The sequence below is a fragment of the Catellatospora sichuanensis genome (assembly GCF_007483665.1).
Lineage (GTDB): Bacteria > Actinomycetota > Actinomycetes > Mycobacteriales > Micromonosporaceae > Catellatospora > Catellatospora sichuanensis.
The window spans coordinates 229,854-345,196 of record NZ_VIQO01000011.1; the positions used below are offsets into that span (position 1 = coordinate 229,854).

The 115,343-nt window shown below is 68.9% G+C and carries 103 protein-coding genes and 2 pseudogenes (2 of these 105 cut by a window edge); 50 read left to right on the forward strand and 55 right to left on the reverse strand.

Annotation, left to right across the window (positions count from 1 at the left end; all coding sequences use genetic code 11):
• Together FLL47_RS22705 and cpt are read right to left on the reverse strand one after the other, a co-directional pair.
• Positions 1-538, reverse strand: partial view of an MFS transporter gene (locus FLL47_RS22705; protein WP_246158430.1) — the 5' end (the start) only. Its footprint begins 716 nt before the window's first position; 538 of the gene's 1,254 nt are visible here — the first part of the coding sequence; its start codon is at positions 536-538; the stop codon falls past the left edge of the window.
• 281 nt (positions 539-819) lie between these two features.
• Positions 820-1,353: a chloramphenicol phosphotransferase CPT gene (gene cpt, locus FLL47_RS22710; protein WP_222106143.1), complete on the reverse strand. Its 534-nt coding sequence runs from the start codon at positions 1,351-1,353 to the stop codon at positions 820-822.
• Between the two features lie 416 nt (positions 1,354-1,769).
• Between cpt and FLL47_RS22715 the strand changes: the two genes are divergently transcribed.
• Positions 1,770-3,269 carry a SulP family inorganic anion transporter gene (locus FLL47_RS22715; RefSeq protein WP_144122580.1) on the forward strand — a complete coding sequence of 500 codons (1,500 nt, stop codon included), beginning with the start codon at positions 1,770-1,772 and terminating at the stop codon, positions 3,267-3,269.
• Positions 3,269-3,688 (forward strand): MerR family transcriptional regulator, encoded by a 420-nt coding sequence (locus FLL47_RS22720; RefSeq protein WP_246158433.1) that lies wholly within the window; start codon positions 3,269-3,271, stop codon positions 3,686-3,688. The genes FLL47_RS22715 and FLL47_RS22720 overlap by 1 nt, the downstream gene beginning before the upstream one ends.
• A 191-nt stretch (positions 3,689-3,879) precedes the next feature.
• On the opposite strand, the gene FLL47_RS22725 is transcribed toward FLL47_RS22720, so the two are convergent.
• On the reverse strand, positions 3,880-4,824 hold the full coding sequence (locus FLL47_RS22725; RefSeq protein WP_246158436.1) for an ArsR/SmtB family transcription factor: 945 nt from the start codon (positions 4,822-4,824) through the stop codon (positions 3,880-3,882).
• A gap of 119 nt (positions 4,825-4,943) precedes the next feature.
• Here FLL47_RS22725 and FLL47_RS22730 point away from each other — a divergent pair, with 119 nt between their 5' ends.
• A complete protein-coding gene (locus tag FLL47_RS22730; protein WP_186315849.1) occupies positions 4,944-6,209 on the forward strand; it encodes an MFS transporter in 1,266 nt (421 codons plus the stop codon).
• On the opposite strand, the gene FLL47_RS22735 is transcribed toward FLL47_RS22730, so the two are convergent.
• The 3 genes from FLL47_RS22735 to FLL47_RS22745 form a co-directional block, all read right to left on the reverse strand.
• Complete coding sequence (locus tag FLL47_RS22735; protein WP_144122582.1) at positions 6,156-7,649, reverse strand: family 43 glycosylhydrolase; 1,494 nt, start codon at positions 7,647-7,649, stop codon at positions 6,156-6,158. The genes FLL47_RS22730 and FLL47_RS22735 overlap by 54 nt on opposite strands.
• 33 nt (positions 7,650-7,682) lie before the next feature.
• Complete coding sequence (locus tag FLL47_RS22740) at positions 7,683-9,122, reverse strand: family 43 glycosylhydrolase (protein WP_246158438.1); 1,440 nt, start codon at positions 9,120-9,122, stop codon at positions 7,683-7,685.
• A gap of 523 nt (positions 9,123-9,645) precedes the next feature.
• Complete coding sequence (locus FLL47_RS22745; RefSeq protein ID WP_144122584.1) at positions 9,646-11,199, reverse strand: DHA2 family efflux MFS transporter permease subunit; 1,554 nt, start codon at positions 11,197-11,199, stop codon at positions 9,646-9,648.
• A 268-nt stretch (positions 11,200-11,467) separates the two neighbouring features.
• Between FLL47_RS22745 and FLL47_RS22750 the strand changes: the two genes are divergently transcribed.
• Together FLL47_RS22750 and FLL47_RS22755 are read left to right on the forward strand one after the other, a co-directional pair.
• Positions 11,468-12,697 carry an MFS transporter gene (locus FLL47_RS22750; RefSeq protein ID WP_246158442.1) on the forward strand — a complete coding sequence of 410 codons (1,230 nt, stop codon included), beginning with the start codon at positions 11,468-11,470 and terminating at the stop codon, positions 12,695-12,697.
• A 118-nt stretch (positions 12,698-12,815) separates the two neighbouring features.
• Positions 12,816-13,865, forward strand: coding sequence for a tetratricopeptide repeat protein (locus tag FLL47_RS22755; protein WP_144122585.1), 1,050 nt, complete (start codon positions 12,816-12,818; stop codon positions 13,863-13,865).
• A 209-nt stretch (positions 13,866-14,074) separates the two neighbouring features.
• Here the strand turns inward: FLL47_RS22755 and FLL47_RS22760 are convergent, their stop codons facing one another.
• A complete protein-coding gene (locus FLL47_RS22760; RefSeq protein ID WP_144122586.1) occupies positions 14,075-14,305 on the reverse strand; it encodes a hypothetical protein in 231 nt (76 codons plus the stop codon).
• Between the two features lie 272 nt (positions 14,306-14,577).
• Between FLL47_RS22760 and FLL47_RS22765 the strand changes: the two genes are divergently transcribed.
• On the forward strand, positions 14,578-15,522 hold the full coding sequence (locus tag FLL47_RS22765) for an acyltransferase domain-containing protein (RefSeq protein ID WP_144122587.1): 945 nt from the start codon (positions 14,578-14,580) through the stop codon (positions 15,520-15,522).
• Positions 15,523-15,714: 192 nt separating this feature from the next.
• Complete coding sequence (locus tag FLL47_RS22770; protein WP_342780345.1) at positions 15,715-16,152, forward strand: cold shock domain-containing protein; 438 nt, start codon at positions 15,715-15,717, stop codon at positions 16,150-16,152.
• Positions 16,153-16,334: 182 nt separating this feature from the next.
• Here the strand turns inward: FLL47_RS22770 and FLL47_RS22780 are convergent, their stop codons facing one another.
• From FLL47_RS22780 to FLL47_RS22795, 4 genes are read right to left on the reverse strand one after another with little or no spacing between them, the layout of a single operon-like run.
• Positions 16,335-17,096: an ABC transporter permease gene (locus FLL47_RS22780; protein WP_144122588.1), complete on the reverse strand. Its 762-nt coding sequence runs from the start codon at positions 17,094-17,096 to the stop codon at positions 16,335-16,337.
• On the reverse strand, positions 17,093-17,863 hold the full coding sequence (locus FLL47_RS22785; RefSeq protein WP_144122589.1) for an ABC transporter ATP-binding protein: 771 nt from the start codon (positions 17,861-17,863) through the stop codon (positions 17,093-17,095). Before FLL47_RS22785 ends, FLL47_RS22780 begins: the two co-directional genes overlap by 4 nt.
• Positions 17,864-17,878: 15 nt before the next feature.
• A complete protein-coding gene (locus FLL47_RS22790) occupies positions 17,879-18,739 on the reverse strand; it encodes a pentapeptide repeat-containing protein (RefSeq protein WP_144122590.1) in 861 nt (286 codons plus the stop codon).
• Positions 18,740-18,752: 13 nt separating this feature from the next.
• Positions 18,753-19,082 carry a PadR family transcriptional regulator gene (locus FLL47_RS22795; RefSeq protein WP_144122591.1) on the reverse strand — a complete coding sequence of 110 codons (330 nt, stop codon included), beginning with the start codon at positions 19,080-19,082 and terminating at the stop codon, positions 18,753-18,755.
• A 133-nt stretch (positions 19,083-19,215) separates the two neighbouring features.
• Between FLL47_RS22795 and FLL47_RS22800 the strand changes: the two genes are divergently transcribed.
• Entirely contained in the window at positions 19,216-19,452 is a 237-nt protein-coding gene (locus FLL47_RS22800) for a hypothetical protein (protein WP_144122592.1), read from the forward strand.
• Between the two features lie 164 nt (positions 19,453-19,616).
• Here the strand turns inward: FLL47_RS22800 and FLL47_RS22805 are convergent, their stop codons facing one another.
• Genes FLL47_RS22805 through FLL47_RS22815 form a run of 3 tightly spaced genes read right to left on the reverse strand, consistent with a single transcriptional unit; the run spans position 19,617 to position 20,714 of the window.
• A complete protein-coding gene (locus FLL47_RS22805) occupies positions 19,617-20,075 on the reverse strand; it encodes an SHOCT-like domain-containing protein (RefSeq protein ID WP_144122593.1) in 459 nt (152 codons plus the stop codon).
• A gap of 19 nt (positions 20,076-20,094) precedes the next feature.
• Complete coding sequence (locus FLL47_RS22810) at positions 20,095-20,355, reverse strand: hypothetical protein (RefSeq protein ID WP_144122594.1); 261 nt, start codon at positions 20,353-20,355, stop codon at positions 20,095-20,097.
• Positions 20,352-20,714, reverse strand: coding sequence for a DUF2089 domain-containing protein (locus FLL47_RS22815; RefSeq protein WP_144122595.1), 363 nt, complete (start codon positions 20,712-20,714; stop codon positions 20,352-20,354). Before FLL47_RS22815 ends, FLL47_RS22810 begins: the two co-directional genes overlap by 4 nt.
• A 362-nt stretch (positions 20,715-21,076) precedes the next feature.
• On the opposite strand from FLL47_RS22815, the gene FLL47_RS22820 reads away from it, so the two are divergent.
• A complete protein-coding gene (locus FLL47_RS22820) occupies positions 21,077-21,382 on the forward strand; it encodes an MTH1187 family thiamine-binding protein (protein ID WP_144122596.1) in 306 nt (101 codons plus the stop codon).
• A gap of 30 nt (positions 21,383-21,412) precedes the next feature.
• On the opposite strand, the gene FLL47_RS22825 is transcribed toward FLL47_RS22820, so the two are convergent.
• A complete protein-coding gene (locus FLL47_RS22825) occupies positions 21,413-22,771 on the reverse strand; it encodes a hypothetical protein (protein ID WP_144122597.1) in 1,359 nt (452 codons plus the stop codon).
• Positions 22,772-22,974: 203 nt separating this feature from the next.
• Positions 22,975-23,220: a hypothetical protein gene (locus FLL47_RS22830; protein ID WP_144122598.1), complete on the reverse strand. Its 246-nt coding sequence runs from the start codon at positions 23,218-23,220 to the stop codon at positions 22,975-22,977.
• Positions 23,221-23,766: 546 nt separating this feature from the next.
• Between FLL47_RS22830 and FLL47_RS22835 the strand changes: the two genes are divergently transcribed.
• Together FLL47_RS22835 and FLL47_RS22840 are read left to right on the forward strand one after the other, a co-directional pair.
• Positions 23,767-25,293 (forward strand): hypothetical protein, encoded by a 1,527-nt coding sequence (locus FLL47_RS22835; protein ID WP_144122599.1) that lies wholly within the window; start codon positions 23,767-23,769, stop codon positions 25,291-25,293.
• A 10-nt stretch (positions 25,294-25,303) separates the two neighbouring features.
• On the forward strand, positions 25,304-26,605 hold the full coding sequence (locus tag FLL47_RS22840; protein ID WP_144122600.1) for a hypothetical protein: 1,302 nt from the start codon (positions 25,304-25,306) through the stop codon (positions 26,603-26,605).
• Positions 26,606-26,704: 99 nt separating this feature from the next.
• Here the strand turns inward: FLL47_RS22840 and FLL47_RS22845 are convergent, their stop codons facing one another.
• The 5 genes from FLL47_RS22845 to FLL47_RS22865 all read right to left on the reverse strand — a co-directional run bounded on the left by FLL47_RS22845 (position 26,705) and on the right by FLL47_RS22865 (position 30,592).
• The gene (locus FLL47_RS22845; protein WP_144122601.1) at positions 26,705-27,067 is read right to left on the reverse strand and encodes a hypothetical protein; all 363 of its coding nucleotides are present in this window, start codon (positions 27,065-27,067) and stop codon (positions 26,705-26,707) included.
• Between the two features lie 89 nt (positions 27,068-27,156).
• Positions 27,157-27,888, reverse strand: coding sequence for a VOC family protein (locus tag FLL47_RS22850; protein ID WP_144122602.1), 732 nt, complete (start codon positions 27,886-27,888; stop codon positions 27,157-27,159).
• 102 nt (positions 27,889-27,990) lie between these two features.
• On the reverse strand, positions 27,991-28,944 hold the full coding sequence (locus FLL47_RS22855) for an ABC-2 transporter permease (protein ID WP_144122603.1): 954 nt from the start codon (positions 28,942-28,944) through the stop codon (positions 27,991-27,993).
• Positions 28,941-29,846 (reverse strand): ABC transporter ATP-binding protein, encoded by a 906-nt coding sequence (locus FLL47_RS22860; protein ID WP_144122604.1) that lies wholly within the window; start codon positions 29,844-29,846, stop codon positions 28,941-28,943. Before FLL47_RS22860 ends, FLL47_RS22855 begins: the two co-directional genes overlap by 4 nt.
• Before the next feature lie 182 nt (positions 29,847-30,028).
• Complete coding sequence (locus FLL47_RS22865) at positions 30,029-30,592, reverse strand: CGNR zinc finger domain-containing protein (protein WP_144122605.1); 564 nt, start codon at positions 30,590-30,592, stop codon at positions 30,029-30,031.
• A gap of 85 nt (positions 30,593-30,677) precedes the next feature.
• On the opposite strand from FLL47_RS22865, the gene FLL47_RS22870 reads away from it, so the two are divergent.
• Positions 30,678-31,127, forward strand: coding sequence for a VOC family protein (locus FLL47_RS22870; RefSeq protein ID WP_144122606.1), 450 nt, complete (start codon positions 30,678-30,680; stop codon positions 31,125-31,127).
• A gap of 10 nt (positions 31,128-31,137) precedes the next feature.
• The gene (locus tag FLL47_RS22875; protein ID WP_144122607.1) at positions 31,138-31,998 is read left to right on the forward strand and encodes a PNPOx family protein; all 861 of its coding nucleotides are present in this window, start codon (positions 31,138-31,140) and stop codon (positions 31,996-31,998) included.
• Between the two features lie 41 nt (positions 31,999-32,039).
• Here FLL47_RS22875 and FLL47_RS22880 read toward each other — a convergent pair whose 3' ends face one another.
• The gene (locus FLL47_RS22880) at positions 32,040-32,999 is read right to left on the reverse strand and encodes a helix-turn-helix domain-containing protein (protein WP_144122608.1); all 960 of its coding nucleotides are present in this window, start codon (positions 32,997-32,999) and stop codon (positions 32,040-32,042) included.
• A 70-nt stretch (positions 33,000-33,069) separates the two neighbouring features.
• Between FLL47_RS22880 and FLL47_RS22885 the strand changes: the two genes are divergently transcribed.
• Positions 33,070-33,393 (forward strand): cupin domain-containing protein, encoded by a 324-nt coding sequence (locus FLL47_RS22885; RefSeq protein ID WP_222106144.1) that lies wholly within the window; start codon positions 33,070-33,072, stop codon positions 33,391-33,393.
• A gap of 107 nt (positions 33,394-33,500) precedes the next feature.
• Here the strand turns inward: FLL47_RS22885 and FLL47_RS22890 are convergent, their stop codons facing one another.
• The 3 genes from FLL47_RS22890 to FLL47_RS22900 form a co-directional block, all read right to left on the reverse strand.
• Positions 33,501-33,791, reverse strand: coding sequence for a hypothetical protein (locus tag FLL47_RS22890; RefSeq protein WP_144122610.1), 291 nt, complete (start codon positions 33,789-33,791; stop codon positions 33,501-33,503).
• Between the two features lie 219 nt (positions 33,792-34,010).
• Positions 34,011-35,855: an alpha-galactosidase gene (locus FLL47_RS22895; RefSeq protein WP_186315850.1), complete on the reverse strand. Its 1,845-nt coding sequence runs from the start codon at positions 35,853-35,855 to the stop codon at positions 34,011-34,013.
• A gap of 176 nt (positions 35,856-36,031) precedes the next feature.
• The gene (locus FLL47_RS22900) at positions 36,032-36,487 is read right to left on the reverse strand and encodes a nitroreductase/quinone reductase family protein (protein ID WP_144122612.1); all 456 of its coding nucleotides are present in this window, start codon (positions 36,485-36,487) and stop codon (positions 36,032-36,034) included.
• 153 nt (positions 36,488-36,640) lie between these two features.
• Here FLL47_RS22900 and FLL47_RS22905 point away from each other — a divergent pair, with 153 nt between their 5' ends.
• Entirely contained in the window at positions 36,641-37,192 is a 552-nt protein-coding gene (locus FLL47_RS22905) for a hypothetical protein (RefSeq protein WP_144122613.1), read from the forward strand.
• Between the two features lie 120 nt (positions 37,193-37,312).
• Positions 37,313-38,500, forward strand: a complete 1,188-nt coding sequence (locus FLL47_RS22910; RefSeq protein WP_144122614.1) for a terpene synthase family protein — start codon at positions 37,313-37,315, stop codon at positions 38,498-38,500.
• A 116-nt stretch (positions 38,501-38,616) separates the two neighbouring features.
• On the opposite strand, the gene FLL47_RS22915 is transcribed toward FLL47_RS22910, so the two are convergent.
• From FLL47_RS22915 to FLL47_RS22965, 11 genes are read right to left on the reverse strand one after another with little or no spacing between them, the layout of a single operon-like run.
• A complete protein-coding gene (locus FLL47_RS22915) occupies positions 38,617-39,258 on the reverse strand; it encodes an HAD family hydrolase (protein ID WP_144122615.1) in 642 nt (213 codons plus the stop codon).
• Entirely contained in the window at positions 39,255-40,076 is an 822-nt protein-coding gene (locus FLL47_RS22920) for a P-loop NTPase family protein (protein WP_144122616.1), read from the reverse strand. Before FLL47_RS22920 ends, FLL47_RS22915 begins: the two co-directional genes overlap by 4 nt.
• Positions 40,076-41,254, reverse strand: a complete 1,179-nt coding sequence (locus FLL47_RS22925) for a hypothetical protein (protein ID WP_144122617.1) — start codon at positions 41,252-41,254, stop codon at positions 40,076-40,078. The genes FLL47_RS22920 and FLL47_RS22925 overlap by 1 nt, the downstream gene beginning before the upstream one ends.
• A complete protein-coding gene (locus tag FLL47_RS22930) occupies positions 41,245-42,432 on the reverse strand; it encodes a pyridoxal phosphate-dependent aminotransferase (RefSeq protein WP_144122618.1) in 1,188 nt (395 codons plus the stop codon). The genes FLL47_RS22925 and FLL47_RS22930 overlap by 10 nt, the downstream gene beginning before the upstream one ends.
• Positions 42,433-42,436: 4 nt before the next feature.
• A complete protein-coding gene (locus FLL47_RS22935) occupies positions 42,437-43,594 on the reverse strand; it encodes an amidohydrolase family protein (RefSeq protein WP_144122619.1) in 1,158 nt (385 codons plus the stop codon).
• Positions 43,595-43,610: 16 nt separating this feature from the next.
• A complete protein-coding gene (locus FLL47_RS22940) occupies positions 43,611-45,224 on the reverse strand; it encodes a B12-binding domain-containing radical SAM protein (RefSeq protein ID WP_144122620.1) in 1,614 nt (537 codons plus the stop codon).
• Positions 45,221-45,676 (reverse strand): nucleotidyltransferase family protein, encoded by a 456-nt coding sequence (locus FLL47_RS22945; protein WP_144122621.1) that lies wholly within the window; start codon positions 45,674-45,676, stop codon positions 45,221-45,223. Before FLL47_RS22945 ends, FLL47_RS22940 begins: the two co-directional genes overlap by 4 nt.
• Positions 45,673-46,587, reverse strand: coding sequence for a phytanoyl-CoA dioxygenase family protein (locus tag FLL47_RS22950; protein ID WP_186315851.1), 915 nt, complete (start codon positions 46,585-46,587; stop codon positions 45,673-45,675). Before FLL47_RS22950 ends, FLL47_RS22945 begins: the two co-directional genes overlap by 4 nt.
• Complete coding sequence (locus tag FLL47_RS22955) at positions 46,584-47,672, reverse strand: hypothetical protein (RefSeq protein ID WP_144122623.1); 1,089 nt, start codon at positions 47,670-47,672, stop codon at positions 46,584-46,586. Before FLL47_RS22955 ends, FLL47_RS22950 begins: the two co-directional genes overlap by 4 nt.
• Positions 47,673-47,719: 47 nt before the next feature.
• Positions 47,720-48,982, reverse strand: coding sequence for a radical SAM protein (locus FLL47_RS22960; protein ID WP_144122624.1), 1,263 nt, complete (start codon positions 48,980-48,982; stop codon positions 47,720-47,722).
• A gap of 14 nt (positions 48,983-48,996) precedes the next feature.
• Positions 48,997-50,523, reverse strand: a complete 1,527-nt coding sequence (locus FLL47_RS22965) for a hypothetical protein (RefSeq protein WP_144122625.1) — start codon at positions 50,521-50,523, stop codon at positions 48,997-48,999.
• A gap of 513 nt (positions 50,524-51,036) precedes the next feature.
• Here FLL47_RS22965 and FLL47_RS22970 point away from each other — a divergent pair.
• From FLL47_RS22970 to FLL47_RS22985, 4 genes are all read left to right on the forward strand, one after another.
• On the forward strand, positions 51,037-51,261 hold the full coding sequence (locus tag FLL47_RS22970; protein ID WP_144122626.1) for an acyl carrier protein: 225 nt from the start codon (positions 51,037-51,039) through the stop codon (positions 51,259-51,261).
• Positions 51,262-51,297: 36 nt separating this feature from the next.
• Positions 51,298-52,329 carry a hypothetical protein gene (locus tag FLL47_RS22975; RefSeq protein ID WP_144122627.1) on the forward strand — a complete coding sequence of 344 codons (1,032 nt, stop codon included), beginning with the start codon at positions 51,298-51,300 and terminating at the stop codon, positions 52,327-52,329.
• 2 nt (positions 52,330-52,331) lie between these two features.
• Positions 52,332-52,901: a hypothetical protein gene (locus tag FLL47_RS22980; RefSeq protein ID WP_144122628.1), complete on the forward strand. Its 570-nt coding sequence runs from the start codon at positions 52,332-52,334 to the stop codon at positions 52,899-52,901.
• Between the two features lie 111 nt (positions 52,902-53,012).
• Positions 53,013-55,268 (forward strand): non-ribosomal peptide synthetase, encoded by a 2,256-nt coding sequence (locus tag FLL47_RS22985; protein ID WP_144122629.1) that lies wholly within the window; start codon positions 53,013-53,015, stop codon positions 55,266-55,268.
• A gap of 32 nt (positions 55,269-55,300) precedes the next feature.
• Here the strand turns inward: FLL47_RS22985 and FLL47_RS22990 are convergent, their stop codons facing one another.
• Positions 55,301-55,768, reverse strand: coding sequence for a CYTH domain-containing protein (locus tag FLL47_RS22990; protein WP_144122630.1), 468 nt, complete (start codon positions 55,766-55,768; stop codon positions 55,301-55,303).
• Positions 55,769-55,872: 104 nt separating this feature from the next.
• Between FLL47_RS22990 and FLL47_RS22995 the strand changes: the two genes are divergently transcribed.
• From FLL47_RS22995 to FLL47_RS23015, 5 genes are read left to right on the forward strand one after another with little or no spacing between them, the layout of a single operon-like run.
• Positions 55,873-66,012: a non-ribosomal peptide synthetase gene (locus tag FLL47_RS22995; RefSeq protein ID WP_246158467.1), complete on the forward strand. Its 10,140-nt coding sequence runs from the start codon at positions 55,873-55,875 to the stop codon at positions 66,010-66,012.
• A gap of 5 nt (positions 66,013-66,017) precedes the next feature.
• Complete coding sequence (locus FLL47_RS23000; protein ID WP_144122632.1) at positions 66,018-66,236, forward strand: MbtH family protein; 219 nt, start codon at positions 66,018-66,020, stop codon at positions 66,234-66,236.
• The gene (locus tag FLL47_RS23005; RefSeq protein WP_144122633.1) at positions 66,233-67,204 is read left to right on the forward strand and encodes an ABC transporter ATP-binding protein; all 972 of its coding nucleotides are present in this window, start codon (positions 66,233-66,235) and stop codon (positions 67,202-67,204) included. Before FLL47_RS23000 ends, FLL47_RS23005 begins: the two co-directional genes overlap by 4 nt.
• Positions 67,204-67,971, forward strand: coding sequence for an ABC transporter permease (locus FLL47_RS23010; protein WP_144122634.1), 768 nt, complete (start codon positions 67,204-67,206; stop codon positions 67,969-67,971). Before FLL47_RS23005 ends, FLL47_RS23010 begins: the two co-directional genes overlap by 1 nt.
• A gap of 53 nt (positions 67,972-68,024) precedes the next feature.
• A complete protein-coding gene (locus FLL47_RS23015; RefSeq protein WP_186315852.1) occupies positions 68,025-68,774 on the forward strand; it encodes an ABC transporter permease in 750 nt (249 codons plus the stop codon).
• Positions 68,775-68,881: 107 nt separating this feature from the next.
• Here FLL47_RS23015 and FLL47_RS23020 read toward each other — a convergent pair whose 3' ends face one another.
• Positions 68,882-70,072, reverse strand: a complete 1,191-nt coding sequence (locus FLL47_RS23020; protein WP_144122636.1) for a hypothetical protein — start codon at positions 70,070-70,072, stop codon at positions 68,882-68,884.
• 149 nt (positions 70,073-70,221) lie between these two features.
• Between FLL47_RS23020 and FLL47_RS23025 the strand changes: the two genes are divergently transcribed.
• From FLL47_RS23025 to FLL47_RS23040, 4 genes are all read left to right on the forward strand, one after another.
• A complete protein-coding gene (locus FLL47_RS23025; protein WP_144122637.1) occupies positions 70,222-70,647 on the forward strand; it encodes a hypothetical protein in 426 nt (141 codons plus the stop codon).
• Between the two features lie 16 nt (positions 70,648-70,663).
• On the forward strand, positions 70,664-71,992 hold the full coding sequence (locus FLL47_RS23030) for a lanthionine synthetase C family protein (protein ID WP_186315853.1): 1,329 nt from the start codon (positions 70,664-70,666) through the stop codon (positions 71,990-71,992).
• 142 nt (positions 71,993-72,134) lie between these two features.
• Complete coding sequence (locus FLL47_RS23035) at positions 72,135-75,089, forward strand: lantibiotic dehydratase (protein WP_281286741.1); 2,955 nt, start codon at positions 72,135-72,137, stop codon at positions 75,087-75,089.
• A gap of 28 nt (positions 75,090-75,117) precedes the next feature.
• Complete coding sequence (locus tag FLL47_RS23040) at positions 75,118-75,747, forward strand: class I SAM-dependent methyltransferase (RefSeq protein WP_144122640.1); 630 nt, start codon at positions 75,118-75,120, stop codon at positions 75,745-75,747.
• Between the two features lie 36 nt (positions 75,748-75,783).
• On the opposite strand, the gene FLL47_RS23045 is transcribed toward FLL47_RS23040, so the two are convergent.
• A complete protein-coding gene (locus tag FLL47_RS23045; protein WP_144122641.1) occupies positions 75,784-77,436 on the reverse strand; it encodes a glycosyltransferase family 4 protein in 1,653 nt (550 codons plus the stop codon).
• A 312-nt stretch (positions 77,437-77,748) separates the two neighbouring features.
• Between FLL47_RS23045 and FLL47_RS23050 the strand changes: the two genes are divergently transcribed.
• From FLL47_RS23050 to FLL47_RS23075, 6 genes are all read left to right on the forward strand, one after another.
• Positions 77,749-78,156 (forward strand): hypothetical protein, encoded by a 408-nt coding sequence (locus FLL47_RS23050; protein ID WP_144122642.1) that lies wholly within the window; start codon positions 77,749-77,751, stop codon positions 78,154-78,156.
• Positions 78,157-78,169: 13 nt separating this feature from the next.
• Positions 78,170-78,394 (forward strand): helix-turn-helix transcriptional regulator, encoded by a 225-nt coding sequence (locus FLL47_RS23055; RefSeq protein WP_144122643.1) that lies wholly within the window; start codon positions 78,170-78,172, stop codon positions 78,392-78,394.
• A 558-nt stretch (positions 78,395-78,952) separates the two neighbouring features.
• Complete coding sequence (locus FLL47_RS23060; RefSeq protein WP_144122644.1) at positions 78,953-79,297, forward strand: DUF1801 domain-containing protein; 345 nt, start codon at positions 78,953-78,955, stop codon at positions 79,295-79,297.
• A gap of 394 nt (positions 79,298-79,691) precedes the next feature.
• The gene (locus FLL47_RS23065; RefSeq protein WP_144122645.1) at positions 79,692-81,089 is read left to right on the forward strand and encodes a family 43 glycosylhydrolase; all 1,398 of its coding nucleotides are present in this window, start codon (positions 79,692-79,694) and stop codon (positions 81,087-81,089) included.
• Between the two features lie 28 nt (positions 81,090-81,117).
• Positions 81,118-82,572, forward strand: coding sequence for a glycoside hydrolase family 43 protein (locus tag FLL47_RS23070; protein ID WP_144122646.1), 1,455 nt, complete (start codon positions 81,118-81,120; stop codon positions 82,570-82,572).
• A gap of 147 nt (positions 82,573-82,719) precedes the next feature.
• Positions 82,720-84,153 (forward strand): RICIN domain-containing protein, encoded by a 1,434-nt coding sequence (locus FLL47_RS23075; protein ID WP_246158450.1) that lies wholly within the window; start codon positions 82,720-82,722, stop codon positions 84,151-84,153.
• A gap of 119 nt (positions 84,154-84,272) precedes the next feature.
• Here FLL47_RS23075 and FLL47_RS23080 read toward each other — a convergent pair whose 3' ends face one another.
• From FLL47_RS23080 to FLL47_RS23095, 4 genes are all read right to left on the reverse strand, one after another.
• Complete coding sequence (locus FLL47_RS23080) at positions 84,273-85,544, reverse strand: poly(ethylene terephthalate) hydrolase family protein (protein WP_144122648.1); 1,272 nt, start codon at positions 85,542-85,544, stop codon at positions 84,273-84,275.
• Between the two features lie 97 nt (positions 85,545-85,641).
• Entirely contained in the window at positions 85,642-85,824 is a 183-nt protein-coding gene (locus FLL47_RS23085; RefSeq protein WP_144122649.1) for a hypothetical protein, read from the reverse strand.
• Positions 85,825-85,859: 35 nt separating this feature from the next.
• The gene (locus FLL47_RS23090) at positions 85,860-86,567 is read right to left on the reverse strand and encodes a VOC family protein (protein ID WP_144122650.1); all 708 of its coding nucleotides are present in this window, start codon (positions 86,565-86,567) and stop codon (positions 85,860-85,862) included.
• 166 nt (positions 86,568-86,733) lie between these two features.
• Positions 86,734-87,639 (reverse strand): alpha/beta hydrolase family protein, encoded by a 906-nt coding sequence (locus tag FLL47_RS23095; protein ID WP_144122651.1) that lies wholly within the window; start codon positions 87,637-87,639, stop codon positions 86,734-86,736.
• 253 nt (positions 87,640-87,892) lie between these two features.
• Here FLL47_RS23095 and FLL47_RS23100 point away from each other — a divergent pair, with 253 nt between their 5' ends.
• Together FLL47_RS23100 and FLL47_RS23105 are read left to right on the forward strand one after the other, a co-directional pair.
• On the forward strand, positions 87,893-88,489 hold the full coding sequence (locus FLL47_RS23100) for a ClpP family protease (RefSeq protein WP_144122652.1): 597 nt from the start codon (positions 87,893-87,895) through the stop codon (positions 88,487-88,489).
• A 4-nt stretch (positions 88,490-88,493) separates the two neighbouring features.
• Positions 88,494-89,117 carry an ATP-dependent Clp protease proteolytic subunit gene (locus tag FLL47_RS23105; RefSeq protein WP_144122653.1) on the forward strand — a complete coding sequence of 208 codons (624 nt, stop codon included), beginning with the start codon at positions 88,494-88,496 and terminating at the stop codon, positions 89,115-89,117.
• A gap of 134 nt (positions 89,118-89,251) precedes the next feature.
• Here FLL47_RS23105 and FLL47_RS44160 read toward each other — a convergent pair.
• Both FLL47_RS44160 and FLL47_RS23115 read right to left on the reverse strand, forming a co-directional pair.
• Positions 89,252-89,497: pseudogene (locus tag FLL47_RS44160) on the reverse strand (helix-turn-helix domain-containing protein); the annotation flags it as partial.
• A gap of 45 nt (positions 89,498-89,542) precedes the next feature.
• Entirely contained in the window at positions 89,543-89,677 is a 135-nt protein-coding gene (locus tag FLL47_RS23115; protein ID WP_144122655.1) for a DUF2065 family protein, read from the reverse strand.
• Positions 89,678-89,774: 97 nt separating this feature from the next.
• Here FLL47_RS23115 and FLL47_RS23120 point away from each other — a divergent pair, with 97 nt between their 5' ends.
• Complete coding sequence (locus FLL47_RS23120) at positions 89,775-90,101, forward strand: hypothetical protein (protein ID WP_144122656.1); 327 nt, start codon at positions 89,775-89,777, stop codon at positions 90,099-90,101.
• Positions 90,102-90,211: 110 nt separating this feature from the next.
• Here the strand turns inward: FLL47_RS23120 and FLL47_RS23125 are convergent, their stop codons facing one another.
• Together FLL47_RS23125 and FLL47_RS23130 are read right to left on the reverse strand one after the other, a co-directional pair.
• Positions 90,212-90,871 carry an MSMEG_1061 family FMN-dependent PPOX-type flavoprotein gene (locus FLL47_RS23125; RefSeq protein WP_144122657.1) on the reverse strand — a complete coding sequence of 220 codons (660 nt, stop codon included), beginning with the start codon at positions 90,869-90,871 and terminating at the stop codon, positions 90,212-90,214.
• Positions 90,872-91,045: 174 nt separating this feature from the next.
• Complete coding sequence (locus FLL47_RS23130; RefSeq protein ID WP_144122658.1) at positions 91,046-93,031, reverse strand: hypothetical protein; 1,986 nt, start codon at positions 93,029-93,031, stop codon at positions 91,046-91,048.
• Between FLL47_RS23130 and FLL47_RS43065 the strand changes: the two genes are divergently transcribed.
• The 11 genes from FLL47_RS43065 (at position 93,030) to efeB (ending at position 102,977) form a co-directional block, all read left to right on the forward strand.
• Positions 93,030-93,524 (forward strand): helix-turn-helix domain-containing protein, encoded by a 495-nt coding sequence (locus FLL47_RS43065; RefSeq protein WP_186315862.1) that lies wholly within the window; start codon positions 93,030-93,032, stop codon positions 93,522-93,524. The two genes, FLL47_RS23130 and FLL47_RS43065, sit on opposite strands and share 2 nt — an antisense overlap.
• A gap of 163 nt (positions 93,525-93,687) precedes the next feature.
• Positions 93,688-94,590 (forward strand): M56 family metallopeptidase, encoded by a 903-nt coding sequence (locus FLL47_RS23135; RefSeq protein ID WP_144122659.1) that lies wholly within the window; start codon positions 93,688-93,690, stop codon positions 94,588-94,590.
• A 190-nt stretch (positions 94,591-94,780) separates the two neighbouring features.
• On the forward strand, positions 94,781-95,773 hold the full coding sequence (locus FLL47_RS23140) for a FecCD family ABC transporter permease (RefSeq protein ID WP_246158453.1): 993 nt from the start codon (positions 94,781-94,783) through the stop codon (positions 95,771-95,773).
• Complete coding sequence (locus FLL47_RS23145; RefSeq protein ID WP_144122661.1) at positions 95,770-96,774, forward strand: FecCD family ABC transporter permease; 1,005 nt, start codon at positions 95,770-95,772, stop codon at positions 96,772-96,774. Before FLL47_RS23140 ends, FLL47_RS23145 begins: the two co-directional genes overlap by 4 nt.
• Positions 96,771-97,541, forward strand: a complete 771-nt coding sequence (locus FLL47_RS23150) for an ABC transporter ATP-binding protein (RefSeq protein WP_144122662.1) — start codon at positions 96,771-96,773, stop codon at positions 97,539-97,541. The genes FLL47_RS23145 and FLL47_RS23150 overlap by 4 nt, the downstream gene beginning before the upstream one ends.
• A 29-nt stretch (positions 97,542-97,570) precedes the next feature.
• Complete coding sequence (locus tag FLL47_RS23155; RefSeq protein WP_144122663.1) at positions 97,571-98,509, forward strand: ABC transporter substrate-binding protein; 939 nt, start codon at positions 97,571-97,573, stop codon at positions 98,507-98,509.
• A gap of 151 nt (positions 98,510-98,660) precedes the next feature.
• Entirely contained in the window at positions 98,661-99,065 is a 405-nt protein-coding gene (locus FLL47_RS23160) for a BlaI/MecI/CopY family transcriptional regulator (RefSeq protein ID WP_144122664.1), read from the forward strand.
• A 73-nt stretch (positions 99,066-99,138) separates the two neighbouring features.
• Positions 99,139-99,426: a hypothetical protein gene (locus FLL47_RS23165; RefSeq protein WP_144122665.1), complete on the forward strand. Its 288-nt coding sequence runs from the start codon at positions 99,139-99,141 to the stop codon at positions 99,424-99,426.
• 191 nt (positions 99,427-99,617) lie between these two features.
• Positions 99,618-100,493 carry an iron uptake transporter permease EfeU gene (gene efeU, locus FLL47_RS23170; protein ID WP_144122666.1) on the forward strand — a complete coding sequence of 292 codons (876 nt, stop codon included), beginning with the start codon at positions 99,618-99,620 and terminating at the stop codon, positions 100,491-100,493.
• A 17-nt stretch (positions 100,494-100,510) separates the two neighbouring features.
• Positions 100,511-101,638: an iron uptake system protein EfeO gene (efeO, locus tag FLL47_RS23175; protein WP_144122667.1), complete on the forward strand. Its 1,128-nt coding sequence runs from the start codon at positions 100,511-100,513 to the stop codon at positions 101,636-101,638.
• Positions 101,639-101,717: 79 nt separating this feature from the next.
• Entirely contained in the window at positions 101,718-102,977 is a 1,260-nt protein-coding gene (gene efeB / locus FLL47_RS23180) for an iron uptake transporter deferrochelatase/peroxidase subunit (RefSeq protein WP_144122668.1), read from the forward strand.
• A 102-nt stretch (positions 102,978-103,079) separates the two neighbouring features.
• On the opposite strand, the gene FLL47_RS23185 is transcribed toward efeB, so the two are convergent.
• The 4 genes and pseudogenes from FLL47_RS23185 to FLL47_RS23200 all read right to left on the reverse strand — a co-directional run bounded on the left by FLL47_RS23185 (position 103,080) and on the right by FLL47_RS23200 (position 106,294).
• Complete coding sequence (locus FLL47_RS23185; protein ID WP_144122669.1) at positions 103,080-104,018, reverse strand: cyclase family protein; 939 nt, start codon at positions 104,016-104,018, stop codon at positions 103,080-103,082.
• A 416-nt stretch (positions 104,019-104,434) separates the two neighbouring features.
• Entirely contained in the window at positions 104,435-105,130 is a 696-nt protein-coding gene (locus FLL47_RS23190; RefSeq protein ID WP_144122670.1) for a class I SAM-dependent methyltransferase, read from the reverse strand.
• Between the two features lie 88 nt (positions 105,131-105,218).
• A pseudogene (locus FLL47_RS44165) lies at positions 105,219-105,439 on the reverse strand (IS5/IS1182 family transposase); the annotation flags it as partial.
• A gap of 132 nt (positions 105,440-105,571) precedes the next feature.
• Positions 105,572-106,294: a 2-phosphosulfolactate phosphatase gene (locus tag FLL47_RS23200; RefSeq protein WP_144122672.1), complete on the reverse strand. Its 723-nt coding sequence runs from the start codon at positions 106,292-106,294 to the stop codon at positions 105,572-105,574.
• A 230-nt stretch (positions 106,295-106,524) separates the two neighbouring features.
• On the opposite strand from FLL47_RS23200, the gene FLL47_RS23205 reads away from it, so the two are divergent.
• Entirely contained in the window at positions 106,525-107,199 is a 675-nt protein-coding gene (locus FLL47_RS23205; RefSeq protein ID WP_144122673.1) for a cytidylate kinase family protein, read from the forward strand.
• 297 nt (positions 107,200-107,496) lie between these two features.
• Here the strand turns inward: FLL47_RS23205 and FLL47_RS23210 are convergent, their stop codons facing one another.
• The 4 genes from FLL47_RS23210 to FLL47_RS23225 form a co-directional block, all read right to left on the reverse strand.
• The gene (locus FLL47_RS23210) at positions 107,497-110,886 is read right to left on the reverse strand and encodes a beta-L-arabinofuranosidase domain-containing protein (protein WP_144122674.1); all 3,390 of its coding nucleotides are present in this window, start codon (positions 110,884-110,886) and stop codon (positions 107,497-107,499) included.
• A 98-nt stretch (positions 110,887-110,984) separates the two neighbouring features.
• On the reverse strand, positions 110,985-112,040 hold the full coding sequence (locus FLL47_RS23215) for a hypothetical protein (protein WP_144122675.1): 1,056 nt from the start codon (positions 112,038-112,040) through the stop codon (positions 110,985-110,987).
• Positions 112,041-112,100: 60 nt separating this feature from the next.
• The gene (locus FLL47_RS23220) at positions 112,101-112,733 is read right to left on the reverse strand and encodes a hypothetical protein (protein WP_144122676.1); all 633 of its coding nucleotides are present in this window, start codon (positions 112,731-112,733) and stop codon (positions 112,101-112,103) included.
• Between the two features lie 32 nt (positions 112,734-112,765).
• Positions 112,766-115,343, reverse strand: the 3' portion of a protein-coding gene (locus FLL47_RS23225) for a family 43 glycosylhydrolase (RefSeq protein WP_342780346.1). The gene runs 566 nt beyond the window's last position; the window shows 2,578 of its 3,144 coding nt (coding positions 567-3,144); its start codon lies off the right edge, out of view; it ends in the stop codon at positions 112,766-112,768.

Sequence of the window (115,343 nt, forward strand, 5' to 3'; positions counted from 1 at the left end):
GGGTCAGGCAGATGCAGGCCGCATAGGCGATCGCGCGGTAGGTGGCGTCCTGGCCGTCGGCGAGGACGGCCCCGGTGATCAGCCCTCCGGTGCCGATACCGACCGTACGGGTGATGTTCGCTCGTGCGTACCACACGTCTTTGAGGACCGCCGTGTGATCAGCGTGGTCGGCGATGAACGTGAAGAGCGTCGACCAGAAGAACCTGACGCCTGTCGCGCCGACTGCCGCGGCGATGAAGATACCGGCGGGTTGGCGGACGTGGACGAAGGCCAGGAATGAGGCTGCCTGCAGCAGTAGAGCGCCGATGACCAGTGTGCGCGCGCCGACGCGGTCCGCCAGCGCTCCGGCGAACAGCGGGACGGGGATCGTGATCGCGTTGGCCGCCCCGATCAGGATGCCCAGCTCCGCGAGCGGGACGGTGGTCAGCGCGGTGAAGTAGACGATCGACAGCGGCAGGAACAGACCTCCGCCTATGGACGTGAGTAGGAGGGAACCGACAAGCGCGGTCCCGCTGCGGCGGTGGGGAAATGGTTGCACGGATCGATGCCTCGCGTTCCGAAAGGGAGGAACCCGGGGCCGGCGAACGGACCCGGGGACGACAGCGGAACGCCACCTGCCTGCCCAGCGGCGAGGCTGCGGGAAGACACGCAGCCCAAGGGGCGGTTGCAGGTGGCGGTCGAGGCGCTAGACGTCCATGAGAAGCATGGCCGTGACCCTAACCGACCTGATTCCACCCCCGCATACGTTTTTTGTCCGTACTCCCCGCAGCCAGGGTTGCCCGCTGCTACCTACCGGGCGGCCCGGAGCTGATCCGTCGATCAGCTGACGCGGGCGGCGATGGCCCGCGCGCACACGAGGGACTCGGTATGCGTCGTGTCCACCTCCAGGTCGTAAACCACGCCGTCGTGAACCACATCCGCCTGCAACGCAGCCATTCCCTGGACCCGGTCTCCACGGGCGACCTCACGGCCGGCAGCGACCTCGCTCTCACATCTGACGCCGACCCATAGCACGTCCAGCTCACCCAGAGTCTTCTGCCAGCTCTGCTGGGACCCGGATCCGCCGAGAAAGACATCGTCGATGATGACCCTGGCGCCTGCCCGGGCCATGGCCGCGACACCCTCCATCCAAGCCGTCTGCAGCGCCCGGAAATCCGCCCCGACGCTCACTGCGCCGTCCGCCGCGAACACGATCCCCTCGTCCGACGCATGCAGCTTCGCGGGCAGCGCGTCGACGAACGAGTCGCAGCCGAACGCGAGCCACGGATCCGGAAGCACGGCCTGCAGGCACCGTACGATCCCGGACTTCCCCGAGCTGGAACCACCGTTGAGGATGATCATCTGAGTCGCCACCGCCCCACGGTAGGACGTCTGCCACACGCCACGGAATTGATTTCGACAGAATCTGCCCAGGCGCGCCACGACCCGGTGACCTTTCCGGTCACGGCTCTGGCTCCGTCGCCAACAGTGATCATGGAGCTGCGCTGAAGTCCTCGTCGGGGGTCTGGATGGCACCGAGCTGGGCGCCGCTCCCGGGTCGAGCGCGGCATGGGAGCTACAGCGGGCTGTTAGTGATCATCGCCACTGACCGTCAAGGCCGACTCTCCTCTCACCGGAGAGTAGGGTCTGCCGAGGTCGTCGCAGGCGGTGTGGCTGCCGACCGCTGGATCGGCGCGAACGCCGACCTCTGCCATGTGGCGCCGTGCGCCGTTCTTGATCTCAGCGGGCGCGTTGCCGTGCGCTTGCTGTGCTTCCTGGAGATGAGCGACATGCCTTCCCTGCAAGCGGCGTTCGGCCGAGCGCGCCTGCCCCGCCCGGCGTGGCTGTCGCCCCGGGTACTGCGGACCGAGGTGCTCGCCGGACTGGTCGTGGCGTTGGCGCTGATCCCGGAGGCCATCTCGTTCTCCATCCTGGCCGGGGTCGATCCTCGGGTGGGGTTGTTCGCGTCGTTCACGATGGCTGTCACGATCGCGGTCTGCGGCGGTCGGCCCGCGATGATCTCCGCCGCGACCGGCGCCATCGCTCTCGTCGTAGGCCCGCTGGCCCGCGAGCACGGGCTGAACTATCTGATCGCCGCGGTCATCCTCGGCGGAGCGATCCAGATCGTACTGGCCGCGGTGGGCGTCGCGAAGCTGATGCGCTTCATTCCCCGCAGCGTCATGGTCGGGTTCGTCAACGCCCTCGCCATCCTGATCTTCATGGCACAGATCCCGCATCTGCTCGGCGTGCCCTGGCTGGTCTACCCGCTCGTCGCGGTCGCCCTCGCCGTCATGTTCGTTCTCCCCCGGCTGACCACCGCGATTCCGGCGCCGCTGGTGGCGATCGTCGCGCTGACCGCGTTCACGGTGCTGGCTCACGTGGCCGTGCCGACGGTCGGCGACGAGGGCGAGCTGCCCGACAGCCTGCCCGTCCTCGGGCTGCCCGACGTGCCGTTCACCTTCGACACGTTGCAGGTCATCGCGCCGTTCGCGGTGGGCATCGCGCTCGTCGGGCTGATGGAGTCGCTGATGACCGCGAAGCTGGTCGACGACATCACCGACACCCGCTCCGACAAGACCCGCGAATCGTGGGGCCAGGGCGTGGCGAACATCGTGACAGGCTTCTTCGGCGGCATGGGCGGCTGCGCGATGATCGGCCAGACAATGATCAACGTGAAGGCTTCCGGCGCCCGGACCAGACTGTCGACGTTCCTCGCCGGCGCCTTCCTGCTCATCCTCGTGGTCGCGCTCGGCGACGTCGTGGCCGTCATCCCGATGGCCGCCCTCGTCGCCGTCATGATCATCGTCTCGGTGTCGACGTTCGACTGGCACAGCATCGCGCCGAGCACCCTCAAACGCATGCCGTGGGGCGAGACCATCGTCATGGCCACCACCGTCGCCGCCACACTGATCACCCACAACCTGGCCATCGGCGTCGTCCTGGGCGTACTCGCCGCGATGGTCGTCTTCGCCCGCCGGGTCGCCCGCCTCGTAGACGTCACCAGCGTCCTGGATCCGGACGGCCGTACCCGCATCTACTCCGTGCACGGCGAGCTGTTCTTCGCCTCCAGCAACGACCTGGTCACCCGGTTCGACTACGCCGGCGATCCCGACACCGTCATCATCGACCTGTCCCAAGCCCACATCTGGGACGCGTCGTCGGTCGCCGCGCTGGACGCGATCACCACGAAGTACGCCTCCCGCGGCAAGACCGTCGAGATCATCGGCCTGAACAAGCCCAGCGCCCGAATGCACGACACCCTCGCCGGGCAGCTCAAGGTCGGCCACTGATGACCACGCCGAGCGCCGACCCGACCGCAGCCGGCCGGCACATGCAGATCGGCGAAGCCGCCGAACGCACCGGGCTCAGTATCCGCACCATCCGCCACTACGACGAGGCCGGGCTCGTCGTGCCGTCGGCTCGCAGCGAAGGCGGCTTCCGGCTCTACACCCAGGCCGACCTCGACCGTCTCGCCGTCATCAAACGGATGAAACCGCTCGGCTTCACCCTGGAGGAGATGCGAGACCTCCTCACCCTCCTCGACGCACTCGCCGCCGCGCCACCAGGCGAGGATCGCTCCGGCCTGCTCGACCGGCTGGCGGACTTCCACGAGGCGGCACAGCAGCAGGTCGCCGCCCTCACCCATCGGCTGCACACCGCCGAGGGCTTCGCGCTCCAGCTGCGCCAACACCTCGACCAGCATCGATGACAAAACTGACCGAAGTAGGAAAGCCGATGCTGAGCGCCTGAGCATGGCCCCTCGTTGTGGTGCGAGACATGCCCGGACCGCCGCAAGTCACGATCTCCTGCTGGTTCGCCGTCGAAATCAGCCCGCTCATGCGTGATGCCGTCCGCCGAAGAACTGGGCGCCGTCGCGACGCGGCATTGGCTCGGTCGGGGTCAGTCTGGAAAGCCGACGGCCCGACCCGGCGCCGCCGAGGCCGGTGATTCGGTCGTGCGGTCGACCAGGAGGGTGCCGAACGGGGTGCGCCAGTAGAGCACCTCGCGTCCGGAACGCTGCTTGGTCACCGCCCCGGCATCGAGCAGCACCCGGAGGTGGTCGCCGACAGACCCCAGGGACAGGCCGGTGAGCGCGGCCAGGTGCGATGTGCTCACCGGTGTGCCCAACCGGCGGAGGATGGCCGCTCGGTTCAGGCCGATCAGCCGGTCCAGCCCATCCGGCGCAGGCGGGGCGGCATCGGCCAGAATGCCGCGGGCCGGGTAGACCATGCCGAAGCGCGTGGGCTGGTCCCACACCACCCAGCCGTGGCCGCAGTGCGCCGGGACGAAAATCAGCTGCTCGGCCCGGTCGAGCGGCAGCGGCGGGTCGGGGAGGTCGTTGACCTGGAGCCGGCCGTCCCCCAGCCACTGCATGGTGCCTGCCAGGTCGGGGAAGACGCCTGCCCAGCCCTCGGCACTGAGCCGGGAGGTACGTGCCACGACGTCGGCCCGCAACCGCTGTTCCCGCGCCGGCCACTCCGGACGGACGGTGTGCGTCCAGACCCAGTCGAGCAGGAACACCGCCTCCTGCGTCAGCCCGTCGACGGACAACACGTCATCGAGTGGCCCCGGCCGGGTCGCCCGCAGGTCGGCGCGGATCTGCTCGTCGGGGCGTGCGATGACGGCCGCAAGCTCCTCGGCGAACGTCGGGGTGGCCGACGCGGGTGCCAGGGTGAGGAAGTCGGCCATGTACCGGCGCCCGAACGCAGCGGCCACCAATGCCCGCACCACCGGCCGTCGAGCCAGCATCTCCTCGTATGCGGCAACGTGTGGCCGCCGCCAGGCGTGCTGCCACGGTCGGCGCGGCCTGTCCAGCGACAGCAGCGCGGACACCGTGTCGGTCATCGGCGAAATGGTGAACCGACTGCGTGCGAGCAGATCCACCGGCACCTGCCAGACCGCCATGTTTCGCCTCCAGCCGTAACTTTAACGGCCCCGCATCGCGGAACCCGAGGATCATGGACGTGAGAACATACTCGGAACTGTTCGCCGTCAACGAGTTTCGCAACCTCTTCCTGGCCAACTGCGCCGGGATCGCCGCGCACACCAGTTCCGCGCTGGCCCTCGGCTCGCTGACGTACGCCGTGACCGGTTCGGCGGCGCTGACCGCGCTGAGCATGTTCGGGGCGCCGCTGGCCGGCGTGCTGGGCAGCCTGACCCTGCTCTCCGCCGCGGACAGCCTGCCGCCGCGCCGAGCATTGACCCTCGCCGCGCTGGTCGCGCTCGCCGGTACGGCGACCCAGGCCGTCCCGGGACTGCCGATCGGACTCCGGTTCGCCGTCATCATGCTCGTCGCGTACGTCGGGTCGATCGTCGGTGGCGCCCGCTGGTCGCTGCTCAACGACATCCTGCCGCCCGGCGGGTACGTGCTGGCCCGATCGACGATGAACGCCAGCGTCGGCGTGATGCAGATCGCCGGGTTCGGGGCGGGCGGGCTGCTGCTGGTCTGGCTCACCCCGTATCAGGTGTTCCTGATCGCGACCGCGCTGCGGGCGCTGGCGGTGGCGACGACGTGGTTCGGCATCCGGGAGCGGCCGGCCCGGACCGGCGAGCGGGCCTCGACGGCACGGACCATGCGGGTCAACCGGGAGCTGTGGGCCGACCGCGGACGCCGAGCGCTCTACCTCAACCTGTGGCTGCCCAGCGGCCTGGTCGTCGGCTGCGAGGCGCTGTTCCTGCCGTACGCGGGAGACCGGGCCGGTTTCCTGTTCGCCGCCGGTGCGCTCGGCATGCTCGCCGGTGACGTGGTGGTGGGGCGGTTCCTGTCGCCGGCCGCCCGCCGCCGGTGCGTCCTGCCGCTGCGGCTCCTGCTCCCCCTCCCCTACCTCGTCTTCCTGCTGCACCCGGACCTTGCACCGGCGATGCTGCTCGCGCTGGTCGCCTCATTCGGGTTCGCGGCCTCGCTGCCGTTGCAGGAGTGGCTGATCGACCGTTGCCCGCCGGAGGCACGTGGCCAGGCGCTCGGCCTGCAGCAGAACGGGATGATGACCGGGCAGGCGGTATTCGCGGCACTCGCCGGAGCGGTCGCCGACGTGCTGCCGACGCACCGGGCGGTGGCGTTGCTGGCGTTCCTGGCGCTGGCCACGACGCTGGTGCTCACTCGGAGTCTGCGGCACGCCCGGCCGGTGCCGCCGCAGGTGGTCCTGCAGGCGGCACCGGGCAGCGGGCCCTCGTCGTCAGTAGACGTAGGGCCACCCGGCGGCGTCGTAGCCGATCCGGTTGATGCCTAGCAACGACGCTCCGTTGTCGGCGTAGTAGTGGTAGATGAGGTGTTCACCGTCGGTGTCCTGAAGGACGGCCTGGTGTCCGGGGCCGTGGACCGAGCCGTGGCCGGCCAGGACCTGGGTGCCGCCGCCGCTGGTGAGGGTGGTGCCGTTGCGGTCGACGTACGGGCCGGTGACGGTGGCGGACCGGCCGACCATGATCCGGTAGGTGCTGGCCGCGCCCTTGCAGCACAGGTCGAACGACATCCACATGTAGTAGTAGCTGCCGTGCTTGACGATGTAGGGCGCTTCGACGGCGCCGCCGGCGTTCGGGCGCGTAACGAGGTTGCGGACCTGGGTGTCCGACGTCGATCGCAGTCCGGTGCCGTTGTCGAGGCGGATGAGTTTGAGGCCGGACCAGAACGATCCGAATGTCAGCCACCAGTTGCCGGATTCGTCGACGATGAGATTGGGGTCGATGGCGTTGTAGTTGACCGCGGTCGACGACTCGATCACGAGACCGCGGTGGGTCCAGGAACCTGACGCCCCGGTGGGTGAGGTGGCCAGGAAGATGGCCGATCGCTGGGAGCCGAACGACGATGCCGAGTAATAGAGCCAGTACTGCCCATTGCGGTAGGAGATGTCCGGTGCCCACAGGTTGCGGTCGCCGTTGGTGTACGTCGTCGTCCACGACGCGCCGTTGGGCCACACCGCTCCTGCGTTACGCCAGGTGACCCGGTCGGTGGACGTCTTCAGCGACAGGTTGATCCCGGTCGCGGCCAGGAGGTAGGTGCCGTCGGGCTTCTTCACGACCGTCGGGTCGTGCGTGCCCACGTCCCCGGCCACCCGGCCGGGAGCGGGGTACTGTCCCGGTTGCGTGCCGGGCGTGCTCGTCGGTGCGGCGGTCGGGGTGGTGCCGCCGCCGACGCGGACCAGCCTGAACTGCTGGTTGGTGCCGTTGGTGTCGTCGTATTGCGCGTACCTGCCGCCGTCTGCGGTCGACCATCCCCACAGATCGACCGCCTTGCCGCTGTTGCGGTTGATCAGCTGCAGGTAGGTCGAGTCGATGTCCTGTACCGAGAACTGCTGGTTGGTTCCGTTGAGGTCGGCCCACTGCACGATGTCGGCGCCGTTGGCCGTCGAGCGCTCGTACACGTCGAGCACCTTGCCGCTGTGCCGGACCCGCAGGCGGTAGAAACCGCCGCCGGAGTCGACGAACTGGAACTGCTGGTTGGTCGCGGCGGTGTTCGGTGTCCGCTGCACCAGTGCGGCGCCGTCGGCCGTGGACGAGTTGCCGATCTCGAGCGCCTTGCCGCTGTGCCGGTTGACGAGTTGGTAGTGAGCGCTGGTGTCGATGACTGCGGCGTCGGCGGTGGTGGCGACCGCGACCGCAGCGCCGCCCGCAACCGCGACGACCGCGGCCAGGAGGGCGGCCGCGCGTGCGCGGCGTGAGGGTCTGCTCTGCATGAGAGGGTCCTTCAGGGTGGGAGATGCGGTCGGTCAGCGCTCGCCGGAGGGTGCGGTCACGGCGACACCCGTGCTGACGGGGGTTCCGAAGTTGGGGGTGTCGTCGGCGTTCCAGGTGAACTTCTGCGCCCGGGTGGAGCGGTTCATGTCGCAGCCGCCCGAGGCGGAGCTGTTGGCGTGGTAGACGATCCAGTCCTCGGTGCCGTCCGGGGACTTGAAGAAGCCGTTGTGGCCGGGGGCGAAGACCCCGTTGGCGTCGCTGCGCTGGAACACCGGCGTGGACTTCTTGGTCCAGTGGCCGGCGTTCAGCGGGTCGGACCCGGTAAGGGTGAGCAGGCCGAGCTTGTAGTCCGGGCCCCAGCACGCGCTCGCCGAGAAAACGATCATGGTTTTGCCGTTGCGGTAGAGCGGCTCGGCGCCCTCATTGACGGCGCCTGTCTGCCGCTCCCAGGAATAGGTCGGCGAGCTGATGAACCGCCGCGCGCCGCTCGGCGTCCACGGGTTGGACAACGGGGTGATGGACAGGCTCTGCGTCCCGTTCATCGCACTGCCCAGCAGGTAGAGCCGCCCGTTGTGCTGAAGGATGCTGGCGTCCAGCTCCCAGGTGCTGCCGAGATCGGCCTTGAACGTGTAGGGGCCCATCGGGTCGGTTCCGGCGGATTCGAGCACGTGCAGGCGCTGCGTCGGGTTGTAGTCGGCGACGTTCTGGCCCGCCACGTAGTAGAAGTACCAACGCCGCCCGTTGGGTCCGTCCAGGAGGTGGAACTCCGGCGCCCACATGTTGCAGCAGCCGTTGGGACGGCCGGCCAGATTGAAGATCACCTGGTCGGCGGCATTGGCCAGCCCCGCCAGCGTGGTGGCTCGGCGCATCGTGATCGTCGAGTTCCACGTCGTGGTGGCCAGGTAGTAGTAGCCGTCGTGGTACTGCAGCCACGGGTCGGGACCGTTGCGCTTGATCGGGTTGGTGAACGTGCGGGTGCCGGCAGTCGGAGAGGCCGTCGGGGTCGTGCCGCCGATGCGAACCAGGCGGAACTGCTGATTGGTCCCGTTGGTGTCGGTGTACTGCGAGATCCGCGCGCCGTCGGCAGTCGACCATGCCCAGAGAACGAGGGCTTTGCCGCTGTGCCGGTTGATCAGCTGCAAGTGGGTCGAGTCGATGTCCTGTACAGAGAACTGCTGGTTGGTGGCGTTGAGATCCGGCCACTGGACCATGCTCGCCCCGTCGGCGGTCGACCAGTCGTAGAGGTCCACCACCTTGCCGCTGTGGCGAGCCCTGAGCCGGTAGTAACCGCCGCCGGAATCGACGAACTGGAACTGCTGGTGGGTGGCCGACGTGTTCGACGTGCGCTGCACGAGTCCGGCGGCATCTGCCGTCGACCCGCCATTGATCTCCAGCGCTTTGCCACTGTGCCGGTTGACCAGCTGGTAGTACGCCGACGTGTCGATCGTCGCCGCGTTTGCGGTCGTCACCACCGCGACAGCGGTCCCGACGGCGACAGTGACGACGGCGGCGACGGCCAATGCAGTCCGGATCCGCTTTCTGGGTGACGTACCGGACGGGAGTGCAACGGTCATGGAAGTACCATCCTCTGGCTTCCGGCGGCACAGCCGCCGTCCAACGGAAGCCGGCAACTGGGCGCAGCCCTCGTGTCCTATCGCCTCCCGGGCAGGCAGAACACGAAGAACGTCGTCGCGTGGGGCGAACCACCCGTTGCACAGGCCGGATCTACCGCGTCCGTGCAGCGACGCGGGACGAACGGGCCCGAAACCCGGCGAATCGCAACACACATGTCAACAACGCGTTTCGTCGAGGTTTCGACATCCGTGATTGTTAGCGGTCACATCCGTGGCTGTCAAGCGGTGCCGCCCAGCCGCCAGATTCCGCTTCGGTCCGGAGAAGGCGGAGGCCCGGCTCGTGTCCGAGCCGGGCCTCGAACCGGAAGGGCCGCCCGCATCCCCGCCTGGTGGGGGCAGCCCGTCCGGTGCTTCGCGGTGTTCAGTGCGTCGCGAACGCCAGCTCAGGTGCCTGCCCGCTGGAGTCGACGACCTTCTTGCGCGGCAGGAACAGTGCCGGCACGATGCACAGCGCGACCAGGATCATCGCCACCAGATAGGTGTTGCCGAACGCTCCGGCCAGGCCCTCCTTGCCGGCAGCCAGCACCGGGGCGGGCACCTGGTCGGCCGGAACCACGCCCTGCGCAACCCCGAGGTATGCCGCGGCCGCCTGGTCGGCGAGCACCTTGTTCGTGAGCACCACCGACATCACCGCCGTGCCGATCGAACCGGCGGTCTGCTGGATGATGTTCATCATCGTCGAGCCGCGCGCGATCTGGCCGTCGGTGAGGCTGCTCATCGCCGCCGACATGATCGGCATCATGGTCAGGCCCATGCCCATGCCCAGCACGAACAGGCTGCCCAGCAGCAGGAGGTACGAGCTGTCGGCGGCGACCTGGGTGTAGACCGCCAGTGCGGCCGTGATCAGGGCGATGCCGGTCAGGACCAGCTTGCCCGGACCCATCTTGTCGGTCAGCTTGCCGCCGATGGGCATGGTCAGCATCGCGCCCAGGCCGTTGGGGGCCAGCAGCAGGCCCGCATCGAGCGTGCCCTCGCCGCGCACCTGGATGAAGTAGCTGGGCAGCAGCAGCATCGAGCCCATGAACGCCACCGAGAACAGGGTCATCGTGATGACCGAGATGGTGAGGTTGCGGTTGCCGAACAGGCTCAGATCGATCAGCGCGTGTCGTTTGCGCAGCGCGTGCAGCACGAACGCGACCACCAGGGCCAGGCCGATGAGCCCGGGGACCAGCACCTTCGTGGCGGCGACCCGGCCCTCCCCGGGGATGGAGGAGACGCCGTACAGGAACAGGGCCAGACCCGGCGACAGCAGCAGCATGCCGAGGAAGTCAAACGACTCCGACACCTTCGGCTCATCCTTGGCCAGCACCCGCCAGGCGGCGAACAGCGCGATCAGACCGATCGGCAGGTTGATCAGGAAGACCCACTGCCAACTGGCGGCCTCGATCAGCCAGCCGCCCAGGATCGGGCCGCCGATCGGGCCGAGCAGCATCGGCACGCCCAGCACGGCCATGACGCGGCCGATGCGCTCCGGGCCGGCGGCCCGGGTCATGATCGTCATACCGAGCGGCATGAGCATGCCGCCGCCCAGGCCCTGCAGCGCCCGGAACGCGATCAGCGGGCCGATGTCCCAGGCGAAGCTGCACAGCACCGAACCGGCTACGAACAGCACGATCGAGGTCAGGTACAGACGCTTGGTGCCGAAGCGGTCCGCGGCCCAGCCGGTGACCGGGATCACCGCTGCCAGAGCCAGGGTGTACGCGGTCATGGTCCACGCCACCGTCGCGGGCGTCGACAGGAACTCGCGTTGGAACGTCGGCAGGGCAACGCTGACGACGGTGATATCGAGGATGGACATGATGGCGCCCAGCACCACGACGCCCGCGACCTTGAGGACAGCGCTGTCCAGCTTCTCGGTGGCGGGCGGTGGAGCCCCGGAGTCGGCCGTGGCCGGCGGGCTGCTGGTTGTGGTCATGCGGGGGGTCCTCCTGCTGGTTGAACTTCTCGGGCGTCGACGTCGGATCCAGTCCTGACCTGACCTCAACGCGTTCTGCCATCGTCGCAGTTCGGTTACCGCTGACTGCAGGTGAGTCACTCTCCGGGGGCGCAATCGACAATGCCCCCACCTGCGCTGTGACCCGAGGAAGGCACTTCCCTGGTAGAGCGCAGAACGCATGGCCAGCGGTAGATATAGGCCGAGCGGCATCTGATCTGGCACGAGGCCGTCAGGATAAGTTGAATCCGTGGTCGTCGCGTCAAGGACAGCTGCCCGCGGCATACGGTTCGCCGACTGGTTCCGGCCGGCGTCCGCGTTCGTGGTCAACGGCGCCCTCTACGGCAGTCTGCTGACGCGCTACCCGGAGATCGCCGACCGGGTGGCGGCGAGCGGGAGCGAGTTCGGCGTCGTGCTGTTCGCCGCTGCGGCCGGCGGCCTGCTCGGATCACTGGCCGCGCCTGCGCTGGCCCGTGTCGTCCGGGAGTCGAGCGCTTTGCTGGTCGCCGGCACGGGGTACGCGTTGTTCGCCGTTGCCGTGGCCTTGGCGCCGGACCTGTACCTGCTCGGGTGTGGGCTGCTCCTGCAGGGCCTGTTCGACGGGATGCACGACGTGACGATGAACGCCGCCACCGTCAGGGTTCAGCAGGACGCGAACTCCAAGCTCATGGGTCGTATGCACGCCACCTGGTCACTGTCCTTGGCCGGCGCGGGCCTGCTCGGTGCCGTCGCGGTGGGTATGCGAATCCCGGTCGCCTGGCACATCGGTCTGGTGGCCGGGATCGCACTCGTCGTCCAGACCGCCGCAGCGGTGTGGCGACCACGTTCGGAAACGAAACCCGGCGAGGCGCGCACGCCCGCTGCGACGCGCTCGGGTTCTCGTCCGAGCCTGCCTGCACAGCGCGGCCGGACGGTTCGGCTACGACACGTGTTGCCGGTGCTGGGTGTGGCCGCGCTCGCCGCCAGCTATGTGGAAAGCCCAGGACAGGAGTGGACCGGGTTGCTGCTCAGCCGGGGGCTGGACGCCGAACCCCAGCTGGCTGCTTCGGCGCCGGTCCTGTTCGGCGCCGGGCTGGTGGTGTCGCGGCTGGTCCTGGATGCCGCCCAGCAGCTACTCGGTTCCCGGGTGGTAGCCGTCGGCAGCGGCCTGACGATGGTCCTGGCGATGCTCGCCGGGTGCTTCATCATCGTGGGGGAAGCGGCGCCTGGATGGGCGCTGGTCGCGGTCACCGCGGCAGGGATCGGCGCTGGACCGGTCTTCCCCCTGCTCTTCGGGGCGGGTGAACATCTCTCGGTGCGGCACGGGATACCCGTCGCCCGGACGGCGTCGATCGTCTCGGCCCTGTCCCGTGTCGGCGCGATCTCGGCACCGGTCGTGGTGGGGCCGCTGACCGAGGCGTTCGGGATGGTGACGGTGTTCGCCGTCATGGCCGCCGGAGCCCTGCTGGTGCTGTTCGCCCTACCCCGAGTGGTCCGGTGACAGCGCCGGAACCCGGTGGTGGCATCAGCACGTCCCATCCCGGAGCCACGGCCTGGGCGCCGTTGAAGGACCAGGTCATGAGTCCTGGGAGATCGCACAGCGTCTGTACCATCGCCTCATGGACGCGCGGACTGCGGAATCATTGCGCGATTACGCCGAAGGCGCGGTGCCGAAACTGATGGGCCTCGACGGCAGGGCGACGCTTGCCGACCTCGACCGGCGTTGTGACGATGTGCGAGCTGTCATACGCTGGTTCCTCCGCGAGGGACGCACGGACGAGGCCCTTCGACTGGGGTCGTCACTGGCTCCGTTCTGGATGGCGAACAAGCTCCTCGACGAAGGATCGGCGTGCCTTGAGCAGGCACTCGCGGCCCCGGGAGGCACGGCCGTCAGGCGTGGCCGCGCCTACTTCGAGCACGGGCTGCTGGTCTTCTGGACCGGCGATGACGACAAGGCGGCATCACTTCATCGCCAGGCACTCGAGATCGGGCGGGACGCAGGCGACGCGAACATCACCGCCCTGGCCCTGACCGGCCTTGCGAGGATCGCGTTGCGCTCCGATGTCGACGAAGCTCGCCGGCTGTGTCGCGAGGCGCTCGCCGTGTGCGACGGTGCCGATGATCCCACTGGCCGATCGAGTGCCTTGCATGTCATGGGAGTCGCCGCGCAGATGGCCGGCGACTTCGTGGAGGCGCGCACACTCATGAATGAGCGGATCGCCCTGGCCGAACAGGCCGGAAATCTGGCCGCCGTCAGCGCGGAATGCAGCAACCTCAGCATGGTGGAGCGTCAGCTCGGCAACATCGATGCGGCGCAGGAGCTGGCACGAGCGGCACTGGAGATCACCTACCGACGCGGCGACGACTGGGCGATGCCATACAACATCAATGGCTTGGCGGCGATCGCCGTCGACCGCGGCGAGTTCGAGCGCGCAGCGACCCTGCTAGGAGCCGTCGAGTCGATGATGGACGCCGCCGGCGCGCAGTGGCCGCCCGACGAACGACCACACTACGACCGGATGCTCGTCGTATTACCGGCCGAGATGGGCGCGACACCGTTCACCAGAGCCCGCGCCATCGGCCAGGCCCTGGCATCGTACGACGCGGTGGTCTTCGCTCTCGGAACGGGTGCGGGCGGACCAGACCAAGCGCGACGCGAACCAGCATGAGTAATGGTCGACAGCGATCCACTGCCGGGTGAACCGGCGGCGCCGCAGGACCACCGTTGCTCTGCATGACCCACATCGGTACGCGATCAGCACCCCGACCTCGCCGATCTCCCGGTTCGGCTCGGCACGCGTGGGTGGGACACCGGCGTTCACCACCGCGTCCGACGGAGCCGCCGGATGGGCACGCGGTGGCACGTCGTGCCGGGGGCCTACTCGGTGAACAGATTGGTCAGGCGACCCGCGAACAGCTGCGCTTCAATGTCGCTGATCTCATCGCCCAGCTCGCGGACCAGCTTCTGCTGAGTGCACAGAGCTACGTCCCCCTCCTTGAGCTGGGCCTCGGGGATCACGACGACCACACCGTCGACCACGGCCAGGACGGGGTCGACGTCTCGCGACCGCGCGAGCACACGCACGTCGTTCGCCGTCACGGTGGTCATGCTGTCAGCTTACCGAACCGCAGGTCGCCAGCGTGCCGTGATCGCCCATCCTCGATGTAACGACCCGTCGCCGTCGAGGCTGTGGCGGCGGACCCGACACATGTGCTCGAACGCTGTTTCGATCATCTGGCGCGCCGGGCGCGGTGCGCCGGGTTCGGCGACCGGGCGGGAGCGAGAAGCCACGCCGAGCACGTGTGGCGTTCACGGTCTGCGCGCAGCAAGCGACCTCGTCCTCGTTCAGGAAGACCTCGCCGGTCGGTAGGATCGTGCGCGTGGATCTGGACGACACCGCCGCGCGGCTCGGGGTATCCGTTGAGGACGTCGACCGCGTGCACGGGCTCGCCGGCGACCGGCCATCGGCTCCCCTGCCCGCCAAGGCCGACGCGCCCGCGATGCTCGACCGGCTCGCGGTGCGGCCGGAAGACGCCGCCGAGATCATGGCCGGCTGGCCCGACCTCGACTCGCCACTGTGGACGCCGGAGCTGCGCTGGCTGCTCGACCGCTCGATCGCGCTGGTCCGCGCCGATCTCGGGGGCCACGGCTGGCTGCCGCCCGGTCCGGAGCTGCCGCGCGACCGGGGCCCTGCCTGGCGGCATCTGTACGTGTACGCGTACCTGGCTCTGGTCGACGTCGTCACGGCGTACCACCGCGACCACGGCATCGCCGATGCCGTGTCGTGGGCGACCCTCGCGGACCTGGGACGCAACCTCGCGGTCGACCGGCGGATGCACCGCCAGGGCTGGCCGGTCATGCAGAGCTGGCTGACGCTGCACGCCCGCGGCGGCCTCTACGAGCTCGGCCGGCTGCAGTACCAGCGCGGCGACAGCGCCATCGGCCTGCACATCTCCGAGTCGGGGCCGCTGACCCCGGAGGCGGTCGCGTCGTCGCTCGACGAAGCCCGCGCGTTCTTCCCGCGCCACTTTCCCGACGAGCGCTACACGGCGTTCTCCTGCGGCTCGTGGCTGCTCGACCCGCAGCTGCTGGAGTACCTGCCCGGGGACTCCAACATCGTCCGGTTCCAGCGGAGGTTCGAACTGGAGCCCTACGAGGAGCCGGAAGGGATCGACGCCGACGTCGAGGTGCTGCGGTTCGTGTTCCGCACCCTGACCGCGCCGCTCGACCAGCTGCCGCGCCGCACCTTGCTCCAGCGCGCGATCGTCGACCACCTGAAGGCCGGCCGCCACTGGCGCTGGCACCGCGGCCGCTTCGAGGTCTGACCGCGCCGGGTGCTGCCTGGCGGATCTGGCCCCGAGCCGCTTCCCCGACCACGGAGAGGAGATCGAGAATTGTCGCGCACCGTCGTTCCGGTGTCATGGGAGTGGTGGCGAATCGGCACCCGCGGCACCTGCCCGCTGGTGACCCATGACATCCGGAGTCGGTGGTAGGGTCGGCGCGTCCCAGGTCGACAGGTGGTTGTTGTGGTTTTTGTGGGCAAGGTACTGCGGTTCGACGAGGCTCGTGGGTACGGTTTCATCGCGCCGTCGAGCGGCGGGGAAGACGTGTTCTTCCACTCCAATGACTTCGGGGCGCAGAAGCACCGGATCCATCCCGGCACGCGGGTCGAGTACACGACGGAAGAGGGCGAGCGGGGCCTGAAGGTCGCGACCGTCCGGATCCTGGACTCGCCCCTCGACGCACCGCAGTCCAGCGGAGCCCCGGTCCAGACGAGAACTGCGTCGGCCGCTGACGACGACGGCTTGTGCGATGTACTCACTGCGCGGGAATACACCGCCGAGGTGACCGAGGTGCTCCTGCAGCATGTCGACTCGCTCACCGGCGCGCAGATCACGCAGATCCGCGAGCGGCTGCTGGCACATGCACGGGCTCACGGCTGGGTCGAGATCTGACCCACGACGCGGTCGGGGTTTCGGTCGGCCCAGTGCCGGGCCAGGAGGCCGCCGTAGGACCAGCCCACCAGCACGCCCGGTGCACTCCCCTGGCTATGCGGACGGCGTCCAGGTCCCTTCACCGGGGCGGCGAGCGGGAGTGCAGGCCGCCCGCGTGGTGACGGGCGGCCTGCACGGGTCGGTCAGGCGATCTTGCGGCGGTAGACCCGCATCGCGAACGCGTAGGCGACGACGAGGATGCCCGCGCACCAGCCGAGCGCGATCCAGATGTCGGTGCCGACCGGCTGCTGGTCGAACAGCGCCCGGATCGCGTTGACGATCGAGGTGACCGGCTGGTTCTCGGCGAACGCCCGCACCGGACCCGGCATCGTGGCGGTGGGCACGAACGCCGAGCTGAGGAAGGGCAGGAAGATGAGCGGGTACGAGAACGCGGTCGCGCCGTCCGTGGAGGACGCCGCCAGTCCGGCGATCATCGCCACCCAGGTCAGGGCGAGGGTGAACAGCGCCAGGATCGCGGCCACGGCGAGCCATTCCAGCACTCCTGTGGAGGTGCGGAAGCCCATGAGCAGCCCGACCGCGATGATGACGACCACGGAGATGGCGTTGGACACCACCGAGGTCAGCACATGCCCCCAGAGGACCGCCGACCGGGCGATCGGCATGGAGTGGAACCGTTCGAAGATGCCGCTCTGCATGTCGTTGAACAGCCGGAAGCCGGTGTAGGAGATGCCGCTGGAGATGGCGATCAGCAGGATGCCGGGCATCAGGTAGTTGGTGTAGTTACCGGTGCCGGCCTGGATGGCGCCGCCGAACACGTAGCGGAACAGCAGCATGAACGCGATCGGCATGATCGTGACGGTGATGATGGTGTCCATGCTGCGGGTGACGTGCCGGATGGAGCGCCCGAGCATCACCCCGGTGTTGCTGAACACGTGCGCGCTCATACCCGCGCCTCCTTGTCTGCGACGATGGCGAGGAAGATCTCCTCGAGGGTGGGCTGGCGTTCCACGAGTTCGGCCTTGGCGGCGGGCAACAGCTTGCGCAGTTCGGTCAGCGTGCCCGAGACGATGATGGTGCCCTGGTGCAGGATCGCGATCCGGTCGGCCAGCTTCTCGGCCTCCTCCAGATACTGGGTGGTCAGCAGCACCGTGACGCCGCTGTCGGCCAGAGCCTGGATCTCCTTCCACACCTCCAGCCGGGCCTCCGGGTCCAGGCCGGTGGTCGGCTCGTCCAGGAAGATGACCGGCGGGTCGCCGATCAGGCTCATGGCGATGTCGAGGCGGCGGCGCATGCCGCCGGAGTAGGTCGCCACCCGGCGACCTCCGGCGTCGGTGAGGTCGAAGCGTCGCAGCAGGTCGTCGGCGACCTGGCCGGAGTTCTTCACCTGGCGCAGCTTGGCGACCATGACGAGGTTCTCCCGGCCGGTGAGGATCTCGTCGACCGCCGCGAACTGGCCGGTCAGGCTGATCGACTCGCGGACCCGCTCGGGCTGGGCCACCACGTCGAACCCGGCCACGCTCGCCGTACCGGCATCCGGTTTGAGCAGCGTGGACAGGATGCGCACGACCGTGGTCTTGCCGGCGCCGTTGGAGCCGAGCAGCGCAAAGATGCTTCCTGAGGCGATGGTGAAGTCCACACCTTTGAGGACTTCCAGCTTTCCGTAGGACTTGCGTAGTCCACTGACGTGGACGGCGGGGGGTGGGGTACTCATGGGGGTGGTCTCTCCTTATTCGACGATCACATTGGCGGGGGTGAAGCCGAAGCCCTTGAGCGCGGCGAAGGTCAGCTTGTCCATGCGCGCACCGTCGAAGTTCACGGTGCGAAGGGCTTTGTAGTACTTCTTGCTCCAGCCGCCGCGGAAGGAGCAGTCGCGCAGGATCGCGCCGCGCAACGACATCTCCGCCAGTGCCGTCTGGTCGAACTTCACGCTGGTGAAGCTCTCGCCGTCGAAGTTGAGGCCGCGTAGGTCGGAGTGGGTGAAGTCGACGCCGGTGAAGGTGCAGCGTTCGAAGATGGTGCGCCTCAGGTCCGTTGCGCGGAACGCGACGTCGGTGAGCGCGGCGTCTTCGAACCGGACCTCGTACAGGCCGGACGTGCTGAAGTCGGTGCGCACCAGGCGCGTCCTGCGGAAAGTGGAACCCTTCAACTCGGCCGTGGTCATGACCACATCGGTCAGGTCGGCGCCGTCGAAGTTGGTGTCCTTCATGTCGCTGCTTTTGAACTTGCTGCCGGCCAGGTCGGCATTCGAGAAGTCCGAGCCGCGCAGTGCGCTCGCCCCGAACCTTCCCGCCCGTGCCGAGACGCCCGCGAAGTCGCTGCCTTCCAGGGCACTGGCGTCGAAGCGGGTCACCACCTGACGCTCGAGCGTCCGCGACAGGTTCGTCACCTCCTGCACCGTCTCCTCGATGTCGCCGATGCTGTCCACGGTCATCTCGAACGCGGTCGCCTCGTCCTTGCCTTCGGCGCGCAGCTCACGGAACCGCTCCTGCAGGTCGGCCAGCAGGTCGGCCTTCAGTTCGCTGACACTCCTGGTGCCTTCGTAGGGTGCGAAGACGCCGTCGAGGTACTGGCTGAGCCTGTCGGTCATGGTTGTTCGCCTTTCACAGCAGCGTGTCGAGCACGCGTTTGGCGTACTCCCACGTGGTCTTGTTGTGCGTGTATGTCGCACGGCCCTTTTCGGTGATCTTGAAGTATTTGCGGCGGCCGCCCTGGGATTCGTCGCCCCAGTACCACGTGATGTCACCGTCGGCTTCCAGGCGCCGGACGCTGGAGTACATCGTGGCTTCCTTCAGTTCGTACTCGCCCTGCGAACGCTCGGCGATCAGCTTGACGATCTCGTAGCCGTAGCGGTCTGCCTCCGTCAGCAGCCGCAAGATCATCGTGTCGGTGTTGCCTCGCAGCAGGTCGGACGTGACCTTGCTCGTGCTCATACCTCACCTCCTGCATTACACCGTAGGTCGCACTACTGTGACTGTCAAGGTAGTTGGGCAGACGTGGTAAGTTGGTGAGCAGGGTAACGAGGATGAGGTGCCTCGCCGCGACCAGCGCAGAAAGGTCGGCGCCATGAACAGACCATTGGATCCGGACGATGTCGCGCTGCTGATCGAGCAGGCCGCGGAGACCGGTGACCTTGCCCTCCTGCATCGCCTGGCCGACGAGGGCAGCACCGACGCCCTCGACCAGCTGGTCGAGTCGGCGACAGAGCAGGAGGATTTCGACGAGCTTCGGCGCTTGGCGGCCGCCGGCAACCAGGATGCTGCAGCCATCCTGGCCGAACTCGGAGGCGAGACCGACGCTTAGGGAACGGACCGACGGCGTCCGCCGGCCGGGAAGACACCCGTCAGGGCGCTTGTCGACGTCGAGGGCGAGGCGAGCGTGGTGGTGCTTGTACCCGCGCGGCGATCAGCCGCGGCGTGGCCGTCCTACCCGCGGTCCGAGCGGGGATGCAGCAGCGGTCCGTGCCGCTACTCGCAGAAGACCTGCACCTTGGCCTCGGCCGAGTCGATGTCGACGGTGAGCTCGTCCAGGTGCTCGATCAGTTCCTCGAGCTGCTGCGGTTTGAGCTGGGTCAGGTCGATGTCCACCCCCGAACGGTGCAACTCCGCGTTGGCCCGCGTGAGCGCCTGCGGCGGGACGAGGCTCGTCAGCCGCACCCCCGCCCGCAGCAGCTGGAGCGGGACCCGGATGTTGATGCGGGCCGACCCGTCGCCGCCGGAAGCCTCGCCCGCCCAGTGGCTGCCGGAGCCCTCGTCCGCGATCACCACCACGCGTAGGTACTTGGGCCGGGGTTTCGTGCCGGGCCCGGCTGCCCTCGAAGACGGAAACCGGTCTCGGTCGAGGGCGTCGATCAGCCGCTCGGCCTCGTCCGCGGTGATCTTGGAATCCGAAAGCATCTGCAAAACCTGTCGTCGCTGCTCGTTCATCGCTGCTCCTCCATCTGACTCATCTGACGTTCACCAGCACGCCCATGCTGCCGTCTTCGATCTCGAACCGGGTGCCGGGCAGCGCCCACACCAACCGCCCCGCGCCGCGCAGCGCGCCCAGCGCGCTCACCCCGAAGATGAAGCACGCGATCAGCCCACCCAGCACGGCCAGCAGCAGCAGCGGCGACAGGACCAGCAGCACCGGCAGGACCGGGACGTAGATCCGCCGCCAGCGGCCGTCGCCACGGCGCCAGCCGACCGTCACCAGCTGCGGGATCACCGGGACCGCTCCAGCTCTGCCAGAGCCTCCTCGACGCCGATCTCCCCGCGCCGCAGGCGGTCGAGGACATCGGCGCTGGGCGGCGCCGGGTCGGCGTCGACGAAGTCGAGCTGCTCGGCGATCCGGTTCAGCCGGGACTTGATCGTCGGGTAGCTCACCCCGAAGATCCGCTCCATCTCCTTGATCGAACCGTGCGACCGCACGAACGCGGTCACGAACACCTGGTCGTCGACGCTGAGTTGGGCCAGCTGCGGCGGCTCGAACTGACCCTCGACCACGATTCCGCTGCCGGCGAGGCGGACCCGCTCGACCACGAACGACTGTCCCCTCGTCAGGTCCGTCAGATCCTGCCAGTCCACCCTCGGCTCCTTGCTCTGCATCTCGCTCGCGCTCGTAATTAATTTGTACCTTCATTTTTTCAAGTCGTCAACGCTGCGATCTTAATTTTCTTAATTTTGGCTCCGGCGACCTCGGAGCAGCCGCCGGCGGCTGCTGCGCCGGCCGACATGACCATCGCCGACCATGCCGCCACCCCCAACCACTGCGGCGACGGCCGATCGAGAAGTCACTGGCTTGACATGTCATTCGGCGGAAAGATCCCTGGCGTGACACTGCACGGAACGAGCTATCGATCTCGGAGTTGTGCTTGCCCGAACAGGCCGCGGCGTGCTCATTCGCCGCCCGCACAGCGGCCCGACCTGATCCTGGTAGCGTCACGATCATGTCGGTTCTGGTCGCGTTCTCCGTTTCACCGGTCGGCACCGGGGAGGACGTCGGCGCGCTGGTCGCCGAGGCCGTTCGGGTGGTGCGCGCCTCAGGCCTGCCCCACCGCACCGACGCGATGTTCACCAGCGTCGAGGGCGAGACCTGGGACGAGGTGATGGCCGTGGTCAAGGCCGCCACCGAGGCCGTCAAGGCGAAGTCGCCGCGGGTGGGCGTCGTGCTGAAGCTGGACTGGCGCGACGGCGTCAGCGGGGCGCTCGACGCGAAGGTGGCCAGCGTCGAACGGCACCTCGCCAAGGATTGACCCGCCCACCACCCGCAGCCCGCCCGGTTCCTAGGGACCGGGCGTGCCGAGCCGGACGACCCACGGCGGGTACCGCCCGTCGTTCACCCACCGGACCATGTCGTCGGCCAGCTGCCGCAGCCGACGCGGATCGAATCGGTCGACCGGGACCCCGATCGCCCCGTCGGCGATCGTGAACACGCGCGACAGGACGCCCGTGCCGCCGTGGCGGACCATCGCCAGCTCCCCGTCCCCGGCGACACCCCACACCGTGCCCCGCGCCCGCCGGATGACGACCTGGCCGAGGTACGCCGTGACCAGCTCCGCCGTCGCCCGGCGCCACGGTTCGAAGGCCACCCTGCCGGATCGGATGTCGTCACAGGTCCGATACCCGTAAAACGACGGACCGAGTGCTGGGGTGGTATCGGCGAATGTCGCTTGCAGTCGGTCCGGAGGCTGTCTCAGCCACGCCCAGAGTTCGTCGAGCGATCGCCGGGATCCGTCCAGGCGAGCGCCGGTCACCTCACGCAGCAGGCTGTTCGCCGCAGTCGTGTGCGCCTGCCACGCGGCCAGCGTCGCCTCCTCGGCGACCGTCAGGTGCGGGCTGCTCCCCGTGGTCAGCGGCGGCACCCCGAGCCGTTCGACGAGCCGCAGCAGGTGCGGCCGCTGCATCGGCTGGCTGCCTTCGAAGTCCTCCTGGTACACCTGCCGGGCCTCGGCGAGCCGGCCGCGTGAGACCAGCACGCGGGCGTGCAGCCGCCCCTCGGTGATCCAGTACGGTTGGCGGCCGCTCTCCTCGATCGACTGCTTGACCTGCCATCGGTCCAGCATCGCGTCCACGGTCGGCAGGATGTCCAATGCGGGGATGACACGATCGGTGACGGCGCTGGTCAGCGCGGCCTCGTCGTCGAGTCCGCCGGTGTGGAACACGACGGTGAAGTGTTGGGGGTCCGGTAGGCACAGCATGACGTTGGCAGTGAGCGTGATCGTGTGGTCGTGCGGGCTGCGGCCGAAGTGGTGGTCCATGGTGATGACGTGGGTGAGCTCGGCGCCCAGCGCCCGGGTCAGTTGCAGTCCGTGCCGCTGATAGCCGTACGCGGCGACGAGTTCGTACACCGTCTGGGCCGCCCGGTCGGTGGCAACCATCCACGGACGCCGCTCCTGCATGGCCGCGTTCCACCAGCCTCGCAGCGCCTCGGACAACCGGGAGGTCGGCACGCCGGGGGCGATGAACTCGATGACCTCCCGTTCGACGTGCTCGACCTCGGTGACGCCGGGCAGCGTCGTGAGGAACTCGACCGCTTCTCCCACCAGGTCTGCCCGGTCCGAGGCGACGCATTCGTCGAACACCAGCACGTGCGACATCGAACTGCCGCGGCCGGCCTCGCTGACGCTCCACTCGTCGTCCACGGAGGGACAGTACGGGTAATCCAGCGAATCGGCGTCCCGCCACGGGCATCCGGCACAGCACATCAAACGGACGGCTCGGGATCCCTTTCGCTCGTGACTGCGCGCACAGCCATCCATATTGGATCGCTGTCTGGTGGTCTCTCGATGGTCGGCATCGTGTCCACCGCGCTGGCTGGCGCCCTGGCCGGTGCGCCGGTCCGGGACTAATCCAGGTAGAGCCCGATCAGCCCGGCCACGCCGACCACGGCACCGAGGACGACGAACACGATGCCGCCGCGGCGCTCCTCGGTGCGAGAGGGACGGGACGGCTGGGCGGCGCGCCACAGCAGCCAGCTGCCGATCGCGACGAGCGCCAGCCCCAGCAGGGGCACCGTGCCGGGCGACATCTCCTTCACAGAGGCCTGCAGGGGCAGGTCGGCCACCGACGGGGAGGAGAGGGAGTGCAACACGCGGCAAGGGTAACGGGTCGGCCATAGGGACGAATCCACCGGCAAGCCACGTCGCCTGCCGACCGCCCGGCACGTGGTGGCGCCGGGCCCAGGTGGCCGCCATCGGGCGTGCGTGAGCATTGCCCGGGCGGCGCGATTCAGCAGCGTCGCGCCGCCCCGCCATAGCCCGAATGATCGGCGACAACAATCCCCGGCACAGCCGAGAGCGGCCGGCCGAAACGGGTCACCCGGTCGAAGGATCGAAAACTGCCACATCACCGGGTTGCAATGAAGTGGGCCCTACGCCTATTTGCATTCGCATGAAAAACCCCGGATTTATCCCGCGGCCACCGATGCCGGTCCCCTATTCGGCGACGGCCCAACGCCGATCACCATCGACACTTTCGCATGGAGAATGTCGCTTTACCTGCGCGGATGTGGCCGGAGGACCCGGCCGCCAGCTCCACTCATGAGAGGAATGGCATGAAGCCGTCTCAACGAAGAGGCAGTAGCGGACCGGTGAGGCGGCGAAGAATAATCGCGTTCCTCGCGTCACTCGGCCTGATCATGGCAACGCAGTCGGTCTCCGCGCCGACGGCATGGGCGGGGCACACGGTGAAGTTGCGTGTCGTCATCGAGAAGGTCAAACAGCAGGGCTGCACCGACAGTACGGACGGCTCGGACTTCTACGCGCGCGTCGTCATCAATGGGCAGAGTTTCGACTTCGGCGAGATCACGGACCAGGACGAGACATCGCCTACCGATTGGAAGGCCGAGAAGGACGTCCCCGTGGACGACCAGCCGACGGCGACAGTGCAGATCGTGCTGGCGGAATCGGACGGCGGCCTCAACTTCGGCGACGACCTCTGCGACATCTCAGCCGAGGACGGCACGGATCTCGACCTCACGGTCGCACTCGTCCCGTGTTCGGTGACCGGAGAGGTCACCACCCCCTGCGGGCAGACGAAAACGGTCACCGGCAACGACGAAGGCGATGGGGACGCCGAGCTCAGCTTCCGCGTCGAAGTCGATGTGCCCGATGCTCCCGGGCTGGCCGTGCGCTGCACCCACACACCACTGTGGCCCCAACCCGGCGATGACGTGACGATCAAGGTCGAGGCGTTCGACGCGGCGATCCAGGTCGGCGACATGGAACCCGACGCCGCTCGCAACCCGGCCCAGGTCGACCGCAGGAAGATCGCCGACAAACTGGAGATCTGGGTCCAGAACCAGCCCGGGCCGACGCCCGACGCGCCCGACCTCGTCCTCGACCACAAGACGATGGGCGACATCATCGTGCACGACGTCCCCGCCGGCGACCTCGAGTACGGGTGCGTCGCACGGGAGGGCACAGACACCCGCTTCACCGGTTGGCGTCGGACCCGGACCGGACCGCCCGCCCAGGACGCGGCGATACCCGTCGTCTTCACCGGCGACCGAGCCCACAGCATCGACATCGTCTTCATCGCCGACACGGACAACTACGCCGGCTCCAACGATCCGGCGTTCCTCGCCGACGTGGCAGACGTCATCAAGGGTGCCTACTACGGCCAGTACTACTTCCTGGACCAGCAGCAGCACATCAACTTCTGGCTCGCCGACCAGCGCGGCGACGCAGACGCCGGCACCGCTCCCGGCGCCATCTGCGTACTCACGCCGCCCGCGAACTGGGCAACCGACTACGCCGCGTGGGCCAACGCCGGTGCCATCCTGCACACCAACGCGTTCCGCGACTGCGCCGGCAACGGCCTGTTCTCCTCCGCGCCCACCTCTCTCAGCACGGTGCTGCACGAGACCGGCCATGCGGCTTTCAACCTGGCCGACGAGTACTGCAGGGAGGCCGGCAACGTCTGCGACGGAGGCTACTTCGAGAACCGCCCGCACCCCAACCTGTACGACACCGCCGCCGAATGCCAGAACGAGGCGCCGAGCCCCGTGAACTGCCGCAGCTTCACCGACGCCGACGGAGATACGTGGTCCCTGTCCGACCCCACCCAGAACGACCTCATGAACGTGGATCAGCGACCTCCGCAGGCTGCCGACATCAGGCGGATGGACTGGACGTTCGCCAACTGCATCGCCGGAATGTGCTGAGGAGGCCGCGATGAGACTGAACAGACGCGCACTCGCGGTGATCGCCGCATCAGCCGCCGCCCTCGTCGCTGTCACGGTGGCGTCCACCGCCGCCGCGCCCGGCGATCCGGTGGACCCGGCGACGGCACCGCATCCGCAGTACGACTACGACGACCCGTCGAAGTCGTTCCTGGTCGAGTTGAACTTCGGCGCGACGTCCGCCACCCTCATCGACGCCTCGGTCGTCGGGCACAGGTCCCGCTCCCGCATCGGTGACCCGCCGCTGCTGCAACTGTCGCTCACGGACGAGGACGGGGCGGCCGCAGGCACGCTCCAGGCGTGGGACCCACGCTGGTACCTCGTACAGGCGCCGGCGGGCGGCGAGGAACTGGAGCTTCGCGACGGGCCGGGTATCCTCACGCTCCCGTTCGACGCCGACGCGGCCTCGATGCTCGTACGCGACCTGCGGGCGGGAACCGATCTGGTGACCGTGGACCTGAGTCCCGCGGTACGCGAGTTCTGCCTCGCCCACCCGAGCGACCCCGACTGCGTCGAGGCCGACCTGGCGATCACCTCGACCACCGTGTCCGGCGACCCCCTCGGCGTCATCGGCAAACCGGTCGCGGTCCAGGTGAAAGCGGCCGTCGCGAACCTCGGCCCGGACGGCCCCGTGGACGCGGACGTGACTCAGACCGCGTCCGGGTCGCCGGGTGTGACGGTCACCCCTGCCAACCGGACGTTCGACGCCGACGGGCTCGCCGTGGGCAGCCCGACCACGGTGACCGGCGACTACAACGTGGTATGCACGACCGCGGGCGCCCAGACGGTGACGGTGACGACGTCTGTCGTACCGGAGAAGGCCAAGGTCGCCGATCTCCATCCGGCCAACAACTCCGCGTCCGCGACGTTCTCCATCGACTGTGCCGTACCCGTGACCGTCAACGTGATGCCGGGCAGCCTCACGAACCCGGTGAACGTCAACCCCGGCGCGGTGCCGATGGCGGTGCTCACCACAGCCGCAGGCGAGTACGGCAACCCGTTGGCGTTCGACGCCGCGACGATCCAGGCGGCGACCGTGCGCGTCGGCGTACGCGGCCCGCTGATCGCCACCAGCACGGGAGCACCGGAGACGCACGGCAAAGTGCATCTCGAGGACTCCCTCGAACTCGACGAGCAGACCAGGGACGGAGACAAGGACGGCGTGCTGCACGTCCGAGCGGACCAGCTCGGCATCCAGCCCGGCACGGTCGAGATCTGCGTCCGGGGTCGGTCCGGACCGGGCGCGGGCACGAGCTTCTTCGGATGTGACCACATCACGCTGGTCCCGCGCTGAGGCGTACCGGGCGACACCGACCCCAGCAGGGTCCAGATCTATCGAGCGCAGCACAGGGGGCGGCTACCGGCCGCCCTCTGTGTCCCTTATGGAGCGGCGTTACCGGTCGCGGACAAGTCTGACGAGCATTTCGGTGTCCTGGTTGTTGCCCACGAACTCCGAGAACTCGCCGGCCGCGAAGGACCAGCCACCCTCGGCGATGATCGTACGGAGCCTGTCCATGGGCAGCCGGACAGCCGCCGCGGGCATCTTCCACTCTCCGGCGACGACCTGCTCAGCCCGCGCGGCGAGAGCGTCGAGAGTGTCGAACTCGTCCGGCTCGGCGTCATCGACCTCGAACCAGTCGCCTTCGGACACCACTCGCAGCAGGACCACCTCGGCCGCCTCCGGTCCGTCGATGTCTTCCTCCATCCAGTCGTGCTCGAAGTAGGAGAAGCGGAGAAGGATGCTGTCCACGGCCACCCGCGAATCGTACAAACACATTCGCCCAGGCGTCGGCGCGTCGCGGGTCCGGGCTCGTGGCCGTGGTGAGCGGATGACGAGGGCTTGGATCAGGCTGGGGCGAGCAGGCAGAACTCGTTGCCTTCCGGGTCGGCGAGCACCGTCCACGAGACATCGCTCTCGCCGAGGTCGACGGCGGTGGCGCCGAGAGCCCGCAGTCTGGCCGCCTCGGCCTCGCGGTCGTCACCTGGGTATGGGCGGATGTCGAGATGGACGCGGTTCCACACGGTCTTTACGTCGGGTGTGCGGAGGAACTGCAGATACGGGCCGACGCCCTTGGCGGAGCGCAGCACCGCGCTGTGATCGGTCGCCTTGTGCACGGTCCAGTCCGTGGCCTGGCCCCAGAAGCGGGCCATGGCTCGGGGATCCGCGCAGTCGACGACGACCGAGGCGATCGGTCCGGTCTCTGCGTAAAGCGAGTCCAGTACGCAGAACTCGTTGCCCTCCGGGTCGGCCATGACCGTCCAGGGGACGTCGCCCTGGCCTACGTCGGCGAGTGTCGCGCCGAGATCCTTCAGGCGCGCGACCAGTTCCTCCTGGTGGGCCGCCGAGGTCGTGGCGAGGTCGACATGCACGCGGTTCTTCACCGTCTTGGGTTCCCGGGAGACGACGAGGTCGACGCAGACGGCGACGGGGTCGGGATAGACGAAGCCCCTGGGTTCAAGGTTGGTCACGCCGGGTTCCTCGCTGGAGACTTCCCAGCCGAGCACCTCCGCCCAGAAGCCGCCCAGCGCGGAGTCGTCATGAGCCTTCATGTTGATTTGCACAAGCCGCGTTGCCATGCCGACGATGTTAGCGCGTTCATGATCGTTGAATGGGGCCCCAGGCCAGAGGGTTCAACGAGCACGACGCACCTGTTTCGGCGCCCGCCAGCGGGCACATTGTCACGTGATGTCGCGGCGGCGGTTGAGGGCGATGCCGATGGCGCCGGCGATGAGCGACCAGCCAGTCATCACCAGCACGCCGACCCACCACGGCGCGGCCTCCGCATACATCTTCTCCGGCGAGACCATGACCTGCGACGCGATGGACGGCATGACGACCGCGGACGTCAGCACCCAGTCGCCGTGGATGAGGAAGCTCCGGATGAGGTTGAACACGCCCATCCCGCCCACGAATCCCCCGAGATAAATGATCATCGCGGTGACCACGGCGCCGATCTGGCTGTTTATCAGCGTGCCGAGCCCGAAGCCGAGCAGCGCCCACAGCAGGTAAGCGACCAGGTTGAAGATGATCGCCCGCTGGACCGGCCATTCGCCCAGGGAGTTCGTGAGGCCGATGTTGTGGAAGAACAGCAGCCCGGCCGCGAACGACACGGCTCTCGTCACGAGCCAGAACAGGAACCCGAGTCCGAGTACGGCCAAGAGCTTGCCGAACACCACACGGGTCCGCTGCGGTGTGGTCAGGAACGTGGCTGTCGCCGTCTGGTACTGGAATTCGTTGGTGATGACGAGGGTGCCCAGCAGCATCACCAGCAGCAGGCCGAAGAACTGGCCGCTGGTGAAGATGTTGCCGGCCGCGTTGACCGCCTGTAGAGGAAGGTCGTGCAGCTGCGCGAACTCTGCCTTGGCGGCGGCGATCTCCGCCGGGCTCATGCCGCGGCCCGGCCGGAACACGGCCGTGGTGTCTCGCGCACGGGCGAGGTGCTGGGCCGCCTCGGACATGTTGATGAACAGCGCGAATCCGGTGAATACCAGCGATGCGATGCCGAACAGCCACCACGCGTTGGTGGTCGTTATCTTCCGGATCTCGCTGCGGACGAGCCGGAGCCCCGGGATGCCGACGTGGGCGATCACCGGGCGCTGCGCGGCCGGGGGCGCCTGGATTGTCGCGGTCATCGGATGTCTGCCTTTCCGGCCGTCAGCTGGAGGAACACGTTCTCGAGGTCGCGACGCTCGACGGTCAGCTCATGGATCTCTGCGCCCACCCGCATCGCCGCCGCACCGATCGTGGGCCCGTCCGCGCCCACGATCCGCAGCGCTCCGTCCTCCACGCGCGTGGCCGTGATCGCGGCCCCGAGTTCGGCGATGAGCGCCTCCGGGCGGGGCGTGCGCACCAGCATCTGGGCGCCGCCAGCCGAGTCGATGACCTCGGCCACTGTCCCCTGCTGGACCAGCTTTCCCGCCGCGATGATCACGACGTCGTCGGCGAGGAGCTCCATCTCGGACAGCAGGTGGCTCGATACGAGGACCGTGCGGCCCTCGTCGGCGAGCGACTTGAGCAGGTCCCGCATCCACCGGATGCCTTCCGGGTCCAGACCGTTGGCGGGCTCGTCCAGGATGAGTACGTCGGGGTCGCCCAGGAGTGCTGCGGCGATGCCGAGGCGCTGGCGCATGCCCAGCGAGTACCCCTTGAACTTGCGGTCCGCGGCCGATGTCAGCCCGACCGTGGTCAGCACGTCGTCGGCCCGGCTGACGGGGATCCCGGCCGCGTCGCACAGCATGCGCAGGTGGTTGCGGCCGGTGCGGCCGCGGTGCGCGCCCGACGCCTCCAGGAGCGCGCCGACCTTGCGGATGGGATCGGTGAGGTCGGCGTAGCGCCGTCCCCCGATGGTCGTGGTTCCCGCCGTGGGACGGACCAGGTTCAGCACCATGCGCAGCGTGGTCGTCTTCCCCGCGCCGTTCGGCCCCAGGAAGCCGGTGACCCGGCCCGGGCTGACGGTGAACGACAGGTCGTCGACCGCGCGCACGTTCTTGTACAGCTTGGTCAATCCACTGACAGCGATACCGTCGTCGGCCATCGGGCAAGCTCCCCTTCCGTCCGATACATAGAAGCGTGATGCATAGTAGTTCTAGGTATCGGCCGCACGCAAGAACCGGGTGGCGCGGTCTGGCGTGGCCACGGCGCCGAGCCTGGCGCCGTGTGGGACGACTCCAGCGCCGTCGGCCGGTCCGACAACGTGGTTCGGTGGGTTTTCGCGCCTCAGGCCGCGTCGCGTTTCGGTGCCGGCTGCTTGCGGCGATCGTGGTGGCGTGCCACTCGCGCGCGGTTTCCGCAGGCGTTGCTGCACCACTCACGGTTGGGGCGGTCACGGAGGAACAGCAGTACGCACCCGGGTGCCGCGCAGGCGGCGATGCGGCCGTCGGAAAGAAGGTCGACTGCGTCGGCGGCCACCTCGGCGAGGGCACCGGTTATGGCCGCCGTGCCGTGTCGCGTCGTCACTCGTGGCGCCGTTCCGTCGAACGCGAGCTCCCGCCAGTGCGGAGCCGCTCGGACGGCGGAGTTGATGCCGTCGAGGTCGGCCGGGTCGGGTGTCCGCCCGGTGGATGCGGCACCAGCGACGGCACGGATGGCAGCTCGCAGGCCTCGTGCGGCAGCCAGGTCTGCGAGATCGACGGTGCTGCGCGACTCGTCGTCGACGGGCACGGCGCACCGGGGTCCGACGCGGGTGAGCCATGCGGCGAGGTCCGCAGGCGTCTGGAGCTCGTCGCAGACCGTGCCTTGCCGAGCGTGGGCGGTGTTGGCGAGCTCGATCGCAAGGCGCATGACCTAATGGTATCTCCCCTTGATGGCATTAGATCACCGTGCTAGCTTCTAACGGGTATAGCCTTAAAAACCATTAGGGGATGGCATGATCGACCAGGACATCACCACCGGCCACGTCGGGTTGAACGTCACCGACCTGGACCGGTCCGTCGACTTCTACCGTCAAGCGCTCGGCATCGAGGTCGTCGGCCGCTCGGACGCCGACGGCCGCCGCTACGCCTTACTCGGCCGTGCCGGTGCGCTCATGATCACGCTCTGGCAGCAGAGCGACGCGCCGTTCGCGGGTGACCGCGCCGGTCTGCACCATCTCTCGTTCCAGGTCGCCGACGTCACGGCCCTGGACGAGGTCGAGCGTCGGCTGCGCGGGCTCGGTGCCGCCATCCGCGACGACAGCGGTGTGACCGGCGAGATGGCCGCCGGCGGGCAGCTGTTCTGCTACGACCCCGACGGCATCCGCCTGGAGGTGTACGCCGTCCAGCGTCCAGCCCCGCCGGTGGCCGCCGCCGGCGACGGCCCCGCGTGCGGCTTCTTCTAGGGGGTGCCGCATGAGGACACATCCTGGAGAGGTGTACGTACAGCGCAGGTCCGGCCACACGCGCGAAGGGCTCGGCTCGGCCGGTATGGGCGTGCGCCTGCCGGAGGCCGCACGCCGGTTCCTCGCCGATCAGCGCATGTTGGTGATCGGCGGACACGACGCCGCAGGATCCATCTGGGCCAGCCCCCTCCACGGGCCGCCGGGGTTCCTGCGTGCCGAAGGCGAGCGCGAGGTGATCGCCGAAACCGCGCCCGCCGCCGGAGACCCGCTCGAGGGGTCGTTCGCCACCCCGAGCCCGATCGGCGCGCTCGCCATCGAGCCGGCCACCCGCCGCCGTATGCGCATCAACGGCACCGGTCACGGTCGAGACGGCCGACTGGCCATCGCCGCCGACCAGATCTTCGCGAACTGCCCGAAGCACATCACCCCCCGGGAGGTCCACGGGGCGGCCGACCCCGGGCCGCCCGCGCCTGGCAGTGACCGGCTCTCCCGCGAGCAACTGCGCTTCGTGGCCGGTGCCGACACCTTCTTCATCGCCACCGCCGCCGACGGCCACGGAGTGGACGTCTCCCACCGCGGCGGCGAGCCCGGGTTCGTCACCGGCCGCAGCGCCACGACGCTGTCCTGGCCGGAATACCGAGGCAACGCCATGTACATGACCCTCGGCAACCTGCACGTGCAGCCGCGTTGCGGCCTGCTGTTCGTCGACTGGACCGGCGCGCGGCCCGCCCTGCAGCTGACCGGCAGGGCATCCATCGACTGGGACCCGGGCCGGGTTGCCGAGCACCCGGGCGCCGAACGGGTGGTCGACTTCGTCATCGACAGAGTCGTCGAGACGCCGGGACACGCGCTGGTGTGGCGGTCGCTGTGAACCGGCACCGACGCGGCCGATCACAACGACCGCCCCAGCGGTCAGGTGCGCGCGGCGCGGCCGAAGGAGCGGCGGTATGCGGCCGGCGTGGTGTTCACCATGGTGCGGAAACGCCGGCGCAGGTTGGTGGCCGTGGACAGGCCGACTCTGGTGGCGATCGCCTCGACGGCGAGGTCGGTCTCCTCCAGCAGGGCTCGCGCAGCCGTGATGCGCCGTTGCAGTAGCCACTGACCAGGGCTGATGCCCAGCTGCTCGGTGAATCTGCGGGCGAGGGTGCGCGAGGACAGGTTGGCCCGTGCGGCAAGGTCGCTGACGGTGAGCGGCTCGTGCAGCCTTTCCACGGCCCAGTCCAGGACGGGGCCCAAGGACTCCGGCGCATGGGCGGCCGGTGGCGCGGCCGCGTACTGCAGCTGCCCGCCCTCGCGATGCGGCGGCATGACCATGTGCCGGGCAACCTGGGCGGCATGGGCCGCGCCGTGGTCTTGGCGGACCAGATGCAGGCACAGGTCGATGCCGGCGGCGGTGCCCGCGCTGGTCGCGACGTCGCCGAGGTCGATGTACAGGGTGTCGGCGTCGACCTGTACGCCCGGAAAGAGTGCGGCGAACTCGGCAGCCATCCGCCAGTGAGTGGTCGCCCTGCGCTGATCGAGCAACCCGGCCTGGGCCAGCAGGAACGCGCCGGAGCAGATGGCGACGATGCGCGCACCGCGCCCGTGGGCGCGCCGCAGCGCGTCGATCACAGCCGGCGGGGCCGGCTGTTCGCGGCGTTGCCAGCCGGGGATCACCACCGTGTCCGCGGCCGCCAGCGCGCGCAGCCCTCGGGTGACCACCATGTCGTATCCCGCCAGGGTAGCCACGGCGCCCGGGTGCTCGGCGCACACATCGAACTGGTAACCCGCGGGCAGACCCGGGCGTGCCACGCCGAACACCTCGGCGGCGCACGCGAGCTCGAATGTGGACTGCGGTGGCAGAACGAGAGCGACGACCCGGTGAAGCAGCATGGCAGGAAAGTACCCTACAGCGTCATTCCAGACACTGGGCGGTGATCGCCGACCCTACGACCATGGCTGCATGACACAGGAATCCGGTGATGTTCAGATCCTGCACGTCGACGAGGTTGAAGCCGTCGAGGTCGTGCCGGGCATAATCCGGCGGCGCCTGCCGTCGACCGAGCGGGCCCGCGGCTGGATGTACGACTTCGCCCCGGGAACGCAGTGGCCGGAGGTGGACGTGCACGACGGCGAGGAACGCTATTACGTGGTGTCGGGCGAGTTCATCGACCGCGGCCACCGCCTCGGGCCGGGCAGCTACGTGGTGTTCGCACCAGGCAGCACGCACCAACCGCGCACCGAGACCGGCGGACGAATGATCGGCATCAGCTTGCTCGCCCCGTGACCGACGCACCCGCAGCCTTCCAGGCGAGACGAAGCGGTGAACCGGCACGACGGGGTACCGGTTCACCGCCGCCGCCCTCGCCGTGTTCTTGCGCAAACGACGGTCCCTCACTCCGCCCGGCAAGCCACGACCTCCCCGGCTGTGATCTGGGGCGGGTTCGGAAGCAGCGACGCCAAATTCTCCTTCACCCACTCCGCAGCCCTCCTGTTCGACTCCTCCGCACCGTCTCGGCTCTCAAAAACGCTCGTCGACACCATCACGCCGTTTCCGGCATCGACCCAGTAATAGGCGAGGATGCCCGGAACCGCGCTGACAATCGGGACAAACCCATCTTTCACGCGCCGCCCCGCCTCAAGGGGGTCCGTCACCCCGTCGTAGCGACGTACGGTTGCATACATTGCCCCTCCCTTCCTGAGTACCAATTCTGGCAAACAGTGATCGCGAATTGTGTTGGTTAGACCCCTTTTGCAGACCACGTCTCAGTGGAGTTTCTGCAGGTCAGTAGGCAGCCCGTTCGTGTGGCGCGAAGGCTGGGAGTATCGGCTCTGAATTCGCCGGCCGTTCCGTCAAGCATCATGCGAGCCCAGGCATCCGGGCCGCACGAGTGTGCGGCCCGGCTACGCCTGGGTGCGCTGCCAGCGTTGGTTGGTGGCGGTGCCGCAGGTCCACTGGACTGCCTGAGCGCCGTCGGTGGTGGCGGCGTTGAGCACGTCCAGGCATTTGTTGCTGTGGCGGGCGACGAGCTGGAGGTAGCCGCCACCAGCGTCCTGGATGCGCCACTGCTGGTTGGTGCCGGTGCCGCAGGTCCACTGCACGACGCGGATGCCGTCGCCGGTGGCGCTCGCGCCGCCGTACACATCCAGGCACTTGCCGCTGTTGAGGCTCACGACGTTGTAGTAGCCGCCGCCGGTGTCACGGAACTGCCACCGCTGGTTGGCCTGCCCGTTGGCGGCCCACTGCACGACGTTCGCGCCGTCGGCCGTGGCGGCGTTGTAGACGTCAAGCAGCTTGCCGCTGTGCCGCGCGGTCAGCGTGTACGTGGGAGTCGGCGGTGGCGTCGGTGTGGTGGTCTGCGTCGCGAGCCGGTAGAGGCCGCTGCCGTGCGCGGGCAGGGAGCGGGTGAAGGTGCCGCTCGCCGTGCCGAGGTTGGCGCCGGACCACAGGTCGGTCACGGTGGCCGAACCGACGCCGAGCTCGGCGAGGTTCACCGACACGTTCGCCGTCGCGCCTTCGCGGTTGAACAGGGCCACGTACTTGTGGTTGCCGCCGGGCACGTCGGCGGTCCACACCTGCCGGGTGCCCGCGGTGACCTGGCGGTTGTTGGTGCTGTTCTGGTCGACCGCCAGCACCGCGGTATTGGTCATCAGGGCCAGCTCGGCGGCGCGGTTCTCGACCAGGTTCCCACCCCACATCAGCGGCGCCCGGTTGATCACCCACAGGGTCATGAGGGTGCGCTGCTCGTCGGCGGTGAGCCCGGAATAACGTGGCGAGCCGACCGGCCCGTACTTCGACAACCGCCCGATCGGGATCATGTCCGGGTCGGGCCAGGCACCCGTCGCCCGGTACGGCGTCCAGACACGCAGCTGGTCGAACAGTGCGTCGAGCGCCGACCAGTTGTCCCACAGGTCGTTGACGATCCGCCACATGTGCGCGTTGGCCTGCACGTGTGAGCCGCCGGCCACCGGCGTCGCGCCGGGCGACAGGCTCAGCACCATCGGTCGGCCGCTGCGCTGGATCGCCAGCCGGTAGCCGTCGACCTCCGCCTGCCGGTACGTCGGCGCCGCGATGTCGTCCACCTTCACGAAGTCGACGCCCCAACCGGCCAGCAGCTGGAACACCGAGTCCAGATAGGCCTGCGCACACGTGTTGGACATGTTCAGGCCCCACATCAGGTTGAGCCAGGCCGCGGTGGTGCTGTTGTTGATCTGATTGGCGCGGCAGCTGGTCCCGAGGATCGGCACGTTGTCGGCCACCGCCTGTCGCGGGATGCCGCGCATGAGATGCACGCCGAACTTCAGCCCCTGCGCATGTACGTAGTCGGCGAGCGGCTTGAAACCGTTGCTGCCCGTCGCCGACGGGAACCGCGTGGTGTCCGGCAGCAGCCGGCCGTTGGCGTCCATCCGCAGCCGAGGTTGCAGGTTCGCGTCCTGGTTGGGGCTGTTGTTGTGCCGACCCGGGAAGTACCACGCCCAGTCGATCACGATGTACTGCCAGCCGTGCTGGCGCAGGTTGTCGCGCATGTAGTCGGCGTTGGCCCGGACGTCCGCTTCGGTGACGCTCCAGTTGAACGAGTCGTAGCTGTTCCAGCCCATCGGCGGGGTGGACGCCACACCGTTGTCCCACGCGGCGGCAGGCGCTTGCGGGCTGACCGCGAGCCCGACGGCGAGCAGCAGCGCCACGACGGTCAGCACTGCGCTGACCGCCCGGCGCCCTGCCGCCGGGCGTAGCAGGACACGGCTCATCGGACCCTCCCGAAGCGAATACATCCATAGGTTCGCATCAGTGTTAGCGGTCACATTCATGCTGTCAAGTAGCCCGATGGCCCGGCAGGCGGCGACCGCGGGGCGACGGCCGACCAGCGCGGATCAGCGGCTCTCGGCCCACAGCGCCACCAAGCTGCGCGTCCGCCCGGGATACCTCACCTGGTGTTGCGCGTTTCGAGCACCACAACCGCGGTTTCCCCGGGGCGACGTGCGGCGTACTCGTCCAGGTTCGTGTCGATGGTGCGCCAGCGGTCCCACAGCCGCCGCCTTTCGTCGCCTACGGCGGCCCGGGCGGTCACGTGACGGACCTCCCCGTTGAGTTCTGCTGTCGCTTGAGGATCGGCGAGCAGGTTGAGCCACCAGGCGGGTTCGACGGCACCCCAGCCGTTCATTGCCATCGTGACCAGGTTGGGACCGTCTTCGTAGTAGCCGACCATCACGCTGCGCTCGCGACCACTGCGGCGACCGGTGGTGGTCAGCCGCAAGGTGCCCCAGCCGCCCGGCTTCGGACGGGACAGTCCCATGCGTCCACCGCTGACGCGATAGATGCCTCGGTGAATCCGCCAGGCCGCGTGGATGACCCACCGGGGCGGGAGCATTGCCCGTGCCATTGCAACTCCTATCGGGTAGCTGTGTCAAACATCTTTGACACTCTCGACCGTAGGCCCACGTCGCCATAATGTCAAGAAAGTTTGACATGACCGGGAGCGCGCAGGCGAGGCGGCAAGCGGATCGCAGGATCTGCCCGCCGTACGATGTCGGCTGTGCACCCGAAGAGCTACTACGACCTCCGCTTCTGGGTCTCCCCCGGCGGCGCCAGCAAGGACGTCCACTACCTGCGGGGCACCCTCGACGAGGTCAAAGCCGACCTGGCGGCCGAACTCGCGGAAGGCATGAACCACTACCTCCTCTGCTGGTACGGCGCGGAACTGGCCCTCGACGTCTACCAGCACGGCAGGCTCGCCCGTACGATCGACCTGCACCCGTTCGTGACGATCGACGTCGAGGGCTACCCACCGATCACGTTCACCGGGCCGGGTGAGCCGGTCGGGCACGACTTCAGCTCCGACGAGGAGCAGAGCGTCGACGACGGCAGCCTGTCCGACCTGTTCTTCATGGGCGAGGTCGAGCAGGTGACCACGGTGACCGTCGACTGGGCCCGGATCGACGTGCCCGCCCTGCTCGGACAGGCCGCCCAGCCCGGCGACCTGCTGACCATCAGCGACCGGCCGTACGACGACGCGGAGGCGGGCGACGCCGACGCGCCCCACGAGGCCGGATACCTGCCGTACGGATACGTCGACTTCGAGGCGTGACCCGGTCCGGGCCTCACCGGCTTGCGGCGGCCACCGGCCTGTCTCCGCTGACAACCTCGCGTCAATACATCCGTCTCGCGAGCTATAGGTTAGATGACCTGTTTGCCATACTTTGCAGACATGACGCCTTCACAGGTCCCCGCAGGGCCCACCGGCCTGGGCACGTCGGCCGCGCATATCAGCCCTCCATACCGCGATGCACCCGAGCGCCGCCGATCGCCCGAGGTGACCAAGACACCTGTCGGCCGGTCACCACGCTTCGACATCCCGTATCCGACCCGGATCAGCCCCGACGTCGAGCGTGCTCGACTCGAAGGCCTGCGCTGGGCGCGGGAGATGGGCATAGTCCGCGACGACGCCGAGACCGCCGCGCTCGACGCACCGCGCTACGACCGCCTGGCCGCCTACGCCTATCCCGCCAACGTGGGCGCCGACCTGGATCTCGTCGTCGAACTGATGATGTGGTTCTTCCCGTTCGACGACCTGTTCGACGGACCGCTCGGGCGCGACCCCGCGGCCACCGCGGCACTGATCGACAGCATGGTCACGGCCATGTACGCGCACCGCGCACCGCACCTCACCGATCCGCCGCTGATCCGGGCGTTTCTCGACCTGTGGCAACGCATCCGGCTGGGCACCACCGAGTCGTGGCGCACCCGCCTGCACAGCGACACCGAGGTCTACCTGCGGTCGTATCAGTGGGAGGTCGCCAACCGCGTCCGCGGCCGCACGCCGAACGTCGCCACCTACCTGGAGATCCGACGCCACAGCATCGGCGTGTGGCCGAGCGTGGAAGCCGGCGAGCGCACCGGGCATTTCGAGATCCCGCACACCGCCTTCCGCAGCGAGCAGATCCAGGCGATGCGCCGCCTCTGCAGCGACGTCGTCGTGCTGGTCAACGACGCGCTCTCCGCCGGCAAGGACCGCGATCGAAACGATCTGAATCTGGTGCCCCTGCTGCAGGGGGAGGAAGGGCTCACCGCCGATGAGGCGATGGCTCGCATCGAGCAGATGGTCGATCAGCGCCTGCGCGAGTTCCGGCGGCTCGACGACAGCCTCGACCGGCTGCATGACGACCTGAACCTCGCCCCGGCGGCCCGCTACGACCTGGAACGCTACGCCGACGGCATGCGAGCCTGGATGCGAGGCAACCTCGACTGGTCACTGGAGACGGTCCGATACCGGGCACGCCCTGACACGTCCGATCACGGCTGCCGCGTGATTCCCGCAGGCGCGCCGGCCAACCGTCCCCTTCGCGCGCAACCTCGGCATCCGGTCCACTCACCGGACATCCGGCGTCGACGGTGAGCGGTTCAAGTTCCACCTCGTCGGGACATCCGGCTCCATCGCCGCTTTCTCAACGACACCGGCAGTGCAGCGGGCTGTGAGCGAGCGGCGCGAACGGTCGGGTGGCCGGGCCCGGGTCAGCGGTGCGGGCTGTGGTCGAACAGTTCGCGAAGCCTGGCGCGCCCGGCAGCGGGGTCGGTGAAGTGCAGGCCGACCATGCCGACCAGCTGCGCACCGTGGACGTTGGCCGCGCGGTCGTCGACGAAGACGCAGTCCTGGGGGGCCACGTCCAGCAGCTGTGCACTGCGCAGGTAGATGTCCGGCTCGGGCTTGCGGCTGCCGACCTCGTGGGAGAGCACGAACGCGTCGAAGCAGGCGTGCAGGCGGTCGAAGGGGTAGTCCGAGCCCCAGGCGTTGGAGACCATCGCGGTGCGCACGCCGGCGCGGCGCAGCTCGGCCACCAGGTCCAGGGTCTGCTCGTCCAGCCGGCCGTCGGCGAACATGGCCTGCAACAGGCCGTCGGGGCGCACCGGAACGCCGTCGATGCCGGTGAGCCGGGCGGCGAGCAGGCGCTCGAATGCGGCCACGGTGATCTCGCCGCGCTCCATGGCCGGGACGGGGCTGTCGGGGCCGGGGCGGGCGACCCACTCGTCGAGCACGCGCAGCAGCGAGCCGGGTTCGATGCCGGCCGCCTGGCAGAAGCGGCTCTGGGTGAGGTCCATCCGTTCGGTGAGCACTCCCCCGTAGTCGACCAGCAGCGCGGCCGGTGTACCCGTCATGAGGACACCTGGTGTGCGCGCAGTAGCCAGGACAGGTCGGCTTCGGCGGCAAAGCTGTCAGCCCACGGGTCGGCGAGGCCGTCGGCGCTCTGCAGCAGATCGGCGGAGCCCACCGCGGACAGATCGCCGACCTGGGCCAGCAGCGGCAGGCCGGTGCGGGCGCTGATCTGATCGGCCCATCGCCGCGCCGCGTCCGTGGACATGGGACGGTTCTGCACGAACCCGATGACGCGGCTGCGCAGGTCGCCGGGCAGGCATTCCAGCGTGCCGAGCAGCGCGGCGACGGTGCCGCCGTTCCAGCAGTACGCCGACAAAACGATGCGCGCTTCTGCCAGGTGCCGGGCGACCAGGATGTTGGCGAGGTCGTCGGCGGCGTCGACCGGGCTGCCCGCGCCCTCGGCGACCACGGCCGCGCCGGAGCCGGTCAGCTCGTTCAGCGCGGCGGTGACCGCAGCGGCGACGTCGGCGCGCTGCACCCGGGTCAGGTCGGCGCCGTCGAGGGTGTCGGGGGAAAGCAGGGACACCTCGCCGCAGGGGTCGCCGTGTATGCGCAGCAGGCCGCGGGCCGGGCCGGGGCCGTCGGCCAGCTGCACCACCACCGGTGACATCGTCGGCCGCCACGTCGTTCGAGCAGCGGAGACGTGGTGTGGGATCGGGCATGGCCCGCCGTGCCGCCACCGGTCGGGCTCCATGACCGTGACGGCCTTGAACGGCACTGCGGTGGTGCCGTCGCGGGCCAGCAGCCGCAGCAGCGCCAGGCAGACGTGGCTCTTGGACGAGTTCGGCCCGGTGCCCCAGACCACGATGGGTGTGCTCATCACGGGCTCCCCTCGAATCGGGCGTGTACGCCGTCGGCTGCGGCCAGGCCGGTGCGGGCCCCGGGGGCCACCAGCCGGTCGGGTAGGTAGTAGTGGGCGGTGCCCGGCAGCATCGCTGCCGCCAGCCAGCGCAGGTGGGTACGGAGGCCGGCGTGCGAGCCGCGGTCGTGGGTGAGCACGAGCGCGGCGGGGTGTGCCGCGCCGGGGCGGGCCGCAGCCGCCCACAGCAGGCTGAACAGGTCGGCCGCGGTGTCGTCGCGCGCGGCCAGGACGACCACCGCGTCGGGGCGCAGGGCCGCGTCGAGTACCGCGGTGCTGCGCGGGCGTCCGCGCAGGTCCACCACGGGGCCGCGGACCTCGGCGGGGGTGTGGAACGGGGCTGGTCCGCTGGGGCCGGGGGCCAGCACCCGGTGCTGGGTCGGCACGAACCGGCTCTCGGCATCGACCAGGAACTCGATCTCCACCAGATTCGGCATGGAAGCCGCGGCCAGGTCTGCCGATCCCTTGAAGATCTGTTCGGCCAGGGCCGGGCCGATCAGACCGGTGGCGGCCAGTTCGTGGGGTGATCCGGCCAGTACCGGTTCCTGTCCTCCGATACCGAACTCCACGGCGGTGCCGCCGGGGTGGACATAGGCGGTGCCTTCCCAGCGCAGCGCGATCCGCTCGGTCAGCAGCAGGCCGCAGCGCACGGGGCCGGGCTGCCGGCCCCGGCGGCACAGTGCGGCGTACGCCTTGTGCAGACCCTGCCACAGACGCACACCGAGCGCGGGGTCGTCGGAGAACAGGGTGATGTCCATGCCGGGTGGGCGCGGGCCGGGGCCCGGCCAGACGACGCTGCTGCGAACCAGGGAGTGTGGCAGTGCCGGTAGCGTGCCCAGCAGCGGTGCGGTGGCCTGCGCGAAGGTCCTCGCCCGCAGTTGGGAGCGGGCCGGGGCGGCCTCGGGTGAAGGCAGTCGCGGGTAGCCGGGCGCGGCGTCCGCAGTTGCGGTGAGGGCCTCGTCGAGTGCGTCGGCGGGCAGCAGCCAGGTCCGGGGCACGGGGTGCCCCTGCTGCTCACAGCGCCAGGAGAAGTCGCACAGTTCGGCGCCCTTGACTCCGAACCGGGTCGCGAGGTCGGGCGCGCCGCGCAGCTCCGTGTGGGGGTGGACCCGCGCTGAGGCGGGTGCTCTCATCGCCATGCCGCCAGCCGCCGAGCCGCTTCGGCCAGCCGCTCCGGTGGCGCGCCGAGACTGATCCGGACGAACCCGGCGCCGGCCGGGCCGAAGGCGCTGCCGGGCAGCACGGCGACGCCGCAGCGGTCCCGCAGGTGCCGTGCGACGGCCGCGTCCGGGCTGTCGCCGCCCCCGGCCAGGGTCACGCCGACGGCGGTGACGTCGACGAACGCGTATACGCCACCGTCGGGCAGGGTCAGGTCGCCGGGAAAGCCCGGGATGCGGGCGAGGGCGTCGAGGAACTCCTGCCCGCCGGCGGCGATGGCACGGCTGTGCGCGTCGACGAACGCGCCGTGCTCAGGCGCGGACAGCGCGGCCGCGCCGGCCAGCTGCGCGGGGTGGTTGACCGCGATGGTGGTCAGCGGGTGGATCCGGGCCGCGGCGTCGATCAGGTCGGGGTCGCCGGCCAGCCAGCCCACCCGCCAGCCGGTGATGCCGAGCCGTTTGGACAGGCTGTTGGCCATCAGGACGCGCGAGCCGGCGACCGCCGCGGCGGGCACGTGCGGGCGGGCCCGGGCGAAGCAGTCGAGGACCTCGTCGTGGACGAGGGCGGCACCGGCCGCTTCGAGGACGGCGGCGATGGCCTTGAGCCGGGCGGGGCCGTACATCGCGCCGGTCGGGTTGACCGGCGAGTTGAGCACCAGCAGCGACGTGCGCGGGCTGATCGCGCGGGCGACGCGGTCGGCGTCGAGCAGCAGCCCGTCCGCAGGGTCGCCGGGCACCCGCACCGGGGTACGCCCGAGCACGGTGATGATCGGCTCGTACAGGGTGTAGCAGGGGTCGGGCAGCAGCACCTCGTCACCGATACCGGTGGCGGCCAGGACCGCGGTCCAGATCGCACCGGTGGCGCCGTGGGTGATCAGGATCTGCCGGTCCGGGTCGAGGCGAAGCCCGTATCCGGCCTCGTAGAACGCCGCCACCGCACCGCGCAACTGGGGGGTGCCGCGGTGCGGGGCGTACGTGTCGTGGTGGTGCAGGGTGCCTTCGTCGCCGAGCACGAGTGCGGCCATGGCGTCGCGGAACGCCCGCGGCGGGCCGAACCAGGGTGTGCCGACGGTGAGGTCGAGCAGCGGCAACCCGCCGCGGTAGTCCGCGAGCGCGGTCACCGCGGGCGGGGCGGCGATGCGGCTCAGCAGTGGGTTCACCGGCTCACTCCGGGGTCGCGGTCAGCTCGGCGTCGAGGTCGAGTTTGAAGTACTCCACCGGGTTGTCCAGCAGGATGCGGCGGCGCACCGGCTCGGGCACCCCGGCGAACGCCTCGTCGAGCCATTGCCGCGAGTGCGGGTACGAGGTGACCGAGTGCGGGAAGTCCGAACCCCACATCAGGTTCTCGATGGGCAGCAGGTCACGGCTCTTGATCGCGATGGGGTCCTTGACGATGCCGAACATCAGGTGGCGGCGGATGTACTCGCTGGGGGTGAGTTTCATCCGGTCGCCGAAGACGTCGCGGAACGTCTCGTACGAATCGTCCATGCAGTACAGGACGTGGGGCAGCCAGCCGGCGTTGGCTTCGGCGATGTACAGGCGCAGGTCCGGGACCCGGTCGAACACTCCCGAGGCGATCATCGAAGTGATCATCGCCAGGGGCGGGGGGACCGTGCCGCGCATCAGCACGGTCGGCGGCTCGTAGCGGCCGGCCGCGGCCGACACCAGCATCGGGTGGTTGCGGTCGCCGATGGTGACGTGGCAGGTGACCGGCATGCCCAGTTCGAGGGCCAGCTCCCAGAACCGGTCGTCGTCGGGCGAGGCCGTGGTGGCGCCGTTGGGAAAGTGTGACAGGCATACCGAGGTCAGGCCCAGTCCCTTGGCACGGCGCAGTTCGGCCAGGGCCGCGTCGATGCCGGTCACCGGGATGAGCGCGGTGCCCAGCAGCCGGTCGGGCGCCACCGCGCAGAAGTCCTCGGCGAGGAAGTCGTTGTAGGCGCGGACCATCGCCTCGTACGCCTCGGGGTCGGAGATGTTCTCGATGTAGCGGCCGATGAACACCGGCGGGTAGAGCACCTCGGCGTCGATGCCGTCGTGGTCCTGCTCGCGCAGGCGCTGCTCGGGGCCGCCGGTTCCGGGGGCGGACACGCCGTGCTCGTCCCAGTACGACGAACCCTTGATCTTCATCTTGCGCCCGCCGGCGATGTTGGTGCCGTTGTGGATCAACGGCATGCCTTCCACCAGCCACCCTTCGCCTCCGCCGGCCAGCGCGATCAGGCGCGGGGCGCGGTCGCGGTGCTCGGCGGGCACGTGGCGGATCCAGCCGTCCGGCGGGATCTCCAGGTGTCCGTCGCTGGAGATGATCTGGTATCTGCGTGCCACGGCGCTCGCTCCTAGCTCAGTCGGTGATCAGCGGGTCGGCGGTGTATGTGGCCGGATCGCCACGGTGGCAGCCCCAGCGGGCCAGCCGGTCCAGCAGCCGGTCCAGCACGGGCAGCCCTTCGGCGGGGTCGGGGTGGTCGCGGGGCAGCATCGCGATGCGCTCGACGGTCTTCTCCACCCGCAGGTTGTCCGCCCGGGACAGGGCCGGCATGAGCCACCGCTGGTAGGCGTCCTGCCAGATGATCAGCACGGCGTCGTCGTTGCGGCGGCGGACCTCGTCGAGGGTGCGGTGGTTGAGCGTGTACGCGGTGTCGACGTCCATGCCCACGTGCCGCCAGGAGAAGTCCGGGTTGGCCGGGTCGCTCACCTCGATGGCGAAGCGCTCCCGGTCCTGCCACAGCGGCATCGTCTCGTCGCTGACTCCGAAAACGCTGAGCGTGAAGTGCCCGGAGAACTCGGTGGTGAGGAAGTCGTGGGTGAGCCGGTAGTCCTCGGGCGTCTCGCCCGGGTAGCCCACCATGAACGAGCACCGGTAGCCGATCGGGCTGCCGTTGAGCAGCTGGAACGCCTTACGGTTGGCGGCGGCGGTGACCTTCTTGTTCATGTTGCGAAGGCTCGACTCGCTCATCGACTCGAACCCGATGGACAGGGTGCGGCAGTGCGAGGCGGCCAATCGGGCCACGGTCCGCTCGTCGCGGATCGTATTGGCGCGGCTGTAGGCCTCCCAGGCCACTCCTGCGGACGGCAGCAGTTCGAACAGCCGCCGCAGCCGGGCGGGCGGCACCGTGAACGTGGAGTCCATCGCCTTGACGAAGGTTGCGCCGTTGCGTTCGGCGTAGCGGAGCCAGTCGTCGCGGATGCGTTCGGCACTGCGGTAGCGCCACTCCGGGCTGGCTGCCGGGAAGGAGCAGAATTTGCAGGCGAAAGGGCATCCGCGCATCGACTCGTACGGCACCGACGGGTAGTCGCCTTCGAACGCGGGGGCGGGCAGGGCGTCGAAGTCGGCGTAGGTCACCGGGGTCTGGCGCAGCCGTCCCGAGGCGTCGCGATGCACGAGGTTGGGCAGGTCTTCGGGCACCCGGCCCTGCCGCAGCCCGGACAGCAGCGGTGCCAGCACATTCTCGGCGTCGCCACGCACGATGACGTCCACCTCAGGGTGCTCCTGCATGATCTGCGCCCACTTGAGATTGCTGTACTGCCCGCCGAGCACCACCGGGCAGCCCGGCAGGTACTCGGTGAGCCAGCCCAGCGCCTTGGCCAGACTCACCCGGTCCCAGATGAACGTGGTCGACAGCAGCACCGCGCCGAAGTCGCCTGGCGGGACCTGCGCGGTGCCGTTCCACACCGCCGCAGTGTCGAGCACGGCGTGGTCCACACCGGCACGCGCCAGGATCGACTGCAGGGTGAACGTGGTCAGGTGCGGCACGGTCCAGCGGCGCGGGCGCATCAGCGGGTAGCGTGCCCCGCCGTGAGTGAAGCCGAGCTCGCTCAGCGAGAAGCCGCCGCGCTCGGCGAAGTACGCCCGCTCCACCCCGGGCGCATCGGCGGGACTGAACAGCGTCCCCCGCACATAACGGTCGTTTTTGTGGGTGGGTCCAAGCCCCGACACCAGCAGCACCCGCGCCGTCATGGGTGTTCCCGTCGCAGCGGCGCCGCGCGGTCGGGGCGGCCGAGCCGTTCGTACTGACCGGCCAGCGCCGACCGGGCCGCCACCGGCACCGGTCCGGCTGCCGTCTGCACATGGACCGGGTCCTGGCCGGCCAGGAACGGCGCGGACCAGCCGTCGCCCACCCGGATGCGCAGGTCGCCCATCACCTCGACGTACATGTCGCCGACCAGGAAACGCCCGAAGTGCGAGTGCACCAGGTCGGTGCCGCTGTCGGTGACCGGCGTGAGCTGGAAGCGGGCGAGCCGGCGGCCGATCTCGTAGGCGCCGGGGGCGGTGGACTCCAGGTCGATGTCGCCAGGTGTCACGTCCAGTCCGTGCAGGGCCGCCGCGGCGGAGCCGCTGAGCACCCACGGCTGGGCCAGGCCGTCGAGTTCGGGCAGCAGCACCGCGAGGGTGTGCAGGTAGGTCGTCATGCGGTGGCCGCGGCGGGCCGGGTCGCGGCTCGGGCCTGCCGCCAGCTGTGCCAGCTTTGCGGACCGGCCGCGCCGCGCACCCGCAGCGGCACGTAGCCGCGGCCGTGGATGCGCTGGTGCATGACCGAGTAGCCGTGCCGTTCCAGGTCGGTGGCCGGCCGTGACCCGGCGGTGGCCTCGAACCGCATGTCGATGCTCCAGCGCACCAGGTCGCGCCGGTTCTCGGTGCCGGTATGGGCCAGCAGATTGGTGAACACGAGCATGTCGCCGCGGCGCATCGGCACCATGGTCATCGGCTCGAAGGCCACCCGTGCCGCGGTGCGGCGGTAGATGGCGTCCTGGCGGTTCAGGCTGCTGCGGGTCACGTTGTCGGTGCCGGGCACGGCGCCGTCGAGCAGGCCCCAGCGGTGGCTGCCGGGCACCAGCACCAGGCAGCCGGAGTCGGCGTCGACGTCGACCAGCGGCAGCCACACCTGGACCATCTGCCACAGCAGGTGTTCGGTGCCCGCGCCGTAGAACTGGGCGTCCTGGTGCCAGGGCAGGCTGTCGAGGTGGCGTGGCAGGTAGGGCCGCAGGTGCGCGTTGCCCTGATAGGTGATCTCCTCGCCGAGCAGCGGAACCAGCGCGCCGGTCAGTTCCGGGCGCACGATCAGATCGCGGAACTGCTCGCAGAACAGCACCGGGTCCCATTCGCGGTTGTCCAGCGGGTGCCCGTCGTGAAGCCGGGCCAGCCGCCGCTCGAACGGCTCGTCGGGGTGGGTATGGGCCAGGCCGTGCCGGTCGGCCAGGCCGGGGGCCAGCGTGTCGACGCGGCGTTCCAGCACACTGATGAACGGCCGCAGGTGGGCGGGGTCGATGACCTGGCGCAGCACCGCGTAGCCGTCGCGGCGGAATGCCTCCACATCGATCACGGCCGGGTTCCGATCCGCGCGGGCAGGCCGGTGCCGATGTCGCCGTGCAGCAGGTCGATGTCGTCGGTCAGGCAGCGGCGCAGCAGCTCGCGCAGCCACGCCGCGGTCGCGGCCGGCAGGTCCGGGTAGTAGGTGGGATTCAGCAGCACCAGCAGCCGTTTGGCCAGGAACGGCGACATCAGCGCTGGTTCGGGTTCGACCAGCCCCTGGGTGGCGAACGTCTCGCGCATGGCCTCGAACCCGGCGCGATAGGCGCCGTCGAAGCGGCCGTGGCGGGCGTGGCCGAACCACAGGTAGTTGACCGCGAACGCGGCGAGGTCGTCGTACGGGTCGCCGACGCCTGGCAGGCGTGCCCCGATCAGATGCACCTGCCCGGAGGGGGCGAGGAACACGTTCCAGGGATGGAAGTCGTGGTGGACGTAGCGCAGCCGGTCGTGGCGGCCCGCGAGCAGCAGCCGCCACCGGGCGCAGGCGTGTTCGACCTCGGCGCGTAGCCCGGGTTCGGCGGCCCACAGCGCGTCGGCGGTGTCGATCAGCCGGTGCACCGGCACGATGAGCGCGTCGCGGATCGCGCGCCGGTGCAGGGCCGGACCGCCGTCGGGCACCGGCCGGTGCAGCGCGATCATCGCCAGGGCGAGGGTGCGGCCGTCGGCGGCGGCCTGCCCGGCGCCGAGGGTGTCGAGCACGGCGAGCCGGTCGGCGTAGCGGATGCCGGGCTGGGCCCATTCCAGCACCCAGGGCGGGCCGTCGTCGGCGGTGAGCGGCTGCATGCCGTCGGCGGTGAAGCGGCCTGCGCCCGCGCACCGCACATGGCCGCTGAACCACGGGTAGCCTTCCAGCCGCCACGCCACCTCGCGTATCGCGTCTGCGTCCAGCCCTTCGGCGTAGAGGTCTTCGCGAGGGGTCTTGAGGAATGCCGTGCGGACCTGCCCGTCGCATTCGACCTGCAGTTCGACAGAGTGGGTCATGCCGTGCGCCTTGCCGTCGCCGGGCTGGGCGAGCACGGCGGTGACCTTCGCGGGCCGGCCGAGCAGGGCACTGACGGCCCTGCTCCAGGCCTGTAGGTCACTGCCGTACGGGGGCAACGGGTTTCCTTCTGCTGCGGTGGGACGGTCGGCGGGCGGGGCCGGGTCTAGCGCGGGCGGCCGATCCAGGTGCACAGGTAGTCCATGTGTACGAGCCGCTGCTCCGACACGATCTTCGGCCGCTGAGGGTAGGTGAAGTCCGGGTTGATGTCCTTGGGGCAGTACGGGTCCTTGGCGCGCATCGACCGTTCGTTGTTGGTGTGCATGTGGTGCAGGTAGGACCGGCCGCTGCAGCCGCCGCCGCACTGGCTGAGCAGGCTGCAGCCCGCGCATCCCTCGATGTGGCCGGGGTTGGCGTTGCGCTGGCGGAACACCTTGAACTGCGCGCTGTTGATGATGTCGATCAGGTCGTGCTGGAGCAGGTCCAGCGGGGACTTGTAGTCGTGCAGGTACACGCAGGGGCTGATGTGGATCTGCTTGTCCGGCGTGATGGAGTGGATGCGGAACGAGGTGCGCCCGCAGGGGCAGCGCTTGGCCTCCTGGTAGTCGGTCACCCCGGCCAGCGGCGGCTCGCCCAGGTCGACCGGGTCGCACAGCTCCAGCAGCCGGGCGAAGCCCTCGTAGTACATGTCGGCCGGCAGTGCGACCTCCATGTGCTCGGGCTGCACCGGCTTCATCGGGTTGATGCGGATGTTGCCGTCGTAGCGCTTGGCGAGTTCGACCAGGCCCTCGATGTGCTTGAGGCTGAAGTTCCACTTCATCCCGCACATGATCGCGGTGTGCGGCTTGCCCTCTTTCTGGGCGATCTCCATCGACTCGACGGCCTGGTTGAAGATGCGTGCGCCGCGGTTGCGGTTGTGCTCGTCCTCGAACGGGGAGTCGAACGAGATGTCGACGTCGTTGAGCTTCTCCCAGGCGGCACGGTGGTCGCGGTACAGCCGCAGCAGCGTCACGCCGCTGGTGGTGAGCCCGACGATGACACCGGCGTCGACCAGCTTCTCGATGATCTGCGGCAGCTTGGTGTTCGCCGGGTTCGCGCCGTTGGTGAACAGTGGCTCGTTGCCGCCCAGGTTGACGGTCTCCACCCCGACCGCGACCAGCTGGTCGACGATCCGGTCGATCATCCAGTCTTCCATGTCGGCGCCTTTGACCCGCGCGTTCATGCTGTAGCAGTGGTTGCACCGGTAGGGGCAGTCGTTGCCCAGCGTCCACCCGATGTTGCGGATCGTCGGAGGGCACTCGGGCAGGTCCCCGAACTCGTCGACCGGGCCGACGTTGAGCTGGTAGTGCTCGAACTGGTCGAACTCCTCCGGCAGATACCTCTTGGGCGTTCCCAGTTGCAGCACCGGTCGTGTGGGGACCTCGGTCACGGCGGGTCCTTTCGTCAGTTCTCGAACAGGGCGGTGGCGGCCTTGCGTACGGCTTCGAGCTGAGCGGACGTCACTGCCCGGGTGTAGACCGACAGCGACCACAGCGACGAATACCTCTTGGTGATGCCGAGGGCCTCCTCGGCGTAACCGGTCGTGGCGGCCAGCTCGCCGAGCGGCAGCACAGCCCCGTCGGCCCAGCCGATCAGGACGTCCGGGTCCTTCATCTGCATGTTCAGCGGCAGGCAGGACACCACGATTTCCGAAGGCGGCACCCCGGGCAGCTCCTTGAGCAGCCGCTCCTCGATCAGATCGCGCTGCGAGGGCTCCTTGGCCGGTCTCAGCAGCTCCACGGCCGGCTCCGACAGCCGTGAGCGGTCCTCCAGCCGGTAGGCCTCGCGCCACAGCCGGCGTGCCTTCAGCTCGCCCATCACCGGACGGCAGTCCGGCGGCAGGTTGACCTTCAGCTCATCGGCTTCGAGGTAGTCGAGGAACTGGTCGTCGCCCAGCGCCAGCAGCTCCGGCTCCGGGAACGGCTCCCCCGCGTGATGGGAGTTGATGTTGCGGATACCGCGGTCGAGCATGGCGTCGGCGGCGCACTTGCCCGGTGAGTACACGATGCGTTCGAGCACCTCGTAGCGCACACGCAGCAGGTCGACCACGTAGGTGACGGCGCGGTGGTTGACGCGCCCGTCGCCCACCGCCGACACCCCGAAGCGGAACAGCATGTCCACCGGCCGCCCGGTGGGGTCGGCGACCCCGGCGAGCAGTGCCGGTTCACGGCCGGCCGGCGGCGTGGCGAACACGCACACCGAGCGGAGCAGCTCGGCGTCGAACTGCCAGGGGGTGCTGGCGCCGAGGGTGTCGCGCAGCGAGAAGTCCAGCAGGTCCGTACTGACCGTCGCGGTCACCAGGGTCTCGACGAAGGTGTACACCGGCAGCAGCCGGGCCACCTCGGCGTCGGACTGGGTGGAGTGCCCGCCGGGCTTGCCGCTGAGCAGGTTGACCGAGGTCGCGACGGCCTCGGCGGCGTCGAGGTGCCGGTGCAGAGCGGCCAGGGTCTGGGCCCGCTCGGCCTCGTCCTCGATCGCGGCCAGCAGCGGCGAGTCGGTGACCTGTTCGGCGATGACCCGCACGTACTTGGCGAAGCGGGCGATGTTGCCGGGCGGCGGGTAGAAGCCGAGCTGGTAACTCAGCGTGTGTCCGAAGGGCAGCAGATCCGAGTCGTGCACCAGCGCGTACAGCCGGGCCAGCAGGTCGAGGGACAGGTCCGGGCCGAGCAGCGCCTCCAGGTGCGCCAGGCGCTCGCGGTTGCCGTCGATGTCGTGGTACCCGTCGCCGACGTGCTCGGCGTAGTCGTTGACGCGCATCGCGTCGATGAACCGTGCGGTCCAGTACGCGGTGCCCATGCAGTGCGGCAGGCGGCTGTTCTCGTTGGTGGGGATGGTCAGGTAGGCCAGGCCGGTCTGGCGCAGTCTGGCCATGCGCTGCACCGCACCGGTCTCCAGCACGATGCGCTCGCCGAGAGTGAACTGGTGTCGCAAGCCAGGGAATACGAACGCCGACTCGGCGGGGCGCAGTAGGCGAGACACCGCGCGGGTTTTGCCGTCTCGGGCAGGCTGATGGTTCATCCGGCACCCCCGGCTCTTGAGAATGGACAAACGCCGAGGAAGCAGGCCCCGAGCGGGATCGAGGAACGCTAACAAGCAATTTTTCTACGATCAAGAGCACTGTACGCAGATTGTATGTCTCTTATACATCGGACATTCCGAGCGCTACCCAGAGGCCTCGCGGCGGACGGCGACAACGGACCCTGGCCGGAGGGAAGCGTGCGCACATAGGCAGCGAGATATCGACCGTCGACGGCCCACTGGGCGTCAAGAACATGTACTATGCTGCGGACCGCCGCCCGCCACACCTGCCGGCGGGCACCTTGCATTCCCATTCGGAGGCTTGATGAATCGGTCCGACAAAGGATTCCAAGGGCCTGATCTCCGTCGGTCCAATTACGTTTGCGATGCGCCCGGACGCACGCCCGCACCCAACGAAGGTCGGTAATGTCTCAACACATCGTCAGTGACGAACTACTTGCCAGGTGCGCAGACATTCTCGGTACGGAGGAACTGAGTCTGGACGACGACTTCTTCGGCGTCGGAGGCAACTCATTGGATGCCGTGGAACTCAGCGGACTGCTGAGCAAGGAGTTCGGCCGCGAGGTCACGGTCGACGACATCCTGCAGAGCGGCTCGTTCGACGAGCTCTTCCGGTCACTCAGGGCCTGACCTCCTGTCCATGCATGGTTGAAGGAGCTGATCAGCATGACGCCAGCGACACAGGCGAAGGAACTGCCTGACGAGATTCCGCCCGACGTCCGCAATGAGATCCACCGATATGTGAAGACACTGCCGGACGACGCCTCCTGCATCGTCACCGGCTCGATCGTCGAGGGCATCGGCAACATCAATTCCGACATCGACCTCTACATCATCCAGCAGGCCGGCAGCTTCACACCCAAGCCCATCGCCATCGGGATCAGAGAGTCCCGCTACATGGACCTGGAGTTCCTGAGCGACCAGACGGTGCGGCGGCTGGCCGAGAAGTTCGCCGATCCCGCCGCCGACGTGCTCCAGGATCTCAACGACCGCGACTTCGACCGCTATTACCGGATAGCGATCGGCATCCCGCTCGTGGCCGAGGACTGGGTGCACGACATCCTGCCGGAGTTCACCGTCGACCGCTCGCGCGCCCTGTTCTCCCGCAAGGCCATGGTGCGGGCATACCACCACCTGGCCCGCGGAGCCGTCGCACACGCCATGGGACAGACCCGCGGCGCCCAGGTCCTGCTCCGGGAAGCCGCGCTGTGGCGGGCCACGAGCGTGCTCGCCGACGCCGGGGAGGGCTATCCCTCCATCAAGTGGGCCGAGGTCAAGGCAGCTCGCCACTTCGGTGCCGGCACTGCGCAGTACACCGCCTGTTTGAGCGGCTACCTGGATTCGTCGCCGGACACCACCACCCATCTGTCGCAGGCACGTGAGCGGATCCCGCTGACCGACGACGTGCGCCAGGCGTTCCCCGACCAGCCCTGGGAACTGGCCGAGAACGTCCAGGTGATCACTGACGGCGACGCGCAGTATCTGGTGCGCGGTGCGCAGTCCGTGGCCCGGGTCTCCGGTGTCGTGGCGCTCGTCATCAGCGAGCTGGCGGCCGGAGCGCCCTGGACGGACGCCACGGCGAACATCGCTACGAAGCTGCAGGTCTCCCGCGGGGAGCTGGGCGCCGCCGCGTCCGCCGTGCTCCGCGAGCTGGGACGAGGCGGCTATCTGCACCGCAGCGCAGGAGAGGTGGCATAGCCGTGTCCGTGGTGGCGAAACCGCTGAAGACGTGGGTCAAGGAGCACAGCGACCTCAACTACGAGCACCTGGCGACGATGGCGCTGCGGCACGACCTCGACGGCGCCCTCGACGCCGGCCAGCTCGGCCTGGCATGGTGGGCGCAGCAGCAGATGCTCCTCAACAGCGTCGTGCTCTTCCTGGCTGACGCGGGCATCACGGTGCCCTGGTCGGAGGACCGGCTCGACCGGGCGATGCAGGCGATGCAGCTGCTGGAGGGCCTCAACCCCGCGCTCGCCGATCAGGTGTGGCAACGGTGGCTGGCCCCGATCCCGCCGGTCGACGACCTGGTGCACGAGATCGACCGGACCATGGAATTGATCACGAGCGGCCTCAAGGTCCCGTTCGCCTCGTCGCGGGACGAGACGGTGATCAAATGGGCCACCAGCACCAAGATCGTCCGGACTGTGGCGCAGCAGCTGGGCATCGCCCAACGCGATGACTGGTACGTCAGCGACCCCACGGTCAGCGAGCCCGAGCTCGACTGGTACGGCGAGGTGCTCAAGACCCTCGAGAAGAGCCAGCCCAAGTAGGGATCACCGCCGCGGTGGCGGTGGGCGGGCCGGCCCGGGGCCGATCGGCTCGCCCACCGCCGCCGTCAGGCCGGTCCCGCGCATTCCGCAGCCTGCCAGAGAGTCGAACCGATGAATACAGCGTCGCAGGACGTTGGCGCTGAGCGCCGCGAGCCCGACGACAGGGCCGATGCCGGCTCGCTGCCGCCCGACTTCCCTCGGGGCGCCCGACCGGGCGGTCGCGACCGGGTGTCGCGCATGCTCGCCCTGCCGCAGCACAACTGCTCGGACCAGGAGCTGTACACCGTGGCGACGGCGGTGCTGGCCGTGCTCGTCGCCCGGTACACCGGCTACGGCCCGGTGGCCGTCGGCCGAGCGGACATGGCCGGTGGCGAGGAGCTGGAGCTGCGCAGTTCGGTCGAAGCGACAGACACTTTCCAGAGCCTGACCGCGCGGCTGCGCGATTCCGGGTCCGATGCCGCCCAGCACACCGCCGACCCGGCCTCGACGCGGATGCAGGACGAGCTCACGCCCGCCCCGCACCGCATCGGGACGGCGATCGTGTGGGACGGCGAACGCCAACCACCGGCCGCGTCGGCCACCCGGGCGGCACTGCTGTTGCGCATCGCCGCGCCCTCGGCTGACGGCCTGCAGCTGAGCGCCGACTTCGACAGCTCCCGCTACTCCACCGCGACGGTCCGGCGGGTGCTCGACCAGTTCGCCGTGCTGTGGTCGCACGCGCACAGCGACGCCGCTGCCGAAGTCGCCGCCGTCGCCCTGACCAGCGCCGAAGATCTGGCCCTGATCGCCGCGTGCAACGACACCTCATGCCCGTACGACGACCGGGCCCGCATCGATGAGATGCTGGCGCGCACCGCCGCCGCGCACCCGCAGGCGCCCGCGGTCGTGGGCGATGGCTTCTCGCTCACCTACGCCGAGTTCGATCGGCAGGTCAACCGGCTCGCCCGCACGCTTGCGGGCCGAGGCGCCGGCCGCGATCAGGTCATCGCCGTCATCGCCGAGCGGTCCCCGCAGATGCTGGTCGCCGTCTATGCGATTCTGCGCGCCGGCGCGGCGTACCTGCCGGTGGACCCCGGCTACCCGCAGGAGCGGATCGAGTACATGCTCGCCGATTCCGGTGCGTGCCTGGTGCTCGCATCGCACGCGTGCGTGGCCGGCCTGGACCGGCGCCATCAGATCATCGACCTGGACAGTCCCACGTCGTACAGCCCCGACGATTCGCCGTTGCCGGTCGCGGGCTCCAGCACGGATCTGGCCTACGTCATCTACACGTCGGGTTCGACCGGCAATCCCAAGGGTGTGATGATCGAGCACCACTCGGTCGTCAACCGGATCAGCTGGATGCAGAAGGCCTATCCGATCGCGCCCGGCGACCGGATCCTGCAGAAGACCCCGATCTCCTTCGACGTGTCGGTGTGGGAGCTGTTCTGGTGGGCGTTCGAAGGAGCGACGGTCTGCCTGCTCGAACCGGAAGGCCACAAGGACGCCGCCAGGATGATCCGTTCCGTGCACGACCACGGCGTCACCACGATGCACTTCGTGCCGTCGATGCTCACGGCGTTCCTGTCGTTCACCGATCAGGTCGACGCCGCGGCCCGGTTGAAGTCTCTGCGGCAGGTCTTCTCCAGCGGCGAAGCACTGGGCTCCCATCACGTGGACAGGTTCCGACGCCTGCTCGCCGACCCGCACGGCACCGAGCTGATCAACCTGTACGGACCGACCGAGGCCACCGTGGACGTCTCCCACTACAGCCTGCTCCACCACCGGGGCGACACCCGGATTCCGATCGGCACACCCATCGACAACACGCGGTTGTACGTGCTGGACGACAGGTCGCGCGTCCAGCCGGTCGGTATGCCTGGAGAGCTCTGCATAGCCGGCGTCAACCTCGCCCGGGGCTACCTCGACCGGCCCGAGCTGACCCGGGAGAAGTTCGCCGAGAACCCGTTTCCCGGCGAGGCGAGGATCTACCGGACCGGCGACCTGGCCCGCCTGCTGTCCGACGGCAACATCGAGTACCTCGGACGCATCGATCATCAGGTGAAGCTGCGGGGGTATCGCATCGAACTCGGCGAGATCGAGCAGCGACTGCGCACGCACCCGGCCGTGGCCGAGGCTGTGGTCACGGTGCGCGAACGACGGGAGCAGAAGTACCTCTGTGCCTACGTGCGGACGGTGGCGCAGTGCTCCGACGAGGACCTGACCCACCATCTGCGCCGGGGACTGCCCGAGTTCATGATTCCCACGCACATCGTCGTGCTGGATTCGTTTCCCCTCACCCCCAGCGGCAAGCTGGATCGACGGGCGCTGCCCGAGCCGCCCCGAAGGCCCCGCCGGGACGCCGCGCGACAGGCCGGATCTCGATGATCCGCGGCGATTCCGGCCGGCAAGCGGTCTGCCTACCGGTCGGCGGCGCTCGCGACGAGGGCGCTGTTGGCATAGGAGTCGTCGTGGGTCACTTCACGGGACACCCAGCCGGGGATGTCGATCGCGGTGTCCTCGCTGGGCAGCTCGACTTCCGCGACGACGAGGCCGGCATGTGCGCCCTCGAACTCGTCGACGATCCAGCTGCCCGGCGGGGTGGACAGCAGGTGGCGACGCTTCTCCAGCAGTGGCCGCAGGCACATCTCGTCGAGCAGGAACTTCGCGTCGTCGGCAGGTATGGCGTACTCGAACTCCGATCGCGTGTAACCGACCCGCTTGCTCTTGATCGTGACGAACCCGTGCTGCTCGTCGACGAGCCGGATCCGCACCACGCGTTCGGCGTCGACGCTGAGGTAGCCCTGCCGGATGGACTGGGACTCGGCGACGGCGTCTCGCCAGGAGTCTCCGGTGACGAGGAACTTACGCTCGATTTCGTGGCTCACGAGGCTCCTTCGATCATGGCGACAACGTGGAGCCGCCGACTGTACATGACGTCGCGCCCGATCGATGACAGCCAGGAGCGACGTGGGGGGGACCTGTCGTGGCGATGAGTGACCCGCTGCCGTACGACGAAGTCAGGCCGGCCAAGCTCCCGCCGATGTCCTTCGGCCAGGAACGGATGTGGTGGCTGCAGCAGCTCGATCCGCACAGCACCGCCTATGGCGTGCTGCTGGCGTTCGAGTTCTCCGCCCCCGTCGACAGGCGAGCCCTGGCGGCCGCGCTGGCGAAGCTCGTCGATCGGCATCGGATCCTGCGTACCCGATACGTCACCGACGCGGCCGGGCTGCCGACCGTGGACGTGGTGAGCGGCTTCGCGATCCCGCTGTCGTGGCACGACACGACCGAAGCCCCGCACTGGCTGCCGATCGCTGACGCCGCAGCGTCGGTGCCGTTCGACCTGGCACTAGCTCCACCCATCCGGGCGATGGCGGTCACCTGCGCCGACGGTCCGGACGTACTGATCCTGTCGATGCATCACATCGTCACGGACGGCTGGTCGCTGGGCCTGTTCGAGCGCGACCTTCTCGCGCTGTACCGCGCAGAGCTGGGCGAGCCGGACACCGGCCTCGATCCCCTGGTCGCGCAGTACGACGAGTTCGCCGACGCCCAGCGCACACGCTTGAACGAAGCCGTCCTCGGGGAGTACCTCGATTACTGGACCGGCGAACTCGCCGACTTCGAGGTCCTCGAATTGCCGCTGGACCATTCGCGGCCCACCGTGCCCGACTTCACGGCAGGTTCGGTCAGCGCGACGATGTCGGCAGAACGGACCGCAGAGCTGCGCGAGCTGGCCAATCGGGAGCGCTGCGCGATCTCCAGCGCCCTGGCGGCGGCGTTCAGCATCCTGCTCTCCGCCCACTCCGGCCAGCAGGACATCACGATCGGTTCGATCCAGGCCGGGCGTGCCCTGCGTAAGTACAAGGACCTCATCGGATACTTCGTCAACACGGTGGTGCTGCGTACCCGGCTGGACACGGCCGGCACATTTCGCGAGCTGCTGAAGCACGTCAACGCCAAAGCCCTCGAGGGATATCGCCGGCAGGACACCCCCTTCGAACGGGTGGTGGCGGCCGTGCAGCCGCAGCGCGACTCCGGGCGCAACGCGATCTTCGATGTGATCTGCGTCCACAACGGGGATCGCCGCACCGACGCAGGCGGCACCCGGGTCGAGGCCTTCAAGCGTGTCTACCGGACCGAGTCGGTCGTCCGGTTCGACCTGGAGTTGGACACGATCGTGCTGGACGGCTCGCTGACCATCAAGATCGGTTACCGGAAGGACCTGTTCGCGCAGCGCACCGCCGCTCGGCTACTGCGTCAGTACGTGCTGATCCTGGAGCAGGTCGTCGCGAATCCCGATGTCGAGCTGACCGCGATCAACCTGCTGGATCCCGCGGAGCGCGGCCTGGTCGTCGACGCGTGGAACCGGACGGATCGCCCGGTCGGCGAGGGCCTGATGGACGGCTGTCTTGCGCTGAGAGCAGCCCGCGATCCGGACGGGATCGCATTGGTGTTCGCCGGCTCGGCCATGACATACGCCGAGCTGAACTCCCGGGTCAATCGACTGGCGCGAGTGCTGGTCAGCTATGGCGTGGCAGCCGAGGTGGCGGTCGGGCTGGCCCTACCCCGCGGCAGCGAGCAGATCGTCGCGCTGCTCGCCGTGCTGAAGGCGGGCGGCGTATGCGTGCCGATAGAACTCGACCATCCCCGCGAGCGCATCGCGCAGGTGCTGAGCGACTCGCGCCCCGCGGTGCTGGTCACCGTGGGCGCGGTGCGGGAGTCGCTGCCGGACGCGGTGGGTGGGGCCAGGTTCCTCGTTCTGGACGAGGCGAGCGACATCGCCCTGATAGCCGCTGCGTCTGCGGCCGATCTGACCGATCGGGACCGGCTCGCGCCGCTGCGTCCGGACAACGCGGCGTACGTGATCTACACCTCTGGCTCGACCGGCAGGCCCAAGGGGGTGGTGGTCGCCCTTCGGAGCCTGCGCAACCTGCTGGCCTACCAGGAGGCCGAGCTGTTCGGCCCGCACGCCGAGAAGCTGGGCCGCGAGCGCTTACGGGTCGGGCTGAGCGCCGCGCTGTCCTTCGACACGTCATGGGAAGGGCCGCTGGCCATGCTCGCCGGCCACGAGCTGCACCTGATCGAGGAGGACGTACGGCGCGACCCGCATCGGCTGGTGGCCTATGTCGGCACGCACGGGCTGGACTTCCTGGACATCACGCCCTCCTATGCCGAGCAGCTGGTCGAGGCGGGCCTGCTGGACGGTTCGACCGGGGCACCGTCATTGCTGATGCTCGGCGGTGAGGCTCTCGGCCAGGAGCTGTGGGACCGGTTGCGGTCGACGCGCGGTGTGGACAGCCGCAACTACTACGGACCGACCGAGTGCACCGTCGATGCCTTGAGCTGGCCGGTGGCCGAAAGCGGGCGGCCGCTGGTGGGACGGCCGCTGTGGAACACGCGTGCGTACGTGCTCGACGCCGCGCTTCGCCCGGTGCCTCCCGGCATGCCCGGCGAACTCTACCTGGCGGGTGTTCAGCTGGCTCGGGGTTACCTGGGCCGGCCCGCGCTGACCGCGGAACGGTTCGTGGCCAATCCGTTCGGGCCGGCGGGTGCCCGGATGTACCGCACCGGTGATCTTGTTCGGTGGACCGATGACGGCGCGATCGCCTACCTGGGACGGGTGGACGAACAAGTCAAGATCCGAGGATTCCGGATCGAGCCCGGAGAGGTCGAACTGGCCCTTCGCCGGCACCCGGATGTCGCGCACGCTGCGGTCATCGTTCGGGGCGACGCGGCGGCGCAACGGCGGCTGGTCGCGTACGTGGTCTCGCGATCGGGCCGCGTGGACAGCGCGGCACTACGCCGCTTCCTGGGCGACCTGCTGCCGACGTACATGATTCCGGCGGCCTTCGTGGGACTGGACGAGCTTCCGCTGACCACGAGCGGGAAGCTGAACCGGCGCGACCTCGCCGATCCGGAGCCCGAGGCCGCGGGCACCGGCCGCAGCCGGCGCTCGCCTCGCGAGGAGATCCTGTGCGGGCTGTTCGCCGACCTGCTCGGCAAGGACGTGGTCCGTGCGTTCGACGACTTCTTCGAGCACGGCGGTCACTCGCTGCTGGCCACCCAGCTACTGAGCCGGGTCCGGGCGAGTTTCGGGGCCGAGTTGTCGGTCCGCGACGTCTTCGAGAATCCGACCCCGGCGGGCCTGGCCGCGATCATGGACCGCGAGAAGGGGACGTGGACACCGTTGAGCGCCCGGGCCCGTCCCGAGCGCCTGCCGCTTTCACCTGCCCAGCAGCGGCTGTGGTTCATCGCTGAGGCCCAGGGGCCGAGTTCGACCTACAACATCCCGGTCGCCTACCGGCTGTCCGGGTCCTTGGACCTGCCGGTGCTACGGGCAGCGCTGGCCGACGTCGTCGAGCGGCATGAAGCCCTGCGTACGATCTTCCCCGTCGCGGACGGCACCGCCTGTCAGCACATTCTCCCGCCAGGTGACGCCCACACGGATCCGGCGGTCGTGGATGTCGCACCCGGTGAGTGGCCGAGCATCCTTCGCCGGGCCGCCGAGTACAGATTCGACCTGACCGTGGACCTGCCGATCCGGTGCTGGGTCTTCCGGCTCGCCCGGCAAGAACACGTGCTCGCCATCACCCTGCATCACATCGCCGGCGACGGCTGGTCGATGGGGCCGTTCTGGCGGGACCTGGCAGCGGCGTACCGGGCGCGCAGCGCTGGTGAGCCGCCCGGCTGGCAGCCCCTGCCGGTGCAGTACGCCGACTACACACTCTGGCAGCAGGAACTGCTCGGCGACGAGGCGGACCCGACCAGCCTGGCGGCGCGGCAGCTGGCCCACTGGCGGTCCGCGCTCGACGGATTGGCCGAGGAACTGCCTCTTCCCGCGGATCGGCCCCGACCGGGCACCCCGAGCGACCGGGGCGACGGTGTGGCGCTGACCCTGCCCCCCGAACTGCAAAGACGCCTGCGGGAGTTGGCGCTGCAGACACGGTCGAGCATGTGCATGGTGTTGCAGGCCGCGGTCGCGGCACTGCTTCACCACCACGGCGCCGGCACCGACATCGCGTTGGGCGGCGTCGTCGCGGGCCGGCGCGATGAGAAGCTCAATGATCTGGTCGGCTTCTTCATCAACACGCAGGTCCTGCGCTACGACCTGTCGGGCGATCCGACGTTCCATGAGCTCGTGGCCAGAGTGCGCGAAGCCGACCTGACCGCCTACGACTGCCAGGACCTGCCGTTCGAGCGGATCGTGGAGGCGGTCAACCCGGTCCGCTCCCTTGCCCGCCATCCGCTGTTCCAGGTGATGCTGGTCTACCAGAACGCCGACGAGAGCACCCTGTCGCTTCCGGGCATCGAGGCGAGCCCGGTGTGGTTCGACACCATGACCGCCAAGTTCGACCTGGCGTTCAGCTTCCTGGAGCCTGCGGGCGACGAAGGCATCCACTGCCTTGTCGAGTTCGCCACCGACCTGTTCGACCGGGCCACCGTCGAGCAGATCTGCGGCCGGCTGGAGCGCGTCCTGTCCGCCATGGTGGCAGACCCGCACCGGCCGATCGGCCAGGTGAGCCTGCTGACCGGCGAGGAGCGCGACCAGGTACTCGTGACCTGGAACGGCACGGACCGGCTGCCCCAGGCCTGCAGCGTGCCCGAGCGGTTCGACGCCCAGGTCGCGCGGAACCCCGACGCGATCGCCGTCTCATGCGGTCGGCGCGCGCTGACCTACCGGCAACTGGACGCGAGCGCGAACCGGATAGCCGCCGCGCTCGTGGCCCACGGCGTCCAGCCGGAGCAGCGGGTCGCGTTGCTGAGTGAGCGTTCCATCGAGTCGGTGGCGGCGACACTGGCGATCCTGAAGGCCGGTGCGGCCTACGTCCCGCTGCGCCAGGCGGATCCGACCGACCGGATCAAGCAGGTGATCAGCGAGTCAGGGACCGTGTTCATGCTGGTCGGAGCCGGCATGTCCGCTCGCGCGACAGAGTTCGGCGTCCCCTCTTCCGTGCTGCCCAGCCGGCTCCTCGACGATGGGCCCGCCGAGGCGCCGCCGGCGGTGCGGATCAGCCCCGACCGGCTCGCCTACGTCATCTACACCTCCGGCTCGACCGGCGTGCCGAAGGGTGTCGCCGTCACCCATCGCAACATCGTCGAGCTGACCGCGGACCGGCGCTGGGACGGTGGCGCACACGACCGTGTGCTCCTGCACTCGCCGCCCGCGTTCGACGCCTCGACCTACGAGCTGTGGGTGCCGCTGCTGCGCGGAGGACAGGTGGTGGTGGCGCCGCCGGGTGAGCTGGAGGTGGACGGCCTCGCCGCCGAACTCGCCCGGCACCGCGTCACCGGCCTGTGGTTGACCTCTGGACTGTTCCAGCTTGTCGCGGACGCGCGGCCGCAGTGCCTGGCCACCGTCCGAGAGGTGTGGACAGGCGGGGACGTGGTGCCCGCTTCGGCAGTGCGCCGCGTCCTCGAACACTGCCCCGGCACGGCCGTGACCAACGGCTATGGCCCGACGGAGACCACGACCTTCGCCACCGGCCACCGTGCCGAGGCGGCCACGGCGCCGACCTCGGGCTTTCCCATCGGTGCCCCGTTGGACAACACGAACGTCTACGTCCTGGACGGGGCCTTGCGTCCGGTGCCGCCCGGCGTCGTCGGGGAGCTGTACATCGCCGGAACCGGCCTGGCGAGGGGGTATCTCGGTCGCCCGGCGACGACGTCCGAGCGGTTCGTGGCCTGCCCGTTCGGCACGCCGGGGTCGAGGATGTACCGAAGCGGTGACCTGGTGCGGTGGAACAAGGGCGGTCTGCTGGAGTACCTGGGACGCGCCGACGACCAGGTGAAACTTCGGGGCTTCCGGATCGAGCTCGAAGAGGTCACGGCCTCGATCCTGGCCCACCCCGGCGTGGCTCAGGCAGTCGCCGTGGTCCGTGAGGATCAACCGGGAGACAAGCGGCTCGTCGGTTACGTGGTCGCGGCTGCGGCCCGGCCCGCGGATCCGCAGGCCGTCCGGCAGTTCGTAGCCGATCGCCTCCCGGACTACATGGTGCCCTCGGCCGTGATCGTGCTGGACCGCCTTCCACTCACCGCCAACGGAAAGGTCGATCGGCGCGCGTTGCCCGCGCCCCGATACGAGACCACGGAGGACCGGGACCGCCCACGCACCGCGCGGGAGGAGATGCTGTGCGGTCTGATCGCGCAGACCGTCGGTCTGGAACATGTCGGTGTGGACGACGACTTCTTCCGGCTGGGCGGCCACTCGCTCGCCGCGATCCGGCTGGCCGGCCGCATCCAGTCGGTGCTCGGCGCGGACGTGACCGTCCGCGATGTGTTCGAGAACCCCACGGCCGCACGTCTGGCCGCCGTGCTCGACCGGGCCGGAAACGTACGAATCCCGCTCGTGGCCCGGCTCCGGCCGGCTGACCTGCCCCTGTCGCAGGCCCAGCAGCGGCTCTGGTTCCTGCACCGGGTCGGTGGCTACCGGTCGGCCTACAACGTGCCGATGGCGCTGCGGCTGCGTGGCGAGCTCGACCTGTCGGCGCTGCGCGCGGCGTTCCGGGATCTGGTGGCACGGCATGAAACCTTGCGTACGGTCTTTCCCGAGCACGACGGTTTGCCGAGCCAGCGGATCCTCGACCCGGCGGACGCGACGACGGCGTGGCGGGTGGTGACCGCACCGGAGGGCGATCTCGGCGCGCTTCTGGCGGACGAGGCGGCATACGAGTTCGATCTGGGCGCGGAGCCGCCGCTGCGGGTGATGCTGGCACGTGTCGGTCCCACCGAGCACCTGCTGTCGGTGGTGGTGCACCACATCGCCATCGACGGTCTGGCGGTGCAGCCGTTCTGGCGAGATCTCGCTGACGCGTACGCGGCCCGGTCCCGGGGGACGGCACCGCAGTGGGCTGCGCTGCCGGTCCAGTACGCCGACTACACGCTGTGGCAGCGCGAGGTGCTGGGAGACGAGCGGGATCCGCACAGTCTGGCCGCCGCCCAACTGGCGTACTGGCGCGGCGTCCTGGCCGGCGTGCCGGAGCAGCTGAACCTGCCCTTCGACCGGCCGCGGCCGGCCACCCCCAGCTTGGACGGCGGCGCGGTGCTGGTCGAGTGCGCGCCGAGCATTCACCAGCGTCTGAGCGAGCTGGCCCGGTCCCGCGGCGCGACGGTGTTCATGGTCGTCCAGGCCGCGGTCTGCGCACTGCTCACCAGGCTGGGGGCCGGGACCGACATCCCGCTGGGGACCCTGGTGGCCGGGCGTACCCACGACGCGCTGGACGACCTGGTCGGCTTCTTCGTCAACACGCTGGTGGTGCGTACCGACACCGCCGGGGATCCGACGTTCACCGATCTGCTGGCTCGGGTCCGCGGGGCGACCCTGGCCGCGTTCGCCCACCAGGACCTACCGTTCGATCGAGTGGTCGAGGAGCTCAGGCCGGCCCGCTCCATGGCCCAGAACCCGCTGTTCTCGGTGATGGTGACCCTCGCTGACGCGCCCGACAGCGAGATGGCCTTCGCCGACATCGACGCCGCGGCCGAGACCATCCCGCTCAGGGACGCCAAGTTCGACCTGACTTTCACCTTCTCCGCCCATCGTTTCGCAGACGGCCGACCGGCACGGCTGGCCTGTCTGATCGACTACCGGACGGATCTGTTCGACCACGCGACCGCCGAACGGGTCGCGGGGATGCTGGCCCGCGTCCTGGAGCAGGTCGCCGAAGATGCAGAGCTGCGCATCGGCCGGACGGAGATCCTGTCCCCCGCCGAGCGGCACCAGGTCCTGGAAGCGTGGAACGACACCGGTCATCCACGAACGGGCCTGACGCTCGCGGACCTGTTCGAGGAACAGGTACGGCGCACGCCCGACGCCCCGGCCGTGGTGTGCGCGGACGACGAGCTCAGCTATGCCGAGTTGAACCGGTGGGCCAACCGGCTCGCACACCATCTGATCGGCATCGGCGCCGGGCCCGACCGGCTGGTGGCGATCGCGCTCCCGCGGGGCGTGGAGTTCGTGGCGGCCGCACTCGCGGTCGCCAAGACGGGCGCGGCCTACCTGCCGATCGATCCGCGGTATCCGGCCGACCGGATCGCCTACATCCGCGACGACGCCCGTCCGCTGTTCACCCTGGACCGGCTGCCGCAGGTCGCCGGCCGGCCGGACGCTGATCCGCGGCGCGACGTCAGCCCGGCGGACGCGGCGTATGTCATCTACACCTCGGGGTCGACCGGTAAGCCCAAGGGCGTGGTCGTGGTCCAGGAGGCGATCGCGAACCTGCTGGAGTGGCAGCGCCGCAGCGAGCCGCTGGGCGCGGAGCACGTCATGATGGCCCGATCCAGCTGGAGTTTCGACTCCTCCGTCTGGGAGATGTGGTACCCCCTCATCTGCGGCGCGAAGCTCTGTGTCGTACCGGACGACCTGCTCGCCGACCCGGAACTGCTGGGCGCTTATGCCGACCGCAACGGCGCCACTCATGTCGTGTTCGTGCCGTCGCTGCTGACCGAGGCACTGCCGTCGCTGAAGCGGGGAATGCGGCTCTACTCCGGCGGCGAGGCCCTGCCGGCCACACTCGTGCGGCGGGCCGGCCCGCTGGTCAACCTTTACGGCCCGACAGAGACGACGGTCGTCGTCACCGTGTGGTCGGGTGCCGGCGACGACATCTCGGGGGTCAGCGCACCGATCGGCCGGCCGGTGGCGAATGTGCGGGCCTATGTACTGGACGAGGCTCTGCGGCCGGTCCCCATCGGGGTGGTGGGTGAGCTGTACCTCGCCGGGGTCCAGTTGGCCCGCGGCTACCTGGACCGTCGCGGGCTGACCGCGCAGCGATTCGTGGCATGCCCGTACGGCCCGCCGGGGGAACGGATGTACCGGACCGGTGACCTGGTCCGCTGGCTGCCCACCGGGGAGCTGGAGTACCTGGAGCGCATCGACGACCAGGTGAAGGTCCGCGGGTTTCGGATCGAGCCCGGTGAGGTCGAGTCGGAGATCTCCCGGGACGCGGACGTCGCCCAGGTCGCCGTGTCGGCCCGCAAGGATCGTCCCGGGGACCTGTACCTCGCGGCCTATGTCGTGCCTGCGACGCCGTCGTTCGACGTAGGGCGGCTTCGTGACCGGCTGACCCGGGTGCTGCCGTCGTACATGGTGCCGGCGCACTTCGTGCTCCTGGAGGAGTTGCCCGTCAGCGCCAACGGCAAGCTGGACCGCGCGGCGCTGCCCGCACCGGACCGGCTCGTGAACGCCGGTGATGCCGGGCCGCGGACACCTCGCGAGGAGATCCTGTGCCAGCTCTTCGCCGAGGCGCTCGGCCTCGACCGGGTGGGTGTGCTGGACAACTTCTTCGAACTGGGCGGGCATTCGCTGCTGGCGGTCCGGTTGATGAACCGGATCAAGGCGAGTCTCGGCGTCGGCCCGGGTATCCAGGACCTGTTCCAGGCGCCCACGGTGGCCGCGCTGGCGGCCCGGCTGGACGGTGGCTCTCATGCAGATCCATTCGGCGTCGTACTGCCCATCCGGCAGCGCGGCACCGCCGCGCCTCTTTTCGTGGTCCACCCGGTGACCGGCCTGAGCTGGTGCTACGCCGGTCTGAGCCGCTACCTGCCCGAGGAGGTCCCGATCCTGGGGCTTCAGGCGCGCGGTCTCGGCGCCGCCGAGCCGCTGCCGCCGAAGATCGAGGAGATGGTGCACGACTACCTGGAGCAGGTTCGCCGCATTCAGCCGCAGGGCCCATACCGCCTGCTGGGGTGGTCGTTCGGAGGCAATGTGGCCCATGCCATGGCCGTCGAGCTGCAGCGGCAGGGACATGAGGTCTCTTCGCTGGTCCTGTTGGACAGCTACCTGTACGGGGGCACCGCGACCGAAGTGCCGGAGGCGGATGAGCTGGCAGTGCGGCTACATCTGCAGTACGGGGCCCTCAACAACCTCGACGAGCGCTACCTGGCGGACATCGCTCTCGTGTCGCGCAACAACATCGGGCTGGCCGACGGGTACGAGCCCGGAACCTTCCGGGGAGACGTCCTGTTCGTGCAGGCAGACGGCGGCCGTCCCGAGGCCAGGGACCCGGCGGGATGGCGCGATCACGTCGACGGGCACGTGGAGGTCCGCCCTGTGCCGTGGGGTCACTACGAGCTCATGCAGCCTGAACCGCTGGCACAGATCGCAACCATGATCAACGAATATCTGCAGACGGGATGACGTACATGCCTAATCCGTTCGAAGACGAAGCCGGGACGTATGTGGTTCTCGTCAACGCCGAGGGCCAGTTCTCGCTGTGGCCCGAGCGGATCGAGGTGCCGGCCGGCTGGGAGATTGCCAACGGCCCGGCCGGACGCCGGGAAAGCCTGGACTACATCGAGCAGCACTGGACGGACATGCGCCCGAAGAGCCTCGTCGCCCAGCAGCGGGGAAACGCGGCATGAGCACCGGCGAGAACGTGGCCGAAGCGGTCGAGATCGAGCAGCTCAGCCGCACCTATCAGCGTAAACGCGACGAACAGCCGCGGCTGGCCCTGGACCATGTCGAGCTGAGGATCCAGTCCGGTGAGGTGCACGGCCTACTCGGTCCCAACGGCGCCGGCAAGACGACACTGTGCAAGATCCTGTCTACGGTCCTGCTTCCCACTTCCGGCACGGTACGGGTGGCCGGGCACGACGTGGTGACCGAGACCGACGCGGTACGTCGTCTGATCGGGATCGCGTTCGGCGGCGAGCGCGGCCTGTACACCCGGCTGACCGCCCGGCAGAACCTGATGTACTGGTCGGCGCTGTATCGGCAGTCCAGCCGGGAGGCGAGGACGCGTGTCGGGTCCCTCCTGCACCGGGTGGGGCTCGCCGACCGGGCCGACGAGCGGGTCGAGACGTTCTCCCGGGGCATGAAGCAGCGCTTGCATCTGGCTCGTGCGCTTGTCGGCGATCCGCGGGTGCTGATCCTGGATGAGCCCACGGTGGGTATGGATCCGGTCGCGGCCCGCGACTTTCGGGTGTTGGTCGGTGAGCTTCGCACGGAGGGGCGGACCATCCTGATCACCACCCACGACATGGCCGAGGCCGAGGCGGTCTGCGACCGGGTGTCCTTGATCGACGGCGGACGGCTGGTCGCCACCGAGGACCCGCGCACGATCGGCAGGTGGCTGTCGGCCTACGAGCGCATCACGGCGGAGGTGGTCGGCTCCGACCTGGCCGACCGGCTCCAGCAGCTGCCGGGCGTGGCGGCGGTCAGGACCGAAGGGCCAGGGCGGGTGATCGTCGAGACCGACGCCGAGGGCGCCTGCGCCGAAGTGCTCCGGGTCCTGGTCGGTGCCGGCGTGACCAGCATCAGCACCGGCCGGCCCACGCTGGAGGACGTGTACCTGAAGGTCGTCGGCGACCGCGGCCTGGTGGTGCGCTGATGCGCCTGTTCTGGGCGTCCGCGCGGTTCCAGGCCTTGAAGCTGCGCCACTCGCTGGATGACCTGATGGTACTGGTCACGCTGCCGCTGTTCACGATCGCGTTCATGGCCATCGTGACCGAGGCGGGCCGGTTCGACCTTGCCCCGTACGCGGTGGTCGGCACGGGAATCATGGCCATCTGGAGCATCGCCCTGTTCGTGTCGGGCGAGATCATCGACAGTGAGCGGTGGAACGGGACCCTGGATGCGACCGTGGCTGCCCCGGCGTCACTGGCCACCATCGTGCTGGGGCGGATCGCGGTGGTGACCCTGATCAGCCTCTTTGGTCTGGCGGAGAGCGCATTCGCGGCCTGGGCCGTCTTCGGGGTCTGGGTGCAGGTCCACCACGTCGGCGTCTTCCTGCTCACCCTGGCGTGCACGTTCTTCGCGATGGTCGGCACAGCCATGATCATGTCAGGGTTCTTCGTACTGGCCAGGTCGGCTGTCCAGTTCCAGAACTCGATGTCCTACCCCTTCTACGTGCTGGGCGGAGTCTTCGTCCCGGTGGCGGTCCTTCCCGGATGGCTTCAGCCGGTGAGCAAGGTGGTGTTCCTGTCCTGGGCAGCGGATCTGCTACGAGACTGCCTGCAGCCGGCTCCGGTCACCCAGGTGCTGCTCCGGCTCGGCATCATCCTGCTGCTCGGCGCCGTCGCCATGGCGATCGGATACGTGTTGATCAGACGGGTACTGCACCGGGTGCGGCATCAGGGGACGGTGAGCTTCACGTGAGGGCCGCGATAGGGGACAACGCACGCGTCCTGCGGTACGCGTTCATCAGCGCGATGGCCGACCTTCGCGCCATCTACACCTGGCGGACCTGGACCTTCGCCTGGCTGCTCCGGATGCTCGCCCAGGTTTCCATGTTCGCCCTGCTGGGCAAGATGCTCGGATCGGCGGCGCGGACACAGTACCTGCTCGTCGGTAACGCGGTCCTGGTCATGGCGTTCGCGGTACTGGCCATCTGCGCGTCGACGGCCTGGGAGCGGATGGCCGGCACGCTGCCGCTGCTCATCGCGAGCCCGACGGCGCCGTTCGTGGTCTTCGCCGGCCGCAGCGTGCAGTGGCTGCTCGACGGGGTGGGATGCAGCCTTGTCTCCCTGTTCCTGCTGGCTCCCCTGTTCGGCGTGCGCCTGCCGATGCCGGCGGCCCTGCTGGTGGTTCCGCTGGTCGTACTGATCGCGGTGTCCGTCTACTGCTTCGGGCTCGTCCTGGCCTCGATCGCGCTGCGGGCCATGCGGTTGCGCAGTCTGATCGCCAACACCGGAAGCCTCTCCCTGATGGTGTTGGCCGGGGTTCAGGTCTCGGTTTCCTTCTGGCCCGCGCCGGTGCAGTACCTGGCGAATGTATTGCCGCTGACGCACGGTCTGCAAGCCGTTCGCGAGGTCCTGGCCGATGGACGCCTGGCCGACATCGGTCGGCAGGCGGCACTGGAATGCTCGGTCGCCCTGGGCTGGCTGGTCCTTGCCGGTCTGGCCTTCCGGCACCTTGCCGAAAGCGGGCGCCGGGACGGGTCGATCGAGTTCGGAGGCTGATGCTTTCCCGGAGCATCGGGTCGAACGCGATGGTTCTTCGCGATGGTGGGCGGGGGCGGCTCGGAGCCGGTTCAGCTCGCGGCCGGCTGACACCCGCAGCGAGCTGCCTACTGCCAGGTGACGCGGGCGGTGGTGCCGTCGGATGCCAGCTCGCAAGCTCTCACCTTGGCCGGCGCCTCGCCGATGACCAGGAGGGTGCCGGGCAAGGCGTCTCGCAGCAGCCAAGGGATGTGGCTCGGCATGCCGGACCGGCTGCCGGGGCGTGGCACCAACACGAGCGCCGCGGGGCTGGGGCCACCCTTTTCGTGCAGGCGCCAGGCGACGGTGAAGGCGTCGAGCTGCCGGGGTTCGAGCAGTGGGAGCACAGCTGCTTTCCCTGCGGCGAAGGCGAGCATTTCGTCGACATGTTCGACATCGGAGGTGTCACAGGCCCTCAGGTCCACTGCCGGGCCTTCGTAGGTGCCGGGAGTGTGGAAGATGCCTGCGTCGCCGGGCAGGGTCCTGCGCTGCAGGACCAGCGGTTCGTCGTCGGTGTCGACGAGGAACTCCAGCTCCACGCACCGGGTCCCGGCACCGGTCATCGCCGCCAGCTCCGCCAGTATGGCGCAGAGGCGCTCAGCGCTCCGCCGCGCGAGTGGCCCGGCTTCCCGCAGCGTCGCGCTGTCGGGGAAGCGGTGCGCCTGACCGCCACCGCCCCACGGCGCGATTTCGACGATAGGTTCGCCTTCCCGCACGTACGCTGTGCCCTGCCAGGCCAGTCTTGGCAGCAGGTCCATCACGATGAGGCCGGCGTCGCGGGGTTCGTCGGTGGGTAGATCGTGCAGTCGGTGGCACAGCGTCGCGTACGCCTTGTAGAGGGTGCTGGGGAAGGTCAGCGGTTCAGCCTGCGGCCAGCTCGGGATGAACTGCGTGGAGTCGAGGCCCGGTGGGCGGTCTCCTTTGGGCCCTGGCCAGCGCATGCTGCTGCGCAAGACGGTGGCCAGGCCGTTGCGGTCGACGAGTGCCTCAGTGAGCACGTCGTGGAAGCCGCGCAGTCGGTCTGACAGTGTCGAGGGGATGGTCGACGCGCCTGGCAGTTCGGTCTGTTCGAGCGGTAGACGGTCGACATGTGCTCTGGTGTAGAAGGTGGCCAAAGCGTCCACGCCCAGCACGGAATATGATACGAAGGGTGCGCCGAGCGCACGCGTGTTTCGTGCCAGTTCCACCATTTCGGCTGCTTTGTCGCCGACGATGCTGCGCAGTTCCCGCGGTGAATCCACGTCAGCGAGTTCCCGCGCTTGGTAAAGGCCACGAACCATGAGCGCCGAGTCTAGCCCCGGCCCTTCAGCAAGGCGTCGGCATCGGCTGCCGCCACAGGTTCCGGCCGAGCAGGACACGGACAAGCGGACCCGGCCGTGAATGCCTGCCTGATACTATTTTGGAACGATTCGCGAAGGAAGGAACCGAAATGAGCAACGATGCGTTCAGCCAGCATCCGTACGTCGACGGCGTCCGTCCCGACCCGGCTGCGGCGCCATCGGACGTCATGGAACTGGTCGGCTTCGCGGGCAACAGCAGCAGGCCGGGTTATCAGCGGATCTACCTGACCTTGGCGCTGGACTACTACGCCGAGTTCGCGTCCGGTGATTTGCTGTATACGGCGCAGGTGCCTGCGGACGCATCGCCGTTTCCCGGCCACGAGGTAGTCGCCGTCACCGTGCGACGCGACGCGACCATCGACTACACCTGGACCAGCCACGGCCAGCATAAAGCGGATTTCGATCTCGACGTCCGCTTGGAGGCACGGCCCCGGGATGCATATGCGTTCGGGCCCTTCGAACCCCGCCGGACCGAACCTGAAGGTACCTGCCCGAGCCGTCTTTGCCCGCAGTGAGTCGCACGACTCGCGCATGATCGGCGACTCGGTGGCTTCGACTGCGCAGCGGCAGGCGGGGCCGCACCCGTGGCGAGCAGTCGCCACGTCGAGCCAGCAGGAGCGAGCGTTGCGACTGGCATTGAGCATCGCGATCACGCTCCGGCAGCCGCCGGCCGCCGCGCCGACGAAGAAGTGGTTGCGCTCCTCGGTTGCCGAAGGCGATGCCGGGATGGCCCTGATGTGCGGCTATGTCGGCGCCTGCTCGGATGATCCAGCGTGGTGGGCATGGGCCCACCGATATCTGCAGCGCGCCGCGACGTTCGCCGCACGCGAAGGCCCGGTACCTTCCGGGCTGTTCGACGGCCTGGCGGGGCTCGGTTTCGTGGCATCGTCGCTCGCCCGAGCAGGCAGCAGATACCAGCGTCTGCTTGCGTCGATCGACGACGCGCTGCACCGGTACCTCGACCGGCCGCCGGGCGAGGACGGAGCCAGAGGTCCGCGGCTCGACTTCGATGCCGAGGGCGGCCTGGCCGGCGTGGGCACGTACCTGCTTCAGCGAGCCGACGAGCCGGGCGGCCTGGCCGGCGCAACCAGGGTGGCGGAGATATTGATCGGCGACGCCCTGGACCGTGCCACGCCACCACCGTGGGCAAAGGTCGGCGACGCGGTGCACGGATTCTTCCGCACCCAGTTCCCGTACGGCTTCGTCGATTGCGGGCTCGCCCACGGGGTGGCCGGTCCGTTGGCGTTCCTGGCCCGATCGCGGGCGCTGGGTGTGCGGGCGGAGCGGCTCGACGAAGCCCTTCGGCATCTGGTCACGTGGCTGGCTGCGTGCCGGCGGGACGACGCCTACGGCCCCCGGTGGCCGGTGGGCGTTCCGCTCGACACCACCGGACGCGTCGCCGGCGGCTTCGACGACACCGGTAGACCTCCGCCGGACGCCTGGTGTTACGGGACGCCCGGGGTGGCGCGGACGCTCTGGCTGGCCGGCACCGCCATGGACGACGGCGCCACGTGTGAGTGGGCTGCCGATGCGATGCTGGCCGTCTACCGGCGGTTGGCTGACTGCGAACACGTCATCGCGCCCGGCCTGTGTCACGGCCTGGCCGGCCTGCTGCAGATCACGATGCGGTTCCACCATGACACCGGCGACGAGCGGTTCGGCCACCACGCTCAGGCGCTACTCGACCGGCTGCTCGTGCTGCACGAACCCGACAGCGCCTACGGCTATCGCGAGCACGACCATCCGCGCAATCCGGATAATCCCGGCTTTGTCGACGGTGCTGCCGGGGTGGCGATGACCCTGCTCGCCGCCTCGACCGACGTGGCGCCGGACTGGGACAGGATGCTCCTCATTGCCTGACGACCCGAGCGAGCAGCTCAGCCCGACGGTGCCCACGTGCTCGAAGCCGGCGGCCAGGGAACTCTATCGGCCCGCTGAGTGGGGGCTGCTACGCGCTCCGCTCCTGCCCGTCGAGTGCTACACCGCGATGACGCGGTCCCGGATGGCGGGCGGCCCGACGGTCGGCGATGTGGTGGACGACCCGCGGGTGCGTGCGGCGTTGACCGTCGGCAACCCCGCTGTCATGGACGCGCTGAGCCGGTCCGACCGGCTGGCGGACGACTCCCGGCTGGCCAGGACGCTCCAGCGCTACCTGGTGCGCATGTCCACTCGAGCCACCCCCTACGGGCTGTTCGCCGGGATCGCGCTGGTGGCGTGGGCCGATACGACGGACGTCGAGCTCGGGACATCCCGGCCGCGAACCCGAACCCGTCCGGACATGGAATGGCTGCTCGGCCTGGTCTTCGACGTCGAGTCAGACCCTGCCGTGCGCAGGCACCTGTCGTACGTCGCCAACCCCGAGGTCACCGAACGGGCGGGCCGGCTGTTCGCTCCGGCGAGCACCGTGGGCGGCCCGCGCCATCGCACCAGGTCGACCGTCTCGGTCCGTGCCACGGATCCGGTACGCGCAGCGATCGCACTGGCCCGCAGACCGATTCGGCACGATGACCTGATCACCGGGTTGGTCGCACTGGCGCGTGCGCCGATCGCCCGGGTCGAGGTTCTCGTGGAGCAGTTGTGGCAGCAGCAGCTCCTGTTGACCGACCTGCGCCCACCGTTGACCAACCACGATCCCGCGCGGTACGTGGCGGACAAGCTGAGCGGCATTCCACAGGCGGCCGAAGCACACCGTGTCCTGGGCACTCTGCTCACCGCGATGGAGGATTTCGACACCTGCTCGTTGACGGCCGCCGAAGCGGCCTACCGGTGCTTGCTCGAGATGTCGGGCTGCGCGGACCACGCGTGGGCCACCGCGCCCCCTCAGGTCGACATGGCACTCCCCCTGGCCGGATCGCACGTCCATCGCGCCGTCGCCGACGATGCCGCGCGCGCCGCCGAGCTGCTCCTTCGACTGGCCCCCGAGCACTACCGCGGTACCCTGACCGCCGCGTACCGGGCACGATTCGAGCAGCGTTACGGACTCGGCCGGGCGGTGCCACTACTGGCGGTGCTCGATCCCAACTCGGGGCTCGGGTCGCCGTATGCCGGGGTCGACACGCCCGCACCGAGCGGATACACGGTCCGTGATCAGCTGCTGGTGGAGCTGGCCGGAAACGCCCTGTGCGAGGGCCGCACCTCGATCGAACTCGATGAGTCGACTTTGGAGCGGTTGTCCACCCCCTTCCCGGCGACGCACGCGCCCCTGTCGCTGGACGTGTCCGCGCTGCTGGTCGCCGAGTCCCCAGCCGACGTGGACGACGGAAACTACCACCTCGTCATCGGCCCGGGCCTCGGCGCCGCAGCCGCAGGCAAGATGCTCGGCCGGTTCGCCGACCTCCTGGGTGAGCCCGCCAGAACCGCACTGGAAGAAGTGCATACGCGCGAATCCGAGCTGTCGTCCGAGGTGGTCTTCGCAGAGCTGGCCTATCTGCCGATGACCGCCAAGAACGCCAACGTCGCCATCCGGCAGCACTCCCGCCACCACGAACTCGTCATCGGCGTGTCGCCGGGTGTGGCGCCCGCGTGTGTGATCCCCGTCGGCGAACTCGCCGTCGAATCGACGGGTGAGCGGTTCCGGCTGTGGTGGTCTGCGCGCGGTGCCGAGGTGGCGATCGTCGCGGGCCACATGCTCGACCCTCGGACGGGCCCCGACCTGTGCTGCTTCCTCGCCGATACGGGCACCGACAGGCGCGTCCCGTTCACCGTGTTCGACTGGGGTGCCGCCGCGATGCTGCCCGCGCTGCCGCGCATCCACGTCGGGCGCATCGTCTTGTGCCCAGCGCGCTACCGAGCCACCCCACTGATCCGCGCCGCAAGGGCCGCCGAGTCGGTGCCCGCCTTCGCGCAGGCCGTGACGGAATGGCGGACGCGACTGCGGGTCCCCCGATACGTCAACGTCGGATCGTTCGACTACCGGCTCCTTGTCGACTTGGACAGCACCGTTGAACTCGACGGACTGCGACACCAGCTTCGCCGCCACCGCGAGCCGAACCGGCTCATTGTCGAAGAGGCACTGCCCAGCCCGGCACACGCGTGGCTGCCGGGGCCCGGGGGCCGATATCTCAGCGAGGTCGTGGTACCGCTGTTCCGGACCGCAAGGGACGATCCGCAGGCCGACGTCCCAGCGCGTCCGCTGCCGATGAACTCGTCGTACCGGATCCGACCACCCGGCAGCGACTGGCTCTACTTCAAACTGTACTGCCCACCCGCCTTCGAAGACGAGGTCATCGTCGAGGCCGGCCACGAAGCCGGGCGCGCCGTTGGGGCCGGTCTTGCCGACCGCTGGTTCTTCGTCCGCTATGCCGACCCCGAACCCCATGTGCGCCTGCGCCTCCATGGCCGTCCGGAGGACCTGACGAGCACGCTGTTCCGCCAACTCTGTGCATGGGCCACCCAACTCGTCGAGCGAGGGCTGTGCTCGAGCTTCACCGTCGACACCTACGAACGTGAACTCGAGCGCTACCACGGCCCCGAGGGAATGGCTTTCGCGGAAGCCGTCTTCAACGCGGACAGCAGCGCCGTCGTCGACGTCCTGGCGCTCCGCCGAGCCCGGCGGCTCGCCATCGACGACGTCGTGCTGGCCGCGCTGACCTGCTATGACCTTCTCGACACGCTGGACGAAGACGTGCACCACCTCGCGTGGTACAGCAAGGTGATCCCCCGGCGTCCGCCGCCCGATCCTGCACGGGCCGCCCGGGTGCGCGACGTACGCGCCTTGATCACCGTCGGACCCAGCAGCTACTCAGGGGGAAAGGAACTGTCGGCGATCCTCGCGGACAGGCGGGCCAAGCTCGCCGGCCTGTCTGCGCAGCTCGATCCCGCGTCGCTCAGCGACCACCTCCACCTGCATCACAACCGCCTGCTCGGCAACCATGGCTCCGAACGGGAAACGCTCATCACGCTTGGCAAGGTGCTCCACGGCCTCTCCGTCGCGCCGCACCGCGACCCCCGCTCCTAGGAGATCGCACGTGCACCCATTGGCGAGCGTGTTCGAGCAGATCTATCGAGATGGGCTGTGGGCCAACGGCTCTGGCACGGGGTCCGATCCCGCCAACACCGAACGGTATCGAACGTTCGTCCAGCGGTTCATCGTCCAGCACGACATCCAGACCGTCGTCGACCTCGGATGTGGAGATTGGCGCTCGTCGAGACTGATCGACTGGAGTGGCGTGGCGTATCTCGGCGTCGACGTCGTCGAATCGGTCATCCTGCGGAATCGACAGCGCTATCAGGTCGACAACATCCGATTCGCGCGGCTGAACGACGAGGACGAGCTGCCCCACGCTGATCTCCTGATCGTGAAGGACGTGCTGCAGCATCTCCCGAACAGCGAGGTTCACCGCATGTCGGAGTTGCTCGGACGGTTCCGCCTGGCCCTGGTGACGAACACCGTGACGTCCGAGCTGTATCGACCCGATGGTTCGGTGGTGCGCATCGAGGACGTCAACACGGACGTGCCAGCGGGGCTCATGCGTCCCGTCGACGTGCTCGGGCCGCCGTTCAACTGGCCCGGCGAGGAAGTCCTCCGGTACAGCTGCCCGTGGCCGCGGCTGGGAGCTTGGGAGACGAAGTCGACCGTGCTGATCCGCACTGCGCTCACGGAAGCGAGTGGATGATCCCGCTGCGCCGCCGCTGCCACGAGGTCCGCACCGTCAGTTCACGAGTTCGAGGAGGCCGTACTTCACGAGCTGGGCTATCTGCGGAAAGCACTGGTGCCGCGATTGGGGTGCAGCGGCCGACACGCGTGCCATCAGTTCGGAGATCGGAATCCTGCGGTCGGCACCGCACGTCGCCAGGATCTTCGTACAGATCTCCAGTTCCTCCGACAACTCGGTCACGCGGAGGAACTGCAACCCGCCCGCGGCGAGCTCGGCACCTTCCGCACTGATCTGGACCCGCGTGTCGGAGTTGATCAACGACGTCGGGTGGGCACGGAACGTCTCAAGGTAGTCGAATCCGAGATCGTCGCAGGGCGGATCGTCGGCCCGACTCCTCTCCTGGTCCAGAAGTTCGAGCCAGAGCGCTTCGTACTGGCGGACGATGACCGGCCAGTCATGGTGCTGCACCACCCGACGCCGCGCCTCGGCGCCCATACGCGTCCGGAGTGCAGGGCTGTCGATCAGCCGTTCCAGATATTGCGTCAGGCTCCGCATGTCGACCGATGTCGCCTGGCCCAGGTGTCGGTACAGCTCCAACGGCTCCCACAGAAATGGCGTGTGCCGCAGGTGCTCGAAACAGTCCGCCCATTGCGTGGGGACGAGGAACCCGGTGACACCGTGCTGCACCGAGTCGCGGTGGCCGTCCCAATCCGAGGCGATCACCGGAAGCCCACACGCCATCGCTTCGATCACCGTCTGGCCGAAGGTTTCCTGCACGCTGTCGGTTGGTGACACGAAGACGTCGGCGGCGTCGTACAGGCTGCGTTTTATGTCACTCGTCGGATTCGGTATGACCGTCACCATGTCGCCCACGCCCAATTCGCCGGCGAATTTCTCCAGCCTGGGCGTGATCTGGTGCGGCACGTCGTCACCGGCGAGAACCAGCGTGGCGATCGCGCGCTGCTTCGGCGGGAGCCGCCGAAAGGCGAGGACCAACGGGAAGAGATCGGCCTTGTAGTGCGCCGAGAACCTGCCGAGGTAGAGGATGACCACCGCACCCTGAGCAAGGCCGAGTCGTGTTCGTGCCGGCGCCTTTTCGCCTGGCCGATACGTGGTGGCATCCGTGCCCAGCGGAATGACCGGCAATCGGCACCTGATCTTCTCCGGTGGCTGCCGCGCCGAGGCGGCCGACGTCAGCCGCTCCACGGCGGCGCGACCGGCACGGCTGGTACACACTAAGGCATCCTGGCTGCGTAGCGCCCTCAGAAGCGCGCCGAACGCATACCAGAATCCGGGTCCGCCCGAGATGCTGTGCGTGACACCGATGACTGGCCATGGGTCGCCGCCTACGAACGCACGCATGTTCACCAGACCCTGCAGACCCGGGTCCCGGATGCCATCCTCACCAGACGAACCGGGATGGAAAAACACCATGCGGCCATGACGCGCGACATGGGGATAGTCGGCGACGAGTACCGGTCGGAAACGCTCCCGATTCGGGTATGCCATCAGCCGGTCCCCGGCCTCGGACAGCTGGCGCCGGGTCGTGCACGGCAGATACACGGTTTCGCACTGCGAATGCTGCAGCACCGCCCGCAGCAGACCCGCCTTGGCGACTTCGGCTCCCCAGATTCCGGACTCCGCGGGGTGCTCGTCTTTGTACGCCTCAATCGGAAAGGGCAATGAGGCGATGGTCATGGAGTACATTGACGCTCCTGGCTAAGGACGAGTCCCGATCATCGGGAAGATCCGGCCGTTGGTTGCCCCCGTAGCTCGTACGCCGTCCTCGTACGTTGTCGAGCCAGTCCCCCTGGCCCGGTGCGGAGCGTATGCGGGTGTGGAGGTGCCGGTCGCCTGACACGCCGAAGTAGACAATCCACCAGGCTCGGGCGGTTCAGTGTGCGGTCGGCTACTTGATCCGGGTGGTCCAGCTGACGGCACCGCGGTGCGATGTAAGGTGGGCCTTCCGAAATGTCAGGGACCCTTGACTAAATGGAAGGGACACCTTACCTTCGGGTCATGACGGAGCAAGCACAGCAGAACGAAGTCGCACGCGCGGCCCGCCGTGCCGTCCTCGTCGACGGCCTACCGGTGGTCACGCTGGGCTGGGTGGCCCTGGCGCTGGGCAGTAGTCCGGATCAGAGCGCAACGCAGAAGGCCTGGTGGATTGCCGCTACCGGCGTGTTCGCGCTCGCCATGGCCTGGGTCATGGTGCGGGCGTTCCGGCGTGCGGACGAATACCTCCGCAAGATTCAGCTGGAGAGCATGGCCATCGCGTTTGCGGTGGTCCTCGTGGCACTACAGGTGGCCGCCGTGCTCGATTCCGCGGACGTCATCCAGGTCCACCAGCTCACCCAGCTGATCATCATCGGCGGGATGACGATCTGGCATGTGACCGCGGACCTGCGCACCCGCTTCAACCGGTGAAGGCCCCGCGCCGATGAAGAACCGGCTACGCGAGCTGCGGGCAGCCCGCCGATGGAGCCAAGCCGACCTTGCCGATCGGTGCCAGGTCTCCCGACAGGCCATCAACGCCATCGAGACCGAGCGGTACGACCCCAGCCTGCCCCTGGCGTTCACCATCGCCGACGTCTTCGACCTGACCATCGAGGAGATCTTCCTGCCCGACCGGGCGGACACGACGAACGACCCGGGCCGACCCTGAGCAGGCGGTGCAACAGATGCCTCTGATCCAACCGGTTGAACCGCAGAAGTCAGCTCGCACCGCAGCGGCAACGGTAAGCCGGGGATCCGCCACGCCTCCGAGACCGGACGGGTGCCGCCGTCCACCGGCGCAGCAGGACGGACGGGCGCCTTGAGGCCCACCCGCGTGAACGGCTCGGCGAGAACCCGCGTACCGCCGCGATGAACTCGTCGACCTCCGCCGGTAACGACATCTCCACGCCGTCCCCAAATTCGCTCGTCGGCAGGACGCCGAGCGTAGCCGCCCGCCAGCACCGGTCAGCGCGATACTGTCGGCTCACCCTCGCGGTTTGTCCGCTACCGGCCGCTCGGGTTCTCCTCAAAATCCCGCTACGCGGCTTATGTGAAGCCGTGCCGCTCTGCCGTCCCGTCACCGTCGTCCCTCGGGCGGGAGCAGGAGTCCGGGACTCTTGTCGGTGACGGCCGGTACGGTCCGGATCTACGACGGGACAGGTCGGCCGATGCGTATCGGTCTGGAATCAGGCCGTCATTCTTGGCGACGATATTGAAGGAGAAGACCGTGAGTGACGATGTCACCCAGTACATCAACAAGGCACAGCCGTGGCAGATCGACGTGTGCCAGAAACTGCGTGCGATGGTCGGCCAGACCATTCCGGATATCGAGGAGCGGCTTCAGTACGGCAAGCCGCACTACCTCAAGAACGGGCACTACGCGGCCGTCATCGCGGTGGCCAAGGACAAGGTCTCGTTCATGGTATTCAACGCGACGGATGTTCCGGAGGTCAAGGGGTTCCTTCGGGCATTGGGCAACGGTGAGCGCAAAGCCGTCGACATCAAAGAAGGGCAGACCGTCGATTACGGCGCACTTGCCGGCATCCTGAAGGAGACCGCGACTGCCCTGTAGCTACCAGGGTAAATACCGAGCAGGGCGCCCGCGGCCTGCCTGACGCCGCGGCGTCGGCGGGTTCCGGGCCCGCCGAGCAGTCGGGTCCGACGCCACCGGCCCGGACAACTCCGGCTGGGCGCGCAGCAGCCCAGGTCCGTGATCGCCTGCCACCGAGTATCGCCTGATGGCGGTCGACCTCGGTGATGTCGACGGCGGTGATCCAGCACCGTGCGGTGGGCTTTCCGCACCCGGTGGTCGGTGTTGGACGGTCGGGTCACGGGCCTCGACCAGGATCTTCGATCGAATGCTTGACAACTGTTTCCGCAGTGTTGACACTTCCAGCAACCCGAAATCGTTTCGTTACTTCGAAATGTTTGGTTCGCAATGTTAACGCTAACATCGGAGACTGCCGATGCACTTTCGCTCCCTGCTGGCACTTTCTGCCCTGGCTGCGAGCTTCGTCGTGGTGCTGACCGGTGCGCCGGCGTACGCTGCGACGCTGCCCACCGGGGCACGGTCGCTGGAGTCGGTCAACTACGCCGGCCGCTACGTGCGGCATCTTGACGCCCTGGGCCGGGTCGACGCGGTCACCTCGGGCAGCACCGCGCAGACCAAGCTCGACGCCACGCTCACCGTGGTGACCGGGCTGGCCTCACCCGCGTGTTACTCGTTCCAGACCAAGAGCGGGCTGTTCCTCCGCCACCGGGACTGGCGGCTGCGGGTCGACGCCAACACCGGCGACGCGGTCTTCCGCGCGGATGCGACATTCTGCGCAGTCGACGGCTCGACCGCCGGGTCGATCGCGCTCGCCTCGTACAACTACCCGACCCGGCGGATCCGGCACCGCGACTTCGCGCTGTGGCTCGACACCTACCAGGACACCGCCGCCTTCCGGTCCGACAGCTCGTTCCGGATCACCGCACCGTGGGCCCCGAAGAGCAACACCGGTCCGGTGATCCCGGGGCTGTTCGCCGATCCCCACATCGCGAACTTCGGCGGCCGCTACTACCTGTACCCGACCACCGACGGATACGCCGGCTGGAGCGGCACCTACTACAAAGCCTTCTCCTCCACCGACCTGGTGAACTGGACCGACCACGGCGTCATCCTCGACCACGGCCCGGACGTCTCGTGGGCCGACAACTCCGCCTGGGCCCCGGCGGTCGCGACGAAGAACGGCCGCTACTACCTGTATTTCAGCGGCGGTTCGGCGACCGGCAACACCGCCAAGCAGCTCGGCGTGGCCGTGGCCGACACGCCGACCGGGCCGTTCCGTGACGCCCTCGGCCGGCCGCTGGTCACCAGCGGACAGTTCTCCGGCGGTCAGGCGATCGACCCGATGGTCTTCACCGACGACGACGGTAAGTCCTACCTGTACTGGGGCCAGGGTGTGGCCAGGATGGTCCCGCTGAACGCCGACATGATCAGCTTCGACTCCGCGCAGGTGCGCACCATCACGCCGACCGGCTACAACGAGGCGCCGTTCGTGTTCAAGCGCAACGGCATGTACTACCTCATGTGGTCGGAGAACGACACGCGCAGCGAGGACTACCGGGTCGCGTACGCCACGGGATCCTCGCCCTTCGGGCCGTGGACCAACCGCGGCGTCGTTCTGCAGAAGCGGCTGGAGGCGGGCATCCGCGGCCCCGGCCACCACTCGGTGGTGCAGGCCCCCGGCACCGACACCTGGCACATCGCCTACCACCGGTTCGCAGTGCCGGCCGGCAACGGCACCAACCGCGAGACCGCGATCGACCGCATGGCGTTCAACGCCGACGGCACGATCCGCCCCGTCGTTCCCACCCTCTGACCCCTTCCAGCTGAGGAGACATACATCCATGCCGAGATCCAGAACCAGGCTGAGCACGCTGTTCGCCCTCGCCTGCCTGATACTCGTGTCCTGGTCGGTGGCGGCACCGAAGCCGGCGGCGGCACTCGACCCCTTCACCGGCTACCTGATGGCGCACTTCACCGGCGAATCGGCCAACGGCGAGCAGATCTACCTCGCCCACAGCACCGACGGCGTGCACTGGACCGATCTGAACAGTGGAGGACCGGTCCTGCTCTCCACGGTCGGCACCCGCGGAGTCCGCGACCCCGCGATCGTCCGCTCGCCGGCCGGTGACCGCTACTGGATCATCGCGACCGACCTGCGCATCGCCAGCGGCACCTCGTGGAGCGACGCCGCGAACGCGGGCAGCAAGTCACTGGTCGTGTGGGAGTCCACCGACCTGGTGAACTGGTCGGCTCCCCGGCTGCTGAACGTGGCGGGCGCCATCTCCGGCGCCGGCGACGCCTGGGCACCCGAGGCGATCTACAACGCGGCGACCGGTGACTACGTCGTGTACTGGGCGACGAACGCCACCCTCAACGGCGTCAAGAAGCACCGTATCTACTACGTGCGCACCAGCGACTTCCGCACCTTCACCGCACCGCAGCTCTACATCGACCGCGGCGCCGGCCAGGGGATCATCGACACGCAGATCGTCGAGGTGCCCGGCAGCGTCGGCGGCTACCGCTACTACCGGGCATCGGCCGACGGCCACATCACGGTCGAGGCCAGCAACTCGGTCCTCGGCACGTGGACGACCATCGGGAACCTGTCTCACCTGGGCATCTCCAACGGGACCGGGGGCGGCAACGTCGTCGAGGGCCCCATGTGGATGCAGTTCAACGGCCGTAACGAGTGGGCCCTGTGGCTGGACCAGTACGCCACCGGGCGCGGCTACATGCCGATCACCTCGACGAACCTGGGCAGCACGGCGAACTTCCAGACCCGGTCCGACTACGCCCTGGGCGCCAGCCGCAAGCGCCACGGCTCCATCCTGAACCTGACCGCCGCCGAGTCGAGCCGGGTGCTGGCCCGATGGCCCGCCGGCGCGGCGCCCAACCGCCTCCAGTCGTACAACTTCCAGACCCGGTACGTGCGGCACGCCAACTTCGACGTGCGTATCGACGCCAACGTCAGCCCGACTCAGGACGCCCAGTTCAGGGTGGTCCCGGGTCTGGCCAACAACTCGGGCTACGTGTCCTTCGAGTCGGTGAACTTCCCGGGGTACTACCTGCGGCACGTCAACTTCGACTTCGTGCTGGCCGCCAACGACGGCACCGCGGCCTTCTCCTCGTCCGCGACGTTCCGGCAGGTCGCCGGGCTGGCGGACGCGGGGTGGTCGTCGTTCCAGTCGTACAGCAACCCCGACAGGTACATCCGCCACTACAACTACCTGCTCAAGCTCGAGCAGACCACGACCACACAGGCGCGCGCCGACGCCACCTTCCGCGTGACGACCTGACACGACCAGCAGCTGCATCACCTCGGAATGAGTCGTTTACCTTTAAGGATTGGACATTTCATGACACAGATCGTGTCGTCTGGTGATTGTGTACCAGGACACTCCCGGAGCACCCGGTCGTCGCGCCGACTGCTGAGCGCCCTTGCGGTGACCGCCCTCACCGCGCTGGCCGGCGTGGTCGTCTCCGCTTCACCGGCCAATGCCGCCACCAGCCAGTTCCGGGGCATGAACTGGGCCGTGCTGGGTGACAACTTCAGCACCACCACGCTCGTCCTGGACGGCCTGAGCCAGTCCGACAGCAACGCGACGGTGCGGGCCAAGGCCAACGCCCTCTATGACGACATGGCCTCCACCATGGGGGTCAACACCGTCCGGCTGCCGATCAACACGCACACGGTGGCCAACACGACCTGGTGGAACGCCTACCGTGGCGCCATCGACGCGGCCACCGAGCGCGGGTTCAAGGTCATCCTCGCCTACTGGGAGGACGGCGCCGCCTCCGGCGGCAGGATCACGAACATCGCCGCGTGGAACACGATGTGGTCCAGCGTGACCAACACGTACGGCTCGAACGGCAACGTCTACTTCGAGCCGATGAACGAGCCGCACGGCTACACCTCGACAGAGTGGCGCAACGTCGCAGCGACCTGGCTCGGCTACCACACCTCGGCAGTGCCGGGCCGGGTGCTCATCGGCGGCACCGGCTACAGCCAGGACCTGCGGGATGTCTGCAACGACACCCGCTTCAACGCGACGCTGCTGTCCTTCCACCACTACGCGTTCTTCTACGCCGAGATGACCTACGACGCCTTCCTGAGCCACATTCAGACACGTCTGGGCAACTGCGCCTCCCGCGCGGTCGTGACCGAGTTCGGCGCGGCCATGCACACCGGCCTCAACTACGCCGACGCCAACAGCACTGAAAACTTCGTGCGGTACATCCGCGCCATCGCCCAGGTCATGCGCAACAACCAGATGGGCGGCACCTACTGGCCCGCCGTCGGCGGCAAGCCCACCGGAACCCTCGGCTACGACGGCTACTCGATGTACGCCCTGAGCGGCAGCGGCACCAACCTCAACCTGACCATCCGCAACACCTCCGGCGCCGACCGGGTCAAATACGCCTGGGGCGACACCGTCAGCAACCCCACGACGCCCCCGGCGACGTTCTACCGGATCAACGTGCGCCACAGCGGCAAGGCCATGGACGTCCAATCACCCAACACCGCCAACAGCGCGCGCATCGGCCAGTACACCTACAACGGCAACGCCTGGCAGCAGTGGCAGTTCCAGGACGCCGGCAGCGGCTACTGGCGCATCATCAGCCGGCACAGCGGAAAATGCCTCGATGTGGCGAGCGCCTCCACCGCCGACGGTGCCGAGCTCATCCAGTACACCTGTGGCACCGGCAACAACCAGCAGTTCCAGATGGTCGCCAACGGCAGCTACTTCCAGCTCCGGGCCCGACACAGCAGCAAATGCGTGGACGTACCCGCCGCATCGACCGCGGATGGCGTGATCCTCAAGCAGTACACGTGCAACACCGGCACCAACCAGCAGTGGTCGCGCACCGCCGTCTGACGGTCGTCACGACGTGACCGCGGATCCGAGGTAGGGCCCGCACGGCCCCGGCGCCGAGCTCATGCTCGGCGCCGGGGCCGTCGTCGTACCAGGGACGGAATCGTACGGTCTGCGAGCTGTCACCAGTTCTTGTATGCGACGTCGCCGAGGTTGCAGAAGGTGCAGTCGGACCTCAGGAAGTTCTCCGTGCGGCGGAACTCCTCGTCGGCCAGGTGCCATCGCAGCCAGGCGGTGATGATGTGCTGGGCGTTGCGGGTAGCCGCGATGTGGTCGGTGTTGTCGAGGATGTTGAACCACACCGGCACGCGGGTGTTGGTGTAGTCGCGTTGTACGTTCGAGGTGGCGAAGTCTGCGTCACCGCCGATGTAGAGCGCCGGGTTGCGCAGATTGCTCGGACCGTTGCCGTCGAAGGAGCCGCCGGCCACATGGATCGTGGTCTCCAGCCGCGGCTCGTTGGCCACGTCGAATGTTCCGATCGAACCCCGGGAATGGCCGCCGAAGGCCACCTCCGAGAGATCAAGGTCTTGGTATAGCGGACTGCTCGACCTGACGTTCTCGTCCTCCAGCCAGTCGAGAGCGTCGACCATGTAGTCGCCGCTGCTGGACGAGACCTCGCTGTAGACGACGAACCCGTGCGAAACCCACTGGCGCAGCATGTCCTCGTAGGCGGCCGGGTCGGACCCCGCGCCCGGGCCCCAGATGAGGATCGGGTGGTCCACCCCGTTCTGGCCCGCGTTCGTCGGGTACACCAGCCAGCCGTCGTCGCTGGGCCCGGCGGTCTGGTCGATGGTCACCGCGTACGGCCCGGGCCTCGTCACGTCGCTCACCGGCGGCAACGAGCCGCCGGGTGAGCCGCTCGGCGAAGCGGTCGGGGTCGGGCCTGGGGTGACACTGTCGCCCTGGACGAGCACGTTGTCGACGGTCAGCGTCTCCAGGATGCTGCTGGCGTCCAGCGAGAACCGCAGCCGCAGGTCGCGGCCATTGACCGAGGCCGGCAGGGGGTACGTCGCCGTGCCGGTGGCGGTGCGCGCAGTTTCCAGGGCGGTGAACGGACCGCCGCTCACCGAGTAGCTCACGGTGAAGCTCTCGCCGAGGTCAAGGCCGGACGCCACCCGGGTGTAGGACACCGTCACGTTGCCGTATCCGGTCAGGCTGATGGGCGCGGACGTCATGGCTGGGTCGGAGAGCAGCGACGCGGCCAACCGGGCGCTGCCCGCGCTGTTCGTGACGGAGCCGGACATGGTGAAGGTGCCGAGCCCGTTGGTGAAGGTCTCGCTGTAGATCGAGGTGGCGGCGGAGGCGGGCGGCATGACAGCGAAGACGGTGCCCAAGGCGATGAATCCGATGGACGGTACACCGAGTGCTCGGAGTCGGCCGCTGGTGTGAGACATGTCGGAGATCCCTTCTGACTGCGCCTGACCGAATGCGCCAGCGCTGTTCTGTCGGATGCGCGGAAATGCGCCTGCTCCCGATGACCGACGGTCACCTCTATCGGCAGGCGTCGATTTCAACAGAAACTTCCGACGCGGGAATCAGCAAAATCACCAGTGTGGCCCACGCTTCCTTGTCGCAACCAACACGGCGGCAGGTTACGACCACCTGACCGAGCAGAATCACCAACTCGACACGCGACGCGTCCCGGCCGATCACCTCGACCGGGACAACGATCACGCCCTTCCAGGGCCCGGGTCACCCGAGTTGCCGGTTCACTCCTTCTTCGCAGCGGACACGTCGACGCATACGATTCCCTTGTTGCCGTCCTGGTCGGCGATCACGGTGAGCGAGGGCGCGTTGCTGTCATCGACGACGGTCCCGCCCGCGGCGAGGGCGGCGGCGATCCGTTGCTCGGCCACCTCTGGCGCCACGTAGACCTCGACGTGGAACCGCTGACGCGAGGTCTCGTGCTCATCGGCGTCCCCGAACCACAGGTTCGGCACCCGGCCCGTGGCGTCCCGGATCTCGTCACTGGGGGACCCGTGGCCCTGGGCCCCGGGGTTCCCGGTCAGCAGGGCGGCCCACACCGGGGCGATGGTCGCGGAGCGCGCCGTGTCGAGGCCGAGCTCGATCATGCTGACCGAGGCCGGGTCGGCGTCGACCTTGTGGTCGGCGGCGATCTCGGTGATCCGTCGCGCGAGGTCGATGTCCTGCTGGGTCACCCATTCGAGGACGTGTTCGGTGCCCTCGTCGTCGCGGTAGACGGCGTCGTCGGTGATCAGCTTGAGATCGACGTACCCGTTGCCGATCGACACGCGCGGGTGGTGGCCGAGCGCATCGCCCGCATCGCCCACCGCGGCGACGAACCGTACGCCGGTGCCGAAGTCCCCGACCAGGTAGCGGGCATGCAGTCCCTGGGCCAGCTTGCGCCAGTCGGCCAGGTTGGCCTCGGCGATCTTCTCGCCCTTCAGCATGTCCATAGACGGGGACCCTATCTCGGTTCAACCGTGGCGCTCGCGCCCATCGCGCCGCCCGTTTCGATCACCGGCAGCTCCGACCGGAAACCGGCAGTGCCCCCGGGCCGCGCCGGCCGAGCGGCAGACGACAGTTGGTGTCGGCGGCTGCTCGCCGGGAAGCGTCGCTGGTCTATGCCGTCGAGAGTGCTGGCAGTTGCCTGTCAAACCAGGCGAGCATGGTGCTGGTGTATCGAGGACTGATGTCCGCGAGGTCAGGGCCCCCGTTCAGGGTGGGTTGATGCCCGCAGCCGTGCAGTCGGCAGATCGTCAGATCGGGTTCGTCCCCGATGGCGTAAGCGTGACGCCATGCCGCGACGCTGTCGCCGATGGGCATCCACTCGTCGGTCTCGCCGTAGAACAGCAGCACGGGGCACTGCAACCCCGCGATCGCGGATGTCGGGTCGAAGTCCATGTCCGCCCAGGTGCCTGACCGTTCGGGTAGCTGCCGAGGAATGTAGGCCAACGGGAACCAGGGCCGCTCGGCGGCGTGGTCGACGACGGATTGCGCTGTGGCGCGAGGGATGTCGCCCCGCAGGAATTCCTCGACGGTGGTGCGGAGGTCGATCAGCTCGGCGATGGCAGCCGGGTCGAAGCCGTTCCGCCTCAGCTGTTCGGCTGTGCCGAAGCGCATCTGACGTGCTGGAGATACTCCGCATGATGACACCAGCACCAGGAACGCAATATCGTCTGGCTTGGTGTTCGCCGCTACGGTCGCGGCCCAGGCGCCCTGGCTGAACCCCCAGAGCCCTATCGGAACGTCCCCGATCTGCCGACGCAGCGCTTCGACTGCCGCGTACGCGTCGGCGGCCTGCACCGCCAACGGCACGTCGTCGCCGTCCTTCGCGGGCCGCCGGTCGTAACGCAGCACCCCGATCCCCGCGGCTGGGAGCTGGTCGGCAAGGTGCTCGTACAGAAAAAAGGAGCGTTGGCCGGCCTCGGCGCCATGCAACGCCACAACGGCGGCGCGTGCATGCCCCACGGGCAAGTCCAGTGAGGCGGGCAGGACGGCCCCCTCAGCTTCAACGACCAACTCCATTGATCGATTACATCACGGATCGAACGTGTCATTCACCGCCGCGATGCGCTCCAGCCGCGATCCGGTCGGCAGTCCGTACGACGATCGCCGACCGAGTAACCCCGGCCGTAACCATGCACCTGCGGAGCCACCTCGCAGGCGACCTGAGCCTGATCTGCCCTCGGCTAAGTCGCTGTCAGCAGATTGCCTTGGTATGCCGCGCCTCGGGCCTGATCGTGGACCGTGAACGACCCGAGGGAACAGGAGTGCACAAGTGAGCGTCACCACCACACTGGACGACGAGATCAGCAAGAGGCTGTTGCACGAGCGGATCATCGTGCTCGGATCCGACGTCGAGGACGAGATCGCCAACCGGATGTGCGCTCAGCTCCTGGCGCTGTCCGCCGAGGACCCGCGCCGCGACGTCGCGCTGTACCTGAACTCGCGGGGCGGTTCGGTGCTCGCGGGGCTGGCCGTGTACGACATGATGCAGCTCATCCCCAACGATGTGATCACCGTGGCGATGGGGCTGGCGGGCAGCATGGCGCAGTTCCTGCTGTGCGCCGGGACGCCGGGCAAGCGGTTCGCCCTGCCCAGTGCGCAGATACTCATGCACCAGGGTTCGGCGGGACTGGGCGGCACTGCGGCCGACGTCGAGATCTACGCCGGTCAGCTGGACCGGATCAGCACCATGATGAGTGCGTTGACCGCCGGGCACACCGGCCGGCCGGTGGCGACGATCGTCGAAGACGGGCAACGCGATCGCTGGTTCAGCGCGCAGGAGGCGTTGGACTACGGGATGGTCGATCACATCGTCGCGCACCTCGACGACATCCGCCCACGCGTGGTCAAGCAGCGGATGGGGGTGTAGGACCATGGGCCAGTACACGATTCCCACCGTCGTCGAGCGGACCTCGCGTGGCGAGCGGGCCTTCGACATCTACTCCCGGCTGCTGTCGGAGCGGATCGTCTTCCTCGGCACGGAGATCAACGACGACGTCGCCAACGTGATCATCGCGCAGCTGCTGTACCTGCAGTCCGAGAGCGCCGACCTGGACATCGAGTTCTACATCAATTCACGGGGCGGCTCCTACAGTGCGCTGACCGCGATCTACGACACGATGCAGTACGTCCGGCCTGACGTCGCCACCCTGTGCATCGGGCAGGCGTCCTCGGCCGCGGCCGTGCTGCTGGCGGCGGGGACGGCCGGCAAGCGGTCGGTGCTGCGGCACGCCAAGGTGGTGCTGCATCAGCCGTCCACCGAGGAGGGGTCCTTCGACGTGGCTCAGGGCACGCTGCCCGACCTGGCGATACGGGCGCGCGATGTGTCCCGCGTGCGGGCCGAGATGGACGACATACTCAGCCGCCACACGGGTCACCCCGCCACGAAGATCCGGCACGACCTCGATCGGCACAAGACGTTCAGCGCGGGCGAAGCCGTCGCGTACGGCTTGGCCGACCAGGTCATCAGCACCGTGAAGACGACACCGAAAGACTAGGCGGCCAGGGCGTAGGCGTCGCCGGCTCGCCGGGTCGGCGGCGCCGCCACCTCGAACCGCCCCGCGTCTGCCTGGCGGGCGGCAAGCACCGCGGCCGTGCCGCTGTCCGACGAGAGGTGAAAGGCGACGGAGACGAGCAGTTCTGCCAGCTCGATGCCCAATGCCGCGCACAACGCCGCGAGCACCTCGGAGGAGATCTCCTTGAGGCCGCGCTCGACCTCGGAAAGGTAGGGCATCGAGATCCGCGCCGCCAGCGAGACTTCGGCCAGCGTACGGCCCTGTTCGAGGCGCAGGCGCCGTAGTGCTTCGCCCAGCGCCGAGCGCAACAGCACCCGACGCGGAGTCGCCTGGGCGCGAGCCCGCTCCGCCGGATTCAACATGGGTCCTTTATAACCAGGCCGGCCACGACCTGACAGCCGAGTTCGCTACGGGCAGAGCGCGCAGCCAAGGTAGGCGAGCAGGGCGCCGACCCGGCGGCGCGTGCTGGGCTGGCGGCGAGCCAGAGCAGCAGCCATGCGGCGGTACGCCGTCGCGACGGCGTACCGGCGGAACGTGGTCATGTCTCTCCTGGTCGCACCGGCGCCGGGTGCGCCCCGCACCCGGCGCTGTTCTCAGCTGGTGACCTCGAAGTCACAGCCGGGAATTATGTTGACCGGCATGGACCGTTCACCCGTCCCCAGCGCAGACAATCCATTCCGTCACTGGATCGACGAAGAAGCCCCCAACGCCGGGGCGGCCTGCGCCCTCTACGACGCCACGCTTCTCGCGCTCAAAGCGGTGCCGGCCGGCACCGACCCGATCAGCGCAGCTGAGCCCATCCTGCGCGCGTTCATCAACGGGCTCGACGACCTCGACGGCGAAGAGTTCCTCATGGACACCATCCGCCGCGAAGAAGCAGGCGACGTGTTCGCCGACCTCGCCCGACAAGCCGGAGTGCCCGCTGAGATCTCCGACGAGTGGTTCGACGAATGGCGAGACTTCTGACCAGAACACCGCCACCAGCGTCGATCACGGCCAACAAACCCACTCAGGTTCCGATGGTGAAAACGACCCCACGGGCAACCGTAGTGATCACACCATCGCTGTGCGGCACGTCACTCGTACCGATACTTCAGCGAGTCCGCCTCCGCCTGCTCGATGTCAGCGATCGTCAGCTCAGGCATCCGCAGCTGGGCCAGCGTCACCTCAGCCGAGGTCGGCTGGGCGTCGGCCGGCAGCCACTGCTCCGGCTTCCAGGCACCGCTGCGCAGCAGCGCCTTGGGGCAGTGCGGGTAGACCTCCTCGATCCCCAGCACCAGCGCACTGGCCGGCGGCTTGCCCACGGCGGTCAGTTGCGACAACAGCTCGGGGCGAGTGGAGACGCAGGCCCGGCCGTTCACCCTGAGCGTCGTGGTGCGCCCCGGGATGATGAACAGCAGCCCGGCCCGCCCCGTCGCGATGACGTTCTGCAGGGTGTCCAGACGCTTGTTGCCAGTCGCGTCCGGTATCGCCACCGTCCGTGCGTCCAGGACGGCGACGAACCCGGCAGGTCCGCCGCGCGGGGTGACGTCACAGTTGCCCTCGGCGTCCACGCTGGCGACCAGGACCAGCGACGAGCAGTCGATCAACTGCCGGGTCTGGTCGGTGAGTTCGGTCATCTGCTTGCGCACGGCCGCGTCGCTGGGCAGTTCGTAGGCCAGGCGCAGCGTCTCCTGGTCGGGCACGGCGTCGAGGCACAGCGAGTCGAAGGCACTGGCGGCAACGGCTGGCGTCATGCCGCCGACCCTAATGGACCGACCTGGCTGACGACCAGACCGCTTACCCGCCGGAACCTCGGCGCAGATTGCGGCGCAGTGGTGTCGAAACTCGTGGACACGACGATCACCAGGCACTGTACGACGGCGCCAACCTCGCTCGTGCGGCTCTCGGCCACCGGGCCTTTCGGATACTCAGTCGATGACCGGGCCGAAGGCCAGGCTGCGGGTGCCGTCGCCACGCACGAGTCGCATCGTGCAGTAGCGCTGCTCGACTCCCGCGTGGCGCAGACGCACGTTGACCTGGCCGGCTGACTGGTGAACCACGTCGATCGGCGTTTCCGTGCCGTCGCACAGAGCAGTCGCCGTGAACGGGCCGCTCGGAAACGATCCGTAGAGTTCGAAGAATCTGTAGTCGATGCCGCCGATCGGCGTGACGCCGCGGTCTGCGGCGGCGAGGATTCGGGCGGAAGGGTTCGTCGCCATCTCGGTGGCCTGTGCCTGCAGTTCCCGCCGCAGGATGTCCATCACGGCTCGCGCGCCGCCAGTCGCGTGCAGCAGCCCGTACGGCCGGACACGGTCACCAGAGTTCGTATCGAACGCCTCCCAGAGGATCGCGATAGGCAGCCCCACCCGTTGGACGGCCTTGGCCGTCTCCACAGTCCGGAAGCCGTCGACACCATCGATCGCGTGGCGCGGGAAACCGACCTCGCCGACAGCCAACTGCGCCCCGGGCGAGCTGGTGCCCAACCAGTCGCGGATCTCGCGTAGATCCTGTTCCATCCGGCCACGGTTCTGGCTGTCATATGCGGAGTAGAGCACGTAGCCGGGGCGAACTGACGGCACGACGTCCTTCAACACCGACCGCAGGACCGTCCCGCCGACATCATAGATGTTTGTCAGCGTGTTCATGTTGAACTCGACGCCGTCCGAGACCGTGACACCTCCATACCCGGCGTCGCGGGCAAGTCGCTGTCCTGCCGAGATTCCGTCGCGACGAACCTTGAACCACTCGGTAATCGCCGCGATCGCGCGGTCGCGCGAAGGAATATCGCCGCAGGAGGTGCGGAAACCCGGCTTGGTCCAGTAATCGTAGAACGATCCGCAGTAGGCCTGGTTGTCGGCCTCCCAGGACGCGATGACGAACGTTTTCCCGGTGTCGTTCTGCGTTTCATACAACGCGTACGCCAAGTCGCGGTATTCGCGGAAGACCGCGTCACGGTTGCTTGGGTTCTGCCAGAACACCGGATCGACGTAGTCGGCCGATTGCCCCGACGACCCCGATGACGCGGAATCGTAGGCTGTCAACACGATCTTGCGCACAGAGGCGGGAGACATCACCGTTTGGTATTCAGGTCTACTGATCGCACAGGGAAGGAAGGCCGTGGTCGGCGGGCATGCGGCGTTCAGGCTGTCCAGATCGAAGTTGTAGTAGTTGTCGATCGGGTCGCCGCTGCGCACGCGGGGCGTGATGACAAGCCGGGCGGTGTCGAAGCCGGCAGAGTCGAGGAAGGCTTGCCCACGTACGAGCGACCCTGCCGGATGCGGGGGCACTCCGCCGTAGAAGTAGCCGCCGAACCCCGGCAAAGCCGCGTCGGTGGCGGCAGGAGCCGAGCCGAAGACCGGGCTGGCCAGTCCGGTGCCGGGTTGACGCAGCACGAATGTGCATGCGCCGGCCGGGCCGGCATCCGGCAATGAGACGTTGATCTGGCCGAACGATGCGAACTCCACCCGTCCTCCGGCGTAGCGGCCTCCACACACCACCCGTGCTTGCAGGCTCGGCGCGTGGGCGAAGGAGCCGTACAACTCCACGAACCGCCGGCCGCCGGTGACGCCCCGGTCGGCCATGCCATTGATCTGAATCGGGATGGGGCCGGTCACGACCGAACGCGCACCGCTGTTCGACCCGTCGCTCAGACGCTCCAGGAAAAAGGTGCAGGTCGAGCCCGCAGGCATCGCTTCGACGTTAACGTTGATCTGCGTACGAAGCGGCGGTGCCATCATCTCCGCCGGCATGACCTTCCCGTTGCAGGTCACGACAGGTCGGACGTTGGCGTTGGCGGGGAAGTCGCCATAGAGTTCGAACGCGTGCGCGCCGCCATTGGCCTCGCGTTCGTTGATTCCGGACAGGACAAGATCGGGCCCCGCAGTGGTCGCTGTGACGCAGAATGTGTTGACCATGAAAAGTACCACTGCGGCACCAAACACTCTGCGCGGCACGGTCGCACCTCTTTACCCGATAACGATCGTCGTCTCTTATCAGGTTAACTTGTCCGTCAGCCGAAAATCGTCGATCCTCGCTCGTGGATATAGCACTGCCAACAATATCGGCGAACTCCGCAACCTTTCGGATATCGCCGCCCGGCTGGCCACCATCAAAGATGGTCGCCGGAAATCGCATCGGAGAGCAGCGACCTGGAACCTGACCGAATGCTATTTTCGAAGCAATGCTGCTCGGCTACGCGTGCAAAAACGTCCACGCCACGATCCCGCTGATGCTTCCCACTCAAGGATGTCACCGCCGAGCGACCGTTCGACGCCTGGCGTATCGTCGCCGCCGGAGATCGCGGCTCGGCTCGTGGTCGGCATGGAGACGGCGATTGCCCACGTCAGCCGCATCCCGGGCAAGTCGGGGTTGCGCGACCGAACCCAGGCCGTGGTGGTTGGCCTATGAATCGGGCCTGGGCGTGCCCGGTCGGTCGCCGCGCGCCGACCGTTGAGGGCCGGTAGCGCCACCGTCCCGGTCACCGCCCTGTCCGGGTGACGATCGGGCAGCCGCGGGCGGCCGAGGACGTTCATGGCAGACTTCACCAGGCAGACCCGGCCGGAGGTGAGAGATGTTCGACCATTTCGTGTGGTCCGTGCTCATCGTTCCCGTGCTGGTCAGCATCGCGGTGCGGCTGCTGGCCGACCGCTTGCCGCCCGGCCGCGCGGCCCGCGCCGTAGCCTGGTCGGCTGCTGCGACGGCCGCCGCGTGCATCGCCAACCTCCTGGTGTTCACTCTCAAAGCCGTCGCTCAGGTGCCCGCCGTGGCGAGCTGGTTCGGCTGGTCGGCCCGCACGGTTTACGACGACACCGCCTATGTGGCCTGGGTGCCGGTCCTCAGCGCCGTACTGCTGCTCGCTTCGGTCACCGCCGTGTCGGTCAGAACCCGGCGGCACCTGCGCACCCTCGCCGAGGCACGTCGCTACATCGACGGCGCGGCCTCCGTGCTGGTGCTGCCCGACGACCGGCCCCAGGCGTTCGCGGTGCCCGGACGTCCCGGCCGCATCGTCATCACCACCGGCATGCGTGAGCACCTCAGCAGCGCCCACCTCGACGCGGTCATCGCGCACGAGCGCGCCCACCTCGACGCCGGCCATCACCGCCTGGTCGCCCTCGCCGATGTCGCCGCCGCGGCACACCCCGCACTGTGGTGGGTTTCACGCCATGTCGGCTACCTCGTCGAACGGGCCGCTGACGAGTATGCCGCCGAGGCCGTCGGCGACCGCCGCACCGTCGCCCACGCCATCGGGCACGCCTCGCTGGCCGCGCCCGCCGCGGTCGGGCTGGGACTGCACGCCGCCGGCCGCGGCGGCGTCGTCCCGCGCCGGGTGGCGAGCCTGCTCCACCCGTCCAAGCCCGGTGCGTCGGGCTGGCGTGCCGTTCCCGTGCTGCTCGCGGCGTCGTCGCTGGTCTGGACCGTCGAAGCGGCTTACGACCTGGTCGAGTTGCTCGTCAAGGCCAGCTCCGCGGCATGAGTTCAGCCTGCCGCTTGCGGTCGGACCGCTACATGTGGCGCGGCTAGGGCGTTTCGACGGGCCCGCTGTGCGGCCGAGCGCAGGTCGGTGACCGAAATTGTTGAGGGCTGCATCACCTCAGGTCGACATCTAAGGCCTGCCTTACCTAAGCTCCCGGATCGTCGGTAACAAGGGGGCGACGATGCGGGGCATGGCGAAACGGGGCGGCTACGTCCTGCTAGCCGTACTCATTCTGCTGGCAGCAGTAGCCACCAGCCTCACCATCGGCAGCCGCCACATCCCGCTCGCCGAAGCCGTCGACGCGCTGCTGCACCCGTCGACCAGCGAAGCCGCGCTCATCGTCCGCGAACTGCGGGTGCCGCGCACCCTCATCGGCATCGAGGTCGGCGCAGCCCTGGCCATCGCCGGTGTGATCATGCAGGCGCTGACCCGCAACCCCCTCGCCGAAGCACGCGTGCTGGGCATCTCCGCAGGCGCAGCCACCGGCGTCGTCGCCGCGATCGCCCTGTTCGGCATAACGAGCCTGGCCGGCTGGATCTGGTTCGGCCTGACCGGCGCCGCACTCGCCGGCGCCCTGGTGTTCTTCGTCGCCGCCCGCACCCGCGACGGGTCCGGGCCGGTCAGCCTGGCCCTGTCCGGTGCGGCGATCGACGCCGGCCTCGGCGCGCTGATCTACGGCATCCTCAGCATCGACGCCGCCACCTTCGAGCAGTACCGGTTCTGGGTCGTCGGGTCCATCGCCGGACGCACCCCGGCCATGGCCTCGCAGATGGCCCCGTTCCTGGCGATCGGACTGCTGCTCGCCGCGGTCGTCGCGCGCGGACTGGACGCGCTGGCGCTCGGCGACGACGTCGCCCGCGGGCTCGGCCACCGCATAGCCCGGGTCCGCCTGCTCGCCGCGATCGCCGCGATCGTGCTCACCGGAGCCGCCGTCGCGCTCGCCGGGCCGATCGCCTTCGTCGGCCTCGCCGTCCCGCACGCCGCCCGCGCCATGGTCGGCACCGCACACCGCTGGGTACTGCCGCTGTCGGCGCTGCTGGGCTCCGCCCTGCTGCTGTTCGCCGACGTACTCGGCCGGGTCGTCACGCCGCCCGGTGAGGTCGCCGCAGGTGTGGTCACCGCGCTGGTGGGCGCGCCCGTGCTGCTGTGGCTGGTCCGCCGCGCCCGGGTGGTGACCGCATGATCGTCACGGCCGGCCCGGCGAGTTTCGTACTCCCCCGCCGCACCCTGCTCGTCACCCTCGCGCTCGGCGCGCTGCTGATCGTGGTGATGGTGGCCGCCGTCGGCATCGGCACCCGCACCATCGCGCCGCTCGACGTCGTCCGCGCCCTGCTCACCGGCGGCACCGAGCACGACCTCGTCGTGCGCGAGCTGCGCCTGCCACGCGTCGTGCTCGGCGCGGTGTGCGGGGTCGCGTTCGGCCTCGGTGGGGCTCTGATCCAGTCCGTTGCCCGCAACCCGCTGTCCAGCCCCGACGTCATCGGAGTCACCCAGGGCGCCGGCCTGGCCGCCACGATCGCGCTGACCTCCGGCACCGCGTACGCCCTCGTCGCACCGAGCGCGATGCTCGGCGGCCTGCTCGCCGCACTGGCCGTGTTCGCGTTCGGTGCCCGTACCGGCTTCACCGCCAACCGGTTCGTGCTGGCCGGCGTCGCAATCGCGTTCGCGCTGCGGGCCTGCATCGAGGTCGTGATGAGCTCCGCCGAGAGCATCGACGCGCTGCGCGCCCAGATCTGGCTCATCGGCTCGCTGGGCGGCCGCGGCTACGAAGAAGCCGGCGCCCTTGGCCTGGTGCTGCTGATAGCGCTACCCGCCCTGCTCTGGGCGGCTCGGGCGCTGCGCACCAGCGCCCTGGACGACGACACCGCCCGTGCGCTCGGTGTACGCCCCGCAGCCCGCCGCCTGGGCGCCGGCGCACTCGGAGTGGTACTCGCTGCAGCCGCCACCGCACAGGTCGGCGCGGTCGACTTCGTGGCCCTCGTCGCACCGCAGATGGCCCGGCGGCTGTGCCGGACCGAACGCCCGCCGCTGGCCGCCTCCGCGCTGGCCGGAGCAGTACTGGTGGTGCTGGCCGACCTGGCCGCCCGGACCCTGCTTGCCCCGACGCAGCTGCCCGTCGGTGTGCTGACCGCCGGCATCGGCGGCCCCTACCTGGTCTATCTGCTCGTCCGGAGGCGTCGATGAGACTTGAGGGCAAAGACCTGGTCGTCGGCTACGACGACCGCACCGTCATCGACGGCCTGTCCGTGCAGATCCCCCACGGCCGACTCACCGTCATCATCGGGCCGAACGCCTGCGGCAAGTCGACATTGCTGCGCACCCTCGGCCGGCTGCTCAGGCCCCGCGGCGGCAGCGTGCTGCTCGACGGCGAACTCCTGCACGACCTGCCTCCGCGCCAGGTCGCCCAGCGCCTGGGCGTGCTGCCGCAGTCGCCGCTGGTGCCCGAAGGAGTCACCGTCGCCGACCTGGTCGCCCGCGGCCGCCAGCCGCACCAGCGCTGGTGGCAGCAATGGAGCCCCGGCGACCAGGACGCCGTCGCGGCCGCGCTCGCCGACGCCGACATCACCGAGCTGGCCGGCCGGCCGGTGGAGGCGCTGTCGGGCGGGCAACGCCAGCGGGTCTGGATCGCGATGGCGCTGGCCCAGCAGACCGAAGCGCTGCTGCTGGACGAGCCGACCACCTTCCTCGACCTGGCGCACCAGGTCGAGGTCCTGCGGCTGCTGGAGCGGCTGCGTGACGGCGGGCGCACCGTCGTGGCGGTGCTGCACGAGCTCAACCAGGCCGCCCGGCACGCCGATCACATGATCGCGATGAAGGACGGCCGCATCGTCGCCACCGGATCGCCGCGTGAGGTCGTCACCGAGCAGCTGATGACCGACGTCTTCGGGCTGAGCTGTGCCGTCGTCGCCTGCCCGCTGACCGGTGTGCCGCTGGTCATCCCGAGACCCTGAACTCGTACAACCAGAAAGGAAGTGACGCTGTGAACAAGCGTCTTCTGCTCACGGCCGCCGTCGCGGCCGGGCTGGCCCTGGCCGGATGCGGCACCAGCGCCGACAACGGCGACAACGGCACGGCGGCCACGGTCGAGATCGCCCACGCGATGGGCACCACCAAGGTCCCGGCCGCGCCGCAGCGTGTGGTCGTGCTCGACACCGACAAGGTCGACACTGCCCTGACGCTGGGCGTCAAGCCGGTCGGTGCCGCCCGTGCCGGCGAGCTCACCGGCTGGCCGACGTACTTCGGCGCCGGCACGACCGACGGCATCACCGAGGTCGGCGTGCTCACCGAGCCGGACCTGGAGGCCATCGCCGGACTCAAGCCCGACCTCATCCTGGGCAGCAAGTTCCGGCAGGAGAAGTTCTACGCCGAGCTGTCGAAGATCGCCCCGACGGTGTTCACCGAGAACGTCGGCAAGACCTGGAAGGCGAACTTCCTGCTCGACGGCAAGGCGTTGGGCAAGGAGCAGCAGGCCAAGGACCTGCTGGCCACGTACGAGAAGCGAGCCGACGAGGTCGGCGCGGCGATCCCGGACGCCGCCGCGCGCAAGGTCTCGCTGGTGCGGTTCATGCCGGACCACATCCGCGTCTACGGCCCGGAGTCGTTCGCGGGCATCGTCCTCGGTGACGCCGGCCTCGGCCGCCCCGAGCGGCAGCTGCTGGCCGACAAGGACGACAAGCGGTTCGACAAGGTCAGCGCCGAGCGGGTGACCGAGGTCGACGGCGACTTCGTCTTCGTTGCCGCGTACGGCGAGAAGGCGGCAGCCGAGCAGCAGAAGATCACCGCCGGGCCGCTGTGGGCCACGCTGGGCGCGGTCAAGGCCGGAAAGACTCAGGTCGTCGCCGACGAGACCTGGATGACCGGCATCGGCGTCACCGCCGCCAACAAGATCCTCGACGACCTGGCCAAGTACCTCGGCTAGTCGCTTCGCGTCCGGGCCGGACCTGCTTTCGTGCAGGTCCGGCCTGGATGGACCGGCGTCAGTCGTCCTCGGCGAACGACAGCCGCTTCGCGCAGCCGCCCGCCACGGGCGGTGGCAGCCACCACCGGTTGCAGCGATAGAGTCGGTGCTGATGAGCCCTACCCAGCCAGCTGCCGGCCCAGAGTCCGCTGACCCTGGCCGCCGCCGGTCCGGGCAGCTGGAGTCTCAGATCATCACCGTGCTGACCGAAGCCGGCCTGGCCCTGACCCCCGGCCAGGTCCGCGACCGGCTGGCCGTGCAGGCCGACCTGTCCTACAGCACCGTCGTCACGATCCTCACCCGCCTGCACACCAAGGGTGCGGTCATCCGCGAACGCCACGGGCGGGCCTATCACTACGCCGCGGTCCGCGACGCCGCCGGCCTGGTCGCCGACCGTATGAATCGGCTGCTGGCCGCCGAGCGCGACCGCATCTCCGTACTGCGGCGATTCGTCGGCAGCCTCAACGCCGAGGACGAGCAGATTCTGCGCTCGCTGCTGCACGACGAACTGGAATAGCCCAGCAGCAGCACGGACTCCCACGCCGGTGGATTGAGGGGAAGCCTCGGTTAACTTCTACAGTCTGTAGAAGTTGAGCGACAGAAAGACCCGCCTGGTCACGGTCGATGCGAACTCGACCGCCGAGGATCCGGTCCGGCAAGGCCCGCTTGCCCTTGACGCTGAGCAGGCCGACTTCGACGAGTTCGTCCAGCGGGCGCTGGCGATGCTGCGACTGCAGCACGGACGCCGCGCAGCCGGGCACCACTCCCCCGCGGAGGCAGCCCGGCCGGCTTTCGACCAGGAGATCACCCACGCGCTGGCGGTCTGGCTTCACCAGCTGCCCGCCCAGCGAGCGGCCCCGCGTCGGCCCTCGGCTTGACTTCTACAACCTGTAGAAGCCACTATGCGTAGGCAACCCTAATTTAGGAGAGCCTCACCTACAGCTAGCCCTCTTTCGCACCGGCTTGATCCGCATCTCGCGGATGGGCCCGCCGACCGACGAACAGCCACAGCGGCCGACCTCATGGTCAGGACGCTCACAGCCAGCAGCAACCGACAAGGCGTACCCCCATGTCCAACGTGTTTCTTCCGACCTTCCTGATCGGGCTCCGTGAAGGCCTCGAGGCCACCCTGGTGGTGACGATCCTGCTGGCATTCCTGGTCAAGACCGGACGCCGCAACCGGATCGGTCACGTGTGGGCCGGCGTCGGGGCGGCAGTAGCGTTGTCGGTCGGCTTCGCCGCGGTGCTGCAGTTCACGACAGCGCACCTGCCCACCCAGCGCCAGGAGCTGTTCGACGCGCTCACCTCGATCCTCGCCGTCGTGTTCGTCACTTGGATGATCTTCTGGATGCGGCGTGCCGCGAGGTCCATCTCCGGACAGCTGCGGGCAAAACTCGACGCTGCCATCTCCCTGGGCCCGATCGCCGTCGTCGTCACCGCGTTCCTGGCGGTGGCCCGCGAAGGTCTGGAGACGGCGCTGATCTTCTTCGCCACCGTGCAAGGCGGCACCTCGTCCTGGTCGGTCATCGCGATCGTGACGGGTATCGCCACCTCGGCCCTGCTCGGTGTCCTGATGTACCGCCGCGCCGTACGGATCGACCTGACCCGCTTCTTCACCTGGACCGGCGTGCTGCTGATCGTGGTCGCCGCGGGCATCCTCAAATACGGCGTGCACGACCTGCTGGAGGCCGGCGTGCTGCCCGGCCTGAACACCCTGGCGTTCGACATCTCCGGCGCGCTGCCGCCCACCAGCTGGTACGCCGAGCTGCTGCGCGGGACGTTCAACTTCACGCCCGCACCGACGGTGCTGGAGACCGTCGCCTGGGTGGCCTATGCCGTCCCGGTACTCGTGCTGTTCCTGATGCCCGCCCGCACCACGGCCCCGCCCGCCACCGCTCCCACCCCGACTCCGGCGCCAACGAAGGAAGCCGGTAACCCCGTATGACGATCAGGAGTATCCCCATGCGCAAGCTCACCGTGCTGGCCGCAGCGGCCGCGCTCGGTCTCGGCCTGGCCGGTTGCACCACCGACCCGCAGCCGGCCGCCCCCGGCGACGCCACCGGCCCGGTCACGGTCAAGTCGACCGATACCGCCTGCGAGGTCGCCCGTGCTGAGACCGCGGCCGGCACCGTCACCTTCACCGTCAGCAACAGCGGCGCGAAGGTCACCGAGTTCTACTTGTACGCCGCGGGCGACCGGGTGATGGGTGAGGTCGAGAACATCGCGCCGGGCCTGACCCGGGAGCTGAAGGTCGAGCTGACCGCCGGTACGTACGAGACCGCCTGCAAGCCGGGCATGATCGGCAAGGGCATCCGGGGCGCGTTCAAGGTGACCGGCTCGGCCGCGCCGCTGACCGCCGACGCCAAGCTGGCCGAGGCCACCGCCAGCTACCAGCGCTACATCCGCAGCCAGACCGCGGCGCTGCTGCCCAAGACCGAGGAGTTCGTCGCCGCGGTCAAGGCCGGTGATGCGGAGAAGGCCAAGGCACTGTTCCCGATCGCGCGCACCTACTGGGAGCGCATCGAGCCGGTGGCAGAGATCTTCGGCGACCTGGACCCGAAGATCGACGGCCGGGCCGAGGTGATCGAGGAGGGCATGCCCTTCACCGGTTTCCACCGCCTCGAGCAGGACCTGTGGGAGAAGAAGGACATCAGCAAGTCCGGGCCGATCGCCGACCAGCTCCTGGTGGACGTGAAGGAGATCGTGGCCAAGGCCAACGCGGAGAAGCTGTCGCCGCTGCAGCTGGCCAACGGCGCGAAGGAGCTGCTGGACGAGGTCGCCAGCGGCAAGATCACCGGCGAGGAGGACCGCTACTCGCACACCGACCTGTGGGACTTCGCCGCCAACGTCGAGGGCTCCAAGGCCTCGGTGCAGGCGCTGCGCCCGACCCTGGAGGAGCGTGCGCCGGAGCTGGTCACCGCGCTGGACACCGCGTTCGCCAACGTGGAGACGGCGCTGGGCAAGCACCGCGCCGGTGACGGCTGGAAGCTGCACAACCAGCTCACCCAGGCAGAGCTGAAGGAGCTCAGCGACGTCATCAACGCCCTCGCCGAGCCGATCAGCAAGGTCGCCGCGGTCGTCGCCAAGTAGTCGCCCGCCGGTCCGCCGCGCCGCCCCACGGGGCCGGCCGCGGCGGACCGGCGTCGGATCCGCAGAAGAGGTGGAGCAGATGATTTCGCGACGGGTGGCCCTGACCGCGGCCGGGGTCGGTATCGCAGGTGTGGCGGGTGCGGCCGCCGTGGCAACGGCGATGATGGACAACGAGCGGTCGCCTGCGTCGGCGTCGCCGGGCGACGCGGTGGCGTTCTACGGTGAGCACCAGGCGGGCATCGTCACGCCTGCGCAGGACCGGCTGCACTTCGCGGCGTTCGACGTGATCACGAAGGATCGCGCGAAGCTGGTCGAGATGCTGCGGGAGTGGACCGCGGCCGCGGCGCGGATGACGCAGGGCCGGGACGCGGGCCTGCTCGGCGCGGTCGGCGGCCAGGCCGAGGCACCGCCGGACGACACCGGCGAGGCGCTCGGGCTGCCCGCCTCCGGGCTGACCCTGACCGTCGGGTTCGGTCGCAGCCTGTTCCGCGACGCCGCGGGCACCGACCGGTTCGGCATCGGCGAAAGTCTGCCGGCCGCGCTGGAGGCGCTGCCGCATTTCCCGGGCGACGCGCTGCGGCCCGAGATCAGCGACGGCGACCTGTGCGTGCAGGCCTGCGCCAACGACCCCCAGGTGGCGGTGCACGCGATCCGCAACCTGGCCCGCATCGGCTTCGGCACGGTGTCCATCCGCTACTCCCAGCTCGGCTTCGGGCGCACCTCCAGCACGTCACGGGAGCAGGCCACGGCCCGCAACCTGATGGGCTTCAAGGACGGCACCCGCAATATGAAGCTCGAAGACACCGGCCTGCTGCGCGAGCAGCTGTGGGCGCGCGCAGAGGACGGCGCGGCCTGGATGGCGGGCGGCAGCTACCTGGTCAGCCGCCGCATCCGGATGACCGTCGAGACCTGGGACCGCACCTCGCTCACCGAGCAGGAGGCGATCTTCGGCCGGGACAAGGGCGAGGGCGCACCCCTGGGGCGAGCCAAGGAGTTCGACGAGCCGGACTTCGAGGCCAAGGGCGCCGACGGCGAGCCCGTCATCGCCAAGCAGGCCCACATCCGGCTGGCCCACCCCGACTTCAACAGCGGGGCGCACCTGCTGCGCCGGGGCTACAACTTCGTCGACGGCACCGACGGACTGGGCCGCCTGGACGCGGGGCTGTTCTTCATCGCCTACCAGCGCGACCCGCGCAAGCAGTTCGTGCCGGTCCAGCGCAGCCTGGCCCGCGCCGACATCCTCAACGAATACATCCGGCACGTCTCCAGCGGCCTGTGGGCCTGCCCGCCCGGCGTCACGGACGAGTCCGACCACTGGGGCCGCGCCTTGTTCGCCTGAACACGCCTGGCCCGACTGTGGCTGGGCTCGGGCCGTCGTGTCGGTCCGAACCCAGCCCTGGCTGAGCGGTTGCACGATCGCCGCCACCTGCGGCTGCCGCGGTCAGAATGTGGCGATCGGGTTGACCGGGCTGCCGGACGTACCGGCGAAGCGGACCGGCGCGACTGCGAGGTGGAAGTCCCACTGGCCGAGCTCGGCAGCCGTCGTCGCGCACTCCTCCAGGTCGCAGTTGTCGAGCATCCACAGACCCATCGCGACGAGACTCACGGTGTGAACCGGCATCAGCACGTCTGGGTACCCCGACGGCTGAACGTCCTGGGGGGTGTCAGCGCCGATCAGCGCGACCTCCCGTTCATGCAGCCACGGCAGGCAGGACGCGTGCCAGCCGGCCTGCGTGAAACCGGTGGCCTCACCGGCCTCGTGCCGGACGCGGCCGTAGCCGGTCCGCAGGAGTACCGCATCGCCCGGTCGCACCCGGACGCCCTGGCGACGCTCGGCCTCCTCAAGATCGTCGGGAAACACGCCCTGCCCCGGTTCCAACCACGGCACATCGCGGACCCTCGCGATGTCCAGCAGGACACCACGCGTGACGATTCCGTTCGCCGCCGCCGTGACGGCCGCCCACGCCGATCCCGCTGCGGCGTCGACCGACGAGTGCGACCGCCCGTTGTACATCGTGCCGTCCCAGAAGATGTGGCACGGCGAGTCGATGTGGGTGATGGTGTTGCCGTGGAACGCGATGCCGAGCCGCTCGGACGAAAAGCCCCAGCGCCGGTCGGCGTGGAATGCGGGCACCGGCATGTTCTCGGCACCAGGCATGTCGGCGGCGCACGGGCACGTCGTCGTCGACCGCTCCATGTCTGCCGGCACGGCAACTTCCCATGCACACGACACGCTCCTGCCGTGGCGCACGGCCCGCGCCGCCGCCAGCCGGACGTCGTCGGTGATGTGGTTCAGCGTCCCGAGTTCGTCGTCGTCGCCCCACCGTCCCCAGTTCGACAGCGTGTTGAAGTACCCGAGCACGTCGTCCTGTGTGGGCATCGGTCGACTTGCCGCCATCCGAGCATCGACTCCTCCGGTCACGCGGTTCGAGGCACCGTGGGGTGGGGCATCCCGACCTCTCCCTCGACATGCCAAGGCCGCTCATGAGCTGGCATGACACTACATCGACGGGCCGACAGCCGGCCTTGGAAGGTCGGGTACGGCACGCATATGGTGCCGGCCGCGTACACCCCCACCCGTTTCGCTGTCCAACGCGGCACTGGTCGCCGGTGCACCACTCGTAGACCTCAACCAGGTCGGATGTTCGGCCCGGAGTGTCCCAGCGCACCGCGGGCGACGCCGTGGCCGAAGGTGTTCCCACGTTGATGACCTGGCGGTGATCGCGCCACCTGCCGTTACGCCGGCATAGGTTCGGACGGCCACGGGAACGTATCCCCTGATCCGCCGAAGGTTACCTAGGCGGGCTCAAGGACGAAGAAGAGGAAACACATGAAGCGCCCGGAACCCTTGTCGGGTGGAAGCAGCTCCGCGGGGGTGTCCGGAGAAGGGGGCGGTTCGCTGATCGTCACGATGCGGAACCCGGCAGCGGCAAAAGCATCTGACATGGCGTGCAGCGGCCGGTGCCAGTAGGTCAGCCACACGGTCTGGCCGTCCATGACGTAGTCCTCGGTGTACCTCGTGACCGCGAAGTAGTCGGCCTCGGGGTACTCCATCGCATAGCCGGCGGGGTGCATGGTCGAGATAATCAGGCGACCGCCTGGCTTCAGCACGCGACGCAGCTCGGCGAGAGGGCCGGACCAATCCTGCAGGTAGTGCAGGACCAGGGACGCGACGACGTCGTCGAACTCGGCGTCTGCGAACGGCAGCGGCTCGCTCAGGTCCGCGACGTGCAGGTCGGCGTCTTCGCCCAGCCGCTGGCGGGCCAGGTCGACCATGGCGGCACTGACATCGAAGCCGGTGACCACGGCTCCCTTGGCGCGCAGTGCCGCAGACAACGGGCCGGAACCGCACCCCGCGTCGAGGATTCGGCGGCCGGAGACGTCGCCGGCGAGGTGAAGTATCGCGGGTCGCTCGTAGTAGGTGTTGAAAAGGCCGGACTCGTTCTCCGCCGAGTAGACGGCCGCGAAGTCGTCGTAGTCGGTTGCTGTCACAGTGACCCCGTTCCCATGAGAGGCAAGGGTGCATTCCTACCAAAGCCGCGTGGGCGAGGCAACAAGCGCCCGGCTCGTGCGCGTGCGGGATCCGATCCCACGTGCCGTCCGCTGCCGCAACCGCTCATCGCAGCTTTTCCACGGCCCGTAGCGGCCGGGTTCCGCCGCGGCGCCCCCGGTCCGCAGCCTCCACAGAGATCCGTTGATCCTCTGCGGGTGATCCCGCCACCGGCCCGAACGCCGGCCCGGCGCGGACAACGACTCAACCACCGTCCACGCTCTATCCGTCAACTCACCACGATCGACCACCGAGGTATGGCGAACCAACCCTCACAGGCGGCACCGGCCGGGACCGAGCCGGTCCGCACCCGCGCGAGCAGGTCCAGGTCAGCCCTCGATACTCCTGGCCGGCGTGGCTGAGGAAGGGCCGAAGGTGCCAATTCAGCACGGCACCTTGGTGAGGACAACGTGATCTTTGCGGACTTCGCCGACCATGGCGAATTCGGACCGGTCGACATCGCAGCAGAACCGGAGGTCCCTGGAAAGATCAACACGTTCGGACGCGGAAAGTTGTGCATAGAAGTGAGCATGCTCCGCGGCGCCGTCCATGATGCCAGTGACCAGGTCTGCCCGTCCCGGCGCCGACCCGTCGAGAAGGTCACCCAGGTAACTCGCACAGGCCCAGTCCTCAGCGGTCCGCCCGGTGCAGATGAGAGTGCATGGAATGTCGGCGTGGTTGCCGGCGATCCATCGGGCGGTGGCACCGACGTTCCGCGCTGACACCGCGAGCAGTGCGGCCGGGTCCGGACACCGGGCGAGCCCGAGCGTGCCGTTCGATGTCGCCTGGATCAACCGCCGGCCGTCAAGCTGCGCCGTCGACATCTCGAACGGCGAGTTCCCGAAGTCGAAATCTGCGGGCTTGAGCCCGTCGGTCTCCCCGACCAGCAGACGGTCCGGGTATAGCCGCCGGAGACCTCGGCCGACCTCGGCTGACGGCGCACAGGCGATTTCTGTCACGCCACGCTCAAAGGCAACCGCGGCCGTCGTGAAAGCCCGGATGACATCGATGACGACGACGATTCCGCCAGGCGGGATTTCGGCATCCATACCTACGATCGACACGGCGCTGATCGTTCGCCGCAGAAGTCCGGCTTGCAAGGACATTCTCGCAGCGTGATCTGGCGCGCTGTCATCGGCGTCACCGCGCGACTCGCGGCATGACCGGTCACGCGACACCGAGCGACCAGCGCCGCCAGGACAGTCCTTTGCGCTGCGGCCGCAGCCGCTTCCGCATGTGGCAGTCTCGCGTACTCCGGGAGTGGCGGGCTGAAGGGCTGACGCGCATAAGGTCGGCTCGACACGGCGTTCTTCGCGAGACCAGGACGGGGCAGGACATGAACCAAGGCACCCGCAAGGAGATGCTCGGCCGCCTGGCTGAGGCAGTCAGGTCCGTCACAGTCGCACACCCGACGCGGGTTGCCATCGACGGACCGCCCGCCGCCGGTAAGACCACTCTCGCCGACGAACTGGCCGTCGTCTTGCGTACACAGGGCCGCGACGTCATCCGCGCGACGATCGACGATTTCCTCTTCCCCCGGGCACAGCGCTATCCGCGCGGCGAGTACTCGGCCGAAGGCTGCTACTTCGACACCCACGACTACAACGCGCTGAACCGGGTTCTGCTCGATCCGCTCGGCCCAGGCGGAGATCGACGCTTCCGACACGCGGTCTACGACCACACAGCGGATACTGCGCTGTCCCCGCCGGTCACGACTGCCCCTGCCGACGCCGTGCTCGTCTTCGACGGCGTCTTCCTCATGCGCCCGGAACTGATCGATCGGTGGGATCTTCGGATCTTCGTGTCTACGGCACTCGAGAAGACAGTGGATCGTGCCGTGATCCGAGAGCGCCAGGCGCCATCGCGGGCCGAAGTCGAACGGCGTTGGCGCGAGCGTTACATCCCCTCTCAACAGTTCTACTTCGCTACGGTCCGGCCGACCGATCGCGTCGACATCATCGTGCACAACGACGTGCCCCAGCAGCCGGCCTGGGAGACCCGAACACACTGACCGCACTCGATCCGGCACGACCGCACGGCGGCCGCGGCTCGTTTCAGCGCCTGATCTGCGGCAGATCAGCACGGCCAGGCACCTCGCGTCGCCGGGCGGGCCGCGCGGACCTTCCTGCGGCGGTCGAGGCCCGCACAGGGTGTCGTCTCCTACCGAGTGACAGCCGTCAGATGCTCCCTGCTGGCAGCCGGACATCGACATCTTGATGCCGGCCGCCAGCACTATGTACAGAAGCCCTGGAAATGCCGAAATACCCTGAGCCGGACGGTCCGTAGGGTAAAACGAGCGGTGCAACGGTCACGGGATGGCGCAGGAGGCCGCACCATAAGGCACCTCCACCTGCGTGGTCACTGGCACCCCGTCGACCGTCGCGGTTGCCTTCACGGTCGCGGAGCCTGCTGGTGCGTCCACGCTGCGTGTGTTGAACGCCTGGTACGCGGACTTGCCTGGAGCGACGCCGTTCACTGTGCGGGAGCCGTACGTTGTGATCATTTCGATGGTGAGCGTGTCGGTGTCGGTGTTGCGTACGCGGACCGCCAAATAGGCGCCGGCGCTGATGCACTGGGTGTGGGCTTGGACTTCGATGTTCCACGTGCGTGGCGGCTGCAGTTCCCTTTCTGACCGGGTGGCGTGCAGGATGACGAGGTCCCGGTCGGCTGCGGTCAGCGCGCCCGCCGCCGCGAACGCCTCGGCGGTAGCGGTGACGGCTGCGACGAATTCGCTGTGGGTGCGGAAGGGCGCCTGGTCCCATACCAGGTCGAGGAAGGTCGGGCCGTCGGTGCCGGGTGAGGGGATGCCGGTCACGGGCACGTCGTAGTTCGGCAGGCTGTCGTTGCGCTTCCGGTTGGGCACGCCGGTGTCGACGGCACCGAACACGATCGTCGGCTCGACGCGGCGGATGTAGGACGACACCGGTTGGGTGTCGCTGATGTAGTACGGCCGCAGGGTGAAGCCCTGGGCTGTGAAGAGCGGGTCACCGGTAGCCGTGGTGCCTGCCTGTGTGATGGCCGCGTGGGTGTAGTCGCCGTCACGCTTGAGGTGGCGGTAGAGGGTCAGTTCGCGGAAACTGCCACCGCCGGGGTTGCCCAGGACCTGCAGGACCACCGGGCCCCAGAAGATCGCCTGGGTGTCGGGACGATCCGCGGCCCGCTCGATCCGGATGCTGAACGGCATCCGGATCTCGACGGTGTCGCCGGGGCGCCAGGTGCGGCTGATCGTCAGGTAGCTGCCCGGCTGCGCTGCGACGGTCTGCGCGATGCCGTTGACCGTGACGAAGAAGCCCTTGCGTGCCCAGCCTGGGACCCGCAGTTTGATGTCGAGCGGGCCGGTGCCGTCGATGGTCAGTCTGCTGCGGTCCTCGCGCGGATAGGCCGTCTGCTGGGTGACGGTGAAGCCCTTCTCAGCCCAGGTCAGCGTCGAGGCCGCGTAGAGGTTGACCCACAGTGTGGTGCCGTCGGCGGACCGGAGATAGATCGTCTCCTGGTATTTGGTGTGGTTCTCCAGTCCGGTGCCGCCGCAGCAGGTGCCGGTGTTGCCGTAGCTGCGACTGGATCCCGGCGTCAGCGGCTGGAAATAGGTCAGTTGCGGGTCGCTGGTGGTCGCGGTGTCGGCTCGTGACCCGGTGATCATGTTGAGCAGGCCACGTTCGTAATAATCCATGTACGCCGGGTCGTGCTCGTGCAGGAACAGGTTGCGGGCCAGCTTGATGAGGTTGTACGTGGTGCAGGTCTCCGCTCCGCCCTGGGCGATCGCGTTGGCGATGTTGCCCCGGTTCTGGAACAGCTCGACGTTGTTGTTCGAGCCCGGATAGTTGCCGCCCGCCCCGCCGCTGGCGAACATCCGGTGCGGGACGACCATGCCGTAGAAGTTCTTGGCCGCGGTGAAGTAGTCGGCGTCGCCGGTGTGCTCGAAGACGCGCAGGTAGCCGATGAACTGCGGCACGTGGGTGTTGGCGTGCAGGCGTTCCGGGCGGCGTCGGCCGGGCCTGTTCTGCGAAGTGACCACGAGGATGTCCCTATTCTCCACGCAGGCGGTGAACAGGGACTCCCGGTTGTCGAAGCACTTGGCGGTCTGCAGGTGCCTCGGGTCGGCGGTGATCGCGTAGATCTCGGGGAACACCTCGTTGGCGCCGCCGAACTCGCCGGCGATGTAGAGGTCCCACATGTAGTTCAGGTTGTCGCGGGTGATCGGGCCGGTGTAGTCGGGGTGGTTGCTGTCCCCGACGGTCAGCGCGAGGTGGGCCCAGTCGGCCATCATCACGACGACGTCGCGGGCCTGCGTGTTGCCGGTGTGGTAGTACGCGTCGAGCAGACCGCGCATGATCTTGTGCTGGGTGTACCACGACGCCCAGGTGTTGGTGTCGGCGTCGCCGCCGTAGACGGCCCAGCGCGGTGGGCCGAGCCGCAGCACCGCGTCCTCCGGGATCGCGCCGAGGTAGCCGGGGTGGGTCGGCACCCAGTCTGCGGCCCCACCTTCCCGGGCCGCGACGATGCCCCCGTCACGGCCGTTGGGCGAGGCGTCGCGCAGCGTGGTGCCACCGTCCTCGTCGAAGCGGTACCAGGCGATGCTGCCGCCGCCGGTGCCGCCGGCCGGGGAGTCCAGCATCGACAGCAGTTCCGGCTGGCTCAGCGCCCGGTCGAAGATGTGGAACTCGTCGATGGTCGCGTCGAGGAACGCGTCGCCGTACTGCGAGCGCCCGATCCACCGGTTGCCGGGGTTTCCCAGGCTGGCCGGGTTGAGTGTCATGTTGGTGTTCGTGCCTGTGGGCTGGCCGTTGACGTACAGCGTCCCGGTCGTTCCCGACAGCGTGACGGCCAGATGCACCCACTGGTTCGTCGGTAGCGCGGCGGTGCCGTTGATCCGCTGTTCCTGGCCCGATCCCCCGATGGTGATGGCGAACCGGGGCACGTTGCCGGTCACCCCGGCGCGCGGGGTCAGGAACATGTTGACCGTGGTGTTCTGCCCGAAGTCGAACAACCGGCTCCAGCTCTGTGTGGACGCGAGGTTCACCCAGGTCGCGATGGTGAAGTCGGTCAGCTGGTTGATCGCTTCCTGCGGCAGCGTCGCGTACTGGGCCTTGCTCGGCCCGTTCAGACGCAGCGCGCTGCCGTACCGGCCCGGCACCCGGTCGATCTGGGGCTCGGCCGGCGGTTCGCCGCCCGGCCCGCCGGTCCCCATCCGCGCCGTGATCGCAGCCTGGCAGGCGGCGAGCTCGGTGACCATCCAGTCGAGCTTGTCCTTGTAGACGGCCTCACCCTGGTCGGCGTAAGCCTGCGCGAGCGCCGTCATGTAGTGGCCCGCCCAGTGGCCGCTGAGCAGGCCGCCGTCCTCCCAGCCGCCGGGCACCGGCACTTCTGGCGGGTTCGGCCGGCCGGCCTGGTTGTTGAACAGGACGAGGAAGCGCCGGTGGTCGTACTGGAGCAGGTAGTTCTTCATGCGGTCGCGTTTTTCCTGCAGCAGGCCACTGCCCAGACGCACCTCGTGCAGTTCGAACGGCCGGACCGGCGCGGTGGCGCCGGGACCGAGACCGGGCGGCCCGGCTGCGGCGAGCGCGGCTGAGGCGGTGGCCGGCGCGGCCCTGGTCGCGGATGCCGGCAGTACGGTTGCGCCGGTGACCGTGACCGCGCTGAGGGCGGAGGCCTGAAGCAGCTGACGCCGGTTGACTCTGACTTCGTCGAACGGAGACATCGGGTTCGTCCTTTGCACGCGGTGGTGTCGGGGGATGCGGTCCGCGGCGGGAGTTCACCGCCGACCGGGCGGGCTGTATGCGTCGGGGTCTCCAGCCCTTACCTGCCGGGCCCTTCGGGCGGTCCGCCGACGAGGGCGGCCTGTTGTGCCTGCGCCCGGCCTTCGTCACGGGCGAGTGCGAGCAGGCGTGCGAGCCGTTGTCGGCGTCGGCGCAGGAGAGCCCGGACGGCGAGGGCGAGGGCCGCGAGGGCCGCGGTGAGGATCAGCTGGGGCCAGGGCAGCGTCCAGACCGTCACGGTCGCCGACGCGGACCTGAGCTCGGCACCGGCCTGGTCGCCCTCGAGGACCGCGGGGGTCAGGTCGACGGTCGTCCGCAGCGTTCCCAGCGCCCATACGCCGTCTATGTGCAGTTCGACGTCCTGGCGGCCGCCGGGAAGCAGTTGTCTGGCCCCGGTCGTGGTGTGGTGTCGGATGGCGCCGAGCAGTTCGGTGGTGGTGACCTGGCCGGCGCCGGTCACCGCGACGCTGCCGGCGTTGGTGGTGGTGTAGCTGACCCGCACGGTGCCTGCGGCGAACGGGTTCCATGAGGGCCGGTACGTGGCGGTGAGGCCGTCGACGGCGAGGGCGGCGGTGATGGTGCCGCTGACCCGCATCATCACCCGGAACCCGACCCGGCTCTCGACGGCGACCGAGCCTCCGGCACTGGTGATCGTCGCTGCGATGCCGGCCGGATGGTCTCCGGGTGTGGCGTGTCGCGGCACCGTGATCGTAAACTGCACGACTTCGGTCTCGTTCGGCCCGACGGTCACCGTCGGCTGCACCTGGATCCAGGTGCCGCCGTCGATGGACGCCTGGTGCGACGGGAGCATGTTGAAGCGGCCCCGGTCAGTGAGGTAACCGTCGGCTGCTTTCAGGGCGAAGACGGCGGTGCGGTCGCTGAGGTTGCGTACCGCCAGGTGCTCGGTCACTACCTGTCCTGGGTCGAGTGTGCGCTCGATCCATCGGCGGCCGTCGGGACCCCGGTTGTCGGCCGGTTGGACCGCCCAGGTCAGCGCCGGCGAGCTCGGTTCGGCGGCGGCGGAGACAGGTGCGCCCGGCACGGCGATGAGCACCGCCGACAGCACGGCTAGCAGCCGTGGCAGGTTTCGGTTCATGGCGAGTCCTCCGGCCCGGATGGCGGTGGGGGCCGCGTGGGTGCGGCCCCCACCGGTCGGTCACTCGAACAGCGACAGGGTCAGCGTCGAGGTGTACGTGCCGGCGGGTACGTCGGCCGGGGTGCGAAGGAACAGGTCGGCGTTGACCGAGTACGCATCGCCGGTCACGGCCTCGGAGTCGAACGTGGACACCAGCAGCTCCTGGTCGACCAGGCCGACATTGTTGCCGGGCTGCGTCGGAGCGTCGAGGACTGTCACCACCTCCTCGCCTTCGGTGACCAGACCGGTGTCGCCGCCGTCGATCAGATGCGGCTTCCAGCCGAGGTGGCCGGCGCTGATCGGTGCCTGACCGGCGGTGCCCACGAAATCGGTCGCGCTGCCCAGCACGGCCCATGCGGCGCCGTCGGGCACCTCTTCGGCGGTGCGGGTGTCGGTGACCGTGACCGCCGGCAGGGTGCCGACGAACTGGCGGATCAGCAGGGTCGAGCCGTCCTCGGACAGCGCGACGGCGTCGCCGGCGATCGACATGGCGAGCACACCCGGTTCCCGGATCTCCTCGATGTCGACTGTCACCCGGACGTCGCCGCTGTCGCCGGGCGCGGCCAGGGCCGGTGCGGGCAGGGCCATCGCCCCGGCCAGGACCGCGCTCGCGGCTCCCGCCACGGCCAGCCGCCGGTGGTTCATCGTGCTCATGGGTACTCCTCTGTTCTTCGTGGCTGATGGGTTCAGGCGGTGCAGGCGATGGCGGGGTGCTGCGCGGTGTAGACGGTCGTCACCTCCTGCCCGTCCACGGTTCCGGTCGCGCGTACCGTCACCGTGCCGGCCGCGACCGAGGCCGCCCGCGTGGCGAATGACTGGTAGGCGCCGGCGCCGGGCGCGACGGCCGAAAAGGACCGTTCGCCGTGCCCGGTCTCGATCTCGACCTGCACCGGTGCGTCGTAATCGTTGATCGCCCGCACGGCGATGTATGCCGCGCCTGCCAGACAGCGGGGCACGACGGTGATCGTGACGGGCACTGTTGCGGGCTGGGTGCCTGGGTCGTCGGCGAAAACCCGCCATTCGGTGACCGCGACTGCGGAGAAGTCGGTGCCGTTGCCGTCGGCCCGGACCATGGCCCGTACGCGGGGTGTGGTGACCGGGTCGAACGTGACGTTGTTGAACGCCGCGGTGCTGGTGCCGTACCCGGACGCGCCGGTCACGTCACGCCACGCTGCGCCGGCCTCGTCCCAGTACTGCAGGATCCAGCCGTCGGGTTCGGCGACGCCGTTGCCGGTGCCCTGGTCGGAGTCGCGCCAGAATTTCAGCTCCGTGGCGGTGATCCGCACGGGTCGCGCCCAGTCGTACTGGATCCACTGGGTCTGCGGGCGGGTCCCGGACCAGGTGCCCCAGATCTGGGCCTGGCTCGGGTTCGGCGGGTCGGTCCCGTCGTTGAGTGCGGTGACGCTGTTCCAGCTTGCCGTGTACGACGCGGTCGGCGTCGCGATCGGCCCGATGTTGCCGGTGAGCGGCCCGGACACGTCCGCCGGGATGATCACCGTCTTCGCGGTCTCCAGGTTGCCGGCCGCGTCGAGTGCCCGGAACGACACCGTGTGCCGGTTCGCGTCGGGTGCCGCGACGGCACCGGTGTATGCGGTCCAGGCGCCCGTGCCGACGGCGTACTCGATCCGGGCCACCCCGGACGTCGCGTCGCTCGCGCTCACGGTGACCGCCCGGGTCGCCGGGTTCACCGCGCCGACGCTGGCGGGGGCCGTGGTGTCGATGCGTACGGCGAGGTCCGCGGGCGCCGAGACGTTGCCCGCCCGGTCGGTCGCGGTCGCCGTGACGGTGTGCCGGCCTTCCCCGGCGACGTCGACGTCGGCGTGGCGCACCGGTGTCGCGACGACCGGCGCCGCGTCGTCGACCCTGGTCGCGATGGTGAGCCGGCCGCCACGGTCGTCGGATGCCGCCGCGCGCACCCGCACCGCCGAACGGAACCAGCCGGCGCTGCCCGCGCTGCCGCTGGCTCCGAGCGTCACCGTCGGCGCAGTGACGTCGCCCTCGGTGTCGCCGGGCGAGACCACCCGGACCTGCGCCGAGATGCGGCCTGCGGCATGTCCGAGCACGGTGCCCTGAACGGTGAACGTGCCGGGTTGCGCGACCTGCTCGGTGGTGACCGGATCCCAGAAGACCGGCACCTGCAGCGTCTGGTCGCCGAACGTCGCTGCGACGGCGCCGGGCAGCTCCTGCTCCCCCACCTCGACGGTCAGTGCCGGTGGTGCGACCGAGTCCGGCTGCACGGCGAGGATCTTCCACTCCTCGACCGCCACCGCCGAGTAGGTGCTGCCGTTGGTCGACGCGTCGAACAGCGCCCGGACCTGCGTGGTGGTGACCGGATCGAACGTCGTGTCCTGCCAGCCCTGCGTGCCGGTCGGGTATCCGCTCGGGTTCGGCACGTCGGTCCACTGCCCGGCGCCGAGGTCCCAGTACTGGATGCGCCAGCGGGCCGGTGCCGCCACGCCCACCCCGGTGGCCTGCGGCTGGTCGTTCCAGAACTCGATCTGCGAACCGGAGATCCGCATCGGCTGGTCCCAGGTGTATTGCGCCCATTGCTGGGGTGGGTTGCTGCCGGTCCAGGTCCCCCACATGTCCGGCGGCAGCGGGTTCGGGCGGACGATCTCGTCGTTGAGCGCCTTGATCCAGTACTGGACGGGCACCGGCTCGTTGGAGACGGTGGCCTTCGCCTCCTGGGCGATGTTGCGCCGGGGGGTGAGGTCGCGGCCCGTGGCGGGCGTCGGCGTTACGGGTCTCATCCGCGGCGGGTTCTGGGTGTCGTCCCACTCGACCCGGTCGATGGCCACCGATCGGCGGAAGTGGCCTCCGCCCACGGCGTCGGCGGTGTGGTAGGTGATGTACCACTGGCCGTTGAACTCCAGGATCCCCGAATGGCTCGTCGTCGACGACACCGGCCGCAGGACCGTGCCCCGGTAGGTCCACGGCCCGGCGGGCGACGCGGCCGTCGCATAGGCGATGCAGGCGTGGTAGTTCGCCGGGGTGCACTGGGAGGTCGGGCCGGCGTTGTTGCCGGCATATGCCAGGTAATAGGTGCCGCCGCGGTGGAAGATCCAGGCCGCTTCGAAGAAGCCTGTCAGGCCGGTGACGGTCTGCGGGGTGCCGACGGGGGTCTTCATGTCCGGCTGGAACTCCAGCATCCGCAGATTGCCGAACGAGCCCCAGTAGACGAATACCCGCCGGCCTTCGACCAGGATCGTCGGGTCGATGTTGTGGATGTTGTTGGTGGTGGGCACCCGCTGGGAGATGATCGGG

Bases quoted from the DNA above. Each gene is read 5' to 3' on its own strand.
- FLL47_RS22790 (WP_144122590.1), bottom strand. From the start codon at position 18,739: ATGACCGACAGGCTCAGCCAGTACCTCGACGGCGTCTTCGCACCCTAC.
- FLL47_RS23045 (WP_144122641.1), bottom strand. From the start codon at position 77,436: ATGTACTCCATGACCATCGCCTCATTGCCCTTTCCGATTGAGGCGTAC.
- FLL47_RS22725 (WP_246158436.1), bottom strand. From the start codon at position 4,824: ATGACCGACACGGTGTCCGCGCTGCTGTCGCTGGACAGGCCGCGCCGA.
- FLL47_RS23015 (WP_186315852.1), top strand. From the start codon at position 68,025: ATGGCCGACCTTCGCGCCATCTACACCTGGCGGACCTGGACCTTCGCC.
- FLL47_RS23145 (WP_144122661.1), top strand. From the start codon at position 95,770: ATGATCGTCACGGCCGGCCCGGCGAGTTTCGTACTCCCCCGCCGCACC.
- FLL47_RS22915 (WP_144122615.1), bottom strand. From the start codon at position 39,258: ATGACGGGTACACCGGCCGCGCTGCTGGTCGACTACGGGGGAGTGCTC.
- FLL47_RS22835 (WP_144122599.1), top strand. From the start codon at position 23,767: ATGGCAACGCAGTCGGTCTCCGCGCCGACGGCATGGGCGGGGCACACG.
- FLL47_RS22755 (WP_144122585.1), top strand. From the start codon at position 12,816: ATGGACGCGCGGACTGCGGAATCATTGCGCGATTACGCCGAAGGCGCG.
- FLL47_RS23125 (WP_144122657.1), bottom strand. From the start codon at position 90,871: ATGACGCCAGCCGTTGCCGCCAGTGCCTTCGACTCGCTGTGCCTCGAC.
- FLL47_RS22735 (WP_144122582.1), bottom strand. From the start codon at position 7,649: ATGCAGAGCAGACCCTCACGCCGCGCACGCGCGGCCGCCCTCCTGGCC.
- FLL47_RS22885 (WP_222106144.1), top strand. From the start codon at position 33,070: ATGACACAGGAATCCGGTGATGTTCAGATCCTGCACGTCGACGAGGTT.
- FLL47_RS22925 (WP_144122617.1), bottom strand. From the start codon at position 41,254: ATGGCGATGAGAGCACCCGCCTCAGCGCGGGTCCACCCCCACACGGAG.
- FLL47_RS23185 (WP_144122669.1), bottom strand. From the start codon at position 104,018: ATGCCCACACAGGACGACGTGCTCGGGTACTTCAACACGCTGTCGAAC.
- FLL47_RS23095 (WP_144122651.1), bottom strand. From the start codon at position 87,639: ATGGAGTTGGTCGTTGAAGCTGAGGGGGCCGTCCTGCCCGCCTCACTG.
- FLL47_RS22940 (WP_144122620.1), bottom strand. From the start codon at position 45,224: ATGACGGCGCGGGTGCTGCTGGTGTCGGGGCTTGGACCCACCCACAAA.
- FLL47_RS23120 (WP_144122656.1), top strand. From the start codon at position 89,775: ATGGACCGTTCACCCGTCCCCAGCGCAGACAATCCATTCCGTCACTGG.
- FLL47_RS22855 (WP_144122603.1), bottom strand. From the start codon at position 28,944: ATGACCGCGACAATCCAGGCGCCCCCGGCCGCGCAGCGCCCGGTGATC.
- FLL47_RS23205 (WP_144122673.1), top strand. From the start codon at position 106,525: ATGAACCAAGGCACCCGCAAGGAGATGCTCGGCCGCCTGGCTGAGGCA.
- FLL47_RS43065 (WP_186315862.1), top strand. From the start codon at position 93,030: ATGAAAAGTACCACTGCGGCACCAAACACTCTGCGCGGCACGGTCGCA.
- FLL47_RS22995 (WP_246158467.1), top strand. From the start codon at position 55,873: ATGAGTGACCCGCTGCCGTACGACGAAGTCAGGCCGGCCAAGCTCCCG.
- FLL47_RS22910 (WP_144122614.1), top strand. From the start codon at position 37,313: ATGACGCCTTCACAGGTCCCCGCAGGGCCCACCGGCCTGGGCACGTCG.
- FLL47_RS22890 (WP_144122610.1), bottom strand. From the start codon at position 33,791: ATGTATGCAACCGTACGTCGCTACGACGGGGTGACGGACCCCCTTGAG.
- FLL47_RS22795 (WP_144122591.1), bottom strand. From the start codon at position 19,082: ATGAGCACGAGCAAGGTCACGTCCGACCTGCTGCGAGGCAACACCGAC.
- FLL47_RS22720 (WP_246158433.1), top strand. From the start codon at position 3,269: ATGACCACGCCGAGCGCCGACCCGACCGCAGCCGGCCGGCACATGCAG.
- FLL47_RS23115 (WP_144122655.1), bottom strand. From the start codon at position 89,677: ATGACCACGTTCCGCCGGTACGCCGTCGCGACGGCGTACCGCCGCATG.
- FLL47_RS22875 (WP_144122607.1), top strand. From the start codon at position 31,138: ATGAGGACACATCCTGGAGAGGTGTACGTACAGCGCAGGTCCGGCCAC.
- FLL47_RS22760 (WP_144122586.1), bottom strand. From the start codon at position 14,305: ATGACCACCGTGACGGCGAACGACGTGCGTGTGCTCGCGCGGTCGCGA.
- FLL47_RS22715 (WP_144122580.1), top strand. From the start codon at position 1,770: ATGCCTTCCCTGCAAGCGGCGTTCGGCCGAGCGCGCCTGCCCCGCCCG.
- FLL47_RS22800 (WP_144122592.1), top strand. From the start codon at position 19,216: ATGAACAGACCATTGGATCCGGACGATGTCGCGCTGCTGATCGAGCAG.
- FLL47_RS23035 (WP_281286741.1), top strand. From the start codon at position 72,135: ATGGCGGGCGGCCCGACGGTCGGCGATGTGGTGGACGACCCGCGGGTG.
- FLL47_RS22895 (WP_186315850.1), bottom strand. From the start codon at position 35,855: ATGAGCCGTGTCCTGCTACGCCCGGCGGCAGGGCGCCGGGCGGTCAGC.
- FLL47_RS23220 (WP_144122676.1), bottom strand. From the start codon at position 112,733: ATGAGCACGATGAACCACCGGCGGCTGGCCGTGGCGGGAGCCGCGAGC.
- FLL47_RS23215 (WP_144122675.1), bottom strand. From the start codon at position 112,040: ATGAACCGAAACCTGCCACGGCTGCTAGCCGTGCTGTCGGCGGTGCTC.
- FLL47_RS22745 (WP_144122584.1), bottom strand. From the start codon at position 11,199: ATGACCACAACCAGCAGCCCGCCGGCCACGGCCGACTCCGGGGCTCCA.
- FLL47_RS23090 (WP_144122650.1), bottom strand. From the start codon at position 86,567: ATGGACATGCTGAAGGGCGAGAAGATCGCCGAGGCCAACCTGGCCGAC.
- FLL47_RS22880 (WP_144122608.1), bottom strand. From the start codon at position 32,999: ATGCTGCTTCACCGGGTCGTCGCTCTCGTTCTGCCACCGCAGTCCACA.
- FLL47_RS23130 (WP_144122658.1), bottom strand. From the start codon at position 93,031: ATGGTCAACACATTCTGCGTCACAGCGACCACTGCGGGGCCCGATCTT.
- FLL47_RS22900 (WP_144122612.1), bottom strand. From the start codon at position 36,487: ATGGCACGGGCAATGCTCCCGCCCCGGTGGGTCATCCACGCGGCCTGG.
- FLL47_RS23025 (WP_144122637.1), top strand. From the start codon at position 70,222: ATGAGCAACGATGCGTTCAGCCAGCATCCGTACGTCGACGGCGTCCGT.
- FLL47_RS23140 (WP_246158453.1), top strand. From the start codon at position 94,781: ATGGCGAAACGGGGCGGCTACGTCCTGCTAGCCGTACTCATTCTGCTG.
- FLL47_RS23020 (WP_144122636.1), bottom strand. From the start codon at position 70,072: ATGGTTCGTGGCCTTTACCAAGCGCGGGAACTCGCTGACGTGGATTCA.
- FLL47_RS23065 (WP_144122645.1), top strand. From the start codon at position 79,692: ATGCACTTTCGCTCCCTGCTGGCACTTTCTGCCCTGGCTGCGAGCTTC.
- FLL47_RS23050 (WP_144122642.1), top strand. From the start codon at position 77,749: ATGACGGAGCAAGCACAGCAGAACGAAGTCGCACGCGCGGCCCGCCGT.
- FLL47_RS22970 (WP_144122626.1), top strand. From the start codon at position 51,037: ATGTCTCAACACATCGTCAGTGACGAACTACTTGCCAGGTGCGCAGAC.
- FLL47_RS22785 (WP_144122589.1), bottom strand. From the start codon at position 17,863: ATGAGTACCCCACCCCCCGCCGTCCACGTCAGTGGACTACGCAAGTCC.
- FLL47_RS22975 (WP_144122627.1), top strand. From the start codon at position 51,298: ATGACGCCAGCGACACAGGCGAAGGAACTGCCTGACGAGATTCCGCCC.
- FLL47_RS22850 (WP_144122602.1), bottom strand. From the start codon at position 27,888: ATGGCAACGCGGCTTGTGCAAATCAACATGAAGGCTCATGACGACTCC.
- FLL47_RS22945 (WP_144122621.1), bottom strand. From the start codon at position 45,676: ATGACGACCTACCTGCACACCCTCGCGGTGCTGCTGCCCGAACTCGAC.
- FLL47_RS23070 (WP_144122646.1), top strand. From the start codon at position 81,118: ATGCCGAGATCCAGAACCAGGCTGAGCACGCTGTTCGCCCTCGCCTGC.
- FLL47_RS23135 (WP_144122659.1), top strand. From the start codon at position 93,688: ATGTTCGACCATTTCGTGTGGTCCGTGCTCATCGTTCCCGTGCTGGTC.
- FLL47_RS23105 (WP_144122653.1), top strand. From the start codon at position 88,494: ATGGGCCAGTACACGATTCCCACCGTCGTCGAGCGGACCTCGCGTGGC.
- efeO (WP_144122667.1), top strand. From the start codon at position 100,511: ATGCGCAAGCTCACCGTGCTGGCCGCAGCGGCCGCGCTCGGTCTCGGC.
- FLL47_RS22840 (WP_144122600.1), top strand. From the start codon at position 25,304: ATGAGACTGAACAGACGCGCACTCGCGGTGATCGCCGCATCAGCCGCC.
- FLL47_RS23030 (WP_186315853.1), top strand. From the start codon at position 70,664: ATGATCGGCGACTCGGTGGCTTCGACTGCGCAGCGGCAGGCGGGGCCG.
- FLL47_RS23200 (WP_144122672.1), bottom strand. From the start codon at position 106,294: ATGTCCTTGCAAGCCGGACTTCTGCGGCGAACGATCAGCGCCGTGTCG.
- FLL47_RS23005 (WP_144122633.1), top strand. From the start codon at position 66,233: ATGAGCACCGGCGAGAACGTGGCCGAAGCGGTCGAGATCGAGCAGCTC.
- FLL47_RS23210 (WP_144122674.1), bottom strand. From the start codon at position 110,886: ATGTCTCCGTTCGACGAAGTCAGAGTCAACCGGCGTCAGCTGCTTCAG.
- FLL47_RS23000 (WP_144122632.1), top strand. From the start codon at position 66,018: ATGCCTAATCCGTTCGAAGACGAAGCCGGGACGTATGTGGTTCTCGTC.
- efeU (WP_144122666.1), top strand. From the start codon at position 99,618: ATGTCCAACGTGTTTCTTCCGACCTTCCTGATCGGGCTCCGTGAAGGC.
- FLL47_RS22920 (WP_144122616.1), bottom strand. From the start codon at position 40,076: ATGAGCACACCCATCGTGGTCTGGGGCACCGGGCCGAACTCGTCCAAG.
- FLL47_RS23150 (WP_144122662.1), top strand. From the start codon at position 96,771: ATGAGACTTGAGGGCAAAGACCTGGTCGTCGGCTACGACGACCGCACC.
- efeB (WP_144122668.1), top strand. From the start codon at position 101,718: ATGATTTCGCGACGGGTGGCCCTGACCGCGGCCGGGGTCGGTATCGCA.
- FLL47_RS22870 (WP_144122606.1), top strand. From the start codon at position 30,678: ATGATCGACCAGGACATCACCACCGGCCACGTCGGGTTGAACGTCACC.
- FLL47_RS23080 (WP_144122648.1), bottom strand. From the start codon at position 85,544: ATGTCTCACACCAGCGGCCGACTCCGAGCACTCGGTGTACCGTCCATC.
- FLL47_RS22865 (WP_144122605.1), bottom strand. From the start codon at position 30,592: ATGCGCCTTGCGATCGAGCTCGCCAACACCGCCCACGCTCGGCAAGGC.
- FLL47_RS23010 (WP_144122634.1), top strand. From the start codon at position 67,204: ATGCGCCTGTTCTGGGCGTCCGCGCGGTTCCAGGCCTTGAAGCTGCGC.
- FLL47_RS23160 (WP_144122664.1), top strand. From the start codon at position 98,661: ATGAGCCCTACCCAGCCAGCTGCCGGCCCAGAGTCCGCTGACCCTGGC.
- FLL47_RS22985 (WP_144122629.1), top strand. From the start codon at position 53,013: ATGAATACAGCGTCGCAGGACGTTGGCGCTGAGCGCCGCGAGCCCGAC.
- FLL47_RS22805 (WP_144122593.1), bottom strand. From the start codon at position 20,075: ATGAACGAGCAGCGACGACAGGTTTTGCAGATGCTTTCGGATTCCAAG.
- FLL47_RS23055 (WP_144122643.1), top strand. From the start codon at position 78,170: ATGAAGAACCGGCTACGCGAGCTGCGGGCAGCCCGCCGATGGAGCCAA.
- FLL47_RS22860 (WP_144122604.1), bottom strand. From the start codon at position 29,846: ATGGCCGACGACGGTATCGCTGTCAGTGGATTGACCAAGCTGTACAAG.
- FLL47_RS22820 (WP_144122596.1), top strand. From the start codon at position 21,077: ATGTCGGTTCTGGTCGCGTTCTCCGTTTCACCGGTCGGCACCGGGGAG.
- FLL47_RS22780 (WP_144122588.1), bottom strand. From the start codon at position 17,096: ATGAGCGCGCACGTGTTCAGCAACACCGGGGTGATGCTCGGGCGCTCC.